This window comes from Streptomyces sp. NPDC060049 (genome assembly GCF_042736715.1).
Lineage (GTDB): Bacteria > Actinomycetota > Actinomycetes > Streptomycetales > Streptomycetaceae > Streptomyces.
In genome coordinates, this window is record NZ_JBHWVV010000016.1 from 78,818 (window position 1) to 189,898 (window position 111,081).

At 70.1% G+C, this 111,081-nt stretch carries 100 protein-coding genes and 21 pseudogenes; 53 read left to right on the plus strand and 68 right to left on the minus strand.

What is annotated here, in order from left to right:
• Positions 1-92: 92 nt before the first annotated feature.
• A complete protein-coding gene (locus ACFWBY_RS27305) occupies positions 93-254 on the minus strand; it encodes a hydrophobic protein (protein WP_385334477.1) in 162 nt (53 codons plus the stop codon).
• A 374-nt stretch (positions 255-628) separates the two neighbouring features.
• On the opposite strand from ACFWBY_RS27305, the gene ACFWBY_RS27310 reads away from it, so the two are divergent.
• From ACFWBY_RS27310 to ACFWBY_RS27345, 8 genes are all read left to right on the plus strand, one after another.
• The gene (locus ACFWBY_RS27310; protein WP_385334653.1) at positions 629-1,186 is read left to right on the plus strand and encodes a hypothetical protein; all 558 of its coding nucleotides are present in this window, start codon (positions 629-631) and stop codon (positions 1,184-1,186) included.
• Positions 1,183-1,419 carry a hypothetical protein gene (locus ACFWBY_RS27315; RefSeq protein ID WP_385334479.1) on the plus strand — a complete coding sequence of 79 codons (237 nt, stop codon included), beginning with the start codon at positions 1,183-1,185 and terminating at the stop codon, positions 1,417-1,419. Before ACFWBY_RS27310 ends, ACFWBY_RS27315 begins: the two co-directional genes overlap by 4 nt.
• A 340-nt stretch (positions 1,420-1,759) precedes the next feature.
• Complete coding sequence (locus tag ACFWBY_RS27320; protein WP_385334481.1) at positions 1,760-2,614, plus strand: DUF4132 domain-containing protein; 855 nt, start codon at positions 1,760-1,762, stop codon at positions 2,612-2,614.
• The gene (locus ACFWBY_RS27325; protein WP_385334482.1) at positions 2,611-7,593 is read left to right on the plus strand and encodes a hypothetical protein; all 4,983 of its coding nucleotides are present in this window, start codon (positions 2,611-2,613) and stop codon (positions 7,591-7,593) included. The genes ACFWBY_RS27320 and ACFWBY_RS27325 overlap by 4 nt, the downstream gene beginning before the upstream one ends.
• Complete coding sequence (locus ACFWBY_RS27330; protein ID WP_385334484.1) at positions 7,590-8,780, plus strand: AAA family ATPase; 1,191 nt, start codon at positions 7,590-7,592, stop codon at positions 8,778-8,780. Before ACFWBY_RS27325 ends, ACFWBY_RS27330 begins: the two co-directional genes overlap by 4 nt.
• A gap of 4 nt (positions 8,781-8,784) precedes the next feature.
• Entirely contained in the window at positions 8,785-12,579 is a 3,795-nt protein-coding gene (locus ACFWBY_RS27335) for a DUF5682 family protein (RefSeq protein ID WP_385334486.1), read from the plus strand.
• Positions 12,576-14,330 (plus strand): hypothetical protein, encoded by a 1,755-nt coding sequence (locus ACFWBY_RS27340; protein ID WP_385334488.1) that lies wholly within the window; start codon positions 12,576-12,578, stop codon positions 14,328-14,330. The genes ACFWBY_RS27335 and ACFWBY_RS27340 overlap by 4 nt, the downstream gene beginning before the upstream one ends.
• Before the next feature lie 521 nt (positions 14,331-14,851).
• A complete protein-coding gene (locus tag ACFWBY_RS27345; protein ID WP_385334490.1) occupies positions 14,852-15,190 on the plus strand; it encodes a hypothetical protein in 339 nt (112 codons plus the stop codon).
• A gap of 322 nt (positions 15,191-15,512) precedes the next feature.
• On the opposite strand, the pseudogene ACFWBY_RS27350 reads toward ACFWBY_RS27345, so the two are convergent.
• The 4 genes and pseudogenes from ACFWBY_RS27350 to ACFWBY_RS27365 all read right to left on the minus strand — a co-directional run.
• Positions 15,513-15,875: pseudogene (locus ACFWBY_RS27350) on the minus strand (transposase); the annotation flags it as partial.
• Positions 15,876-16,008: 133 nt separating this feature from the next.
• Positions 16,009-16,902 carry a serine hydrolase gene (locus ACFWBY_RS27355; protein ID WP_385334492.1) on the minus strand — a complete coding sequence of 298 codons (894 nt, stop codon included), beginning with the start codon at positions 16,900-16,902 and terminating at the stop codon, positions 16,009-16,011.
• Positions 16,903-17,045: 143 nt separating this feature from the next.
• Complete coding sequence (locus tag ACFWBY_RS27360; RefSeq protein ID WP_385334494.1) at positions 17,046-17,927, minus strand: hypothetical protein; 882 nt, start codon at positions 17,925-17,927, stop codon at positions 17,046-17,048.
• Positions 17,924-18,445 carry a SigE family RNA polymerase sigma factor gene (locus ACFWBY_RS27365; protein WP_385334655.1) on the minus strand — a complete coding sequence of 174 codons (522 nt, stop codon included), beginning with the start codon at positions 18,443-18,445 and terminating at the stop codon, positions 17,924-17,926. The genes ACFWBY_RS27360 and ACFWBY_RS27365 overlap by 4 nt, the downstream gene beginning before the upstream one ends.
• A 225-nt stretch (positions 18,446-18,670) precedes the next feature.
• On the opposite strand from ACFWBY_RS27365, the gene ACFWBY_RS27370 reads away from it, so the two are divergent.
• A complete protein-coding gene (locus tag ACFWBY_RS27370) occupies positions 18,671-19,585 on the plus strand; it encodes a sensor histidine kinase (RefSeq protein ID WP_385334496.1) in 915 nt (304 codons plus the stop codon).
• 457 nt (positions 19,586-20,042) lie between these two features.
• On the opposite strand, the gene ACFWBY_RS27375 is transcribed toward ACFWBY_RS27370, so the two are convergent.
• The 4 genes from ACFWBY_RS27375 to ACFWBY_RS27390 all read right to left on the minus strand — a co-directional run bounded on the left by ACFWBY_RS27375 (position 20,043) and on the right by ACFWBY_RS27390 (position 24,365).
• Positions 20,043-20,477 carry a hypothetical protein gene (locus ACFWBY_RS27375; protein WP_385334498.1) on the minus strand — a complete coding sequence of 145 codons (435 nt, stop codon included), beginning with the start codon at positions 20,475-20,477 and terminating at the stop codon, positions 20,043-20,045.
• Between the two features lie 361 nt (positions 20,478-20,838).
• Positions 20,839-22,491: a sensor histidine kinase gene (locus tag ACFWBY_RS27380; protein WP_385334500.1), complete on the minus strand. Its 1,653-nt coding sequence runs from the start codon at positions 22,489-22,491 to the stop codon at positions 20,839-20,841.
• Between the two features lie 120 nt (positions 22,492-22,611).
• Complete coding sequence (locus ACFWBY_RS27385; protein ID WP_385334502.1) at positions 22,612-23,382, minus strand: ABC transporter permease; 771 nt, start codon at positions 23,380-23,382, stop codon at positions 22,612-22,614.
• A gap of 44 nt (positions 23,383-23,426) precedes the next feature.
• Positions 23,427-24,365 (minus strand): ATP-binding cassette domain-containing protein, encoded by a 939-nt coding sequence (locus ACFWBY_RS27390; protein ID WP_385334504.1) that lies wholly within the window; start codon positions 24,363-24,365, stop codon positions 23,427-23,429.
• A gap of 180 nt (positions 24,366-24,545) precedes the next feature.
• On the opposite strand from ACFWBY_RS27390, the gene ACFWBY_RS27395 reads away from it, so the two are divergent.
• A complete protein-coding gene (locus ACFWBY_RS27395) occupies positions 24,546-25,226 on the plus strand; it encodes a response regulator (protein ID WP_385334507.1) in 681 nt (226 codons plus the stop codon).
• 137 nt (positions 25,227-25,363) lie between these two features.
• Here the strand turns inward: ACFWBY_RS27395 and ACFWBY_RS27400 are convergent, their stop codons facing one another.
• Entirely contained in the window at positions 25,364-26,572 is a 1,209-nt protein-coding gene (locus ACFWBY_RS27400; RefSeq protein WP_385334509.1) for a maleylpyruvate isomerase N-terminal domain-containing protein, read from the minus strand.
• A gap of 72 nt (positions 26,573-26,644) precedes the next feature.
• Complete coding sequence (locus tag ACFWBY_RS27405; RefSeq protein ID WP_385334511.1) at positions 26,645-28,651, minus strand: WD40 repeat domain-containing serine/threonine protein kinase; 2,007 nt, start codon at positions 28,649-28,651, stop codon at positions 26,645-26,647.
• Positions 28,652-28,798: 147 nt separating this feature from the next.
• Here ACFWBY_RS27405 and ACFWBY_RS27410 point away from each other — a divergent pair, with 147 nt between their 5' ends.
• The 5 genes and pseudogenes from ACFWBY_RS27410 to ACFWBY_RS27430 all read left to right on the plus strand — a co-directional run.
• The gene (locus tag ACFWBY_RS27410) at positions 28,799-30,202 is read left to right on the plus strand and encodes a hypothetical protein (RefSeq protein ID WP_385334513.1); all 1,404 of its coding nucleotides are present in this window, start codon (positions 28,799-28,801) and stop codon (positions 30,200-30,202) included.
• A 46-nt stretch (positions 30,203-30,248) separates the two neighbouring features.
• Positions 30,249-30,806 (plus strand): hypothetical protein, encoded by a 558-nt coding sequence (locus tag ACFWBY_RS27415; protein ID WP_385334515.1) that lies wholly within the window; start codon positions 30,249-30,251, stop codon positions 30,804-30,806.
• A 189-nt stretch (positions 30,807-30,995) separates the two neighbouring features.
• Entirely contained in the window at positions 30,996-31,217 is a 222-nt protein-coding gene (locus tag ACFWBY_RS27420; protein ID WP_385334517.1) for a hypothetical protein, read from the plus strand.
• A gap of 268 nt (positions 31,218-31,485) precedes the next feature.
• Positions 31,486-31,653, plus strand: a complete 168-nt coding sequence (locus tag ACFWBY_RS27425) for a hypothetical protein (RefSeq protein ID WP_385334519.1) — start codon at positions 31,486-31,488, stop codon at positions 31,651-31,653.
• Positions 31,629-31,829, plus strand: a pseudogene (locus tag ACFWBY_RS27430) (CBS domain-containing protein); the annotation flags it as partial. The gene ACFWBY_RS27425 and the pseudogene ACFWBY_RS27430, both read left to right, overlap by 25 nt.
• A gap of 185 nt (positions 31,830-32,014) precedes the next feature.
• Here the strand turns inward: ACFWBY_RS27430 and ACFWBY_RS27435 are convergent.
• The 5 genes and pseudogenes from ACFWBY_RS27435 to ACFWBY_RS27455 all read right to left on the minus strand — a co-directional run.
• On the minus strand, positions 32,015-32,401 hold the full coding sequence (locus ACFWBY_RS27435; RefSeq protein WP_385334521.1) for a transposase: 387 nt from the start codon (positions 32,399-32,401) through the stop codon (positions 32,015-32,017).
• Between the two features lie 89 nt (positions 32,402-32,490).
• The gene (locus tag ACFWBY_RS27440) at positions 32,491-33,351 is read right to left on the minus strand and encodes a poly-gamma-glutamate hydrolase family protein (RefSeq protein ID WP_385334523.1); all 861 of its coding nucleotides are present in this window, start codon (positions 33,349-33,351) and stop codon (positions 32,491-32,493) included.
• 577 nt (positions 33,352-33,928) lie between these two features.
• Positions 33,929-35,518, minus strand: a complete 1,590-nt coding sequence (locus tag ACFWBY_RS27445; protein ID WP_385334525.1) for a phosphodiester glycosidase family protein — start codon at positions 35,516-35,518, stop codon at positions 33,929-33,931.
• Positions 35,515-36,237, minus strand: coding sequence for a peptidase inhibitor family I36 protein (locus ACFWBY_RS27450; RefSeq protein WP_385334527.1), 723 nt, complete (start codon positions 36,235-36,237; stop codon positions 35,515-35,517). The genes ACFWBY_RS27445 and ACFWBY_RS27450 overlap by 4 nt, the downstream gene beginning before the upstream one ends.
• Before the next feature lie 178 nt (positions 36,238-36,415).
• Positions 36,416-37,082: pseudogene (locus ACFWBY_RS27455) on the minus strand (transposase family protein); the annotation flags it as partial.
• A gap of 323 nt (positions 37,083-37,405) precedes the next feature.
• Between ACFWBY_RS27455 and ACFWBY_RS27460 the strand changes: the two are divergent.
• The 4 genes from ACFWBY_RS27460 (at position 37,406) to ACFWBY_RS27475 (ending at position 42,644) form a co-directional block, all read left to right on the plus strand.
• Complete coding sequence (locus ACFWBY_RS27460) at positions 37,406-40,195, plus strand: CHAT domain-containing protein (protein WP_385334529.1); 2,790 nt, start codon at positions 37,406-37,408, stop codon at positions 40,193-40,195.
• A 31-nt stretch (positions 40,196-40,226) separates the two neighbouring features.
• Positions 40,227-40,568 (plus strand): CU044_2847 family protein, encoded by a 342-nt coding sequence (locus tag ACFWBY_RS27465; protein WP_385334531.1) that lies wholly within the window; start codon positions 40,227-40,229, stop codon positions 40,566-40,568.
• A gap of 279 nt (positions 40,569-40,847) precedes the next feature.
• Entirely contained in the window at positions 40,848-41,828 is a 981-nt protein-coding gene (locus ACFWBY_RS27470) for an IS5 family transposase (RefSeq protein ID WP_385334533.1), read from the plus strand.
• A gap of 117 nt (positions 41,829-41,945) precedes the next feature.
• A complete protein-coding gene (locus ACFWBY_RS27475) occupies positions 41,946-42,644 on the plus strand; it encodes a hypothetical protein (RefSeq protein ID WP_385334535.1) in 699 nt (232 codons plus the stop codon).
• 73 nt (positions 42,645-42,717) lie between these two features.
• On the opposite strand, the gene ACFWBY_RS27480 is transcribed toward ACFWBY_RS27475, so the two are convergent.
• The 4 genes and pseudogenes from ACFWBY_RS27480 to ACFWBY_RS27495 all read right to left on the minus strand — a co-directional run.
• Positions 42,718-43,122 (minus strand): hypothetical protein, encoded by a 405-nt coding sequence (locus ACFWBY_RS27480; protein WP_385334537.1) that lies wholly within the window; start codon positions 43,120-43,122, stop codon positions 42,718-42,720.
• Positions 43,119-43,819, minus strand: a pseudogene (locus ACFWBY_RS27485) (transposase). Before ACFWBY_RS27485 ends, ACFWBY_RS27480 begins: the two are co-directional and overlap by 4 nt.
• Positions 43,820-43,906: 87 nt before the next feature.
• Positions 43,907-44,068 (minus strand): hypothetical protein, encoded by a 162-nt coding sequence (locus ACFWBY_RS27490; protein ID WP_385334663.1) that lies wholly within the window; start codon positions 44,066-44,068, stop codon positions 43,907-43,909.
• 33 nt (positions 44,069-44,101) lie between these two features.
• Positions 44,102-44,239, minus strand: a pseudogene (locus tag ACFWBY_RS27495) (winged helix-turn-helix transcriptional regulator); the annotation flags it as partial.
• Between ACFWBY_RS27495 and ACFWBY_RS27500 the strand changes: the two are divergent.
• On the plus strand, positions 44,181-45,200 hold the full coding sequence (locus ACFWBY_RS27500) for an enoyl-CoA hydratase/isomerase family protein (protein ID WP_385334539.1): 1,020 nt from the start codon (positions 44,181-44,183) through the stop codon (positions 45,198-45,200). The pseudogene ACFWBY_RS27495 and the gene ACFWBY_RS27500 overlap by 59 nt on opposite strands.
• A gap of 19 nt (positions 45,201-45,219) precedes the next feature.
• Here ACFWBY_RS27500 and ACFWBY_RS27505 read toward each other — a convergent pair whose 3' ends face one another.
• Together ACFWBY_RS27505 and ACFWBY_RS27510 are read right to left on the minus strand one after the other, a co-directional pair.
• Complete coding sequence (locus ACFWBY_RS27505; protein ID WP_385334541.1) at positions 45,220-45,414, minus strand: hypothetical protein; 195 nt, start codon at positions 45,412-45,414, stop codon at positions 45,220-45,222.
• 256 nt (positions 45,415-45,670) lie between these two features.
• Complete coding sequence (locus ACFWBY_RS27510; RefSeq protein WP_385334543.1) at positions 45,671-46,117, minus strand: phospholipase; 447 nt, start codon at positions 46,115-46,117, stop codon at positions 45,671-45,673.
• 405 nt (positions 46,118-46,522) lie between these two features.
• Here ACFWBY_RS27510 and ACFWBY_RS27515 point away from each other — a divergent pair, with 405 nt between their 5' ends.
• Together ACFWBY_RS27515 and ACFWBY_RS27520 are read left to right on the plus strand one after the other, a co-directional pair.
• Complete coding sequence (locus tag ACFWBY_RS27515; protein WP_385334545.1) at positions 46,523-47,182, plus strand: hypothetical protein; 660 nt, start codon at positions 46,523-46,525, stop codon at positions 47,180-47,182.
• A 189-nt stretch (positions 47,183-47,371) separates the two neighbouring features.
• Positions 47,372-48,640 (plus strand): PucR family transcriptional regulator, encoded by a 1,269-nt coding sequence (locus ACFWBY_RS27520; protein ID WP_385334657.1) that lies wholly within the window; start codon positions 47,372-47,374, stop codon positions 48,638-48,640.
• Positions 48,641-48,737: 97 nt separating this feature from the next.
• Here the strand turns inward: ACFWBY_RS27520 and ACFWBY_RS27525 are convergent.
• Positions 48,738-48,926 (minus strand): annotated as a pseudogene (locus ACFWBY_RS27525) (hydrophobic protein); the annotation flags it as partial.
• Here ACFWBY_RS27525 and ACFWBY_RS27530 point away from each other — a divergent pair.
• Positions 48,907-49,636: pseudogene (locus ACFWBY_RS27530) on the plus strand (beta-ketoacyl-[acyl-carrier-protein] synthase family protein); the annotation flags it as partial. The pseudogenes ACFWBY_RS27525 and ACFWBY_RS27530 overlap by 20 nt on opposite strands.
• A gap of 432 nt (positions 49,637-50,068) precedes the next feature.
• Here the strand turns inward: ACFWBY_RS27530 and ACFWBY_RS27535 are convergent.
• The 8 genes and pseudogenes from ACFWBY_RS27535 to ACFWBY_RS27570 all read right to left on the minus strand — a co-directional run bounded on the left by ACFWBY_RS27535 (position 50,069) and on the right by ACFWBY_RS27570 (position 54,842).
• Positions 50,069-50,407 (minus strand): hypothetical protein, encoded by a 339-nt coding sequence (locus ACFWBY_RS27535; protein WP_385334547.1) that lies wholly within the window; start codon positions 50,405-50,407, stop codon positions 50,069-50,071.
• 75 nt (positions 50,408-50,482) lie between these two features.
• Positions 50,483-50,750, minus strand: a pseudogene (locus ACFWBY_RS27540) (DUF4235 domain-containing protein).
• A 114-nt stretch (positions 50,751-50,864) separates the two neighbouring features.
• Positions 50,865-51,332, minus strand: a complete 468-nt coding sequence (locus ACFWBY_RS27545) for a DUF3618 domain-containing protein (RefSeq protein ID WP_385334549.1) — start codon at positions 51,330-51,332, stop codon at positions 50,865-50,867.
• Positions 51,329-51,748 carry a phage holin family protein gene (locus tag ACFWBY_RS27550; RefSeq protein ID WP_385334551.1) on the minus strand — a complete coding sequence of 140 codons (420 nt, stop codon included), beginning with the start codon at positions 51,746-51,748 and terminating at the stop codon, positions 51,329-51,331. The genes ACFWBY_RS27545 and ACFWBY_RS27550 overlap by 4 nt, the downstream gene beginning before the upstream one ends.
• Before the next feature lie 101 nt (positions 51,749-51,849).
• Positions 51,850-52,035, minus strand: coding sequence for a YegP family protein (locus tag ACFWBY_RS27555; RefSeq protein ID WP_385334553.1), 186 nt, complete (start codon positions 52,033-52,035; stop codon positions 51,850-51,852).
• Positions 52,036-52,121: 86 nt separating this feature from the next.
• Entirely contained in the window at positions 52,122-52,670 is a 549-nt protein-coding gene (locus ACFWBY_RS27560) for a phosphatase PAP2 family protein (RefSeq protein WP_385334555.1), read from the minus strand.
• A gap of 40 nt (positions 52,671-52,710) precedes the next feature.
• Positions 52,711-53,754, minus strand: coding sequence for a YihY/virulence factor BrkB family protein (locus tag ACFWBY_RS27565; protein WP_385334557.1), 1,044 nt, complete (start codon positions 53,752-53,754; stop codon positions 52,711-52,713).
• Positions 53,755-53,846: 92 nt separating this feature from the next.
• Positions 53,847-54,842 carry a magnesium and cobalt transport protein CorA gene (locus tag ACFWBY_RS27570; protein WP_385334559.1) on the minus strand — a complete coding sequence of 332 codons (996 nt, stop codon included), beginning with the start codon at positions 54,840-54,842 and terminating at the stop codon, positions 53,847-53,849.
• 127 nt (positions 54,843-54,969) lie between these two features.
• On the opposite strand from ACFWBY_RS27570, the gene ACFWBY_RS27575 reads away from it, so the two are divergent.
• The 3 genes from ACFWBY_RS27575 to ACFWBY_RS27585 all read left to right on the plus strand — a co-directional run bounded on the left by ACFWBY_RS27575 (position 54,970) and on the right by ACFWBY_RS27585 (position 57,763).
• Positions 54,970-55,374 carry a DUF1622 domain-containing protein gene (locus ACFWBY_RS27575; protein WP_385334561.1) on the plus strand — a complete coding sequence of 135 codons (405 nt, stop codon included), beginning with the start codon at positions 54,970-54,972 and terminating at the stop codon, positions 55,372-55,374.
• A gap of 70 nt (positions 55,375-55,444) precedes the next feature.
• A complete protein-coding gene (locus ACFWBY_RS27580) occupies positions 55,445-56,599 on the plus strand; it encodes an aromatic acid exporter family protein (protein ID WP_385334563.1) in 1,155 nt (384 codons plus the stop codon).
• 186 nt (positions 56,600-56,785) lie between these two features.
• On the plus strand, positions 56,786-57,763 hold the full coding sequence (locus tag ACFWBY_RS27585; protein ID WP_385334565.1) for an L-threonylcarbamoyladenylate synthase: 978 nt from the start codon (positions 56,786-56,788) through the stop codon (positions 57,761-57,763).
• Positions 57,764-58,090: 327 nt separating this feature from the next.
• On the opposite strand, the gene ACFWBY_RS27590 is transcribed toward ACFWBY_RS27585, so the two are convergent.
• On the minus strand, positions 58,091-58,732 hold the full coding sequence (locus tag ACFWBY_RS27590) for a carbonic anhydrase (RefSeq protein ID WP_385334567.1): 642 nt from the start codon (positions 58,730-58,732) through the stop codon (positions 58,091-58,093).
• A gap of 234 nt (positions 58,733-58,966) precedes the next feature.
• The gene (locus tag ACFWBY_RS27595) at positions 58,967-59,227 is read right to left on the minus strand and encodes a hypothetical protein (protein ID WP_385334568.1); all 261 of its coding nucleotides are present in this window, start codon (positions 59,225-59,227) and stop codon (positions 58,967-58,969) included.
• A 3-nt stretch (positions 59,228-59,230) separates the two neighbouring features.
• On the opposite strand from ACFWBY_RS27595, the gene ACFWBY_RS27600 reads away from it, so the two are divergent.
• A complete protein-coding gene (locus ACFWBY_RS27600) occupies positions 59,231-60,070 on the plus strand; it encodes an ATP-dependent DNA ligase (RefSeq protein ID WP_385334570.1) in 840 nt (279 codons plus the stop codon).
• A 161-nt stretch (positions 60,071-60,231) separates the two neighbouring features.
• On the opposite strand, the gene ACFWBY_RS27605 is transcribed toward ACFWBY_RS27600, so the two are convergent.
• Complete coding sequence (locus ACFWBY_RS27605; protein WP_385334572.1) at positions 60,232-60,708, minus strand: hypothetical protein; 477 nt, start codon at positions 60,706-60,708, stop codon at positions 60,232-60,234.
• A 149-nt stretch (positions 60,709-60,857) separates the two neighbouring features.
• Between ACFWBY_RS27605 and ACFWBY_RS27610 the strand changes: the two genes are divergently transcribed.
• From ACFWBY_RS27610 to ACFWBY_RS27620, 3 genes and pseudogenes are all read left to right on the plus strand, one after another.
• Positions 60,858-61,331: an SPW repeat protein gene (locus ACFWBY_RS27610; RefSeq protein ID WP_385334574.1), complete on the plus strand. Its 474-nt coding sequence runs from the start codon at positions 60,858-60,860 to the stop codon at positions 61,329-61,331.
• Between the two features lie 303 nt (positions 61,332-61,634).
• Positions 61,635-62,030 carry an ATP-binding protein gene (locus ACFWBY_RS27615; protein ID WP_385334576.1) on the plus strand — a complete coding sequence of 132 codons (396 nt, stop codon included), beginning with the start codon at positions 61,635-61,637 and terminating at the stop codon, positions 62,028-62,030.
• Between the two features lie 118 nt (positions 62,031-62,148).
• Positions 62,149-62,334 (plus strand): annotated as a pseudogene (locus ACFWBY_RS27620) (transposase); the annotation flags it as partial.
• A 99-nt stretch (positions 62,335-62,433) separates the two neighbouring features.
• Here the strand turns inward: ACFWBY_RS27620 and ACFWBY_RS27625 are convergent.
• The 5 genes and pseudogenes from ACFWBY_RS27625 to ACFWBY_RS27645 form a co-directional block, all read right to left on the minus strand.
• Positions 62,434-63,486: a serine hydrolase domain-containing protein gene (locus ACFWBY_RS27625; RefSeq protein ID WP_385334578.1), complete on the minus strand. Its 1,053-nt coding sequence runs from the start codon at positions 63,484-63,486 to the stop codon at positions 62,434-62,436.
• Between the two features lie 212 nt (positions 63,487-63,698).
• Positions 63,699-64,688 (minus strand): hypothetical protein, encoded by a 990-nt coding sequence (locus ACFWBY_RS27630; RefSeq protein WP_385334580.1) that lies wholly within the window; start codon positions 64,686-64,688, stop codon positions 63,699-63,701.
• Between the two features lie 125 nt (positions 64,689-64,813).
• A pseudogene (locus ACFWBY_RS27635) lies at positions 64,814-65,218 on the minus strand (helicase); the annotation flags it as partial.
• A 127-nt stretch (positions 65,219-65,345) separates the two neighbouring features.
• Complete coding sequence (locus ACFWBY_RS27640; RefSeq protein ID WP_385334582.1) at positions 65,346-66,161, minus strand: SAM-dependent methyltransferase; 816 nt, start codon at positions 66,159-66,161, stop codon at positions 65,346-65,348.
• A 66-nt stretch (positions 66,162-66,227) separates the two neighbouring features.
• On the minus strand, positions 66,228-67,097 hold the full coding sequence (locus tag ACFWBY_RS27645) for a hypothetical protein (RefSeq protein WP_385334584.1): 870 nt from the start codon (positions 67,095-67,097) through the stop codon (positions 66,228-66,230).
• Between the two features lie 1,058 nt (positions 67,098-68,155).
• Here ACFWBY_RS27645 and lanKC point away from each other — a divergent pair.
• Entirely contained in the window at positions 68,156-70,753 is a 2,598-nt protein-coding gene (lanKC, locus tag ACFWBY_RS27650) for a class III lanthionine synthetase LanKC (RefSeq protein WP_385334586.1), read from the plus strand.
• 521 nt (positions 70,754-71,274) lie between these two features.
• Entirely contained in the window at positions 71,275-71,679 is a 405-nt protein-coding gene (locus ACFWBY_RS27655; RefSeq protein WP_385334588.1) for an FKBP-type peptidyl-prolyl cis-trans isomerase, read from the plus strand.
• 10 nt (positions 71,680-71,689) lie between these two features.
• On the opposite strand, the pseudogene ACFWBY_RS27660 reads toward ACFWBY_RS27655, so the two are convergent.
• From ACFWBY_RS27660 to ACFWBY_RS27675, 4 genes and pseudogenes are all read right to left on the minus strand, one after another.
• A pseudogene (locus ACFWBY_RS27660) lies at positions 71,690-72,241 on the minus strand (transposase).
• Positions 72,239-72,349: pseudogene (locus tag ACFWBY_RS27665) on the minus strand (transposase); the annotation flags it as partial. The pseudogenes ACFWBY_RS27660 and ACFWBY_RS27665, both read right to left, overlap by 3 nt.
• Positions 72,350-72,422: 73 nt before the next feature.
• Positions 72,423-74,489, minus strand: a complete 2,067-nt coding sequence (locus ACFWBY_RS27670) for a tetratricopeptide repeat protein (RefSeq protein ID WP_385334590.1) — start codon at positions 74,487-74,489, stop codon at positions 72,423-72,425.
• Between the two features lie 191 nt (positions 74,490-74,680).
• A complete protein-coding gene (locus tag ACFWBY_RS27675) occupies positions 74,681-75,121 on the minus strand; it encodes a hypothetical protein (protein ID WP_385334592.1) in 441 nt (146 codons plus the stop codon).
• 69 nt (positions 75,122-75,190) lie between these two features.
• On the opposite strand from ACFWBY_RS27675, the gene ACFWBY_RS27680 reads away from it, so the two are divergent.
• Positions 75,191-75,547 (plus strand): DUF6924 domain-containing protein, encoded by a 357-nt coding sequence (locus ACFWBY_RS27680; RefSeq protein WP_385334594.1) that lies wholly within the window; start codon positions 75,191-75,193, stop codon positions 75,545-75,547.
• 90 nt (positions 75,548-75,637) lie between these two features.
• Here the strand turns inward: ACFWBY_RS27680 and ACFWBY_RS27685 are convergent.
• Positions 75,638-75,947 (minus strand): annotated as a pseudogene (locus tag ACFWBY_RS27685) (transposase); the annotation flags it as partial.
• A 28-nt stretch (positions 75,948-75,975) separates the two neighbouring features.
• On the opposite strand from ACFWBY_RS27685, the gene ACFWBY_RS27690 reads away from it, so the two are divergent.
• From ACFWBY_RS27690 to ACFWBY_RS27730, 9 genes and pseudogenes are all read left to right on the plus strand, one after another.
• Positions 75,976-76,206 carry a hypothetical protein gene (locus tag ACFWBY_RS27690; RefSeq protein ID WP_385334596.1) on the plus strand — a complete coding sequence of 77 codons (231 nt, stop codon included), beginning with the start codon at positions 75,976-75,978 and terminating at the stop codon, positions 76,204-76,206.
• Between the two features lie 375 nt (positions 76,207-76,581).
• On the plus strand, positions 76,582-76,788 hold the full coding sequence (locus ACFWBY_RS27695; RefSeq protein ID WP_385334598.1) for a hypothetical protein: 207 nt from the start codon (positions 76,582-76,584) through the stop codon (positions 76,786-76,788).
• Positions 76,789-77,623: 835 nt separating this feature from the next.
• A complete protein-coding gene (locus tag ACFWBY_RS27700; protein WP_385334599.1) occupies positions 77,624-78,202 on the plus strand; it encodes an SMI1/KNR4 family protein in 579 nt (192 codons plus the stop codon).
• 78 nt (positions 78,203-78,280) lie between these two features.
• A complete protein-coding gene (locus ACFWBY_RS27705; protein ID WP_385334601.1) occupies positions 78,281-78,697 on the plus strand; it encodes a DUF5958 family protein in 417 nt (138 codons plus the stop codon).
• 78 nt (positions 78,698-78,775) lie between these two features.
• Positions 78,776-79,030 carry a transposase gene (locus ACFWBY_RS27710; RefSeq protein WP_385334603.1) on the plus strand — a complete coding sequence of 85 codons (255 nt, stop codon included), beginning with the start codon at positions 78,776-78,778 and terminating at the stop codon, positions 79,028-79,030.
• Positions 79,031-79,071: 41 nt separating this feature from the next.
• Positions 79,072-79,540: pseudogene (locus tag ACFWBY_RS27715) on the plus strand (transposase); the annotation flags it as partial.
• A gap of 937 nt (positions 79,541-80,477) precedes the next feature.
• Entirely contained in the window at positions 80,478-81,044 is a 567-nt protein-coding gene (locus ACFWBY_RS27720) for a CAP domain-containing protein (protein ID WP_266601831.1), read from the plus strand.
• Between the two features lie 423 nt (positions 81,045-81,467).
• Positions 81,468-81,896 carry a GNAT family N-acetyltransferase gene (locus tag ACFWBY_RS27725; protein WP_385334605.1) on the plus strand — a complete coding sequence of 143 codons (429 nt, stop codon included), beginning with the start codon at positions 81,468-81,470 and terminating at the stop codon, positions 81,894-81,896.
• 378 nt (positions 81,897-82,274) lie between these two features.
• Positions 82,275-83,002: pseudogene (locus ACFWBY_RS27730) on the plus strand (HNH endonuclease family protein).
• Between the two features lie 80 nt (positions 83,003-83,082).
• On the opposite strand, the gene ACFWBY_RS27735 reads toward ACFWBY_RS27730, so the two are convergent.
• The 5 genes and pseudogenes from ACFWBY_RS27735 to ACFWBY_RS27755 form a co-directional block, all read right to left on the minus strand.
• Positions 83,083-83,316: a hypothetical protein gene (locus ACFWBY_RS27735; RefSeq protein ID WP_385409717.1), complete on the minus strand. Its 234-nt coding sequence runs from the start codon at positions 83,314-83,316 to the stop codon at positions 83,083-83,085.
• A 79-nt stretch (positions 83,317-83,395) separates the two neighbouring features.
• Positions 83,396-85,015, minus strand: a complete 1,620-nt coding sequence (locus ACFWBY_RS27740) for an ABC-F family ATP-binding cassette domain-containing protein (RefSeq protein WP_385334609.1) — start codon at positions 85,013-85,015, stop codon at positions 83,396-83,398.
• Between the two features lie 161 nt (positions 85,016-85,176).
• Positions 85,177-85,627: pseudogene (locus ACFWBY_RS27745) on the minus strand (transposase); the annotation flags it as partial.
• Between the two features lie 81 nt (positions 85,628-85,708).
• The gene (locus tag ACFWBY_RS27750) at positions 85,709-86,314 is read right to left on the minus strand and encodes an SMI1/KNR4 family protein (RefSeq protein ID WP_385334611.1); all 606 of its coding nucleotides are present in this window, start codon (positions 86,312-86,314) and stop codon (positions 85,709-85,711) included.
• 58 nt (positions 86,315-86,372) lie between these two features.
• Positions 86,373-86,970 (minus strand): annotated as a pseudogene (locus ACFWBY_RS27755) (IS5 family transposase); the annotation flags it as partial.
• Between the two features lie 72 nt (positions 86,971-87,042).
• Here ACFWBY_RS27755 and ACFWBY_RS27760 point away from each other — a divergent pair.
• Positions 87,043-87,429 (plus strand): annotated as a pseudogene (locus ACFWBY_RS27760) (AbiV family abortive infection protein); the annotation flags it as partial.
• Here ACFWBY_RS27760 and ACFWBY_RS27765 read toward each other — a convergent pair.
• The 4 genes from ACFWBY_RS27765 to ACFWBY_RS27780 all read right to left on the minus strand — a co-directional run bounded on the left by ACFWBY_RS27765 (position 87,336) and on the right by ACFWBY_RS27780 (position 88,717).
• Positions 87,336-87,698 carry a hypothetical protein gene (locus ACFWBY_RS27765; RefSeq protein WP_385334665.1) on the minus strand — a complete coding sequence of 121 codons (363 nt, stop codon included), beginning with the start codon at positions 87,696-87,698 and terminating at the stop codon, positions 87,336-87,338. The pseudogene ACFWBY_RS27760 and the gene ACFWBY_RS27765 sit on opposite strands and share 94 nt — an antisense overlap.
• Positions 87,695-87,871, minus strand: a complete 177-nt coding sequence (locus ACFWBY_RS27770) for a hypothetical protein (RefSeq protein WP_385334666.1) — start codon at positions 87,869-87,871, stop codon at positions 87,695-87,697. The genes ACFWBY_RS27765 and ACFWBY_RS27770 overlap by 4 nt, the downstream gene beginning before the upstream one ends.
• Positions 87,868-88,119: a hypothetical protein gene (locus ACFWBY_RS27775; protein WP_385334613.1), complete on the minus strand. Its 252-nt coding sequence runs from the start codon at positions 88,117-88,119 to the stop codon at positions 87,868-87,870. The genes ACFWBY_RS27770 and ACFWBY_RS27775 overlap by 4 nt, the downstream gene beginning before the upstream one ends.
• A 310-nt stretch (positions 88,120-88,429) precedes the next feature.
• Entirely contained in the window at positions 88,430-88,717 is a 288-nt protein-coding gene (locus ACFWBY_RS27780; protein ID WP_385334615.1) for a hypothetical protein, read from the minus strand.
• Between the two features lie 661 nt (positions 88,718-89,378).
• Here ACFWBY_RS27780 and ACFWBY_RS27785 point away from each other — a divergent pair.
• Positions 89,379-89,975, plus strand: coding sequence for a recombinase family protein (locus ACFWBY_RS27785; RefSeq protein WP_385334659.1), 597 nt, complete (start codon positions 89,379-89,381; stop codon positions 89,973-89,975).
• Positions 89,976-90,041: 66 nt separating this feature from the next.
• Here ACFWBY_RS27785 and ACFWBY_RS27790 read toward each other — a convergent pair whose 3' ends face one another.
• Positions 90,042-90,740, minus strand: a complete 699-nt coding sequence (locus ACFWBY_RS27790; protein ID WP_385334617.1) for a CDP-diacylglycerol diphosphatase — start codon at positions 90,738-90,740, stop codon at positions 90,042-90,044.
• A 305-nt stretch (positions 90,741-91,045) separates the two neighbouring features.
• On the opposite strand from ACFWBY_RS27790, the gene ACFWBY_RS27795 reads away from it, so the two are divergent.
• The gene (locus ACFWBY_RS27795; protein WP_385334619.1) at positions 91,046-91,441 is read left to right on the plus strand and encodes a hypothetical protein; all 396 of its coding nucleotides are present in this window, start codon (positions 91,046-91,048) and stop codon (positions 91,439-91,441) included.
• A gap of 598 nt (positions 91,442-92,039) precedes the next feature.
• The gene (locus tag ACFWBY_RS27800; RefSeq protein ID WP_385334621.1) at positions 92,040-92,183 is read left to right on the plus strand and encodes a hypothetical protein; all 144 of its coding nucleotides are present in this window, start codon (positions 92,040-92,042) and stop codon (positions 92,181-92,183) included.
• 6 nt (positions 92,184-92,189) lie between these two features.
• Here the strand turns inward: ACFWBY_RS27800 and ACFWBY_RS27805 are convergent.
• Positions 92,190-93,323: pseudogene (locus tag ACFWBY_RS27805) on the minus strand (IS3 family transposase).
• Between the two features lie 124 nt (positions 93,324-93,447).
• Between ACFWBY_RS27805 and ACFWBY_RS27810 the strand changes: the two are divergent.
• Positions 93,448-93,906, plus strand: coding sequence for a hypothetical protein (locus tag ACFWBY_RS27810; protein WP_385334668.1), 459 nt, complete (start codon positions 93,448-93,450; stop codon positions 93,904-93,906).
• A gap of 597 nt (positions 93,907-94,503) precedes the next feature.
• On the opposite strand, the pseudogene ACFWBY_RS27815 reads toward ACFWBY_RS27810, so the two are convergent.
• From ACFWBY_RS27815 to ACFWBY_RS27825, 3 genes and pseudogenes are all read right to left on the minus strand, one after another.
• Positions 94,504-94,707, minus strand: a pseudogene (locus tag ACFWBY_RS27815) (transposase); the annotation flags it as partial.
• The gene (locus ACFWBY_RS27820; RefSeq protein WP_385334661.1) at positions 94,661-95,107 is read right to left on the minus strand and encodes a transposase; all 447 of its coding nucleotides are present in this window, start codon (positions 95,105-95,107) and stop codon (positions 94,661-94,663) included. The pseudogene ACFWBY_RS27815 and the gene ACFWBY_RS27820, both read right to left, overlap by 47 nt.
• Positions 95,108-95,440: 333 nt before the next feature.
• A complete protein-coding gene (locus ACFWBY_RS27825; RefSeq protein WP_385334623.1) occupies positions 95,441-96,241 on the minus strand; it encodes a maleylpyruvate isomerase family mycothiol-dependent enzyme in 801 nt (266 codons plus the stop codon).
• 59 nt (positions 96,242-96,300) lie between these two features.
• Between ACFWBY_RS27825 and ACFWBY_RS27830 the strand changes: the two genes are divergently transcribed.
• Positions 96,301-96,444 (plus strand): hypothetical protein, encoded by a 144-nt coding sequence (locus ACFWBY_RS27830; protein WP_385334625.1) that lies wholly within the window; start codon positions 96,301-96,303, stop codon positions 96,442-96,444.
• Between the two features lie 559 nt (positions 96,445-97,003).
• Positions 97,004-97,462, plus strand: a complete 459-nt coding sequence (locus ACFWBY_RS27835; protein ID WP_385334627.1) for a hypothetical protein — start codon at positions 97,004-97,006, stop codon at positions 97,460-97,462.
• Positions 97,463-97,487: 25 nt separating this feature from the next.
• Here the strand turns inward: ACFWBY_RS27835 and ACFWBY_RS27840 are convergent.
• The 5 genes and pseudogenes from ACFWBY_RS27840 to ACFWBY_RS27860 form a co-directional block, all read right to left on the minus strand.
• Positions 97,488-97,598 (minus strand): annotated as a pseudogene (locus tag ACFWBY_RS27840) (ATP-binding protein); the annotation flags it as partial.
• On the minus strand, positions 97,568-98,836 hold the full coding sequence (locus tag ACFWBY_RS27845) for an ATP-binding protein (RefSeq protein ID WP_385334629.1): 1,269 nt from the start codon (positions 98,834-98,836) through the stop codon (positions 97,568-97,570). The gene ACFWBY_RS27845 and the pseudogene ACFWBY_RS27840, both read right to left, overlap by 31 nt.
• A 448-nt stretch (positions 98,837-99,284) precedes the next feature.
• Positions 99,285-99,536 carry a hypothetical protein gene (locus ACFWBY_RS27850; RefSeq protein WP_385334631.1) on the minus strand — a complete coding sequence of 84 codons (252 nt, stop codon included), beginning with the start codon at positions 99,534-99,536 and terminating at the stop codon, positions 99,285-99,287.
• A 560-nt stretch (positions 99,537-100,096) separates the two neighbouring features.
• Positions 100,097-101,386, minus strand: coding sequence for a cytochrome P450 (locus tag ACFWBY_RS27855; RefSeq protein WP_385334633.1), 1,290 nt, complete (start codon positions 101,384-101,386; stop codon positions 100,097-100,099).
• 29 nt (positions 101,387-101,415) lie between these two features.
• The gene (locus ACFWBY_RS27860; protein ID WP_385334635.1) at positions 101,416-102,900 is read right to left on the minus strand and encodes a methyltransferase domain-containing protein; all 1,485 of its coding nucleotides are present in this window, start codon (positions 102,898-102,900) and stop codon (positions 101,416-101,418) included.
• Between the two features lie 141 nt (positions 102,901-103,041).
• Between ACFWBY_RS27860 and ACFWBY_RS27865 the strand changes: the two genes are divergently transcribed.
• From ACFWBY_RS27865 to ACFWBY_RS27875, 3 genes are all read left to right on the plus strand, one after another.
• On the plus strand, positions 103,042-103,848 hold the full coding sequence (locus tag ACFWBY_RS27865) for a hypothetical protein (protein WP_385334637.1): 807 nt from the start codon (positions 103,042-103,044) through the stop codon (positions 103,846-103,848).
• 146 nt (positions 103,849-103,994) lie between these two features.
• Positions 103,995-104,540 (plus strand): EF-hand domain-containing protein, encoded by a 546-nt coding sequence (locus ACFWBY_RS27870; protein ID WP_385334639.1) that lies wholly within the window; start codon positions 103,995-103,997, stop codon positions 104,538-104,540.
• 446 nt (positions 104,541-104,986) lie between these two features.
• Complete coding sequence (locus ACFWBY_RS27875) at positions 104,987-105,178, plus strand: hypothetical protein (protein WP_385334641.1); 192 nt, start codon at positions 104,987-104,989, stop codon at positions 105,176-105,178.
• 476 nt (positions 105,179-105,654) lie between these two features.
• Here ACFWBY_RS27875 and ACFWBY_RS27880 read toward each other — a convergent pair whose 3' ends face one another.
• Complete coding sequence (locus ACFWBY_RS27880; protein ID WP_385409718.1) at positions 105,655-106,731, minus strand: hypothetical protein; 1,077 nt, start codon at positions 106,729-106,731, stop codon at positions 105,655-105,657.
• 145 nt (positions 106,732-106,876) lie between these two features.
• Positions 106,877-107,593 carry a hypothetical protein gene (locus tag ACFWBY_RS27885; RefSeq protein WP_385334645.1) on the minus strand — a complete coding sequence of 239 codons (717 nt, stop codon included), beginning with the start codon at positions 107,591-107,593 and terminating at the stop codon, positions 106,877-106,879.
• A gap of 49 nt (positions 107,594-107,642) precedes the next feature.
• Between ACFWBY_RS27885 and ACFWBY_RS27890 the strand changes: the two genes are divergently transcribed.
• On the plus strand, positions 107,643-107,843 hold the full coding sequence (locus ACFWBY_RS27890; RefSeq protein ID WP_385334647.1) for a hypothetical protein: 201 nt from the start codon (positions 107,643-107,645) through the stop codon (positions 107,841-107,843).
• Between the two features lie 336 nt (positions 107,844-108,179).
• Here ACFWBY_RS27890 and ACFWBY_RS27895 read toward each other — a convergent pair whose 3' ends face one another.
• From ACFWBY_RS27895 to ACFWBY_RS27905, 3 genes are all read right to left on the minus strand, one after another.
• Positions 108,180-108,569, minus strand: a complete 390-nt coding sequence (locus tag ACFWBY_RS27895; protein WP_079403197.1) for a hypothetical protein — start codon at positions 108,567-108,569, stop codon at positions 108,180-108,182.
• A 394-nt stretch (positions 108,570-108,963) separates the two neighbouring features.
• Positions 108,964-109,407 carry a hypothetical protein gene (locus tag ACFWBY_RS27900; RefSeq protein ID WP_385334649.1) on the minus strand — a complete coding sequence of 148 codons (444 nt, stop codon included), beginning with the start codon at positions 109,405-109,407 and terminating at the stop codon, positions 108,964-108,966.
• A 460-nt stretch (positions 109,408-109,867) separates the two neighbouring features.
• Positions 109,868-110,068, minus strand: coding sequence for a hypothetical protein (locus ACFWBY_RS27905; RefSeq protein ID WP_385334651.1), 201 nt, complete (start codon positions 110,066-110,068; stop codon positions 109,868-109,870).
• Positions 110,069-111,081 lie beyond the last annotated feature (1,013 nt).

The following is a 111,081-nucleotide window of genomic DNA, read 5'->3' on the forward strand; positions in this document are numbered from 1 at the left end:
TCCGTCACCCGGGGGTGGGGGGGGCCCCCCCCCCCGGTGGGGGGGGGGGGCGCCCCCCCGCCACACTGCCTGAACTGCATCTTTCTTGGCTTCTACCAGCGGTACCAGCGGCCACTGCCACCCTTCGGGCGGGCGACGAAACCGATCAGCCACAGCACCAGGACCGCGATTGCGACCCACCAGAGAATCTTGAGGGCGAAACCCGCACCGGCGAGGACCAGAATCAGTAGAAGAACGAGAAGCAGGGGAACCATAGTTATCAACCTCCAAAACCACTCTTGCCCGACCCCGTCGGAATCACGCACTCTGGCTTTAGGTGTTTCCTACTCGACGGGCCGGGCAGAAGGAATGAATTTCCCGCAGAGGAACAACTGGACCCTCACGGCGCCCTCGCCGCAAAGACCACGGCACGCGTGGCTCGGGCAGTACAAGCCGGGGACGCTGCGCGACTAGCGAGGAGCAGGGGCAGGGACCAGCGGCGCATGGCTGTCACCGTGCCGCATACGGGCCGTTCGGCGCTCCTGACGGCCCCGGCGGCCCCTCGGACGGATGGCCTCTCCGCGTGCACCGGGCCGGTTCTGTCCGGTCGGACCCTGGAAGGAGAGATGACGAGGGAGGCCTGCGGGTGATGCTGAGACCGCCGGTTGAGCCGATGCTGGCGCAGGCTGTGGAGTCGGTGCCGACTCTGCGTGATCTTGCTTTTGAGCAGAAGTTCGAGGACGGCCGCAGGGCGTTGCTGTTCACCCCTGCCGAGGCGGGCGGTCGGGTGCTGTTGCAGACCCGCCGCGGGTCGCTGGTCCAGGACCGGTTCCCGGATTTGGTCGCGGCTGCCGAGCAGCTGCCCGTCGGTCTGGTCCTCGATGGGGAGCTGCTGGTGTGGGACGCCGAGGCCGGGCAGCTCAGCTTCGCGGGGTTGCAGCGGCGGGCCGCCGCCCGCAGGCGTACCGCTCCCGGGCTGGCGGCCCGGTGGCCGGCCCACTTCGTGGCGTTCCATGTCCTGATGGCTGACGGCGTCGAGCTGCTCGCCCTGGCCTACAGGGAGCGCCGCCGACGCCTCGAGGTGCTGTTCGCGGCCCAAGCCCTGACGCCCCGTGGACACTGTGCCCGCAGACCACGGACGTGGCGAAGGCGCGGGAGTGGCTGGAGTCGTGGACCGACGTATCCGGCGTCGAAGGCCTGGTCGTGAAGAGCATGAACCAGCGCCACCTGCCCGGATATCGCGGCTGGTCCAAGATCCGAAGACGGGACACCACCGAGGCGGTCATCGGCGCGGTCACGGGCACCCTGACCCTCTGCCAGAAGTGCGACCTGCGGTTGCTGGGACCCCTGCCCCGCCAGCTCGCCCGCCCGTTGACCCTGACCGGCACGGACCAGGTGCTCACCATCGAAGTCGACCCCGCCGGCCAGTCGGCCGGGTAAGCGGGCCGACGGGTCCCCGTGCGGACTGAACGCGAGACCGAGTTCGCTACCTGCAGGGCGCGGCTGCCCGCCGCCCGCTGTGCGTTCGCCTCTCAACGGGTCGCGAAGGTCCGTTCCGGCTCCCTGGGTGCCGTACGCAAGATCGGGGCGCAGGACCGCGCCGCGGCGTCGGCAGGCGCCGGCCCCGCACGCGTGGTCCGCCCTCCCGGTGGTGCTGCCGGAAGCATTGTCCGAGCCTGCCCCTAGAGTCGCCCCAACGTGATCGCGGCGGCGCTGCGACCGGGGGTGTGCCATGCCGTGCCATGCCCCGGACCAGGCCGTCTGACCGAGGAGACAGCACATGGGGTGGGTTCCGGCCGGCGACTACGAAGTCGCCCTCGACGACGGGAAAGTGGTTTGCCGCAACGCGGCGGGTCGCCGGCTGAAGACGGTCCCGGGGAAACTCGCGGACGACCCGGCCGTGGTCGGACTGCGTCAGCTGGTGGAGTGGCTGGACCGGCACGAACGCCAGTGCGTCGCCGACGTGGAGCGCTGGATGGTGCGCTCGCTGCCCGTCCCCGTCGCGGCGATCGCCCAGGTGTGGCAGGACACGGCCTGGCGCTCCGCGCTGCGCGACCTCGTCGTCACGGGTGAGGACGGCGACGTCGCGGGGTTCCTGCGCGACGCCGACCCCGTCCGGGGCCTCGGCCTCGTCGACCTCGACGGCGACACGGTGCGCATCAGCCCCGAACTGGTCCGCATCCCGCACCCGGTGCTGCTGGCGGACCTGGAAGAACTTCGCGAGTTCGCGGTCGAACTCACCGTGGACCAGCGGGTGCAGCAGCTCTTCCGCGAGGTCTGGCACCGCCCGGCGGACCTGGACCCGGAGACCGCCTCGGTCGACGACTACGCGGGCGGCGCCTTCAAGGAACTGCGGTTCCTGCACGGGCGCACCACCCAGCTCGGCTACCGGGCCCGCGGCGGCCAGGCGGTCTGCCCGGTCGTCGAGGACGGTGCGACGGTCGAGGCGCGCATCTGGATCGGCGACTACGACAGCTACGAGCGGACCGAGACCGGCTCGCTGACCTGGACCGACGCCGCCGGCCGGGCCCTGACCGCCGGACAGGTCGGCCCGGTCGCCTGGTCGGAAGGCATGCGCATGGCGGCGGCCCTGTACGCGGGACGCGACATCGAGGACGAGGAGCAGGCGGCATGAACACCGACGACACCACCCGGGCCGCGGCCCTGCTGGACGCCGGGGCGATCCTGCGCGCCGGCACCGTCGCCCGCGACGACGCCGACAGCCTCACCGCCCGGACCTACACCCACCCGGCCTTGGACGACCGGCGCGTGGTGCGCCTGGTGGCGGGCACCCTGGGCGAGGCCGAGGACCTGGCACTGGACTTCCTCGGACTCGCCCGCGAGCCCGACGCCCCCGAGGTGGGGCAGGTGCGCCGCGAGACGCTGGGCTTCCCCGCCTGGGCCCTCGTCAACGATCCGGCCAACGGACACCACGCGCTGGCCCTGGTCAAGGACATGGAACGGCTGGCCCGCCAGGCCAAGTCCCGGGCCGGCGCCGCCAAGGACGGCTTCGAGGCACTCGCCACCCGGCTCGGTCGCGCCGTACCGCACTTCCTGCCAACGTTCTACGAGCAGGCCGCGCGCGTCTTCCTCCAGCACGACAACAGCACCTACGCCGCGACTCTCTTCGGCAAGGCACGCGCCGCCGAGCGCGTCCACGGCCTGCCGGTCGACGAGGAGCGGCAGCGTGCGGTCTTCCTGGAGTTCGCCTTCGCCGGGGCCCTGACCGTCAAGGCGCTCAAGGACCACGCGCAGGATTTGTCGCACCGCCTCGACCCGGCCGAGGCCTGGGCGCAGTTCCGGCAGCTCGCCGTCGAACGCTGCGGTGCGGGCATGGCGCCGTACGCCGCCCTGCCGCAGGACGCCCGCGCGCTCATCAAGGCCGCGGGACTGGACAGGGAGACCGCCGAGAGCGCCTTCGTCGGCGACCTGATCGCCTCACCGAGCATCGTCCGGGCCCCCGCGTCCTTCTGGACCGCCTACCGCCCGACCCTGGTGGCGCTCGCCGCCGCACGACCGGAGATCCGCACCCGCCTGCTGGAGATCATGCCGACCGGCCTCGGCGACGACCGGAAAGCCGACGAAGCCTGGCTGTCGCTGCTCGCCGAGACGGGCGCGGACGCCCTGCTCACCGACACGCGGAGCACGGACGGCGTCGACCCGGCGGACTGGCTCAGCCGCTGGGCCCTGCACCGCAAGCACGGCTCGTCCAGCTCGGAGCGCTGCGCGGGCACCCTCGCCCTAGTCGAGCGCATGGCCCCCCGGCTGCGCTCCGACGGCCGCCCCGCCGACCTCTTCCAGGGACGCTGGCACGCAGGCGCCGACCTGGACCTGCTCGACGCCTGCGTCGCCTGGGACATCCCCGTCAACGAGCCGGCGGCCGGTGCCAACGTCCACCTCCCGCTGGAGCGCTGGATGGGTGACGACACCCCGGGCCGCCGCGACCTGACGGCCGTCGCCGGCCGCCCCCGCTTCCGCGGACTGCTGTACGACGCGCTGAACGGCCTGAACGGCCATCGCTCGAAGGACTCCGTACTCACCGCGATCGCCGCCCACCCGGTGCTCGGCGCCGTTCTCCACGACTGGCTGCGCGATCGCGCCGCGGAACTCACCGGGGCGGCAGGACTGCCCGGTTCGCGAGCGGCGCTCCGGCGCCTGTCGTCCTTCCGCGCGGTCGCCGGAGCGGTCAACCCGGAGGCAGTCGCCGAGATCGCCGCGTACGACCCGGCGCCGGTCCTCGGCGCCACCCTGCGCGCCGGCGTCCTGGACGAACTGGGCTGGCCCGCCCTGGAAGAGGCCTACCGGCGCCTCGACACCGACCGGACCGACCAGAACCACTGGATGGTGGTCGCCGAGGCCTGGCCCGCCCTGGTCCTCGCCAACCGCCACACGGCCGTCGTGGTCGGCCCCGAAGGGGTGCTGCTCGAACACGACCTGCGCCTGCCCGCCGACCTGGACCACTGGCGGCGCCCCCGCTTCCGGTACACCGACGGCGAACTGCTGGTCATCTGGGCGCAGGACGGCAAGCAGCGCGCGTACTGGTCGGCCCGCCCCGCCGACCCCTTCACCCTCGGCGGCGAGCAGCTGCCGCAGTGGTGGAACGGGCAGGAGGTCGGCTCCCCGTCGCTGCCGCTGCCCGGCGGCGGCCGCGCCACCGGCGGCCGCACCCTGCACGCGGGCGACACCACCCTGCCGTCCACCCGCCCCGTGCTGGGCGACGGCACCGGACACTGGCGCCAGGGCAAGCAGGGCCGCGACCACTGCTGGGTCGAGTACGACCCGGCGGGCGGCACCCACGGGCGTGCTTCGCTGCCCGCCTTCCTGCAATCGGGAATCCGCGACGGCGCCCGCCTCGTGACCGAGGAATGCGAGGTCCTGCCGCTGCTCCCGGGCCTGGAGACCACGCCGCTGGGCACCGACGGCACCGTCCTGGGCCGCTGGGTGCGCACCGAGGGACAGGACCCCGACCGCCGCGTCACCTCCGCGACCCCCGACGGGCGGACCGTCACCCTGGCCGTCGCGCCCGGCCGCCGGGACCACCCCGTACCGCTGGGCGCCCTGCGGCTGCCGGGCGGAGCCGCGCCCCTCGCCGCCATCGTCGGCGGCACCGTCGAGCTCTATCCGGCGGGCGCCGTCACCACCGACGCGCTGGGATCGGTCACCCTCGGCGACCGGGGCGGCGAGTACGCCGCCGGCACCCGGTACGTCCCGCCGCCCGCGTTCTGGCACGCCCTGCGCCCGCGCGACGCACGGGGCTCGGCCGCCCTGCGCGCGGTCACCGACGCGCAGATCGCGACCCTCCTCGACGCCGTCGACACGGCACTGGCCGGGCGGAAGGCCGCGGTCGCCGCCGACAAGTCGTACAACGGCCCCACCGCGGACGAGCTCATCGAGGCCGCCGTCGCCACGGCGCTCCCCGCGCTGACCGACGCCCGGCTGCTCACCGGCGTGAGCGCACTGGTGCGGACGGCCGCCCACCACCGCGCCGCCACCGCCGCGTACGCCACACCCCCGCAGGACGAGCCGCACGGCGGGAAGCGGCACGGCGACGGGATGTACGCCGACCACCGGCCCGTCCACGGGGACGACACCACCCTGACCGCCGCCGTGGACGGGATCGCCGCACCGGGCGGATACCGCTACTGGGGGCACGAGGCGAAGTGGAGCGGACTCCAACAGATCCTCTCCGTCAACCAGGTCCTGTCCGGCAAGCCCGCCGACGGCAAGCCGATGCCCGACCCCACCACGTTGCCGGCCCTCGGCGACGGCTGGACGAGCGAGACCCGCACCGTCCCCGGCATCGACCTGGCCTGGCTGCCGTTCCTGGACGCCCTGGGCCCCCTCGCCTACCGCGCCGCCGCCCCCACCACCACCGACGAACACCGGGAGGCGCTGCTGCTCCTCCTGGAAGCGGTCGCCACCGGCCCGCTCGCCAACCCCGCGGGCGCCCTGCGACAGGTCCTGCTGTGCGAGGAGGACAGCGAGGACCAGGCCGGCAAGAAGCAGCGGCTCGGCCAAGTGCTGCGCCGCGGCGACCGCACGGTGGTGATCCTCGGCCGGGAGCACACCCACCGCGACGACCGCGTCCACTGGCTCGCCCTCGACCACGACCCGGAAGGGGCGTTCGGCCAGATCGCCGACTTCACCCACCACGAGGACCAGCGGTACACCCCCGCCCTCCCGCACGAGCGCCTGCTCCCGCTGATACGCCTCGTCCGCGAGCGCGGCGCCGCGCCGTGGCGGCCCGAAGCGCCCGTCACACTCGACGCCGCCACCGGCATCGGGCCCGCACAGGCGACCCTGCTGGTCGCGGCGGGCACCGGTGAACCGCACGCGGCCGCACTGGCCCTGATGGGCCTCAAGGCCCGGCAGGCCGAACGGGCCCACGACCGGCTGAGTGCGCTCGGCGGCACCAACCGGCTGGCACTGCTGGACGCGCTGCTGCCCGCCGACCCCGCCGACCTGTGGGAGACCGGCCCCGACACCGCGGCGGCCGCCAAGACCTGGGCGGAGCGCCTGGGATCGCTGGTCCGGCTGCCGGAGGACCTGGGAGACGTCCTGGCCGGTGTCTCCATGGCGTCGGCGGAAGCCGTCCTCAACCCCGATCGCACCGCGTGGCTCAGCCGCACCACCGTCATGGGGCTCGACAAGGACGGCGACCTCGTCGCGGAGGACCCGGCCGCCGTCCCCGGCCGCGGCCACCTCACGAGCGCGGTGGCCGCGCTCAGCGGGCTCGCCTACGGACTGCCGTACGGCCATCCGCTGCGCGCCCACCTGCCGGCCGGACTCGCCGCGCTGCGCCGGCGCCTGGCCGACCCCGGCCTCATCCTCGACCTGAACGTGGAGTGGACGGAGAAGGGCACCGCGACCGCGGTCCCGCTGCGCACCGCGTACGGCATGCCCGCGACGGGAGGGGCGGGAGCCGACGGCCTCACCCGCCTCGGGGACGCCGTCGTGCTGCGCCCCTGGTACGGCGACATCGAGATGGCGTTGGTGCGTACGGCCGGGCTCACCGGCGCGGACGATCCCGTCTTCGGGCTGCTCGAAGGGCTGGTCGGCCCGGGCCGTGGCCACTGCCTGGCGGCGGTGCGGGCCCTGCTCGGCGACGACCTCGAACAGGCCGTCCTGGCCGGTTCGGTTCCCGGCGGCTTCACCGGCTACGCCCAAAACCCGGCCCGCTCGGTCCCGGAGCTGGTCGCCGAGGTGGCCGCGGCCCACGGGCTGGGCGACGACGCGGCCGCGCTCTACCTGCAACTGCTCGCCCTGCCCGACCCGACCGACCGCGACCGCGCCCGGTGGACCGGCTGGACGCCGGGCCGGTCGAAGAAGGCGAGGACCGAACTGGCCGCCACCGGCCTGATCCTGGAGGCCAAGCGGTCCCGCGCGGGCCGGACCCTGTTCCTGCCCTGCGGCTGGCACGACTTCAAGGCCCCCGCCCTGCCGGTGGAGACCTGGAAGGAACCCCTCTACCCGCTCCGCGACCACACCCGGGCCGTGCCGCACCTGCCGGTGCCCGCCCTGTTCGCCCGCGCATGGGGCCGTGTCAAGGACGGCGACGCCCCCGCCTTCGAAGAACTCACCACCCGTGCCACCCGGAAGGGCCGCCGCCGATGACCACCGACACCACCGTTTCCGCACCCCCGTCCGCATCCCCGCCCGCCCGGCAGGTCAGCCCGCCCGAGGACCGCCACGCCACCGAACTGGCCTTCCTCGCCGCCTACGACAACGGCCCCCGCCCGCCCGCCTGGCTGCTGAGCCCGCGCGCCGTCGTCACCTTCGTGATGGGCAGCGGAGGCGAGGCCCTGCGGCTGCCCGAGGGCGCCGCGGCGCCCCACGGCGTCCCGCGCAAGCTGGTCGTCGAGCAGAAGTTCGTCGGCGACCGCGCCCTGGTGGAACGCTGCGTCGTCACCCTCGCCGGAGAACGCGGGCTGCTGCTCGTCGGCGAGCCCGGCACCGCCAAGTCGATGCTCTCCGAGCTGCTGTCCGCCGCCGTGTGCGGCACCAGCGGCCTGGTGGTGCAGGGCACCGCGGGCACCACCGAGGACCAGCTCAAGTACGGCTGGAACTACGCGCTGCTCCTGGCCCAGGGCCCCACCCGGCAGGCCCTGGTGCCCTCCCCAGTCCTCACCGCCATGACCCGAGGCGCGGTGGCCCGCGTCGAGGAGATCACCCGCTGCCTGCCCGAGGTCCAGGACGCCCTGGTCTCGCTGCTGTCCGAACGGCGCATCGCCGTCCCGGAACTGGCCGGCAGCGCCGACGCCCTCGCCCACGCCGCACCCGGCTTCACCCTCATCGCGACCGCCAACCTCCGCGACAAGGGCGTCTCCGAGATGTCCGCGGCCCTCAAGCGCCGCTTCAACTTCGAGACCGTCGGCCCCATCGGCGACCTGGACGCCGAGACCGCCCTGGTACGCCGCCAGGCCCACGCGGCCGTCACCCGGGCCGGAGCCCCCTTCCAGGTGGACGACGCGATCCTCGAAGCCCTCGTGACGGCCTTCCGCGACCTGCGGGACGGGCGGTCGGCCGAAGGCTGGGAGGTCGAGCGCCCGTCCACGGTGATGAGCACCGCGGAGGCGGTGTCCGTGGCCGGTTCGCTGGCCCTGGCCGCCGCGTACTTCCCGGGCGACCGGGACGTGCTGTCCCTGCTCCCCGGCCACCTGCTGGGCGTGGTCCGCAAGGACGACCCGGCCGACGCCGCGCGGCTACTGGGCTACTGGGACGGCGCGGTGCGCCGCCGCGCCGAGCAGGGTTCGGCGACCTGGCGCACCCTGTGGAACCAGCGCCCGGCCCTGGAGAGCTGACGCCATGACCGTTCCGTCCCCGGCCGACGCCACCGCTGCGGAAGCCTCCATCCCCCCGGCCGACGCCACCGCCCCGGCCATGACTCCGGACGAGGCGGTGGAGGCCCTGACCGACCCCACCGCCCCGTACCTCATCGGCGTCCGCCACCACGCGCCGTCGATCGCCGCCGTCATGCCGGAACTGCTGGACGCAGCGAGGCCCGAGGTGCTGCTCGTCGAGCTGCCCGCGGATCTGCAGGAGTGGCTGCCCTGGCTCGCCCACGCCGACACCCGGGCCCCCGTCGCCCTGGCCGCCGTCCCCGCCACCTCCGGCGGGGACGGGCGCGGGCCCGCCTTCTACCCGTTCGCCGATTTCTCCCCCGAACTCGTCGCCCTGCGCTGGGCCGCCCGCCACGGCATCTCCGTGATCGCCTGCGACCTGCCGCTGTCCGACCCCGCCCGGCACGAGCCCCGGCGCCCGGCCGGGGCGGCCCACGAGGGGCCCGGGCTGCGCGAGGCGCTCACCGCCCGCCTCACCGGCCGTCCCGGCGAGGACCTGTGGGACCGCCTGGTGGAGACCGCCGCCCCCGGCTCCCCGCCCGAGGCGCTGCGCCGCGCCGCCCTGCTCACGGGCTGGGCGCTGCGGCACGACGCCGAACGGGCCGGGGCGGTGGCCGAGTCGGACCTGGCCCGCGAGCGCTGGATGCGCGCCCGAATCGACGAGGCCACGGCCGCCGGGCGCCGGGCGGCCGTGGTCGTGGGCGCCTTCCACACCCCGGCGCTGCTGGGCCCCGGGACCGGCCCGGTGCCGCCCGCGGACGCGCTCCCCAGCGGTCCGGCCTGGACCGTTTCCCTCATCCCGTACACCTATCCGCTGCTGGACGAGCGGTCCGGCTACCCGGCCGGCATCCGCGACCCCGAATGGCAGCACCTCGTCCTGGAAGCGGCGGGCCGTACGGCCGCCATCGACGAGGCACTGCTCACCACGGCCGTGCGGATCTGCGGCGAACTGCGCGCGCAGGACCACCCCTCGGGGCCCGCGGACGCCCGCGAGATCGTCCGGCTGGCGGGCGACCTCGCCCGGCTGCGCGGCCTGCCCGCGCCCGGCCGCGGCGAACTCATCGAGGCCGTGCAGACCGTACTGGCCCAGGGCGAACCGCTCGGCCGCGGGCGCGCCGTCGCCCGGTCGCTGGAACGGGTCCTGGTAGGCACCCGCTCCGGCCGGCCCGCGCCCGCCGCTCCGCGCAGCGGCCTGGCACCGGCCGTGGAGGACGAGGTCGCGGCCCTGGGCCTGCCCGGCCCCGCCGACACGGGCCCCGCCACCCGCGACCTGCGGCTCGACCCCTTGCGCTCGGACCTCGACCGCCGCCGCGAACTCCTGCTGCGCCGGCTGACGGTCTGCGGCATCCCCTACGCCACGTCGACGCCCGTGACGGGCGCGGGCGCCGGCGAGGCCGTGACCACCCGGTGGGAGGTGCGCTGGACCCCGGCCACCGCCGCCATGCTCACCGCCGCCGGAATCCGCGGCGTCACGCCGGCCCAGGCCGCCGAAGGCCTGCTGCGCGAACGGCGCCGCGCCGAACAGGACGACGGCGGGCCCACCGCCGCCCAGAGCATCGACGGCCTCGCGGAGGCCGCCGCCTGCGGACTGCCCGCGCTGGCCGACGAACGCCTCACCGAACTGGGCGAGGGCGTCCCGGCCACCGGCACGCTGCCCCAACTGCTGGCCGCCCTCGAACTGCTGGACCGCATCCGAGCCGGCCACGTCGCCGGACTCGGCCTGGACCCGGCCCGCGCCGCGCGGTCGGCGGCGGTCGGCGAACTGCTCACCTCGGCCGCCGTCCGCCAGGTCGACGGCCTCACCGGCTCCGACGACCCCGACGACGCCCGAGCACTGCTCGAACTCGCCCACCGCGCGGACGTCTTCGGCGGGATCCGGCTCACCGACGCCCTCACCCGGCTGGCCGCCGACGGCTCGCCGCTGATGTCCGCCGCGGCCGGAGCCGTCCGAGTCCTGCTCGGCCACGAGGACGCCCATGCCTTCGGGACCCGCACCGCGTCCTGGGTGGACGCGGCCACCGACGCCGCCACCCGGACCGCGCTGACCGCCCGCCTCACCGGCCTGCTCACCGCGGCCGGCCCACTCCTGGAGACCATGGCGCCCGTCCTCGACCCGGTGCTGGACCGCGTCACCGACCTCGGAGACACCGCCTTCCTGGACCGCCTGCCCGCACTGCGCGGCGGCTTCGACACCCTCAGCCCCGCCTCCCGCGACCGGCTGCTCACGGCGGTGGAAGACCGGCTCGGCGACGCTGGGGGCCGGGTCACCGACACGGACGGCATCGACCCGGCCGCGCTGGCGCTGTGGACCCGCGCCGACCTCGCCGCCCGCGAGACCCTGGACCGGCTGGGCCTGCTGCCCCCCGCCCTCCCGGCGGGTCCCGACGTCTGCGGACCGTCCGCGACGCCGCCGCACGACCGCGGTTACCGCCCCGGCGAACCGTCACCAGCCCTCCAGGCGGAGCCCACGACCCCTGATCCGACCGGTACGCCACCGCACGCCCCCGGCCGGCCATCGGCCCCGGACGCCGCTGCGACCGGTGGCACCGGCGACCGCGTGGCCGCGCAGCGGGCCGGCCTGCCGTCGGCAGCCTTCCCGGCGGTGCCCGCCGGATCCGGGGGAGCGGGCGGGAAGGCCGCACCCGCGCGGGACCGCGTCCTGGCCCCCGCCGACCGCTGGCGGCTGGTGCTCGGCCGCCGCACCGACCAGCTGCCCCCATCGGCAGCACCGTTGGCCACCGCGCTGGACGAGCTGTACGGCAACGGCAGCGGCGAGGGCTCCCGCAGCGATCTCGGCGCGGGCAACCGCGGCGGCCGCCAGGCGCCCTACCCCGGCGTCCGCGAATGGTCCGAGGAACTGTCCGCCCTGTTCGGCCCCGGCATCCGCGAGGAGGTCCTCGCCGCGGCCGCCGCGTCCGGCCGCCGCGACGTCCTGGGCGAACTCGACCCCGCCGGCGTCCGCCCCTCCGTCGACCTGCTGCGCACGGTCCTCCAGCACGCGGGCGGCCTCCCCGAGGCCCGGCTCGGCGCACTCCGCCCCCTGGTCCGCCGACTCGTCGACGAACTCACCCGGCAGTTGGCCACCCGGCTGCGCCCCGCCCTGACCGGCATGACGCTGCCCCGCCCGAGCCGACGCCCCGGCGGACAGCTCGACCTGGCCCGCACCCTGCGCGCCAACCTCGCCACCGCGCGCCGGGCCCCCGACGGCAGCGTCCAGGTCATCCCCGAGCACCCGGTGTTCCGCTCCCGCGCCCGGCGCGCCGCCGACTGGCGGCTGGTCCTGGTCACCGACGTCTCCGGCTCCATGGAGGCCTCCACCATCTGGTCGGCCCTCACCGCCGCCGTCCTGGCCGGGGTGCCCACTGTCTCCACCCACTTCCTCGCCTTCTCCACCGAGGTCATCGACCTCACCGACCACGTGCACGACCCGCTGTCCCTGCTGCTGGAGGTACGGGTCGGCGGCGGCACCCACATCGCCGCCGGGCTGCGCCACGCCCGCACCCTGGTGACCGTGCCGTCCCGCACCCTGGTCGTCGTGATCAGCGACTTCGAGGAGGGCCGTCCGGTCGGCGGGCTCCTCTCCGAGGTGCGCACCCTCGTCGGAACCGGGTGCCATGTACTCGGCTGCGCGAGCCTGGACGACGCCGGCCGCCCCCGGTACTCGACCGGCGTCGCAGGGCAGCTCGTCGCCGCCGGGATGCCGGTTGCCGCCCTCAGCCCGCTCGAACTCGCCCGCTGGGTAGGGGAGAAAATCGCATGAGCCAGCACCTGCCCGCTGTCGCGCCCGCCGTGACCGCCGAGATCGTCGGCGCGCTCTCGCCCAGGCTGCGCAAGCGGCTCGACGCCGCCATCACCAAGATCGCCGACCGGCCCGTCATCCGCGACGGCGACACCGTACGGATCGCGGTCGACGACGAGACCGGCCTGGAACTCCACGCCCCCGACGGGGTGGTGTCCACGGCGGACGCCATCCGCTGCGGCTGCCTGCTCGCCCCGGGCTGCCTGCACCGGGCGGCGATCGCGTCCGCCGCGCCGGTGGCCGACCCCGCCGCCCCGTCCTTTGACCCGGACGCCGGGCAACCGTCCCCCGGCGAGGACGCCGGACCCCCTCAGCCGCCGGAGGCCGAAGAGAGCACGGCCACCCCCGAGCAGCGTGCCGCGGCCGGCCACCTGTGGGCAGCGGGCGCCGCCCTGCTCGACACGGGCATCGAAGGTGCCGGAGCCGTCCTGCAGTCCGAACTGCTGCGGGCGGCCCACACCGCCAAGCTCGGCGGCCTGCCCCGCCCGGCCGCGGCCGCCGTCTCCGTCGTCACCGCGCTGCGCTCCGCCCGCTCCGCCGACCCCGCCCACCGCCTCGCCGACCTCACGGCAGCCGTCCTCGAACTGCTCGGCACCGCCCACCGGCTGCCCGACGCCACCGGCCCCGAACTGGCCGCCCTGCGCGGCACCGCCCGGCAGACCTACGTACCGGACGGATCCCTGCGCCTGTACGGCCTGTTCACCGAACCCCTGATCACCGCCGGCGGTTACGCGGGCGCCGTCACCTGGACCGCCGCCGCCGACGGCCGCCTCTACACCGTCTCGGACATCGCCCCGGGCGGCCCCGGCCGAGCCACGGCGGCCGCCGGGCGCACCGTACGCCTGGGCGACACCGCGCTCACCCACCGCCAGTTGTCCCAGGCAGGGCTCGCCCTGTCGGGGGCCACCGTCTCGCCCACCGGCCGCCTCGGCGCGGGCGCCGGGGTCAAGGCGGTCCAGGCGGCGGGCGCGGCCTGGACGGACGAACCCCTCGCCGCCCTGTGGGCCCCGCCCGCCGCCGGACAGGTCGCGCGCGCCCTGCACTCCCGGGCCCCGGGCGCCGACCTGCTCTTCCTCGACGTGACGATCCTGGGCCCCGCCCGCGAGACCGGCGGCGACTGCCTCCTCGCCACGTGCGACGACCTGACGCTCCGCCTCACCGCGGCCCACGACCATCCCGCGCTGGCGTACCGCGACAACCTCCGGATGCTGGCGGCCCTGCCCGGCACGCGCCTGCGCGTCGTCGGCCGCCTCCTCCCCGACTCCCGGCCCAGCCTCCAACTCCTGGCGGCCGCCCATCCGGCGGATCCCGCCCGGCGCGTCGACCTGGGCCTGGACCGGCTGCAACGTGCCGACCTCCCCTCCGCCCCGCCGCCGCCCGCACAGGTCCCCACCGGCCGGGGGGCGGACCCGGCCCCCCTCCATCTCCTGCGCCGCCGCCTCGAACAGGCCGTCGCCGCCGGACGCCCCTTCCTGGCCGTCCCCGGATCGCTGCCTGCCGACGCCGGGCAGCTGCGCCGCTCGGCCCTCCCCACCGCCGCCGATCTCCTGGCCGAACTGCAACGCACCGCCACCCGGCGCGCCCGCGACCCCTTCGGCCGCCTGCTCCCCGCCGACCCGACCGACTTCGCCCGCGCCTGGCTGGGCGCGGCCCTGTACACCGAGGCGGCAGAGACCTCGCTGTGTGCGGCGGCATGGCAACCGGAACGGTGAGGGCCGGGACGGCGACGGTGGCGTCCGGCGCCGGGCGTCAACCGCGGAGGTGCGCCTCGCGGTCCTGGCGTACGCATGCGACGGGGTAGTCACCGGTGCCGGGGTCGACGGTGACGCCGTGGTCTCGCTGCGAAAGCCGGGCGCCCATCTGTCGAGTTGGCGATACATCGTGCTGAGGGTGATGTCGCCGAGCTGGCGGGCGAGGTCGCGGGTGTGCAGTGTCAAAGTCCCAAGCTGGCTGGAAGTCCCGCTCGACCAGGTCCGACCTGGCCGAGACCGGCGACCTCGCCGAGGACATCGCGCTGCGGCCGGCCGTCTACGCGAGGGCGTAGAAGCCGCCCGGGTCTGACCGGCAGATTCCCCAGGCGGACCCGCGCCGATCTGGAGGGTTCGGTAGTTGCTGCTGGATCAGCCAACGTTTGCTTGCCCACACGGCGCGTAGGCGCTGGCTGTCCCTGCAACCGTGTGTCGAGCTGCTACGTCCAGAGGGCATGAGGGAAAACACTCCAGGGCGGACCGGTATGAAGCCGGAGGGAGAGCGCCAGGCCAGATACTTCTTCGCCGGCCTCGGTGCATTGACCGGGCTGGTTGTCTGGGTACCACGCGCCGCGTTCAGTATCGACGGGGGATTTGAGGCCCACGCGCGTGATCTGAGCGTGGTCTTCGTCGACCTGCCGCTTATCCTGCTCGGCGGCGTACTGGTGCCGCTCATCTCCTGGGCCTTGGCCGTCAGGCGGGTGCCGCCTTGGGCTGGGGCAGTCGTGGCCTTTGCCGCGCTCGCGCTCGGGGTGTGGGGTCTGTCCGAGTGGTGGACCCCCCGTCAGCATCCAGACCCCGGCTACGGCATACCCGGGATGTGACAGCGTCCACTTGTCGCCACACCCCCGCCGGCAGGGCGAGCCCTGCCCCTATGCGGTACCAGCCGGCGTTAGGGCCGTGGTGACGAGTCCCGGGTGCGCGCAGCGCATCGCGTGAGCGACGCCGAAGGCGTCCTTTGAGCAGGCTCGGCCCGGACACTGAACGAGCGGGCGGCCCTGGCTTACCGACGGCCTGCCGCTCACCGAAGTTCCCCAGGCCGTTGAAAGCCGGACCGCGTGGGGCGAAGAGCACCCTTGGTCGTTGCAGGCTGTGACCGCGCTTCCGTGATGACTGCGGCTGGATGAGGATTCCGGCTCTCAGCGCGCGGAACGAGGATCGGCCGTACAACTGCCGCTTGATCGTCTTGATGCGGTTGACGTGGCCTTCTACGACGCCGGAGCCGTACTGCAAGGTCAGGCCGGCTGTCACGGCGTCGATGTCGAACTTCATGAACCGGGCGAACCAGCGGATCGGCTGAGGTGCGTCACGCTCCACTTCGCTGATCCAGTCCTGCAGCAGATGGCCGGTGCGGTCGCTGACCGGGTCGGTGAACCGCTGCGCGATCTCCCGGGCGCGGGCGATTGCCGCCTTCGCCAACCCCGAAGAACGCAGGCCCCGGCCGAACAACCGGCAACGGGTTCCACCCGAGGGGCATCTGATGCTCGTGACGCCGGGGACAGCCGCCACGGCGACAGCACGCGACGGCTTACCCAGCCGGCTTTCGCGGCACCGTATCGCCTGTGACCAGCACCAACAGTGAATCGACAACGAGTACAGGCCGTAGCCGCTCGGCGAGCGGGAGCTTTGGACGAGCGGGTTTTCAGGGCGTGCGCACCAGCGCCTCGACCGCGGTCGCCGCGGCCTGCTCGATGAGTGCGATGCCGGTCTCCCGCGTGGGCTGACCGTCGGTGAGTACGACGACGAGCAGAGTGTGTCCCGCGCGCTCGACGACGCCCACGCTGTTGACGGCCCATAGCTGAGGCATCCCGCCCGGGAGCCAGCCGTTCTTGAGTACGGGCAGACCGCCGGGTGCTCCCGCTGCGCGGACGCCCCAGTTCTGTCCGTCGGTGACGGCGCTCATGAGGGCTCGTACGTACGACTGAGATGCGGCGCTCAAGGGGGAGTCCTGCGTGAACACGGCCTTCAGGAGGGCGATCTGATCGCGGGCCGTGGTCCGGGTGAGGCCCCAGGGTCCCCTCTGGCCGGCGTGCGCCGGGGTGAATCCGAGTCGTGCGTTGGCCGCGTCCAGGCCTTGGCGTCTGCCCACGCCGATCCAGAGTTCCTGCGCCGCGTCGTTGTCGCTGAAGCGGATCATGTCGGAGGCCAGCTGTCGCTGAGCAGAGGTGAGCCGGCCTCCGCGGTCCTGCGTCTGCAACAGCAGGGCGGCCAGGATGTCGACCTTGATGATGCTCGCGGAGGTGAAGGTCTCGCTGGACGAACCGTAGGCGGCCGAGCGGCCCGAGGTGAGGTCCTCGACGGCGAGCGCGTACCGGCCGTGGTGCGCCCCGAGCCCGTCGAGCGCGAGGCGCACGGCCTGCTCCGGAGTCGTCGTCTCCGCGGTGGCAGGTCTTACCTCGGAATCCGTTTTTGGCGCTGTCGTCGGCAGTGGGCCGGACGGCGCGCCCTCGGCGAGACCCGAGGCCGGGATCAGGATGTGGGCCACCATGGCGGCGCCCACGAGCAGGGGTATGACGAAGGCTGTCCGATGCTTCATACGGGCACTCGTTTCCGGACGTCCGGGCACGCGGACATCGCCTCAGGGCGTGTAAGGGCGTGAAGGAGTTCCGGACGAGCGCCGCCGTGCGTGCTCAGTCCGGTGTCGTCTGCCTCAGCGGCAGCGGCAGCGGCTGCTGCGGCTCACCCGCCGCAGGATCTGGCGATCTTCGCGTTCTCGTCGATGTCGATCGGGAAGTCGTGGTGGCCGCCGAGGTTCATGGTCCATCCGTGGGTGAGAGTTCCGGATGAGGGGTTGTGGGCGAGCCAGAACGGGGGTGTGGTGAAGGAGCAGGTGCCGGCGGCCGGGCCCTGGGCGGATCGAAGGTGCTCGGTCACGAACTGTTTCCCGAGCGTCGCCAGTGCCGTGGAGTCACCGGACTTGGTGGCCGCCACCAGCCCGCCGTAGAAATCGGAAACCGTGGGGTCGCCTCCTTTGCCGTCTCCGGAGACCGCCGCGCAGGTCAGGTCTGTCACCTTCCCCGTGGCCCCGTCGAAGTCCAGGGACGGGGTCCGGTCGAGCCGTCCGGTCCCCTGGTACAGCAGGACCTCACCCGACGCCAGCACGCCGTCGACCATGGCACCGCAGGTCACACCGCGGGAGTCGGCGCCCCAGATCCGTTGGTACGTGGAGTCGTTGGCGAACAGTGCAGCCACCTCGGCCGGATCCACCTCGGAGCGGGTGGCCGGGTTCTGGTAGCGCAGGGCGGAGAGAAACAGGGTGTTCGTCGTCCGCGCCGGGTCAGCCGGGGAGGCCGAAGCCGTGGGCGAAGGAGGCATATCGGCACTAGGCGGCGCAGTCGATGCAAGTACGGGCGCCGAGGCGCGGTCCTGACCCACTTGGGACACGAAGCCGGCGCCCAGGGTCGCGATCACCACGGCCGCCGCCGCACCTGTCTGCAGGCGCCGACGGCGCCGCCGTACCGAGCCGATGAGGTCATCCACGTCGTAGCTGCGCGGCGGTTCCTGCCGTGACCGGTCGAGCATGGCTGCGGTCAGCTCCTCCTCCAGGTCGAAGTCCTTCATGCCGCCCCTCCCGAACGTGTGTGCAGTGCCTGTGTACCGACGGTCGACCGGAGCTTCGACAGGCCCCGGGCCACCTGGGATCGGACCGAGCCGGCCGAGATGTCCATCAAGCGGCCGATCTCCGCGTCGTCGAGATCTTCGAAGTACCGCAGCACCAGTACGGTGCGCATGCCGATCGGCAGGGACTGCAGTTCGCGCATCAACTCGTCGCGGACCACGAGACCTCTGTACGGATCGACGTGTCCACCCCCGATACCGTCGTCCAGGGTTACTTCCGCACGCCCGCGTAATTTGCGCCAGCGGTCGTTGGCAAGGTTCACCAGGATTCGGCGTGCATAGGCCTCCGGTGCGTCGGCGGTGCGAACCCGGCGCCAGTGCCGGCACACCTGCTCCAGCGTGGACTGCACCAGGTCGTCGGCCACATGACGCTCGCCGGTGAGCAGCAGCGCGGTCCTGAAGAGCGCCGACGACCGTGCCTGCACGAAGGCCGTGAAGGCAGGAATGTCAGCGGTTCGCATGGACACCCGGCTCGTATCCCTTGGGCATGTCCGCCCCTCCCGAAGCCCCCTTGGCTCCCCCGCTCAACCTGACGGAGCCCACCCCCCGATTGCTGCACACGATCTCCGGTCGTGACCCAAGCGTTACTTTCTTCAACAGCCTCCCGTGCCCGCGGCCGGGGACGGCTGGATCTGCCCTTCGGCCTCGGACGGGACCGTCTACGCAACTACCAGCCGGTCCATGGAGTGGACCGTTGGTCCTGGAGGCGGGCGGTCGTCGTCGACGCCCGCAGCGAGGACGGCCACGAGATCCGGCTGCTCGCCGAGCCCTACACGGCAGCCGACGGCGAAGAACCGGAGGGCGCGCTCGTCGCAGCCGTGGACATGTCCGCAGACCAGGCCGCACACCGCCGGCTGACGCTGCTCCTGACCGGTGGCTGCGCAGCCCTGGTAGCACTGTCCGCCGCAGCCGGACACCTGCTCTCCGGACGCGCGATCCGACCCGCGCTGACGGCACTGCGCCAGCAGGAGGAGTTCCTCGCCGACGCGGCCCACGACCTGCGCACCCCGGCCGCCTCACTGCGCATCCTCGCCGAAACCGCGCTGCGCGACGACACCAACCGGGACGCCGCCCTGGAACGGACCGTTCGCCTGGCGAGCCGGATGGGCGACCTCATCGACGGCCTGCTCACCCGGGCCCGGATGGCAGCCGGCGTCAGCGCCCCGGACCGCCAGCCGATGCGCCTGGACCAGCTCGTAGAAGCCGTCGTCGACGACACCGAGACCGGCGGGCACCACGTGACCGTACGCACCGAACCGGTCGTCGTGGTCGCCGACCCCGACCTCCTGAAGCGGGCAGTGGCCAACCTGCTCGGCAACGCCCTCGTCCACGGCCACGCCCCCGGCCGGCCCGCGGAGGTCGAGCTCACCGTGACCGCCGACGGCACGCTGACCGTCGACGACGCCGGGCCGGGCGTACCCCGGGAATTGGCCGACTCCCTCTTCCAACGCTTCCGAAGCGGGTCCGCCTCCGGCTCCAGCGGCCTCGGCCTCTCCATCGCCTCCTGGATCGCCCACGCCCACGGCGGCACCCTCGACGCCACCACCAGCCCACGCGGCGGCGCCCGCTTCACCCTCCACCTCAAGCCCCAGGCGAAGTAAGAGGGAGAAGAGTGAACGCTCTCAACGGAGTTGCACAGATGCGCGCCATTGAAGAGCCCGGCCGGTAACGGCCCGGCCCGGCTTTTCACAGGGCAGCCAATGACGCGGCGGCGCCCGCTGAAGGGGCGAAACCCAAGGGCTGTCCCGTAATCCCCGGCGGGCGCACGACGACGGCTACGGCACCTCGCCGCCTTGCCGGAACGCCTGAATACGCCCAGTATGCGGACGTCCTCCGCTTTGCGAGGCCCTCGCGCCGCATCCCGGAGGGCGGGGACGAGGAACGTCAGGGCGTGGGTCAGCTTGAGGAGGGAGAACGGCGAGGCGTCCACAAGTCCGTCCAGGCTCGGGAGCAGGACATCCGCACATGGGTCGCGGCAGGGAACACCGATCCCCAAGCTCTATGCCTGGACCGAGACCGCGGACGGGATCCCCGAACGCCTCGCCGTTCGGACGGGCGTCAGAAGTAGAGGACTTCCGCGCCCGCGGCGCAGGTGCCCACGTAGATGTTGCCGTCGCCTCCGCGGTACAACAGGCATTCCTTGAGCTCGATACGACGCACGTTCCCCGCGAAGGTGTACTCGCCGATGCCCACGACCGCCTGGTTGCCGCGGGTGTTCCATACCTCTTCGTCGCGGGTGCCCCCGTCCGAGTACACCGCGTGGATCTTGAGCGCCGCGCCCTTGCCGTCGCCCGCCGTGTCCTTGAGCTCGCCGCTCAGGTGGACCCGGCCGTCGGCCGCCTTTCCGTAGTATCCGTGCGCCCAGGCGCCGCCGATGTCACCGCCGGTGCCGGTGACATCGAAACCGGAGCCGGCAGAGGCCGGCCCCGCGAGCAGCAGCAGCGCGGCCGGGACCGCGGCAAGGGTCAGGGCGGCCTTCGTCGTGAGCTTCATCGTTCCTCCGTCGTCTGGTCCATGTCGCACGGGACGGCGGAAAATGTAGCCCGTGCGGTGGAGCCTTCTCGACCCACCCCGGGTTGATCTTCGGGCCCACCGCAGGGGTAGCCGGCCTACCCCCTGCGGTGTACCCGGCCCGGCGTCGCCGTCCTCAGCACCGGATCAAGGCGGGTAGGGGAGCGCGACGGGGTGCGCCGCGCGAACGGCCCAGGCCCTCACCTCCAGCACCACCTCCACCAGCCGGGCGACGAGACTCTGCCACTCAGCGAACACAGCCATTTCGTCGCCGGGGCTCACCAGTGAGCGGCGTGTACCCGATCGTGCGAGGCGGTCTGCCGCGCTGCTGCAGGTGGGCCGGTCAGCGTGGGTCCGCCTCCAGGGTGTCCTTGGCCACCAGAACGTCGTCGGACCAGCAGAGCCGGTAGAGGTCGACCTGGTCCAGCAGGTCGCGGCCGGAGCGGTAGAACCCGCAGTCGGTACCCGGCGGCCGGTCCGCGGAACGGACGTGGTCCGGAGGGTACGGAAAGGCGCGGGCCGGGAGCAGCGGGCCGAGCTCGGCGCGGGACCGCCCCGGCTCCAACGCGTCGAATCGAGACGGCGGCAGCACGCCCGTCGTCAGCTGCCAGGCCAGGTAGGCGGCGGCCGGGACGAAGAACGCCGCTGCGGTGACCGGCGCCGCGAAGGCGGCAACGGTGCGGCGCCGCGCGGCGCGCCGCACCGCCGCCAGCCGGTCGGTGGATTCGGGGGCGGCGCCGCGGTCGATGTGCCCGCCTGTCCCGGGGGTGGTTGCCCGCGTCGCGGGGCGCGCCGGGGCTTGGTGCGGGAGGACGGCAGTGACACGGAAGCCGCCCTGGTGCGGACCGGTCCGCAGGGTGCCGCCGAGGACCGCGATGCGTTCCCGAAGCCCTGTCAGCCCCCGGCCGCCGGCGTCGGGAGCCTGGTCTTCATCAGCCCTGGCCCGCCCGTCCTTCGGTGCAGCGCCGTTCATGACGCTCACGCGGGTGCAGTCGCCCTCGTGGTCGATTCCCACGCTGACCGCGCTGCCCGGGGCGTGCTTCACGGCGTTGGTGAGGGCTTCCCGCACCACCCGGTACATGCCGCGTTCGACCAGCGGCGGTAGCACGGGTATCGCTCCACGCTGTTCCCAGCGCACCGGCACTCCGGAGGCGGCCGCCCGGCCGATGAGGTCCGCGACGGTGTCCTTGACGGACGGCCCGCTCGCTCCGGCCCCCGTTCCGGCCCCCGTCCCGGTCCCCGGTTCCCGTGGTTCGTGCAGGACGGCGACGGTCTCCCGCAGTTGCTCGACGGCGTCCGCGATCGTCCCGCGCAGTTCTGCGAGGTCGCCGCGGTCGCGGTCGGTGAGATCGGGTGAGAGTTCCAGGGCGCCGGCGCGCAGGGCGACCAGGCTCAGGACGTGGCCGAGCGAGTCGTGCATGTCGGCCGCGATGTCCGCGCGTTCGGTCAGCCGGGCCCGCTCCGCGACGAGGTGCTGGCGCTCCTCCAGGCTCTGGGCCAACCTCCATCCTTCCCGTACGAGTTCACGCCGACCGCGCCAGTGGCGCCCTGCCAGCCACGGCAGCAGGAGGGCGGCGGGCAGCACGGCCAGGGTGTAGAACCACCACACGGCCGGCACCCTCAGCACGGCGCAGGCCGCGACGTCGACCCCGAGGCACGCCGCGAGCACCACCAGCGGGCCCCGGGCCTGGGCGACCCGGACACCGAGCAGGAAGCTCAGCGCGGCCAGCGACAGGGCGTGGGCGTTGGCGGGGGTCGCGGAGTCGGCCAGCCCCAGTGCGCACAGCCCGTTGACGGCGAGCACCGCGGCCCCGGGTCGGCCGTGCGACAGCGGTACCGCCACCGCCAGCACGGCCAGGGGGAGCAACAGGTCCACCACCACCGAGGCGGCCCCGCCCGCGTCTCGGAACCCGAATCCGGTGGCGGCGGCGAGCACGGCCCACAGTGCCCCGTCGGCGAGAACGAACCTGGTCGGGGGGATGCGCGGGTGCCGCATGGTGTGTGGATGTCCTTCCCTCGCTTTGATGACGTGCTCGTGTCGATTCTCCGGGACGTGCCCGGGCGCCCGCCGGTGCCGGCCGTTGGAGAGTGCCCCGGGGCCGGAGCCGACGCGGTGTCAGGCGTCCCTGCGGCGCAGCACGTACAGGCCCGTCCCGTGTGCTGCCGCGGTCCACGCGGCCACGATGAGGACGGCCGTCGCCGAGGAGAACGGGGCGTCGCCGCCGACGTGCATGAAGTGGGCGCCCGCTCCGTTCGGCAGGACGTCGTTCACGGCCCCGAGCGGTTCGCTGCCGAGTCCCAGAAGCACGCTCGGCAGCGCCCACAGCAGCGTGACGAGGATCGACAGTGCGCCGGCCGGGTGCCGCGTGGCGAAGGCCACGCCGACGGTGAGCACGGCGACAAGCGCCTGGTAGACCCCGACGGCAAGCACCTGCCAAAGGGTCGTGCCCGCCTCGAACGAGCCCCGGCCGTCGAACGCCCCCCAGGCAACGGCGGCGCCCAGCACGGCGTACACGACACCGCCGAGGAACGCGACCAGGCCCGTCACCAGTGCCTTCGCCGCCTGGACCCGATGCCGTCGGGGCACCCACAGCAGAGAGGCCCGCACGGTCCCCGTCGAGTACTCGGAGGTCACCACGACGGTGGCCAGGACCACGAAGGCGAACTGGGTGACGACGGCGGAGGCGGCCGCCGCGTTCCCGACGGGCTGGACCGGGTGTTCGTTGATGCCGGCGATCGACGCGTAGTAGTACGTGAACACACCGGAGACCACGAGGCCCACCACAAGACAAAGCCCGGAGGCCCGCACCGACCAGAGCTTCGTCCACTCGGAGGCAACCGCCCCGGCGAAGCCGCCGGGCGCGCGCCGTCCCGGAGTGCTGTGCACGGTCCGAGGCGGAAGCGTCCGCCCGCCAGATGTCGTCGCGCTGTTCACTGCAGTCCCCCTCGTTCGGTGGAGCCCGTCGCGTACTCGACGCTCCGCGCGGTCAGGTCCATGTACGCCTGCTCCAGCGACACCCGTACGTCGCTCAGCGCGTGCAGCCGTACGCCGCAGTGGTGGGCGAGGTCGCCGACCTCGGCCGCCGTCATGCCGCCCACGGCGAGTTCTCCCGGCGCGGACGCCTCGACGCTCACCCCGTCGGCCGTCGTCAGACAGCGGACCAGCGTGGACCGCTCCTCCGGGTCGGGCACCGTGGCCCGTGCCGAGGCGGGCGACGCGGCGGCCAGGAACTCCGTCATCGAGGTGTCGCTCAGCAGCCTCCCCCGCCCGATGACGACGAGGTGATCGGCAGTCAACTGCATCTCGCTCATCAGATGGCTGGAGAGGAACACGGCCCGCCCTTCTGCCGCCTGGTCGCGTACGAGTCGGCGGATCCACCGCACACCGTCGGGGTCGAGGCCGTTGACAGGTTCGTCCAGAACCAGTACCGGTGGGTCGCCGAGCAGAGCGCCCGCCACTCCCAGCCGTCCGCTCATGCCCAGCGAGTACGTGCCTGCCGGTCTGCGCGCCGCCTTGCCCAGGCCCACCGTCTCCAGCACCTTGTCCACCCGCCGTACCGAAATGCCGTTGGACCGGGCCTGGGCGAGCAGGTGCGAGCGGCCGGAACGTGCCGGATGGACGGCCCTGGCGTCCAGCATCGCTCCCACCGCCCGCAGGGGACGGCGCAGGTCCGAGTACGGGCGGCCCCCGATCAGGGCCCGCCCGCGCGTGGGGTGGTCGAGACCCAGGATCATGCGCATCGTGGTGGACTTCCCGGCGCCGTTGGGGCCGAGGAAGCCGGTCACACGGCCGGCCTGGACGTCGAACGTCATGTCGTCCACGGCGAGGGTGCCGCCGTAGCGTTTGGTCAGTCCTCGGAGGCTGATCACGAAAGTTCCTTCGCTGTCGGTCACAAGGAGTACGGCAGCGACGCTAGGAGCGCGCACAGCCGGCGCCCATGGGCCGAAAGGAAGAAGCGTCCTGCCTTTCGTCGGGGGAGCACCCCGACCAGGGACGGAACCGCGGCGCTCACCGCCGACCCGGCCATGAGCCGGCCGTAGGCTCCTCGCATGGAAGAGACGACACCGAGCGGTCGGCCGGTCCGGGTCCTGGTGGCCGACGACGAGGCGATGGTCCGGGCAGGCATACGCGCCATCCTGGCCCGCGACCCGCACGTCGACGTGGTCGCCGAGGCGGGCGACGGGAACGAAGCCCTCGCGCTCACCCGCCGACACCGGCCGGACGTCGTCCTGCTGGACATCCAGATGCCCGGCCTCGACGGGCTGACGGCGGTGGCGCGGCTCCGCCGAGAACCGACCACTGCCGGTGTGATCATGCTGACGACCTTCGGCCAGGACGAGTACATCACCCGGGCACTCGAGGAAGGCGCAGACGGCTTCCTGCTGAAGGCGGACGACCCGCGAGAACTCCTCAACGGGGTGAGGGCGGTCGGCGCCGGCGGGGCCTACCTGTCCCCACGGGTCGCCGGCCGGGTCATCGCCGGAATACGCGCCCACCGGTCGGCACACCCCCACCGCTCCCTGGACCGACTGACGCAACGGGAGCGCGACGTATTGGCCGGACTCGCCGCGGGACTGTCCAACGCGGAGATCGCGACCCGACTGCACCTCGTCGAGGGCACGGTGAAGGCGCACGTCAGCGCTGTCCTGACGAAACTGGGCGCCCGCAACCGAGTGGAGGCGGCCATCGCCGCCCACGAGGCCGGCCTGACCCCGCCGCGCAGCGGCTGACTCCGCTCGTCCCGCCCGACCGAAGGTTCCCAGTCAGTGCGTCAGCACGGACCGTCCAGTACCTCTGCCCGGACGACATCACCACGGGAACGCCCGCATGATTCTCCAAGCAGACAGGACTATGGACCAGCCCTGGGTCAGGGAGTGGCGATGAGTGCGCCGAGCCGCATGGCGAGCCACGGTCTGCGGCCGGAGGCTCGCATCTGGCCGCGCGCGATCGCCTTCCAGGTCGGCGTGCGCCGGAAGGAGACCAGCAGGAACGCGGTCGGAGACGCCGTGATCCTGCAGTCGTAGGCGCGTGGCGGAGCATCGCGGGCCACCGTCACCGTTCCGTCGTCGACGACGACCGCCAGCCGCGGGCCGCCCTTGATGGCGAGGTCGAAGGCAATGCTGACACCCCGTGCCTTCTCGGAGTCCAAGGCCAGTGGCACGGTCGTCGGTAGTGTCTGACCGAGTGCCAGGCGCGCCTCGTTCGGGCTGATCGGCCACGAAAGTCCGGCGCCGCGGGCGATGTCCAGACCGTGCACGAGGCTCTCGCTGAGCATCAGGCCTGTCACCGTCGCCAGCGTGATGTCCTGCCCGAACCAGGGCACGGTGACAGGGGTGTCATGGGCGAGGTGTTCGGTGACCCGCAGGAACACCTCGCCCCACTCGGCGACCAAGTCGCCCAGACCGGCCCTGTCGTTGCCGCCGAAGAGGCCTATTGATGTGGCGTTCATGGCCGCGATCCGCTCGCTGAACGGCCCTTCCCCCGCCGGCAGGATGCTGTCCCAGTCGATGGACTCGTCGGCGCTGCTGGCGGAGGAGTACCCGACGTACACGGCCGAGAGGTGCGAGCCGACGTCGCCCACCGTCCAAACGGGGACACCGGAGGCCGCGTCCAGGTCGGGGACGTCGCGCAGCAGCCGGACGAGCCGCGGGACTACGGCACCCAGCGCGGCGCGGGTCTTCTCGTGCTCTGTGGAGGGATCGAATCCCGTGACGGTTCCCATACCACTCCCCATGCTGCGGACCGGTCCGCAGATTACCGCCGGGTACGACAGTTGCGACAGTGCTGTGCACACGCCGGTGTACCACCCGTGAGTGCTATGCCCTGGTTCGGGTTTCCGGTGCTTGATCGCGACCCACATGACTGCGATTTCGCCCGCACCGACGGCGCCTCCGACGAGGACGACGATCCAGCCGAAGGAGTCCTTGCTTCCATCCTGGCTGCCCCAGACAGTCGAGGTCTCTGAGGCGATCATGTTCTTGCCGAGCATCATCACGCCGATCCCGACCGCGACGATCACCAGCACGATCGGCACCATGCAGCCCCACACGGGAACCTTGCCCTCCGTTGACGTCATGGCCTCGACGCCAAACACGAACAACCTCACGTGACCCGGGCCGCCGGGCTCTGTGCCGACCAGAGGCCGTGGCTACGGGTGAGCGGCCTGGATGGGGAGCGGCCAGAGTCGGACGGTGTTGTCCTCACTGGCGGTGGCCAGCGTCCGTCCGTCGGGGCTGAAGACCGGCTGCACCGGGATCCCGCCCCCAAGGGTGCTGCTGAGGTCTGCGGTGGTGATACGGGTGCGGGTTGCGAGGGACCACAACGCCAGTTCGACGGTGCGGTCGGAGATGATGACGGCGGCGATGGTGCTGCCGTCCGGGCTGATTGCTGCCCGCTGGACGATCTCCTGGCCAAGGACGGTGGTCGCGGTGCCGGCCGGGTTGGCCAGGTCCGTCAGGCGCAGCCCGTTCTTCCCCTTGCTTGCGGTGACGACGCCCCGTCCGTCGGGTGTGAACGCCACCGACTCCACTGCTCCGTCGAGGATTTCGATCACGGCGGGATCCTTGTTGGAGCCGGGGGTCCACAGCCGCAGCGCATTTCCCCGGCCTCTTTCTCCGCCGATGGCGAGGGTCTTCCCGTCGGGGCTGTAGGCCAGGACGTTCAGCCAGCCCCGGTCACCGGTCTGCGTGGCGGTGAGTGTGCCGGTGGCCGTGTCCCACATCAGGAGGTCGTCGTCGCCGGAGACGGCGAGCGTTCTGCCGTCGGGGCTGAACGCGAGCACGTTGCCGATGGGGCCGTAGCGGTCGAGGGTGGAGCGGCTGGTGCGGGTCGCCACGTCCCAGAGTTCGGCCTTGGACGCACCGAGCGCCGTGCCGGTGGCGAGGGTCCTGCCATCGGGGCTGAACAGAAGGTGCCGCACCTCCTCGGCCTTCGTGGCAAGGGTGGCGGCAGTGGTCCGGGTGGTGGTGTCGCAGAGCCGGACGGTGCCGTCCTGGCAGCCCACGGCCAAGAGCCTTCCGTCGGGGCTGTAGGCGAGCGACATCACGGTGCTGCCGGCAACGGTGAGCGCGCTCCACAAATCGCCGGCCCGGTTCTTGGCGGACGGGGCGTCGTGGTCGGCGAACCGGCGCACGGCGATGACCGTCCCCGATGCCGCGCCCACGGCAGCCAATACGCCCAGCAGGACACCACGGCGGCGCGGCCCGGACGACGCGAGGGCGGGGACGGCCGGTGCCGCCGCGGTGGGCGCGCTCGCGAGAGCGGCTACGTCTGCAGGAACCGCCGGGGCCTGCACCCTCACTGTGGGGATGTGCCCCGCGGCCACGGCGCTCGGCGCCGCCGACCGGGCGGCATCCAGCCGCGCCCGCGTGCTCACGGCGTCAGGGCGCCGTGCCGGGTCCTTGGACAGCAGCTCACCGAGCAGGTCCGCCAGGGCGCCCGCGCGCACCGCCGACGGCGCGGGCTGGGTCAACACGGCCGTGATGACCGCTGTCAGGGTCGACCCGTCGAACGGCGGGCGTCCCTCGACCGCGGTGTACAGGGTCGCACCGAGCGCCCACATGTCCGCCGAGGCCCCCACACGTCGGCCCTCCAACTGCTCCGGCGGCATGTACTGCGGAGTGCCGATGACGGTGTTCGTCCCTGTCAGATGCTGGGTGGCGTCCAGGATCCGGGCGATGCCGAAATCGGTGATGACCGGACTGTCACCGGCGAGCAGCACGTTGTCGGGCTTCAGGTCGCGGTGGACCACCCCGGCGGCGTGCGCGTGGGCCAAGGCGTCGGCGATCATCTCCCCGAGGGCGGCGACCCGCTCCCAGCTGAGGCTTCCCTCGGCCCTGACGAGGCCGGCTAGCGAGGGCCCGGTGATGAACTCCATCACGATCCACGGAACACCCTGATGGTGCACCACGTCGTGCACCGTCACGATGCCCGGATGCCGCAGCCGGGCTGCGGCCCGTGCCTCCCGCTCGGTGCGCGCGATCAGCTCCGACCGGACGTGCGGCGCCGTTTCGGGCGGCAGCAGCACCTCCTTGACCGCCACCTCGCGGTCGAGCAGCGAGTCGTGGCCACGCCACACGCGCCCCATCCCTCCGCGCCCGACCATCTCCACCAGGAGATACCGCCCGCCCACCAGGTCGCCCGCTGCCCCCATCATGTCGATCACCCTAGCGGCCACCGGAAACAGCCGACCACCGTCGGTCCCCGGGGGCCCACCCCGCAGAGCGGAGCACACGCGTACCTGCCCCTGACCACTCTCCGGCAGCGCTCCGCCGCCGCGCTTCGCCTCGCGACGATCAACCTCATGACGCGCTGGCTCACCTCGAACACGGCGCGACACCCGGACCAGCCGATCAGCGAATCATTCGGCCTGGCCGGCCAGGCCGAGATGGGCCAACGTGACGGAAATGCCCTTTGGTCCGGCTCCCTGTTCTGTGATCCTCGTCTCCGGCTGCCCACGGTGTGGGCGGCCCAACTCCGGCGTGCGGTACAAACGTTCCGCGAGCCGACCCTGGCTCGCGGGGGGCGCCTGAGAGGTGCCGCGTTCCGTGTTGGCCTGAAGCACACACCGGGGGATAGCAGCATGACCCGTCCGCAATCCGCACCCATGCCGCCGACAGGAACTGCGCGCCGCCGCGCTCGCTGGGACCGCTACCGTGTCACAGGGCCATTCTCCCCATCCGACCTCGCGAAGCTCTGGGGCCTCATCGGCGCCCTGGTGGGTTTCGCGCTGGTCCTGGGCTGGGCCCTGGACGTGAAGGGCGGGACGGTCATCGTGCTGTTGGTGCCGTACGTCTTCACGTGGTTCGACGCGCGGCGCGTCCTCTTCCAGTTCGACTCCTCCGGCGTGCGCATCGGCCACGTCCGGTTGCCGTGGACCGATGTCACCGCCTTCGTCGTCGCCGAGTCGGCCGCGCTCGGGCCGCAGGTACTGATCGGTACGCAGCTGCGCGACGGTGTGGCCGTACCCGCCGGGGCCGAGGTGCTGCCACCCGATGCGTCGATGCCCGCACAGCTCCATGTGGCGGTCGAGCGGCGGAAGTTCGACCTCGGGAAGCTGACCGCCAAGACGCGGCGGTACGCGCCCGCACACGTGCGGATCTTCGAGGTGGGAACCTCGGCGGGCCACTCGTCCGAGGGCGGGGATCCGTACACGGACTCCGCTCGTCCGTACGCGCCAGTGTGGCAGCCGGGCCCGGCCGCCGGCGCCCTCCGGCCTGCCCTGCCGGACGCCTACGGGCCTCGCTGGAGCCTCGTCACGGGAGCGATGCTGACATGTGCCGCAGTGTTGGCGGTGCTCGCCGCCGCGATGCCCTTGCCGGCCATGCTCTTCGAGTACGAGGGCGGAACCTCAAAGGGCGGTGTCTTCCTGCTGACAGAGGACGTCCTGGGGCTGGACCTCTTCCCGGTTGTGGACCCTTGGCGTGGGCTGCTGACCTGGCCCTGGTTGCTCTCATTCCTTGGCATGCTCACCATCGCCTGCCGCGCCATCCAGCCGCACGCGCGGTTTCGTGCCCTCAGGGTCGTGGGTCTTCTGTGCGCCGTCACCTTTCCGCTGGTGCTGCTCGGGAACGACGTGGTCTCGGCGGGCCGCGTCAGCAGCTTTGAACGCGGTTGGTGGGTGCTGCACCTTGCTGCGCTTCTGGGGCTGGGGGCGTTCGTCGCCATGGACCTGACGCTCACCCGGGGCCGTGTCGGCACGTCCTGACCGCCGACCGCCCGCAATCCTTTCGATCACCAACACAGGGGGAATCTTGAACACCCGTACCGTATTCGCCGTCCTCACCGCCACTGCCGCCGCACTCGTACTCACCGGATGCTCCGACACCCAGGAGCTCTCCTACGGCGCCAAGGCGAAGAAGGACAATCTGGAGGTCAGCGTGGAGCGCGTGGTCGCAGGGACCTCCGGCGACCTGTCCGTGCTCAAGGATGCAGCCCAGTATCAAGGCCGTACGCCGTACTACGTCCACTACCGCGTGACCAAGACCGACGCCGGCGACGTGAACGGGCCCTCCTTCGACGTCACGGCGGACGGCGACCTGCTGACCCGGTTGAACATCATGAGCGCCTTCCCGCAACCCATCGTGGGCGCGGACGGCAAGCTCAGCTACAAGGACGCCCCGAAGTTCGACAAGTGCCTCGACGAGCACGACTCCAGCAAGTTCAAGCAGGCCCCGGCTGGCGAGAGCTACGAGGCCTGCTCCGTCTACCTCGCCGCATCGGGCTCCAGCACGGCGCCCGAGAAGGTCGAGTGGGTCAAGGGCGGCCTGCTGCGGCGCAGCGACGACGAGGCGTTTGCCGTCTGGAAATGAGCCCGCCCTATCGGCGTCTCCTGAGACTCTGGCCTGTCCGGCTGGTGGAGGTTGGAGGAGAGGGCCGGCAGTGGCCTTGTAGGTGACAACCGTCGGGTGTCACCTACAAAGCCACCCTGTACTTCCCCCTGCGGTGCCTCTCCACCTTGCGGTCCGGCCGTCCAGGCCGGTGACGTCCATGAACCTCAGGTGTCGCAGGTCGAAGGCCACCACGTCGACGCCGTCGAGACCGGCCAGCACCTCGTTGACGGCCTGTACCCGGCCGCCGACCGCAAGGGGGAGCGCGGCGGGCCCACCTGGCTGCTTCGCCGCTCCCCGCGGGGGTCCGCTGCGCCCGCCCGCGCGGCCGGAGCGGCCCGGTCCCGGCGGCACGTTCTACGCCGGGCGGCGGCCGCGGCCCAGATCCGCTAGGCGCGGGGCAGCCATTCGGCAGCGAAGTCCGCGCTGTCCCGGGCGTTCTGGGCCCGCTCCTCGATGAGCCGGCGGAAGCCTGCCACCGCGTACCGCGTACCGCTCCCCGGTGGCCGAGCCGGGTCCCGGGATGCCGGCGACCTCGGCCATGCACACTGCTGGGGCTGGGGCTGCCAGCCGGTGACCAGGACCCACAGGCCCGGGCACTCCGCGCGCCGGTGCACGTCCAAGAGGTGCAGCCGCCTTCGGCGTTCATGACCGCGACGCCGTGCAGGTCCACCAGGACGTCCCGCACGTCGGTGGTGACACCGTCCAGCGCCTCCTGAAATGCCTGGCCCGCGTCCTCGTCGAGTTCGCCGTCGGCGCTGACCAGGACCGTGCTGCCGCAGTGCTGGACGTCGACAGTGATCAATACGTTCTTCTCGGGCGCAGCTGAAGGCCTGCTCGCTGCCGATCTGCGGCACGGACGAGAAGCTCAAGGGTGTGCTCACCGACCGGGACATCGTGGTGAAGGTCCTCGCGGCGGGCAAGGACCCCGGCACGGTGAAGGCGGGCGACCTCGCGCAGGGCGAGGCGGTCACCATCGGCGTCGACGACGACGCCGAAGAGGTGCAGGCGAGGAAGATGAACACGTCGTGGAGTTCGGCGCGGCGTTCCCATCGAATGGCGAGGCGTTTGAACTGGACGACCTGCCACTGGTGGGATGCCGTCGACCAGGAGGGCGAGGGTCTGGGTGACGTCGTTGACGTTCGCCGCGGTCGTGATGACCTTGAACGGGGTGCCGCGTCCGTCACAGATCAGATGTGGTTGCTGCCTGTCTTCCGCCGGTCGACCGGCGCAAGGACCGGTGTCGGCTCCCCGTGTTTCGCCCGGATGTGAGAGCCGTCCACGCAAGCCCTGGACCAGTCGAGGCGGCCGGCCGCGTTCAGTTCGGCGAGCAGGAGTCGGTGCAGCAGGTCGACGACCCCGGCCTGCTGCCACCGCTCCGTGCGCCGCCAGCAGGTCGGCCTGGAGCCGAACCCCAGTGCAGAGGGCAGGAGATGCCATGCGATGTCGTTGCAGAGTACGTACAGGATGCCTTGCAGGCATAGCCGGTCAGCTACTGGCCTCGGCCCTGGTGACCTCGTCGGCCAGGGCGGCAGCAGCGGCTCGGTCAGTGCCCACAAGTCACCATCACGATCCACGGCCGAGCATTCCCACCGCCACGAACGGCCGAATCATCACATCGGTCACGCCCGACCGGGGCCTCTCAGCAAGATCCTGTTACGAGCTCTCAGTAGACGAAGAGGCTGCTACGCGCGAGCAGTTCGGCTTCCATCGCCGCAATTGCGTCACGGCAGGCATTGGTGAACTTCCAGAAGTCCGCGTTGGCGGTGGCCGCACGGTTGCTCGCACCGGAGAAGTTGCCGAAGAGGCTCTGACGGAGTTCGGTGGTGATCTCCAGCTGGCCGCCGCCTTCGGCCGTCAGGGTGCGGTTGCAGATGTTCTCCGGCAGGTCGCCGTTGAGGTCCTCCGGGTTACCACCGAGCACCTGGAAGCCCGCAGCGCTCAGCCTCGCGGACAGCAGCTGGCGGAAACGGGGGTTGAGACCGCCGACCACGACCGCCTTGGGCTGACCCGTGGGCGCGCCGGCCTGAGCCGCGGTGCAGCCGTGCAGGCTCAGGACATTGGCGCTGCCGGCTGCCATGGACCGCGCAACCGTGTCGTCACAGTGCGACGCCGTGACGTGCAGCTCGCCGTTGTTGGAAGACCGCATGCCTTCGAGCATCCAGTAGTCGTACACCGGGGCGCCCGCCGTGACGGGTGCCAGGGTGTCGGGGCGGTAACCCGCTATGCCCAGGCAGAGCTCGGAAGTACCCATCTCGATTCCGCCACCGTGGATGGCCAGCACACTGGTCAGGCGGGGAAGAGGGGTGGTGGTCTTGTCGTTGTCGAGGACCTCGTGCCGCTTGAACCGGCGGGCGAAGTCCTGTCCTTCGATCGCCTTCGTGTACAGGTCTGAGTTCGAGGTGTAGAGGTCGCCGCCGACGGCGGCGGCCGGAGTCGCGGCGAGGCCGGTCAGGAGCGGACCACCCGCAGCTGCGGCCACGAGGGAGGCGAGGATGGTCCTGCGACTGGTATGAGACTGGGACATCGTTGATCCTTCAGTGCTGTGCGGGTGATCCGGGGATGCGTTCGACCCCGGATACCCGGCGCGGGAAGGAAGGAGGGCGCAGGCCACACGATGGCGCGACTGCAGAATCGGATCCCCCCTTCCGATGGCGGGAATTCTAGCGGCCGATTCGATCGGACGGAGGCGAGTCAAAGGGCCCCGGTTCCCTCCCCGTGCTGGCAGGTGCGGCCGCGCGCAGCTTTCGCCGGATACGACCGCCCAGCAAATCGATGATTTGAGGCGCCGTGTGGTGGGTCGGCCGTCCGCGCGAGAGTGCTTGGCGGCGCGTCGGATGCGCGCGCGGAGGGTCACGGAGGTGTGGTGGTGGAGTCAATCTAGCGGGAGTGGTCACGCTTCGTACGCGGGCCCGGGCCAGCGCGGCGAGATGCCCGCAGCGCAGGTCGCTGCCGTGGCGGACGCGCCCTCACCGAGGCGCAGACGGGCGAGCCTGGGAGTCATCTGCGGTGCCCGGGCGGTAGCGAGGGACTCGATGATTGCCTTCACAGACGGACCAACGAGACCCTCGCTTCATGACCCCCGTGGACCAGGATCCACTCGTTTAGCCGCCCGGGGTGATGGCCTCTCCGCCCACTCCCACGTAGACGGAGTCGAAGACGGGCCGGTGCTTCTGGTCGGTCAGGCCGGTCTGACGGGTGTAGTTGTTCGGGTTGGACGGATCACGGGTGAGCAGCATTGTCGAGCCGCCCCCGTCGAGGTTGATGGCGTCCATGACCTTGAGCTGCGTGAATACGGCCGTGACCTCCGAGAGGAAAGAGCCGTCGAACGTGGCAAGGGCCCCGGCGGGGTCCTCGGGCTCGTCGCGTGTGCCGGTGATCGTCACGATGACCGTTCGCCCCTGGTCATCGATTCCCAGCGTCGTGCGCGCGTCCTTGCAGATGATGTCGTTCGCGGTGAGCTCGGCCGCCGGGTCCGCGCCCTCCTTCTTCACCACGCGGCCGCACGAGGTCAGTACCGGCTTGCCGTCTTCGACCTTCGTCGAGCCGTCCGCGTTCTTCGCGTAGATGGCGGGCGCCCCGTTCCTTCCGTCGTCCATGAGGCGCGTGCCGCCGGAGAGGATGTCCACGGACTCGTCCAGCGGGATGTCACGGTTGTCGGCGAGGTCCGTCACCTTCTGGTCGATGGTGAGCTTGGCCTTCGTGTCGAACATCCCCTGCAGCCAGGCGGTGGGCTCGGTGCCGATGGCCTGGAGGATCTGCTTGCCCTGGGGGACCAGGTGTCCGCCGCGCGTGGTCCAGTCGGCCGGGCGGGTGAGGGTGCCGTCCGCATCGACCAGGACCTCGAAGCCTGCCTGGTTGTCCGAGCCGATCTTGGGGTTCATGCCGGGGGTCGGGGTGGGCATCCCGTAGCGGTCGTTGAAGAGGACGATCTCCTGCGGGTCCTGGAAGACGGTCATCTCCTTGCCGTGGGCGTCCGTGTAGCTGATCCCGCGGTCTCCGTCCACTGCTCCGTCGGCGACACCGTCCTCGTCGTCCCGCGGGCAGGCCAGGGCGCCTCCGGGATTGCGGTTGATGTCATCGATGGTGTGCGATGCCGAGCCGCCGGACGGTACGACGCTGCTGGTAACGGAGAGCGTCGTCGACAGCCTTGTCACGTACGGAATGCCGTGCTGGAGGATGACGGAGCGCCGGGCCGTCGTGGTCGGGTCGCAGGCCGCTCCCAGCAGGACGCCGTCCCGGGCCGTGACGCCGAAGCTCTGGATGGTCTCGGGCGTGGCCGGCTGTGCGGCGTGCTCGCCCTCCCTCATGAAGTAGCTCGCGTTGATCCCGGCCAGCGGGAGCTGGGCGTACTGATTCAGTTGATCGCGGACTATCTCGCTTTCGCCCGCCTTCTTGCCGTAGGTGCTCTCGATTCTCACGGCGCTGATGGCCGGGTCGATGCGCATCACGTTCAGCTCGCGCGGCTTGCCCGCGCGCAGCGGACTGGGGGACGTCTCCTTGTAGCGGAAGAGGTCCACTCCCGGGTCAAGTTGCTGGTGCTGGGCGTCCAGCGGCGTCCAGCCCGTGACGGTGGGGACGTTCACGGCGGCCGAGACGCTGGATGCGCCCGGGGTGACGAGTAGCAGTACCGAGGTCAGGGTGGTGGCGGCGGCGAGTGCTCCGCGGCGGCGCCCGGTAGTCGTGAGGGTCACGAGCAGTCCGCCTTGTCGCGCAGCTTGTGGGAAACGAAGGTGTCGGCGTAGGCGCCGGCGACGGTGGTGGAGTCACCGGGCAGGACCCGGAACGGCTTGTCCGCCGCCGTGATCGCCGAGGACGCCTTGTCGTAGAAGCAGGCCGACTTCTCGGTGCGGTTGTAGACCGACTCGATCTTCTTGGCCCAGTAGTCCGGGTGGTAGGCGTTGTAGTCAATCGTGGTCTGGAACATCGCGCCGCGGCCGCCGGGCTGCTGGAAGAAGCAGAGGTTGCCGTCTTCGCAGCGCTCATAGCCGGTGAAGCAGTGGCCCTGGGACTTCGCGAGCTTGTGGGAGGAGAGATTGCCTCCGAGGTTGCCGGCGAGGTCGGCGAGGTTGCCCTGGGTGGGGCCCTTCGAGGTCTTGGGCGGAATCGCCTTGACCTGGCCCCCGTAGCGGGTCTCCACGTACATGCAGGCCCAGTAGGGGGAGTTGTTCGAGAACGACTCGGCCCGGTTGTTCCAAGTCTCGTACGACTCTGATTCGCTGTTCTTGGCCAGATCGAAAGCGTGCACGGAGTCGCCCTCGTCGCTGGTGCCGTTGGGCCCGCTGTAGAGACAGAGGCTGTCGGCCTGGCAGGTGTCGTAGACGGCGGCACTCGCGGGGAGCGCCATGAGCACTCCCCCGAGGAGCGCCAGGGCGCCCGTGAACAGGGCGCCTCGCAGGATGGTGATCTTCACCGTGTAAGAATCACATACACGTGTCCACGCCAAGACGGGAGCCGGGTTCTCATCCGTGAGGGCACGTCAAGCGAACGGCCCAGTCTCACACACTGTGGTGACACAGAGTGGCGTAGGCCGTTGATATCGGCGCCGAGAATCGCAGCGAGCAGGCGTCGACAGTGAGCCTTTTCCAACCTCATGTTGCGGCGTGGTGGAGGACGAGGACTGCCTTCACGATGTCGGCAACCCGGTTCGTGCTGCAGCGGAGGTTCCGCAGGAGGCGCCAGCCCTTCAGCACGGCCATGGCCCGCTCGCCAACGCACCGGATCTTGGCGTGACTGCTGTTGTGCCGTAGCTTCCACCGCTTGAGCCGGCGGCCCCGGAAGGGGACTCGGATGTGTCGACCGGCGCCTTGGTGGGCCTTGTCTGCCCAGCATTTGAGTCCCGCGGCGGCAGCGCGTCGACGATGCCGTGGCTTCGGGCCGTGGTCAGGTCGTGAGCCGCTCCGGGTAGGGCTGGTGTTGCCCAGAGCAGTCGGCCGAACGGATCGGTGAGGGCCTGCACACTCATGCCGTGACGCTTATGTTTTCGCGAGTAGTAGGGGGCGTCGGCGGCGATCCGGTCGATCGGCAAGAGCGTGCCTTCCAGGATCACGAACGCCTTCGTCTGTGGCGTCTCCATCGCCTTGGCCAGGTCGGTGCGAGAGCGGCCAGGACTTCTATGGCCTCGCGTATGTACCGGTAGACGGTCGCGATGCCGATTCCGAACCCGGCGGCGAGCTGAGCGTAGGTGTCGCCGCACCGCAGGTGGGCCAGGGCGAGTAGGGCCTGACGGTCGGCGGGCCGTCGTCTCCACCGCGTACCTAGAAGGCCGTCATCGTGCGTGGCGATGTCGTGCCGCGTGCAGTCCGGGGTGAGGGCGAAATACGCGAAACCCGTCCGGCCGCCGGGTGGGCAGTACATGGGCTGGCAGGGGAGGTGCCGGAGGCGGCCAGGGTTCCATTACACACAATCTGCTATTGGCCGTGACAGACGGTGTATCTCACAGCCCCTCGGCCCCAAGTGCGCTGGTGGACCCGGGTAGCGGGCTGCATCATGGTCGTGTAGGCGGTTTGGGCTGTTCTCACCTGTCGGCCGCGGCTCTGCCGCTCAGCTGCCCGTGGTCATCCGCGGCGAAAGGGGCAGCGATGGCCACTGACCTCGAATTGGAAGTCTCCAGGACACACCCTGACGAGTACGAGGTGCGGGTGGTGCACTCAGCGGCCGGCGGGGAGCCCAGCGCCGCGCTGCAGCTCGACGTCGACGGGCTACTCAACCGGCGCGCGGCGCTGGAGGCAACGGTGTTGGCCTCCTCGGTGCAAGCGCGGCGGGCGGTGTCGGCCACAGAGGAGCCGGTGCGGCAAGTCGGGCAGCAGCTATTCGAAGCGCTCTTCACCGGCCCGATCTACGGGACCTACCGGGCGAGCAGCGGGGTGGCGCAAGAGAGGCAGGAGCGGCTGCGGATCGTACTGCGGCTGAAGACGCCAGAGCTCGCGCTGCTGCCATGGGAGACGCTGTTCGACCCAGATGCCGAGGTATACCTGTGCCGGCAAGAGCCGCTCGTCCGGCACGTCCCCGCCCGCTACACGCCCGAGCCGCTGCAGGTGAAGCCACCCCTGCGCATTCTGGCGGTGATCGCGTCACCGCGCGGGCTGCCCCTGCTGGACACCGACGCCGAACGCGGCCGGCTCGAGGAGGCGTTGGCCGATCAGATCGATGCGGGGCGGGTCGAGCTGACCTGGGTGCCGCAGGCCAGCTGGGACCGTGTGCACGGGCGCCTGCTGGAGGGTGAGTGGCACGTGCTGCACTTCATCGGACACGGCGACTACGACGAAAGTGCCGATGAGGGCCTGATCGGGCTGGTCGACAGCGGCGGCGGCCCCGATCTGGTGGAGGCGTCCCGGCTGGCGGACCTGCTCGGTGAGGCCCGGCCCACCCCGCGGCTTGTCGTGCTCAATTCCTGCGCCTCGGCGCAGGGCGGGACGCGGGACGTCTTCTCCAGCACCGGCGCGACGCTGGTCCGCAGCGGCATCAGCGCGGCCGCCGCGATGCAGTTCACGGTCAGCGACCGGGCCGCCATCCGTTTTGCCCATGGCTTCTACACCGCACTCGCCCACGGCCGCCGGATCGACGAGGCAGCACAAAGTGGGCGGATCGCGATCCTTGGTACCAGCCGCCGCACCCTGGAATGGATCACTCCCGTGCTGTACGTGCGCGGCGACATCACCCGGTTGTTCACGTTCGCCACAGAATCGCCCCCGCTCTGGGTACCGCAGACGCCGCCGACCGGCGGTCGGCGCGACGCGCCGTTGCGCGCCCTGTACGTGAGGGCCGCCGCGGAGCTGCGCGTGGGCCGCCACAGCCGTGCCATCGAGCTGCTCGACGACCTGCTCACGCTCGACCCGGATAACCCGGACGCGGTGGCACTGCGCGACACCGCTGTCCAGCAGCGCCGACTCGCCGAAGCTCACGAGCAGGCGACGGACGCCGAGGCCGCCGGTGACTGGGCCGCCGCGATCGACGCCTACACGGAGATCCTCCGGACCGACCAGGGCTACCTGGACGCCGTCGCACGACGCGAATCGTGCCGGGCTCGGCAGCGCATCGCAGATCTGGAGGCCGAACTGCGCTACCACGCGGATGACGGCCGGTGGCAGGCCGTCATCGAGGTCAGCGAGGACCTCCGTGGGCTCGACCCGGCCGCCGCCGACCCCGACGGCCTGGCCACCCGCGCCCGCCGGGCCCTGCAGGAGGCGGAACACGAGCGACTCTATGCCGAGGCCCTTATGGCGGAGGACGCCGGGGACTGGGCTGAGGCCTCCGCCCGCTACGGCGAACTCGCGGCCGACGGCGGTTATCGCGACGCTGCTCAGCGACGCGCCGTCTGTCAAAAGATCGTCGGGCTGCACACCACGTTGCACGAGCAGGTAGTCGCACAAGACCGGGTGAAGGTACTGGACACGATAACCGAGTTGACAGCCCTGCGAGCGGATGCGGCGGACGAAGACGCCGCACTGGCCGATCTCGCTCGGCGCGAAATTGCTTTAAAACCGCCCGAGCTGGCCAGCATCGACTTCGAAGACGAGGTCCTTTCCCTGTCGTGGAACCCGAGCGGCCGGAGCATCGCCGTCGCAGGCAACTCCCGGTGGGCCCGCGTCTACGACACCGCCGGTGGGGAGCGATTGAAGGTCAGGGGAGGAGGCGTGCGGTCCGACGTGTCCGCGGTGGCGTTCAGCGCGGACGGCCGCCGGATCGCCACGGGCAACGCAGGCCGCGCTGCGCGGGTGTGGGACGCCGCCACCGGCCGCCTGCTGCTCGAAGTACGCCACGCCGCCTGCGTCAACGCGGTGACGTTCGCCCCGGACGGGACCCGGATCGCCACTGGCAGTTCGGATGCCACTGCCCGGGTGTGGGACGCCACGGGCCGCCGCGAGGAGTTGCTCAACGTACGCCATGGAGGCAACGGGTGGACCTTCGTGGACGCAGTGGCGTTCAGCCCGGACGGCGCCCGGATCGCCACTGGCAGTTCGGATGCCACTGCCCGGGTGTGGGATATCCCTGCCGGTCGGCGGTTGCTCGAGCTGCGTCACGGTGCCGGCGTGAACGCGGTGGCGTTCAGCCCGGATGGCACCCGGATCGCCACCGGCAGTTCCGACCACACTGCCCGGGTGTGGGATATCCCTGCCGGTCGGCGGTTGCTCGAAGTGCGTCACGGTGCCGGCGTGAACGCGGTGGCGTTCAGCCCGGATGGCACCCGGATCGCCACCGGCAGTTCCGACCACACTGCCCGGGTGTGGGACGCCACTACCGGTCGGCGGTTGCTCGAGGTACGTCACCGTGCCGGCGTGAACGCGGTGGCGTTCAGCCCCGACGGCACCCGGATCGCCACTGGCAGCGACGACCACACCGCACGCCTATGGCCAGCCGGCAACCTTTAGCGAAGGAACTGCAAGGGAAGGGAACGCTGGAATGGGACGTCTGGTTGAATTTCCCACGGCGGATGGCGCCACCGTACTGATCGAGGTCAGGGAGCCGACAGCCGGGATGGTGACCCGCGGACTCCGCGACACCGCGGTAACCGAACGGGCGCAAAAGACCTTCGAGGAAGCCGTACGCTGTGCGCGGCCCGCAGTACAAGGCGTGGTCGCCCAACTCCGTGCCATCGCCGAGTCACCTGACGAGATCCACGTCGAGTTCGGCCTCGACCTGCACGCCGAGGCCGGTGCCTTCATCGCCGCTGCCAGCACCACCGCCAATTTCACCGTGGCCGTCACCTGGCACCGGAACAAACCTCATCCGACGACCGGATAACCCCTCTATGAGTAGCCGTTGTCATCCCGAGAGGTTCGCTGGCGGTCGAACGAGGGTTCCCGGTCGGGTGGTCTTCCGGTGGCACGGGCATGAAGGCAGGGCCTCCTGCGCAGCTCGAGGGTGTCGAATCCATCCGAGCAACAGGAGGCCCTGTTGTCGCAGTCTTCCGTGCCGACACCCGCGGAGTCCAACTCGGTTGCCTGACCGTGTGATTGCCTCGCGCATCAGTACGGGAACGGGGGCGACCGTGCCGAGCGTGCGCCCGCCTATCCCTCTGATATGACGGATGGGGAGTGGGCGGCGGTGTGCGATCAGCTGCCCGCGCCCGCGTGGATGAACGGGAAGGGCGGAAAGCCGGAGGGCTACTGCCACCGGCAGGTGATCGACGCGATCCGCTACCTGGTCGACAACGGCATCAAGTGGAGGGTGATGCCGGCCGATTTCCCCGTCTGGGACCGGGTCTACGCCTTCTGGCGGCGCTGGCGCGAGACGGGGCTGATCGCCGAGTTCCACGACCGGCTGCGCGGGAAGGTCCGCGAGAGCGAGGGCCGGGATGTCGAGCCGACCGCCGCGATCATCGACTCGCAATCGGTGAGAGCAGCCGCGTCGGTGCCGGCCGCCTCACGCGGCCTCGACGGCGGTAAGAAGATCAACGGGCGCAAGCGGCACATCATCGTGGACTGCCTCGGCCTGCTGCTGATGGTGCTGGTCACGGCGGCCGACGTGACCGACCGCGATGCCGCCTGCGGCATGCTGGAACGGCTCCGCGTCCGTTACCGGAGGATCCGCCTGGTGTGGGTCGACGGCGGCTGCACCGGGCGCCTGGTCGACTGGGCGAAGGAGACACTCCGGCTCACCCTGGAGATCGTCAAGCGCAGCGACGACACGGCGGGGTTCGTGGTGCTTCCGCGCAGGTGGGTGGTGGAACGCACGCTGAGCTGGCTGATGCGCTCCCGGCGCCTGGCCCGGGACTACGAGACCCGGCCCCAATACAGAGAAGCCGCCGTGCTGTGGTCGATGACCATGTTCATGGGACATCGCCTCGCCCGCCACCGGACCCGAAACGTCCCCGGCCACCCGCCGCGGCGTGAACACCCCGGGATGCGCCTCGGCCGGCCGGCCCCGCTCTACCAGTCACTTCACCTTCGACCGCACCCCCTCGACCTTCGCCGGAACCACCTCCAGACCCAGCCGCCCGGTCAACTCCCGCGCCCGCAGCCCGGTCCCGCCCGCCTCCGCCTCCGCATAGTGCCCAACTAGTGCATACGGACGCGCTCAGACAGGCGAGGCAGGGCTGGACCCACGTCGGGAGAGGTGAGGTTGAGGCCCACCGACGAGAATCACATCCTGCGCTCCCGATCGGGGATCATGGGCAGCATGGAACACTTTGCGCCGGTGAGCGTCCTTGCTCTCCATCCTGTCCTTCCGCATCCGCAGGCGATCATGAAGGGGGCGGGCATACGTCCTTTGATCGACGGCCGGGACGTGCTGGAGGAGGTACATCCGGACGGCGATTCAAGCTGCTGCCAGCAGAAGTGGCTCGGTTCATCGGAGACGTGGCCGCTGTGGGCCGCTCGCGAACCTCGCCGTGTCGAACTGTCGAACAACGACTGCGACACCGGTTGCTGTGGAGGAGTGTTCGTCACCATCCAGCGTTGTGGCGATCACGTCGAGTGGGTGAGCTGGGAGAACACCAACGACATCCGAATCCCTGTCCCTCCCGAGGTCCACTTCGACGCCGCACAGTACGACGCGGAACTGGCTCGGGTCGTAGCTGACCACAGCTGGGAGGAGCCCGTGGACACGGCGGCCCGTCTACTGACCCACCGGATCGCCGCAACCGACTGGTACAAGCGGTGGGACTGCCAGCCGTTCGTGCACGGCATCCGTGTTCAAGAGCGGGGGAGGTCTGCTGAAGTAGTTATGCCCTTCGTCACTGGCCAGTTCGACGAAGGCGGTACGTACCGCTGGCACGTCATGTCCGTGTCCGCGCAGGAGCCCGTCGAGGAACAGGTACGGCGCTTCGTTGAGCAGATCACAGCCACCGACCCCCGCGAGACTGCAAAGGGTCCCTGAGAGGGCGGTTCGTGAGTTGATGTCCATTTCCGGGCGAGGCTGGGGCATCGCTGCTGGTCACGGTGTTCAGCGGCTACTGCTTCCTGGTGAAACCGCTGGCGTCGATCTCCGTGAGGACATCGAGCTTGACCAGGCGTTTCAGCTTGGCCCGGGTGCCCTCGATGTTCTTGGGCAGCACTTCGTGGTCGAGAGCTTCGCAGACATCGCGGGCCCGGAGGGGGCCGATTCCCTCGTTGAAGACGGCGAGAATGCGGGGGTGGTCCGGGTGCTCAGGCAGGCCGGGCGAGACCGGGTGGGTAGGGAGCCGTTCGCCCAGCGCGGTGACGGTCTTCCGGGTGATCGCCAGGTGTTCGAGGTGGGTTTCGGCCTCCCGCAGTCGGCCCTGGGGTTCGGCGATCTGGGTGCGGAGGCCGTCGGTAAGGGCCCGGGCGGCGTCCTCCTGGATGCCGAGCGCGTCGAGCAGTGGCTCGATGTTCACACGGTCACCACCTGTGGGTCGCGCCAGGTGGGAGTGTTCACGCCGGTGAGCCGGCGGGCCATGACCTGGGTCATGGCCCGGTAGACGCGGGAGGCGGAGGAGGCCGGGTGGTGCTCGTAATCGCGGACCAGTCGCCGGTGCAGTATCAGGATCCCGAAGGTCTGCTCGACCGGTTCTCGGCGACCTGGTCGAGCAGGGCGATGCCCGCGGCGTTGTCGTGGGTGCTGGCGGCGAGGACGGTGACGGCGATGACCAGGCCCGGCACGTCCACGGCCAGTCTCCGCTTGCGGCCCGGCACCCGTTTCGCCGCGTCCCGGCCGGTTGTGGAGGCAGGGACCCCGGCGGCCGCGTGGACATCTGCGTGTCCAGCACCACCACGGCCGGGTCCTCTAATCGGCGGGCCTTCTCACGGACCTGGCAGCGCGCGAGTTCATGAATGACCTGGTCGGTACCGTCGTCGCGCCAGGCGGCGAAGTAGTAGTACGTCGCGCTCTTCGGCGGCAGGTCGTTCGGGAGGTAGGCCCACTGGCAGCCGGTTCGGCCCTGGTAGGGATCGCGTTCACGATCTCCCGCATCGCATAGGCGTCCTGGTGGCCGCTGACCGGGCGGTGCCGGTCCTTCCAGGCTGTGATCACCGGCTCGATCAACGACCACTGCCATCCGATAAGTCGCTTGGGTACGGCTTGCGTTCACTCACCCCGCCACCCCAACAGACCACCGGCTGCGGACCAGTGGATTGCGCCCACACCCACACCATCAGGCGACGACAGGAAAACCCAAAGACTCACGAACCGCCCTCTTGTGCTCGGTGGTAGTGGACGTCCCTCGCGTCGAGGTGGGTGCCGCAGTCCGAGCAGCGCAGGATCTGTTCGATCGCGCCGCCGTCGGGGCGATGCGTCAGGGTCAGGGGTGGCTCACCCGATAGCCACCGGTCTCCCCAGCTCATCAGGGCAACGGTGACTCCGTACAGATCACGTCCCTTGTCGGTCAGCAGGTATTCCTCGCGTGGCGGGCGCTCGCTGTACGGGCGGCGGTTCAGAATGCCGTGTCCGACGAGCTTGTCCAGGCGGTACGAACAGCTTGTCTTTGAGGAGGCCGGTGCGGTCGCACGGATCACCCTCAATCGGCCGCTGGCGCACAACGCCCTGTCGATCGCACTCTCCGATGAACTGATTCACGCGCTGGAGGTGGTCCGGGACAGCCGGACCATCAAAGTCCTGGTGATCCAGGGCGCCGGCGGCACGTTCTGCGCCGGTGACGACATCACGGAGATGCACCGATGGGGCGACGCCAACGACGTCATGCGCCGCGTCACCGGCTACCAGCACATGGCCGACACCCTGGAGGAGCTCGACAAGGTCACCATCGCCAAGGTGAACGGGTTCGCGGTCGGCGGCGGGCTGGAGATCACCATGGCCTGCGACTTCGTGGTCGCCGCCTACAGCGCTAAGTGGGGCATGCCCGAAGTCGACGTCGGCATCACCCCGGGGTGGGGCGGTACCACCCGGATGGCGCGGCTCATCGGACGGCGATTGACCAAGGAGATCAACCTCCTCGGTGCCCTCCACCCCGCCTCCCGGGCGGCGGAGCTGACCTTGTGGAACCGGGTTGTGCCCGACGGCCACCTCGACACCGCAGTGGACGAACTGGTCGAATTATTGCTGAACAAGAATCAGCAGGCAGTGCGGCAATTGAAGTTCATCATCAACAGCGGCGTCGAAGCCGACCTGAAAACCGCTCAGGCCTTCGAGAAACTCAGCGCAGGACTGACCGGAGCCGTCAACGGCGGTTGGCAGGTCAACGACGCCGACCAGGCGGCCGGAATACTCGCCTTCCGCGACAAGGACACGATCTGGCAGGAACGGCGCGCACTGGCCAGGAACTTCTGGACCGACGGCCCCGTCACCGCCTGCGAGCTGGCAACACGATCACGAGCGGTTCTTCCTGAGGCGTCGGTAGCAGATGAGGCTGCAGGCGAGAAGATGAAGGCGTCGTGGAGTTCGGTCCGGCGTTCGCGGCGGACGGCGAGGTGTTTGAGGTGGTGGTGGGGTAGGGCGAAGGTCTGCCCCACCACGTAACGGAGCTTGCCCAGGTCCTTCATGTTCGGGGACCCTTGCGGGGGATGACGGGCAGGATGCGCCGATGGCGCAGTGCGTCACGGAGGTGGGGTGTGCCGCCCGTCTTCGCCGGCGCTCCCCACCCCAGCAGAGCGACGCCCGCGGCGGCGTTGTCGTGGATGCTCGCGGTCGGGACGGTGACGGCGATGACCTGGCCCAGCACGTCCACGGCCACGCGCCTCTTGTCGCCCGGCGTCCCGGCCGGTCGGACGTCACCCCCAGGCGGCGGGCTGCCATGTCCGGACCGGCGACTGTTGACTCATCCGGCCTGTTCCTGAAGTCGGGTACAGACGTGGGGCGCCGTTCATGGCGCACCATGGCAGGGTGAGTGAGGAGCGCGCGGCGCGCCGCGGGGCGCATCGGCCGCTCTCTGCTCACTTTGCCGACCCGCTGACTACACCTCCCGGTGTAACGCGGGTCGGCCCGGCGGGTCAGCCGAACTGCTTGACCGTCTTGTAGTACGTCCAGGCAAGGCTGTTACAGGTCGCCTTCTTCGAGGTGTTGTACCCGTGTGAACCGCACACCCGCTTGAGGTCCTCGTAGAACATGCTGTCCAACCGGGGCTTGTTGGAGGTGAACTGTCCGGCGGCTTTGTAGTTGCGGTAGCCGAAGTCGTGCCGGGCGCAGGAAAGGCTGAAGGGGAAGTCCAGCGGATTGTCGGGCGACGAGGAGCAGTAGTCCGTGGACCAGTTGAAGCCGTAGGTCGACCAGGGGCCCTGGTTGTTGCGCGCCGAGATGAAGGTGTTGTAACTGGAGGCGCTGGTCTGGGTCCAGCTGGACAGAACATGCGATTTGTCGGCGGGAGCTGCCGAAGCCGGTGCTGCGGCACCTGCCCAGACGAGCAGGGTTGCGGCCGAAATGGTCAGGATTGCGGACATGCGACGTATCACGCGCTACCTCCGGGAGTTGGCGGCCCCGCGATTCGGCGGCCACGCATCGGCAGGAGTGCATCACGTGCAGCGGCGTTGGCCTATGCGCAACCAGGAAAACCTGACCGTCCGGCAATTTCCCGTTTGTGTAGAACGCTTTCTCGTTCTCTGTAGCCCTTGCTTGTCGCGACCGGTGTGATGAATGCTTGCCTCGCCTGTCAGGTGTACGGCACGTGCCGTGGTGGAAGAGGGCGTACCGCCTCCTGGTTCTTCCTCGGCAAGAGGAATGTGCACCCGGTCGCTGCGGGCGTTGGCAGGATTGACGCCTTGACTGCTCCGGCGTGATTCCGGCATGCGTAATCATGCTCCGGTCCGTCACCAGGTATCCAGTTCATTCCAAGGAAGGGCATTTCCATGTCGAAACGAGTTCGTGCGTCGCTCATCGGGTTGTCGTTGGCGGCAGTCGCGGGTGTGGCTGTGCCCCTGTTGGTGCAGGGGCCCGCCGCCGAGGCCGCGGTCCGTAAGCATGTGTCGGCGGATTACACGCTGTTGCGGCGAGCTCCGCACTCGTACGTTTTGGGCACGGCGTACCGTAATTGGACGGTCGACGTGCAGGGCGAGCAGAGCGGCGGGTACCGGTGGGGCCGGGTGTACGGGGATCTCAACGCGTGCCTGTGGACCTTCTCGGGAGCGGTCGCCGGCAGTGCGTCCGCCGCCGAGGGTTGTGGCGCTGCGGCCACGCTGCCGACTTCCGTGTTCACCAACGGCCAGATCGGGGGCTCGGCCGATGACGGAGCTACCGTGGCCACGGTCGCCCGGGCCGGGTGTAGCACCTGGGACGGATCGCACATCAGGGGTTACGGCAACGTGCAGCCCTGGAAGGTTCCTACGGTGGCCAGTTCACCGCTGAACAGTCGGGTTGCCGTCGGCCAGACCGTCCTGTGGCGCTACGTCTCGCGCGACGGCAAGTGGGTGATGATCCGCGACCCGCGGGCCGACAGCACCGATGGCGTCGGCCAGCAGGGGTGGTACTTCATTCCCCGCAACTGCCTTCCCGTCGCCCTTCCCGGATAGGCCGCCAGACGGCTAGCATCGCCGTCGAAATGAGGTGGAACCACGGTTGGTAGTACCTGCATGCCCGGGGCCTTTCGGGATCGGTGTGGACCGCCACGTCTGCGCCGAGGCCGGAAGGTCCTTGCATCTCTCCCGCCGGGTCGGTGATTTCATCCCATCGACGCCGAATTCGGCATCCATGTGCTGGAAATGATCGATCAAAAGCTCGTACCGTGCTCTCCCGGTGTGATTCGGGCGTTCCTTCGGTTGCCGATGGAGGTGTGTCACATCAATGACTCCAAGCTCGTCAGGCAGCTGAAGGCCCGACGCGACATCACTGTTTCAAAGATTCTCGACATGACGACGAGCGAAATTCCCAAAATAGCGCAGCTACATGCGAAACGCCCCAAGGAGATACCGGGTGAACTACATTTTGTGACGGTTCGTATGCTCGACATGTTCGACAACGGCCAGACCCCCTTCCTCGACTCCGATCTCGAGGTCTTCCGGAACATGGGATCGCGCCGGTGCCTGTTTGACTCGTTCTCCGCGTCCGACCTTCGAGACGGATTCGAGGTGGGGCATCTGGCCGGCCTGCGAGACATTCTTTCGGTGGCGAGCTCCGAGAACTACACAGAGTTCGCCAAGCTGATCACGTACGGGGCTCAGGAGAACGCCCGGATGATCGCGGCCGCCATGGCGGGCTACCACGACACGGCGCGCGTCGAACGGGGGGAGACCCTCCAGGCTCGCCAACAGCTGCTTGCAGAGTTGCTACGCGCGTCGACCGAGTCTGCGTCCATGGCCGCGGCCGCGGCCGCGGGCATCCTCCTCCCCGAGGGCTATCTCATCCTCGTCTGCAGGTTCTTGCAGGAGGAAGGCGCCCTCGAGCGTGCGCTGGACGAGATCGGGAGCCTGCTCCGGTCGTCGCCGGGGATTCTCTGGTCCACCCAGCCGCGGCGAGACGAAATGATGGTGCTGCTACCAGTGAACGGTGACGAGAACCTGGTGGAAACCCTGTCCGCAGAGCTAGTGGCCGCAGCATCGCGAAAGGTCCGGTCCGTACGTGCCGCCCACGCCCTGGCAGCCACTGTGGGATCGGTCCCCGACACTCTCAGAGAGCTGCAGCAGACCATTTCCGTGGTGGTGGCGATGCCCGATGCCCAGGCGCGTCCGTACAAGGCGACCGAACTAGTGATAGAACTTGCGATCTCCCGACAGCCGGCCATGCAGAACAGGCTCGTCGACCTCCTGGGACCGCTCGAACAGGGGACCGATCTGCGTCTCACCCTCGACGCACTGTTCTTCCACGAGCTCGACAGGGAAAAGGCTGCCAAAGCGCTGAACATCCACCGGCGGACACTGACTTACCGCCTTCAGCGAATTCGGGAGTTCAGCGGCCTCGATCCCAGCAGCCCGCACGGCATCCAACTCCTCCGCGCGGCGATGACGGCCGCCAACCTTTCCTCTTCCAGATGACGTCCACGACTGCATGGCGGTGGCCCGCCGCCCCCGTCATGGGGCTACGGGCCACCGCCACATACGACCTGAACTGCATCTTTTTTGGCTTCCACGAGCGGTACCAGTTGCCGCTGCCACCCTTCGGGCGGGCGACGAAACCGAACAGCCACAGCACCAGGACCGCGATTGCGACCCACCAGAGAATCTTGAGTGCGAAACCCGCACCGGCGAGGACCAGAATTAGCAGAAGAACGAGAAGCAGGGGAACCCTAGTTATCAAGCGCGCTTCGGGGACCGACGCGATCGGCACCGCACTGGGCTGGCTGCGCGCCGGGCGCTGCGACATCGCTGTCGCTGGCGGGGCGGAGTCCCTCACCTCCCGGCTCGTCTTCGCCAGTACGTGTCAGATGAAGGCGCTCTCCACCCGTGTGGAGAATCCGGCGGCCGCCTGCAGGCCGTTCGACGTCGACCGTGACGGCTTTGTGGTCGGCGAGGGGGCCGGGCTCCTCGTGCTGGAGCAACCGGCCCACGCCCGGGCCCGGGGAGCTACGATCCGGGCCCGGCTAGCCGGGTACGGGTCATCCAACGACGCCTTCTCCTCCGTCGCCCCCGACGAGGAAGGAGCCGGCATCGAGACGGCGCTGCGCGCCGCGCTGGCCGATGCCGACTTGGTCGCCGGCGACGTCGGTCATGTCAATGCCCACGGCACCTCGACCGTCATCAACGACCTCGTGGAAAGCGCCGCCCTGCACCGCGTCTTCGGTGAGAGCCCGCTTGTCCACCAAGGCCATGACCGGGCACGCCCTGGGAGCCGCGGGCGGCATCGAAGCCGCCCTCACTGTCCTCACACTGGAAGAGCAGCTCGTCCCGACGGCGAACCTGGAACAGCAGGACCCGGGCGTGCCCGTGGAGGTAGTAGCCAAGGCCGCCCGACGGGCGCGTCTGGACTGCGCGGCGACATCCTCGCTCGGATTCGGCGGGCACAATGCCGTCCTCATCCTCACCCGCGCATGAGCCGGACGGACACGTCGAGCTTCTGCCGACTGGCCGCCGCCTCCTTTTGAGCGGGCCAGTCGCTGTCGCTGACAGTCCCCGTCACTGCCCGGCCCGACAATGAACAGGAACAGCTATGCCGGACGAGGTGATCCGTCCCCTTACCGTAGACGGCGTTCAGTTGATCGCCCGGTACGTGAGGAGCCGGCGGCGCAGGAGGCCGGTGATTTTGCCTCGGCGGGAGTGCTTGGCGCCGACGTGCCCGGGCGGCGGTGTCGGGGCTGGGCCGAACACAGTGCTCGTGGGACGCGCGTGTTGTCCGTGCATGGGTCTCGTGTGCCCAGAGCAGCGTGCGATACCCGCCTCGGGTGTCAGCCCGCATGGCGTCCGTTGCCGATGAGGAGCTGCCGGCCGGTGCGAGTGGATGACGGGCTGCGGGATGGCGCCCGGCTTCTACCTGTGACGGCGCTCGCCGTCGCGGTGCGGGTTCAGCGAGGTGAGCTTGTTCCAGTACTGCTCGAGGTGGGCGTCGGTTTCCCGCAGGGTCGGGTCCAGGAACGAGGTGTGCAGCTCGGCCACACGAGCGAAGGCGCTGTCTGCGCTGGTGGGTTGGGACGCCGTGCGTCGCCAGGGGGCCTTGGCGGCGCTGGCGCCGTGGGTGTCGCGTTCCGCGCGGGTGGCCCGCCAGCGGGCGACCAGCACGGCGGTGGCGAGAGCGGCGGCGGTGAGGGCGTGCAGCCCGTGGTGTGCGGCCCGTGGCGTGCGGCCACGGCTTCCTCCATCGGCGGGCACTGAGCAGGCCCCGTGCCGCCGGCGGGGCCGGCGCCGCAGGTCCTCAAGGCGAGGCCGGCGCCGCCCTTGGATGGTTCAGCCGGGCCAGGAGCCGGTCAGGCGCCGGGTGGCGGCGGCGCCTGACCGGTCGACGGCGGCCTTGACGACGGCGAAGATCGCGCCTTGCAGGGCTGCGGCGATCAGGACTTCCTGCCAGGTGTGGTGCTCGTCGGTGGCGTCAGGGGCTGTCGTCGTGGCCGATCATCTTCCACGCCTGCCTGAAGCCGCGCCGGCGACCATGCCACTCGCGGCGCCGAGCACCAGACCGCCCGACTGGCTTGTAGGCGATCTTGGATGCTTTCACCGGCACCGGCACCGGCACCGGCACCGGCACCGGCACCGGCACCGGCACCGGCACCGGCACCGGCACCGGCACCGGCACCGGCGGCTGCGGCGCACGAGCAGGAAGACGATGCTTTCACCGGCACCTGCGGCTGCGGCGCACGAGCAGGAAGACGACGAACGCGGCAGCCGCGGCAATCAGGGGAGCGCGGACGGACTTCGCCATGGTCGCGGCCGACTCGGCCTTCTCACGGACCGGGTCCGGGGTCTTGTCGGCGGCGAGCTGCCCGGCCCGGGCCGCGGCCTCACGGACCTGCGTCGCGGCCTGGGCCGCCTTGTCCAGGACCGGATCGGGCGTCTTGTCCTTGACCAGCTGGGTGGCGTGCGCCGCCTTGTCGCGGATCTGGTCGCTCACCAGGGTGGCCTTCTCGGCGGCCTGTTCCTTGATCTCAGCCGCCTTCTCCTTGGCCTGTGCCTTGACGTCGGCCTTGGCTGCCAGCGCCTCCACGGTCTGGCCGAGTTCCTCGCGGGTGTGCTCGACCTGCTCGCGCAGTTCCTCGGGAGTGGGCGCGGCGTCCTTGTCGCCCTGGGCAGGGGTACTCATCGGTGTGCTGCCTCCTTGATCTCGGCCACGTCGGCCTTGACGCTGTCGATGGCCTGCTCCGGTGTGGGGGTGCCGGCCTTGGCGATCTGCTTTTTCCCGGCCGCGGCCATCACGGCTGCGACGGCCGCGAGCAGGGCGGCGATGATCAGGGCCGAAGCCCACACCGGGAGGAGCAGGGCCAGGGCTGCGATGACGGCGGCGACCAGGGCCTGCGCGGCCAGGAAGCCGACCAGGCCGGCCCCGCCGAACAGGCCGCCGCCCGCGCCGAAGCGTTTGCCCTTCTGGGTCATCTCCGCCCGGGCCAGCTGCATCTCCTCGCGGACCAGCTCCGAAATCTGTTGCGACGCCCGTGAAACGAGGTCGCCCACCGATTCCTCATGGCTGCTGTGGTCCGGGTGCCGTCCCACGGTGCTCATCTGGTCTTCACCTTCTCCGCATGGTTCGTCCGCTATTGCGCGATGGCTGCACGATGGCCGCCGTTCGTATCACCGGTGGGGTGCCGCGCCGGTCAACGGCCCTAATTGGTGCCGGTGTCATCCTGGATGGGGGCGTTGGCGTTGCGCTTGACGGAGTCGATGCCGTTCAGGCAGGACCGGTGGGTCTCGTAGTGCTCGCTGGTCGCGATAACCTGCCCGTTCGTTGCTATGAGAACGAAGTGATAGCCCTTGCCGACCTGGTGCCGGACCTCGAAACGCGCCGCCATGGCAGACCCCTCCCTGGTTGATGTGCACGCTGTTGTCACGGCGCGCTTACCCCTGAAGGAACCGGTCACCCGCCTGCGGGTGGTGGTCATCCCAAGCGGCGCACCAGGAAGCGGGGTGTCGCCCGGACGAGGGCGGCCGCGGCCAGGCCGATGACGGCTCCGGCTGCGACGTCTGAGGGGTAGTGCGCGCCGCTGTGGACCCGCTCGATCGCCACCAGCACGGTCGGGACGGCGCATGCGGCGCCGGCCGGTGGCCAGCAGGACGCGACGGCTGCGGTGAAGGCCACGGCGGCGGCGGTGTGCCCGGAGGGGAAGGAGGAGCTGTCGGGCCGGTCCTCGACGTCGTCGTGCGGGATCCACTCTTTGGGCGGTCGGCGCCGCTCCACGAACTGTTTTGCGACCCCGTTCGACAGCAGCTCCGCCGCTGCCATGGCCGTGATGCCGGCGGCTGCGGCCTTGCGTCCCCGCCAGCCCCCGCCGGCGGCCATGATCACTGCGGCGGCCCACCACAGCTTCGTGTGCTCGGCGGCTTCCTCGACCGGTGGGAGCACCTGTCGGGCCCAAGCCGAGTCCCAGGCGGCCATCCGTCTTGTCAGCCGATGATCACCGCGCCGCAGGGCATCCAGGATTTCCATGCTTCGCCGCTTTCCCGCCCGCGCTTGTTCCACGGGCCGCTCATTCCAGGCGGCGGCGGTCATCATCGCTCCACTTGCGGGTGTCGCGGGGTTCGACGTACGGCTCCTCGTCCTTGGGCATTCCGCCGGCGATCGCGCGCTGGCGGACCATCTCGGCATCGAACTCCAGCCCGAGGAGGATGGCCAGGTTGGTGATCCACAGCCACACCAGGAAAATGATCACGCCTGCGAGAGTGCCGTACGTCTTGTTGTACGAGGCGAAGTGCGCGACGTAGAACGCGAAGCCGGCCGAGGCGACCATCCAGATCACCAACGCCAGGCAACTCCCGGGGGTGACCCATTTGAAGCCGCGGGCCTTGGCGTTCGGGGCGGCCCAGTACAGGATGGCGATCATGATCGTGACCAGCAGGACCAGGACCGGCCACTTCGCGATCGACCACACGGTCAGGGCGGTGTCCCCGATCCCCAGTGCTGTGCCGGCCTGCCGGGCCAGGGAGCCGGAGAACACGACGATGAGTGCGCTGGCGCAGGCCAGGACCATCAGCGTGACGGTGAGGGCCAGGCGCAGCGGGAGGACCTTCCACACGGGGCGGCCTTCGGGCATGTCGTAGACGGCGTTCGAGGTGCGGATGAACGCGGCGATGTAGCCGGAGGCCGACCAGATCGCGACGGCCAGGCCGACAATCGCCAGGAGCGATCCGACGCCTGCGTTGCCCTGGAGCTGCTGCACCGCGTTGCTGACCACGTCGCGGGCCGAGCCGGGTGCCAGTTTCTGCAGGTTGTCCAGGACCTGTTTCGTCACCGACTCCCCGGCAATGCCCAGCAGTGACACCAGCACCAGCAGGGCAGGGAAGAGCGCCAGGACCCCGTAGTAGGTGAGCGCCGCGGCCCGGTCGGCGAGTTCGTCGTCTTTGAACTCCTCCACGGTGCCGCGCAGCACCGCCTTCCACGACCGCCTCGGCAGCTCGCTGGGCCGGTCGGGCGCCCGCTCCTCCACCTGCGGATCCGGTCCCGCCGTACTCTCGCGGCCGATTTCCTCGCGCTCTTGGTCCCTGCCCGGGCCGGGTGTCGGTGTGCGTGTCATACCTCGCGCCTATCCAGCGCAGCGCTACTCATGTCAGCGAAGGCACGGGAGAAGCCGGGGCCTCTCCCCAGGAGCGCCACGGCGGCCGGCTCCTACAGCCAGCCGTTGCGGCGGAAGGCCCGGTAGAGGGCGCCTGCCGCGAGCGCCATGAGGCCCACGGCGAGGGGGTAGCCGTAGGTCCAGCCGAGTTCGGGCATGTGCTCGAAGTTCATGCCGTAGACGCCGGCGACCATCGTGGGGATCGCGAAGATCGCCGCCCACGCGGAGATGCGCCGCATGTCGTCGTTCTGCCAGGTGCCCACGCGGGCCTGCTGCGCCCCGAGGACCGAGTCCAGCAGTTCGTCCAGGGTCCGCACCTCGATGTCCGTGCGGTGCAGGTGATCGGCAACGTCACGGATGTACGGGATGATCTTCGGTTGGTGCCTTTCCTCGCCCGGCCCGCTCAGGAGGCCCTGGACCACCGGGACGAGGGGCTGTACCGCGTCACGGAACTCGCGGACCTCCCGCTTGAGGGAGTAGATGCGCTCGGTGTGGTCGACGCGGGAAGTCGAGAACACCTCGTCCTCGAGCCGGTTGAGTGTGGCGCGCACTCTGCGGGCGGCGTCGCTGTACGCGTCGACGGAGACGTCCAGCACCGCGTGCACCACGGCCCAGGGGCCCGGGCGCAGCATGTCCGGATCGGCGTCCAGCCGACTGGCAGCCTCGGTACAGGGATCCATCGGTCCGTGGCGCACGGTGAGAACGCTGCGTGATCCCACGAAGATCATGATGTCGCCGGTCTCCACCGCCGTCCCCTCTTCCACATAGCGGAGGGTCTTCAGTGCTACGGCCAGCACGTCGCCGAACCGCTCGCGCTTCGGACGCTGCCGTCCATGCAGTGCGTCCTCCATGGCCAGCGGGTGCAGGCCCAGTTCCTCGGCCAGCTGGACCAGTTCGCTTTCCGAGGGGTCTGCCAGCCGGACCCAGGCGAACTCGCCGTCACCCAAGTCCCGCAGTCGCTTGAGGGCCGACTGGCAGGCGTCGTCCGGCAGCTCGCACTCCACATGCTCCGAGCGGCCCGAGTCCTGGTCGTATATGACGCATTCCATCTCCCGCGCATGCTTCGCCAGCCCACTTTCATGCGTCGGCGGCCGACTCTCTTCTGTCGCCCGCCGTGTGGTGGGAGACACCGGAGCCGGCAGGTGTAGGAGCACGCACGCGGGTAAGAGCGGATCCATGAACGCCGTGGGGGAGTTGCTGTCCGAGTCCGGCGTCCGGGAGATGATCGGGTGGCTGGTGCACGTTATCGAGGCTGCCGGCGCGCTGATCATCTTCGCCGGCACCGTGTGGGCCTTCGCCCGGTTCGCCACGACCGGTCTGCGCCGGCGTTCCCTCATCGGCGAGTTCAACAAGATCCGCCTCAGTCTGGGACGTTTCCTCGTCCTGGGGCTGGAGTTCCAGCTGGCGGGCGATGTCCTGCGTACGGCGGTAGCCCCCAGTTTCACCGAGATCGGCCAGCTGGCGGCCATCGCGGCCATCCGCACCGTCCTGAACTTCTTCCTCACCCGGGAGATCGCACAGGAACGTGCCGAGATCGAACGCGACCAGAAGGAGCCCGTGCCGCGGGCTGCGGCCCCCTGACCATCCGACTCCGCGCCACCGGTGTGTGATGCCGGGCGGCGGGGAAGACGGGCTGGCGAGGTGATCGACTGTGCCCAGACGGGGCGAGGTGGCCGGCCGGGTACGGGCGGCCGTGACGGGACGAATCGAATACCTGCGGCGGGCCGCACGCGGTCCTGGAAGCGAGCGGGACGACCTGGCTCTGGGGGCCAAATCAGTGGTCGCGGCGATGGCCGCGTGGGTGATCGCCCGCTACCTGCTGCCGCCGACCGTGTCCACGTTCGCACCGTTCACCGCGCTGGTCGCCCTGCAGGCCACGGTGTACCGCTCGGTCCGCGACTGCGTCCAGTACCTGGCGGCGATGGCGGCGGGGGCCGCACTCGCAGCCTCCCTGGCCGCTGTGGCGGGGATCCACGGGTGGACCTTCGGACTCCTCACCCTGACCGCGCTCGGCCTGGGAAGGATCGAGCGGTTCGGCCAGCAAGGCACCCAGGTAGCCATCATCGGCTTCTTCGCGTTCTCCTCCGGCCAAGGACGCATCGACTACATCGGCTACCTGGCCGCCTCGGTAGCCGTCGGTGCGCTCTGCGGCCTCAGCGCACACCTCGTCCTCCCTCCCGCCCGCCACGTCCACCACCGGCAACAAGCCGTCGCCGACCTCTACACCGCGATGAGCCGGCGCCTCGAAGACCTGGCCGAGATCTTCGTAGGAAACGACCCCGACACCCAGCGCATCGGGCACTGGCGTCGTGACTGGCGCAAACTCGCCGCCGAATGCGAGCACATCCAACACGCCACCGACACCGAGATCGAGAACACCCGCCTCCACCCCCGCCACCCCGCCGACCGCGCCGACACGGTCCTGCCCCGCGCCCGTGACGCCATCACCATCGCCGAACGCACCATGGACCACCTCCGCTCCCTGACCCGCACCCTCCACTACGCCCTGGACAGCGGAGAGATCCACAACCTCCCCGCGTCCTTCCGGACCGCCTCCAGCTCGCTGCTGCGAACGGCGGCCACCGCGATGCAGGAGATCGGCCAGACCTCCCTCACCGACACCGGGCATCTCGACGGCCTGATCGACGACGCCACGGCAGAACTCAACCGCGTCGAACAACACGAACGAGCAGCCTCCGAAGCCGCGCCGGCAGTACACACCCTCCAGGGCACCCTCCTCACGGACATCGGCCGCCTCCTGACCGAACTCCGCTCCGGCCGCAAAGCCCTCAGCCCGAAACCCTGACCGAAGACAGCCCGCACCAAGGACGTCCTCGCCGGCCCGTGAGCGCTCCCGTCCGTGGTGGCTGGCTCCTCGGTGGCGGTGTCCGTGCTGTCGTCCTCGTCCGGTCCCGGGACTGGATCAATGGAACCGTGGTTGGCGCTGAGATTATGACCGTCGCCGGTCCTTTGTGCTTCTAGGATTACGAGGGTGACGGTAAGAACGAGTGACATCGAGAAGGCGGCCGGTGTGCTGCGTGCCGGCGGCCTGGTGGCCCTCCCGACCGAGACCGTCTACGGTCTGGGCGCCAACGCCGAGGACCCCGCCGCCGTCGCGCGCATCTTCCAGGTCAAGGGACGTCCGCCCTCCCACCCGCTGATCGTCCACCTCGCCGGCGCGGAGCACCTGGACGACTGGGTCCAAGACGTTCCCCAGGCGGCCCGCCTGCTGGCCGAACACTTCTGGCCGGGGCCCCTCACGCTGGTCTTGCGGCGCGGTCCGCGCGTGCCCCTCGAAGCGACTGGTGGCCTGGAAACGGTCGCCGTGCGCGTGCCCGACCACCCCGTCGCACTCGCCCTGCTGGCGGCCTTCGGCGGCGGTGTCGCGGCCCCGTCCGCCAACCGCTTCGGCTCGGTCAGCCCGACAACGGCGGACCATGTCCGTGCGGAGCTTGGTGATGCCGTCGACTTCGTGCTGGACGGCGGAGCCTGCGACGTCGGTGTCGAGTCCACCATCGTCGACGCCACGGGCGATGCCCCGACCATCCTGCGGCCTGGCGGGGTGACGCGTGAGGACCTCGAAACGGTGCTTGGCTGCCCGCTCGCGGTCCCTTCGACCAGCCACGTTCGGGTGCCCGGCCAGCATCCGTCCCACTACGCACCGCGTGCGCGGGTCGTCCTCGTCGAACCGGAGAAGGTCGTCGCCGAAGCGGAAATCGCTCAGGAGCTGGGGCACCAGGTGGGCGTCCTTCTGCCTGCCTGCGGCGCCGACGTTCAGGTGAAGGCGCACGCCGTGGTGGCAGTCCCCGCCTCGATGGCCGCCTACGCGCAGGGGCTCTACGGGTTCCTGCGCGAACTCGACCAGCGGGGCTGCGACCTCATCGTCGCGTCCTTGCCGGCGGATGAGGGTCTGGGACTGGCGATCGCCAACCGGCTCCGCCGCGCCGCGGGGCCCCGGCCCACCGTGTGACCAGCACCGACGCCGTACCACTGCTCCAGCTCGTTGGGGCTGTGCTGGCCCGGGGGCGGCTCGGGGCGGGGCTCAGCACTCTGGCCGGGCACAACTCGTGCCGCCCCTCATCGGTGACGGCTGTTCCCCACCCCCGGCACACCTCGCAGTCCGCGGCCCGCGCCAGGTCGGCACGGGACGCGGTGCTGGGCGCGCGGTCTGCTCCGCGAGCCATCGAGGGTGTCCTTCCGAGGATGATCAAGTGGCGAACCCGAGAGGTCTTCCTCATCCACATGTACGGGTGTCCCCCCAAAACCTCGGCAAGTCACGCTGAGAACCCCGGGGCGGTCACGACGCGGTGGGAACCGCCGCATCAAGACCGCGAGAGGCGACGAGCCGTGCACTGCCGTCGGCCAACCGGTAGGACAGACCCACCATGCCGAGGCGGCCGGCGGCCACTCGCTCGGCCAGGACGCGGGAGCGTTCCAGCAACAGGTCCACGGTGTGCTCGATGTGCTCGGCCAGTATCTCGTCGGCCGTCTCGCGTCCAGCGGCGCGGGCCGCCAGCACGCTCGGGGTCACCCGCTCGACAACGTCCCGGACGAAGCCGCCCGGCGTCTGCCCGTCCTCCAGAGCGGAGCAGGCCGCGGCGACGGCGCCGCACGAGTCGTGGCCGAGGACGACGACCAGCGGCGCGTCGAGGACACTCACGCCGAACTCGATGGAACCGAGTACTTCAGCACCAGCGACGTGCCCCGCGGTGCGCACCACGAACAGGTCACCCAGGCCGCGGTCGAAGATGATCTCGGCGGCCAGCCGGGAGTCGGAGCACCCGAACAGCACGGCGAAGGGCTGCTGGGACGGTGCGGTCTCGGCGCGGCGGGCGGCGTCCTGATTCGGATGCTCGGAGGCGCCTGAGACGAAGCGCTGGTTACCCGCCATGAGCAGTTCGAAGGCGTCACGGGGCGTCGGGGTCTGGATCTCGGTCATGGCCGCAGCCTACGATCCGGCACCAGCCGTCGCACCCCCTGGTCCCGCCTGGTCCCGCCGGATCGGGCCACGCTGACGGCTTGGGCATCACTCCCAGGCGCCAGGCGAGGGAGGCTTCGATGTGGAACCTCAGCGCGCGGCGCAGCCGCCCTGCCCCGTACGGCCACTGGTCCAGAACCGTTCGTTGGTCGTCCACATCGGCATAACGAGCCAGGCGCGGCCCACGCTGTCGGCCTAACGAGGGCGGACCGCCCGGGATCTCTCGCCCTCCCCTCCCTTGCGGGCCTGAGCCAGCGGCTGGGCCACGACGTCGTCACTGCCGCTCCCGTCCGTGGGTGCGGGCACCGCGGCGACGGGCCCCAGGTCCTCGGTGTCCATCTCGGTTTCGTCGTCCTCACCCGGCGCGGGCTGCCGACCGAAGGGGCCGTCCTGGCCAGGCAGAGCCCCCAGCATGGGCGCCATGGAACCCAGCGGCTCGAACCCGTCCGATGCCATCAGGTGGGCGATTCCGCTCCCGTCGCAGCCGCCGAGCAACTCCCCGAAGGCCTGGTCCTCGACGGCGAGGTCGTCGTCTGGGACACGGCGGCCGGACGGCTGTCCTTCGAAGCGCTCCAGCGCCGGGCCGCCGCCCGCGGCCGCACCGCCGCCGCGCTCGCCGGGCCGAGTCCGGCGTTCATCATCGCCTTCGACATCTTGCAGGCCGATGGCACCGAGCTGTTGACCCTGCCCTACCGCGAGCGCCGGCGGCGGCTCGAGGTCATGTTCGCGGCCCGCGCGCTGAGCGCACCGTGGATGCTGTGCCCGATGACCACAGGCCCGGCCACAGCCCGGGAGCGGCTGGAGGAGTGGACGGACGTCTCCGGCGTGGAGGGCCTGGTCGTAAAGCAGCTGAACCAGCGCTATCTTCCGGGATCCCGCGCCTGGACCAAGATCAGACGCAGAGACAGCACTGAAGCGGTCATCGGCGCCATCACCCGCACCCCCGCACGCCCCCAAGTCCTCGTCCTCGGCCGCCACGATGCGACCGGCCGCCTCCGCCCCATCGGACGTACCGTACCGCTGCGCCCCGACGCGGCCCGCCGGCTCGCCGAGTACCTCACCCTGGCCGGCCCCGGCCATCCGTGGACCGGCGCGACGTTCTCCTCGGCATGGGGGACGCGCGACGTCCTCGACACCACCCTCGTCGAGCCCGACCTCGTCGGGGAGATCAGCGCCGACACCTCGATCGACCGGGGCGGCGTCTACCGGCACCCGATCCGGTACGTGCGTCTGCGACTGGATGCGACCGTCGACGACGTGCCGCAGTTCGGCGGGGGCGCTGCCGCAGCCGCAGAGTGAGCGAAGATCCAAGCGCCCTGGCGAAAGCTGCCTGGGCAGTGAAGGGAGACGGCCCTGCCTCCGGGCGGTGGACAGAGCCGTCATGCGCGGGTCACCCCTCAGGGAGGGCCGGGGGCCCTCGTCGCACCTACCAATCACCCGCGTCCGGCTCTGAGACACGTCTATCGAGCTGTGTGCACGCACCTGCTGCTGGGCGCAGGAGCGGAGTGGCTCAGGCGGTACAGGAGGCTGCGTGTGCTGTGCTCGCTCGTCATGTTCTGCCAGGTGACGTCCGGGTGGCGGAACCGCAGGTGGGAGAGGGCGCGGGTGTGGAGGCGTGGCCTGCTGAAGTGGTAAAGCTCCTCGATGTCGACAGTGGTGATCACGCCTTCCCCGCAGGTGGTGCAGACCCGGTAGTGGATCTGCCCGACGACCTTGCGGACACGGACCAGGAGCAGGCACTTCCCGGCGCCGGCCCCGCCTTCGTCGCCCGGGATGTAGGAGGACAGGATGTCGATGTCGCGATGGGCGCGGATCCTGCGCCGCAGCCGTGTGCCGAAACCTGCGCGCCGTCCGCGCCCGGCATGAGGCGAAGCCGCCGCGGTCGCGTGGGCGGGCCGTGCGAACGGGTTCTTGGGCCGTGCGTGGACTCCGGACATGCCTTTCCCGTGCCCGCCATGCCGCTCCAAACGCGGACCTTGACCATTTCGACACCAAACCCCGCCCCACTTGTCTACCTCTACATCCATTTATGTCGGTTTTAGGGGTAGGGGTTGTGCGGATAACCACTCCTTCTCTGGAGGTCATCATGGCGTCAACCCACCGCGCGCCCATCGAAGAGCACCCGGACCTGATGGACCTGCGCGCCCGACACGACCGCGCGGCCGCGACCCCGCGAGCCCAAATGGTCGAGGCACTCGCTCTGCTCACCGGGCTCTACCTCGCCGCGTCGCCGTGGATCGTCGGCTTCAACGGCTTCACCACCCTCGCCGTTACCAACCTCATCGCCGGCATCGCCTACATGCTCCTGCTCGGCGGACTCGGCAATTCCTACGAGCGCACCCACTCCATGGCCTGGGCCGCGGCCGCCATCGGCATCTGGACCTGCGTCGCCCCTTGGGTCGTCGCCGGGGACGTCGCCCACACCCGCTCGATCACCAGCAACCTCATCACCGGCATCATCGCCACCCTCCTCGCCCTCGTGGCCGCCTCCGCGGCCCGCGACAACGACGCCCACCGCCACGGTCCCGGCACACGCCGCCCTATGCCCGGCACTCACTGAATCCTTGCGCGGCTGCTCACCTCCAACGCGCGGCGCGGGCTCCCGCCGTCGTCTCGGCCTGGGGCACGCGCGATGTTCTCGACACCACCCTCGTCCGGTCCGACCTCGTCGCGGAGACCAGCGCCGACACCTCCATCGACCGGGGGCAGCATCTACCGGCACCCGTCAGGTACGTCGCCGTAGGCGCATCGCGGCTGACCCTCATGTTCCCGGACTTCACGCGGCTGGGCCCGCCCGGGTTTCGGCTCGCGTAGCGGGGCATGCGCGACATACAAGCCCGCTGGGCGGAAGGAGGAGAAGGAGGTGAGTACGGCCGTCCTGGATCAGCCGCTGTCCCGCGTGAATCGACCCGGCGCGGCAGCGCGTGACGCCACCCGTGCCTTCCTTACCCGGGCCACCCGCCTGCGGGCCCCGGCCACGGACGAGAGCACGGACAACGTGCTCCTGGTGGTGGGCGAGCTCGTCGCCAACGCGATCCGGCACACCGTCGGCCCCTGCGCCCTGCACCTGGAACTCCTCGACGGCTCCATCGACGTGTGCGTCGCCGACCACAGCCCACAACTTCCCCGGCCGCGGACCCCCAGCACGGACGGAGCCGGCGGGTGGGGATGGTTCATGATCAAGCGACTCGCCACCCACATCCGCATCAAACCGGTCCCGGAAGGCGGCAAGACCATCTGCGCGGAGCTCCCCTGGTAGCCGGCCGCCACCGGCCCGCGCGGCTGCCGTCGGCCGCGGCAACCCCTCAGCGTGACGGGTCCCACGCTTCGGGGCCGGTGCCGCGCCATTCCACGAAGCGGGGATCGGTGAGGTCCACACCACGAACGCGATCGAATCGGTGAACGCCAGGATCCGGCGGGCCGTCAAGGCCCGCGGACACTTCCCCAACGAGACTGCGGCCTTGAAGTGCGTCTACACGGCGATAGTGTCGCTGGACCCCACCGGCAAAGGCCAGGCCCGCTGGACCATGCGCTGGAAGACGGCCCTGAACGCCTTCGACGTCCCTTCGACGGCCGCCTCTCCACAGCCCGCCGGTAACCCCAACCACTCCGGTTGCACCGTTCGTTTGACAGACCCGCAAGTGGGCGGGCGAGCTGCCCAGTCAGTGCGGCGCGGACGCGTGCTGTGCCTGCAGGGTGCGTAGGAGGTCGAAGGCGGGCCGGTCGACCGGGCGCGGAGTGTTGCCGAGGGCGATGACCCCCAGCCGGTTCTCCGGGTCGAAGCTCACGAAGGAGGAGAATCCGCCGGTGCCGCCGTTGTGCCAGATCTGGAGGTGGGCGCCCTGTCGGGGGTGGAGGCGGTGGGCCATCCAGCCAAGGTGCACCCAGGCGAAGGCGCTCTTGCGGTACTCGACCTCCCGGCTCAGGCGGATCGGGTCCGCGAGGGGCTCGGGGCCGCCGTCCAGTTGGGCCCGGACGAAGGCCACCAGGTCGGTCGCGGTCGACCGCAGGCCGCCGGCTCCGGTCAGGTCGGCGAGGTGCCAGGGCGGGGTGGGCCGTCCGCGGCGGTCGTGGCCCCGGGCCGAGCGTTGCGCGCGTGCGGCGTCCACGCTCACCACGGTGTCCTCCATGCCCAAGGGGGTACAGACCGTGCGGGTCACGAGGGTTTCGTAGTCGGTGCCGGCCCGGCGGGCCAGGGCCAGTCCCAGCAGTCCGCTTCCGAGGTTGGAGTAACGGAACCGCGCGCCCGGTGCAGCTCCCAGGCGGGTCCGGGCCAGCCCTGACAGGAGCCACTCGGTGCTGCAGTGGGCGTACGGGTCCGGCTTGGTGGGACGCAGCAGGGCTGGGAGCAGCATGCCTCTGGGCAGCCGGGGCAGGCCGGAGGTGTGGGTGGCGAGGTGCCGCAGGGTGATCTGCTCGCCGTCGCGTGACGGTACGGCCGTCCCTTCGGGCAGCAGGTCGCTCAGCGGTTCGTCCAGGTCTGCTTCGCCGGTCACGGTCAGCCGTGCCAGGGCCAGGGCAGTGAACGCCTTGGTCACCGACCCGATCTCGAACAGGGTGTCGGACCCCGGTACATGAGCGTGGTCTCCGCCGGTGCTGCCCGCACCTCTGATCTCTACGTGGTCTCCCGCGAGGGCGGCCACCACCACGCCGACGCGACGGTCGGCCAGCTGGTCGGCGGTCTGCTGGACGAGGGTGCCGAGTTCTTGATCCATGACCGAAATCATCGCGGCGTCCGGCCGTCGGCCCGTGCGCCCTAATGATGAATTCCGGTCCGCGGCACTGCGACCTGAGCAGGAGGCCGATGCACTGCCTTCTGCGCCGGGGGGAGGACGCGACGGGGGAAGGGTGAGCCACGTCCCTTCGCGTGGTCACACAGACCACAATCGAGGTGCTCCTGGTGAAAGGGCTTCCTGGACAGCCGGGTTCACGGGCGACGGCCCACCCGCTCGGCGGACTGCTGGGCGCTGTCGGCCACGCTCACCCGCCCGCGGTCGCCGCGTACCAGCGTCCCCATAATCCCCGCCCCGGTCAGCACGGCCGTGACGTGCAGCGCCACGGCGACCGCGACGTTCTCCGGGTAGCTGACGTCGCTCGGATGCGTCAGCGCCACGTACACCGTGGCCGGCAGCCTCCAACCGCTCCACGCGAACATCGAGCCCGATCCCAGCCACGCCAGCGCAAGCAGGAGCGGATACGGCAGCCGGGTCGACCGGCGCCGGACGAGAGCCAGAACGGCGGCGGCCGCGGCGAGAGCCCAGCACGCGCTGACCCCAACCAGTACGTACCAGCTGGCCGGCCGCTCATCGCGGTGCGCGATGCCCAGGGAGCCACCGGCCGCCCAGTAGAGCCAGGCCATGCCGGTCACGGCGCCGCTCACGGCGGGCCACAGCGGTCCTGAGGAGGTGCGCGTGCTGGGTGGCTCCGGCCGGCGCAGCGCGTGAGGCCAGCGCCGCCACAGATAGGCGGGAAGCGCGATGGCCAGCGCGATCCCGGTACCCACGAAGCTGCACTGGAGCAGCACCGCTTCCCAGCCCGGCATCGCCTCGCCACTCCCCGAGCTACCTGAGCCTTTCGAACTTCCCGCCCCAGAGTTCACCAGCGCGCTGACGACCACGAACGGCAGGATCGACACCAGGAACCCCGACCCGACCCAGGCGAAGAATCCCACCAGCCAGCCGGGGATCCGCATCCCCCACGGCCGCACCAGCGCCAGCCCCAGCGTGATCCCGGCCGCAGCCATACCGATCGTGACGGTGTTGAGCACCAGCCACCCGCCCAGGCTGAACCCCCGCCCGACCGGCAACAGCCCCAGTAACGAACCGATCACCCACGACACCTTGATCACCAGATACGGCACGAGGGCCGCCGCCGCCCCGTACGCTGCCGCACGCCCGATCCGGTCCCAGCGCTCCACCACGTCTCCCTCCGATGGGGATGCCCATGCTCCGGGGCCCGCGCACCCCGCCGCATCAGCCCCCAGGCGCATCCCTCTCCGCCGCTGGTCTGACTCACCCCTCCACCCTGCGGACCACCCCATATGTCGCCCTGGACGCTGGCGCCGACGATCCGTCCGTCTTCGTCGCGCTGGATGTGGATTGTGCGCTGCCCGTGGGTGAGGGCGCGGGGGGCGAGCTGCTCGACCAGGCGCTCATCATGACTGCGGAGTCCTTGGAGGACCGCTACGAGAGGGCGGAACGAGGCGCTGGCGACCATGTCGGTCGGGTCCTCGCCGGCCTCCAGGAACACGGGCACGATGATGCGGGCGACCTTGGTGGTGCCGTCGCGGTTGAGGCGGAGCGCGCGGCCGATGTTCTGGACGATCTCGACTTGTGAGCCACGGGTGTCGGCGAAGCAGACGGCCTCGACGCCCCGCTCGCCGGTGATGTCCACGCCATCCCCGAGAACGCGCACGGAGGCGAGGAACGCCCGGTGCACGCGGTGGCCGTGGCGTCGATGCTGGGCCGCGCCCCACCCGTATGCCTGGGTGCGCCGTACCCAGGCATACGGATCGTCCTGGCTTTGCCGCCCGCCGTCGAAGGGCTCGCCGCTTGATGATCCGTCACCGCACGGACTACCCGCGAGGAGCTTCCATCTCCCCGTCCGGTTTGACCGCGGCCGGTTTGACCGCGTGGAGTACCCGCATGCCCCGCGGGCCCGCTGCGGCGTGCCGGACGTCGAGCCCGGCGCGCCGCGCTTCGTCGGCCAGCCAGTCCGCGGTCAGCCGCAGTTTGGGGTAGCTGCCGACCTGGAGGTGCCATTCCCCCTCCGAGCGGGTGTGGAGCAGGTCGTGGACCACGACCGTGTCCTCGTCGACGTACTCCAGGAAGCAGGTGAGCAGCCGGTCCTCGGTGGAGCGTACGGGGATGAACCGGGCGGTGCCGCCGAGCTCCCCGGTGAGGTCGCGGTAGGTGACGACCACGTGTCCGCCGGGGCGCAGGGCGTGCGCTATGCCGTCCAGCAGGGCGCTGACGTCCGCGGGTCCGGGCAGGTGGGTCAGGGTGTCGCCCATGCACACGATCGCGGCTGCGGTGGCGGGTCCTGCCACGCGGGGGAGTGCGTCGAGGAGGTCCGCGTGCACGGTGCGCACGGCGTCCGCGACGCCCGCGGTCCCGGCGTGTCCGATGAGTTCGTCGAGCAGGGCCCGGCTGGTGTCCACGGCGGTCACGCGGGAGAAGCCGAGGTGCGCCAGGGCCAGGGTCTGCGGGCCCGGCCCGGACCCGAGGTCGATGGCTACGTCCCCGTGGGCCTCGGGCTGTATGCCCAGCCCGCGGATGAGTTCGGCCTGGTCCGCGGCGTTCGCGTGGATGTCGTCGCCGAGCATCCAGGTGTAGTGCGCGGCGAGCAGCCGGTCGTAGTGCTCGGTGGGTGTGGTCATGGGTGTGGTCACGGGTGTGGTGTCCTCTGGTCGGTGGGCCGGTGGGGTACGGAAAGTGGGGCCGCTCGGTGAGTCGGCTTACAGGGAGTCCAGGTACACGGCGTCCGCCATCGCCCGGTACCCGGCGTCGTTCGGGTGGAGGCCGTCCCCGCCGGCGTATGCGGGGAGCAGCTGTCCGGGGTTCAGCGGGTTGGCGAGGACGCGGCCGAAGTCCACTACGGCGTCGTACGCGCCAGTGGTGCGGCTCCACTGGTTGAGCGCGGCGCGGGTCTCGGCGGGAGCCCCGCTCTCCAGGCTCTTGCCCGGCGGAGCGTCGCGCCGCGCTCCCGCCGCCTTCCCGGCCACGGCCACGCCTTCGAGGAAGTACCAGGACGAGCTGTTCCGCGTGAACGCGTCCGCGCCCACGTCCGCGCCCACGTCCGCGCGGTGGTCGCCGTCAGCCCGGTACGTGGTTTCCATGGCCACGTTGTGGAAAGTGGCCGAGCCCGAGGAACCGTTGAAGAACAGGGTGACGGCGAGCCGGTCACCCGCCTTGACCGGCAGCCGGACCGGGTCGCTGGCGGGTCGGTCCCCGGGTCGGATCGAGGGGGAGGCGGACCCGTCGAAAGTCAGCGTGCGGACGGTCCCGGGCTGGACGGTGGCTCCCCCGGCAGATATGGCGACGGTCGTGCCGGTCAGCTGGAGCGGGGTCGTTCCGAAGGCGTGGGACAGGCGTACGCGCAGCTCGGAGCCGCCCGCGCCAACACGTACGGTCGGCCGAACGGCCTGCTGCTGGAAGCCCGCCTCCGCCCAGGGCGGGTACCAGCTCTGGGAGGGGTTCTGTACGGCCGTGGCCCAGCCGGCGGTCCACCGGTGGGCTCCCGAGGAGGCGGAGGCCGCGTGCGCGGGGGCGGCGATCAGGAGGGCTGCCAAGGCGGCAGTCAGGGGCAGTCGGGAGAACGAGCGCATCGTGGGCTCTTTCGGAGGTGGACGACCAGTAGGAGGGGGGGAGAGGGCATGCCGGAGCGGCGGGCCGGTGGAACGGCGGGCCGGCGGCTCGTGGTGCGGTTCGGGCGGCCGAGCGTTCGGCGGGGAAGTCCTCCCGTGCACCGTGGCCAGGTGCACGGCGGTCCCGGCGCCGTCGACAGCCGCGTCGAGGCCCTCGCCGGTCATCAGGTACCCGGCCGTGTACGTGACTTCCTCCAGGGGCCCGTGGCCGCGCCGACTCAGGACGCGCACGCCCCGGCCCGCGCGTTCAGCCAGGGCACGACGTGGATCGCGAGCAGTCCGGTGCCTCCGGTGACGAGCATCGATTCGGTCATGGCTTCTCCCTCGTACGGGCGCTTCAGTGCTGTTCCACTACGCTGACCCGCCGCGACGGAAGAACGTGACGGCCGGGGCGACATTCGCCCCGGCATTTTTCGGACGCGCAGTTCCACCGCGGCCCGCCGGCCGACGGGATGCGCGAGACGAATGCCCGGCCGGTCAGGGGAACCGCCGCCCGGAGGGGTTTCGTGGAAGAGGCAGGGTAGGCGCTACCCGTGAGAGGAGCCGGGTGAAGACTTGCCAACACCGGCAGAGGCCTCAGCCACGACCCCAGCGCGAATGCCGTGCCCCACAAGAGACCAGCCCGCGGTAGACCGATTACCTTCCCCACCTCGGTCAGCGCCCCCGCCTGCCGGTCCGGGTCGGTGATGGTGCGGGCGATCTCCTCGGCCCGCCCAGGGTCACCAGGGCGGGTGATCTCCTCGGCCCGCCCAGGGTCACCAGCCGCGGCTACCGCCCCGACCACCCCGACCAGCACCCGTGCCTGCCCGTCCGGGTCGGTGATGCCCGGCACACCACCAGCGCTCGACCGCCCACGGCGAAACTTCGACGTGCCCCTGAGCACGCGCCCGACATCAACGACGAGGGCGATCCCGCGTGATACCGGTCGCGTGCCGCCGGCGAACCGTTTCCGTACCTGCCGGTCCCAACGTCCGGCACGGCCGTTGTGGCCGCCCGGTACCACCCTGCGAGGAGATTTCGTGCTCGAAGGATTCGGCGAAGCGCTCGCGGACCGGGAGTACTACCTGCCGCTGCCCAGCGTGGCCGACCCCGGGCCGCGCTTCGCTCCCGGCGAGGTCCCGCCGGGCCTGCGCGGCGCCGCCCAGGGCATCTGGACGGCCTGGGGCAGTCCGCGGACCGGAAGCGCCGAGCAGGGCTGGAAGATCCACGTGTCGGCGCGGATGGACCGGGCGCAGCACGTGCTCGACACGGTCGCAGGGATCTGCTTCTCCGAAGGCGTGCCGTTCAAGCACCTGAGCGCCCGGCTCTTCTTCCTGTTCCTCCATCACAAACATGCCGGGCGGGCCCAGGCGGGCAAGTTCTGCGCCGTCTACCCGCCGGACACGGCGACCGCCCGCCGGCTGCTGGAACGCCTGCGCGACGCGCTCGACGGGGAGGAGGGGCCGTACGTCCTCACCGACCGACGCTTTCGCGACTCGCGGACGGTCCACTACCGCTACGGCTCCTTCGGTGCCCGCAGCCGGCTGCGGGCCGACGGCACCCGGGAGGGGCTGGTCCGCGACGGCTCCGGCCGCGAGGTCGTGGACCTGCGGCTGCCCGCCTTCCACCTGCCCGCGGGGATCGCGGACCCCTTCGTCGAGCAGGAGGAGCAGCCGCACACGGGCCCGATCCTGATCCGCGACTACGAGGTGACCCGCGCGGTGCGCCTGAGCAACGCCGGCGGCACTTACCAGGCCCGGGACCGGCGGACCGGCCGCACCGTCTTCGTCAAGGAGGCCCGCGCCCACAACGGCCTGGTCTTCGACGGGGCCGACGCGCAGCAGCGGCTGCGGCACGAGTACCGCGTGCTGCGCGAGCTACACGCGGCCGTACCCGGGGTGGGCCCGGAGCCGCTGGACCACTTCACGGAGTGGGAGAACGACTTCCTCGTCACCGAGTACGTCGCCGGGCAGCCGCTGGTGGGCTGGCTGAGCCGGTCTTCACCGCTGGCCCGCGCCGACCGCACGGCCGAGTCCGTCGCCGCGTACTACGAGGCGTGCCGGCGCCTGTTGGCCGCGCTGGACGCTTCGCTGGAGCGGCTGCACGCCACCGGCTACCGGTTCGGCGACCTCAGCCTGGGCAATGTCATGGTCACGCCGTCGGGCGAAGTCCGGCTGGTGGATTTCGAGGCGGCCTCGGCACTGTCCGCGGCACCCTCCGGCATGGGCACCCCGGGGTTCACACCGCCGCCCGGACTGCTCCGCGCCGACACCGACCCACTGCTGCAGGACCGGTACGGCATGTCGGCAGTCGCGCTCGCCTTCCTGGCGCCGTTCAACGAGATCGCCGAACACGCGCCCGCCAACCTCGCACTGCTGCGCCGCGACCTGGCCGACGTGGCTCCGCCGCAGGACCTGTGGCAGCGGGCCACCGCCTTCCACCTGACGGACGACCAGGCGCAGGACCAGGACGGTCCCGACCGCCTGCCCTCCGCCGCCGAGTTGGACGCCGACCCGCGCGGCTGCCTCACCCGGCTGGCCGAGGAGGTGGCCGCGGGGCTGCTGGAGACGGCCGACGCCGACCGGCCGGACTGGGCCTTCCCGCCCTCGCCCGAGGCGTTCCGGACCAACAACGTGTGCCTGGCGTACGGCACGGCCGGGGTGGTGCACGCCCTGCACCGCGCCGGGGTCGCGGTGCCGGAGGAGATCCGCGAACGGCTGCGCCGCGAGACGCTGGCGCAGCGCGACGCGCTGCCCCCCGGGCTGCTCGTCGGCTCGGCCGGCATCGCCCGGGTACTGGCCGGCATCGGCCTGTTGGACGAGGCCGCCGACCTGCTCCGGGACGCCGACGACCACCCGCTCACCGCCTCCTGTAACACGCTGGCCGGCGGGCGGGCCGGGGTCGGCCTGGGCTGGCTCGCCCTGCACCGGCTGACCGGGGAGAGCAGCCACCTGGAGCGGGCCGCCGCGGCGGGGGAAGGCCTGCTGCGCACCCCCGACCTGCCGGCCACCCTCGGCGAGCACGACGCCCGCGGCCTGCTCCACGGCCGCTCGGGGCTCGCTTTCTTCCTTCACCGCCTGGCCCTCGACACCGACGAGGCCCGCTACCTGGAGGCGGGCCGCCTGCTGCTCCACCAGGAGCTGGACCGGACCTTTCCGCTGGACGACGGCGCCCTGTCCATCTCCGACAACGCGCGGCTCACCCGTGCCATGCCGTACCTGGCCACGGGCGCGGCCGGCGTCGCGGCAGCGCTCACCCGCTACGTGGCCACCGCGCCGGACGAGCGCTGCGCCGCGGCGCTGCCGAGGCTGGTCGCCGGCATCCGGGTCTCCTGCGCCACGAAGGAGGCGGGCCTGTACCGGGGGCTGGCCGGACTGACCTGGTTCCTGAACGGCCACGCCGAGCTCACCGGCACTGACGCCGCCCGCAGGGACGCCGTGCGCGCCGCAACCGGCTTGCTGAAGTACGCCGTCCCGTACCGGCGCGGTGTCCGCTTCCTCGGGGCGGGTTCGCAACGGTTCACCGCCGACCTGTCCAGTGGCGGGGCCGGTGTCCTGCTGGCCCTCCACCGCCTGCTGTCCGGCCCGCTCCTGACAGAGCCCCACCCACCGCCTCCCCGGATCCCGACGGCCGGCTGAGGGCGCCGGGCGGGCGTCCCATGATCGCCTGGGCACGGCGGCGAACAACTCCGTGCCCAGGTATGCAGGTGCCAACCGACACAACCCCGAAAAGAAAGGTGGTGAGCATCCATGAGCCAGATCCTCGCGCTCCAGTCACTGGACACCGAGCCGGAGGTCTATGCCTTCCCCTGCTTCAGCGTCGCCTGGAGCATGAGCGACATCTTCCCCGACCCGATGTAACGAGCCCGCACCCTCAGACGCCGGGACCGGTGGCCCTACCACCGGTCCCGGCCCTACGCACTCACCTGCCCGACGGCCGTCGGCCGCCGGACGACAATCGGGGTGTCGTGCCTGCGAAGTCCGACGTTCGGTCGAGATGTCTCGTAGTGCGCCGGCTGCCCTCCGCGCCTCGTCTCTTCTCGTGCTTTGGTGCGCTCCGGAGATCGGCATTCCCGGTAGCGTGACCATCTGCTGCATGGAGTGTCCATGTGTCCGGCTGGTCCATGCGAGGGCTTCCGACGGAGAGTGATGAGGCGGCAATGAGCGAACTGACGAAGCCCGAGGTCGACGTTCCGGACGGTGACGCTCCTACCGAGCTGACCGTCCGGGACCTGGTCGTCGGGGACGGGGCCGAGGTGAAGCCGGGCATGGTGGTCAGGGTCCACTACGTCGGAGTGACCTTCGCGTCCGGGAAGGAGTTCGATGCCTCCTGGGACCGGGGCCAGCCGTACAAGTTCGCCCTGGGCAGCGGCAAGGTCATCAAGGGCTGGGACCGGGGGGTGAGGGGGATGAAGGTAGGCGGTCGGCGCGAGATCATCGTTCCCCCGCGTCTCGGCTACGGCAATCAGTCGCCCTCACCGTTGATCCCGCCGGGCTCGACCCTGGTTTTCGTGGTCGACCTGCTCGACTCGTATTCCAGCACAGCAGGGTGGAGCAACTCATAGTAGTGCTTTGTTATTGAGGTTGAAGGTGTGGTGTCGTCTGCGTGGGGCCGGTCGCGGTGAGGCATCCGTCGATGACTTCGCTGCGGTACTGGATCTGGCGGAGGCCGTGCCGTAGCCGGTGGATGAGGTGTTCGGGATCGCTGAAGGCGGTGTTGGCCTGACTGGTCCGGCGAAGGACCTTCCAGATGCCTTCCACGGGGTTCAGGTCAGGTGCGTAGGGCGGCAGGTGGTAGGCGGTGACCCAGTCCTGGGCATCGATGAAGTCCCGCATGCGCCGGTCTTTGTGGCGTTGAGGTTGTCCCAGATGAGGACGATCGGGCCGCCGAGCTGCTGATGAGCGGCAATGAGCAGGTCGCCGTACTCGGTCCAGGCGAAGCTCTTGCGACCGCCGTTCCTGTGGTCGGTATGCCGTTTGGGCCGGTAGATCAGGCGGGAGGGTTCACCGGGCTTGTAGCAGCACAGGGCCGCGATGGAGAAGCGGCGCTTGGGAATGGCCGCGGACCCGGATGGCCCGCCGCCACCGCTGAACCGACCGGACGCTGACCCGTAACTCCTTGGCCATCACGGTGCTGCCCCGCCCATCGGCGAACATACCGACCGCTACCATCCGGACCCGTTCACGGAAGGCTTGCCTCTCCGCGGTCAGACCCCCACCCTGCGGATACCTCATACCTCATACCTCATACCTCCGGCATACCGCGACGATCACCAACCGTCACCCCTACGACAAGACGACTTCAAGCTCAGTAGTCGACGCCCGGACCGTCTTCTTCCCCCGCCTCCCCCCGCCACCGGACGAGGTTGTTCCGGGTGGTGAGGGTGTCGGGGTGGTCCGGGCCCAGCACCCGCGAGCGGTCCGCCAGCAGCTCGGTATATGCGGCGGCGGCGCCGGCCGCATCCCCTACCTCCCCTCGCCACCAGGCGAGGTTGTTCCGGGTGGTGAGGGTGCCGGGGTGGTCCGGGCCCAGCACCCGCAACTCGTCCTCCAGCAGCTTCATGTATGCGGCGGCGGCGCCGGCCCCATCCCCTGCCTTCCCCCGCCAGTGGCCAAGATTGCTCCGCGTGCTGAGGGTGTCGGGGTGGTCCGGGCCCAGCACGTGCAACCGGTCCGACAACAGCTCGGTACAGGCGGCGGCGGCGCCGGCCACATCCCCCACCTTCCCCCGACACCAGGCGAGATCGCCCCGCGTGCTGAGGGTGTCGGGGTGGTCCGGGCCCAGCACGCGCAACCGGTCCGACAACAGCTCGGTGTATGCGGCGGCCGCGCCGGCCACATCCCCTACCTCCCCCCGCCACCAGGCGAGATCACCCCGCGTGCTGAGGGTGTCGGGGTGGTCCGGGCCCAGCACGCGCAACCGGTCCGACAACAGCTCGGTGTATGCGGCGGCCGCGCCGGCCGCATCCCCCACCTCCCCCCGCCACCAGGCGAGGTTGTTCCGGGCGGTGAGGATGTCGGGGTGGTCCGGGCTGAGGCGGTGGTGGGCTGCCTGGGTGAGATGGTGGTAGTAGTCGCGGGCGGCGGTGGCCTGGCCGGTTTCGCCGAGGCTTCTGCCGGTGCGGTACAGCGCCGGATGGGCGTTGGGCCGGTACAGGGCGTCTTCTGCGTGGCTGGTGAGGGCGGTGGTGTTGGCTCGGAGGGTCTGGGCGAGGTTGGTGTCGCTTGGGATGTCGGGCCATGCGGCCAGGAGGGCGTCCGCGGCGGTACGCGCAAACCGGTCGTGCTGATCCGGCGTGAGCGTGTCGCGGGTGGCGCGTTGGATGAGCTGATGGACGCGTACGGTGGGGTTCAGGCCGTCCGAGGTGTCCTCGACCAGACTCAGGCGATGCAGGGCCCGGAGCGCACCTTCCGCATCGTTAACGCTCACCTGTACGGGCTCTCGATCGCGTTTCCGCTGCCAGAGCCATCGCCTTCGTAGGCCCTGCTCCGGGCCGTTGTCGTTTTCTGTGCGGTCTTCGGTGAGGTGGACGAGGGCGGGTTCGCTGGTCAAAACGGTGCGCGGGATGCCGTTGGGGTCGAGCAGAGCGGCCAGTTGGAGCATGGGTCGAGCCAGGCCGGCGGGGTGGAGCTGGTCGGCGCGTTCGATGGACAGGGTCCAGGCTGCGGCCACGGTTGCGGCCTGGTCGTCGGGCAGCGCACCGGCCTCGGGCAGGAGCTGGGCGAGTTTCCCGGCGCGGTCAGCCAGGCGGCGGCGGTAGGCGGCGCAGGCAAGGCCGGTATCGACGGTGTAGGCGGCGGCCTGGGAGAGGGCCAGGGGGAGGTGTCCGAGGTCGGATGCCAGGGCGGTGAGCTGGTCGGCGGGTTCCTGGCGGCCGTGCGCTGCCAGGGAGGCGGTGAGGTAGGCCGCGGCTTCGACCTCGGTGAACAGGCCGACATCGATCCGGCGGCGGTCTTCCCCGGTGAGGGCGGCCTCGCGGCGGCGGGTGGTGACGAGCGTGCGGCCGTGCGGGCCGGCAGGTGGCCACAGGCCGTGCAGATCGGCGGGATCGGCGACATCGTCCAGGACGATCAGCCACCGGCACATCACTGCTTGGGCCTTGGACGTGAGCCAGGCGCGGAAGGATTTCGCAGCTTGCTCCGGGTCGGTGGGATCGGCCTGGCAGAGCTCGACGCCGGCTTGCGCGTATGCGCTCACGATGGCGGTGCGATTGCTCGCCGTGATCCAGACCAGTACGTCCAGTTCGCCACTCTCCCAGGCGGTGTGTGCGTAGTCGGCGGCGAGCTGGGTCTTACCCACCCCGCCCATCCCGGTCAGGACCTGGCACAGCACCGCCGTGCCCCCGCCCTCCACCGCGGCCCGCAGCCGCTGCACCTGAGAGCGGTGCTGGAAGGACTGCGCCCGGGGCGGGATGACGCCGACCTGGTGCGGCCAGACGGCTGGTGGTCGCGTGGGGGAGAAGTAGTTGTTCTGCGTGTTGCGGTCGCCGTACTGGTTCGCGGTCGGGCCGTGGAAGGTGTTCCCGACGCTCCCGGATCCGTGCGCGGGGTTGCCGGCAGGACTGTTCAGGGTCCGGTCCCGAAATGGTTGTCCTGCCGGTTGGCGTTCCCGATCTGGATCGCGGTGGGGCCGTGGAAGGTGTTGCCCGTGACGGCATCCCTGCCGCCCGTGTGCGCGCTCTGCTCGGCAACCAAGTCGCGCAGCCCCTCGACAAGGCGGGCGCGTTCCTCCGCGTCCCTCACACTCTCCAGCAGCGCCTCGAAGCGGGCCTGCCAGGACGCCTCCTGCCGGATCCGCATCCGTTCCGCCTCTGCTGGTTCCAGAGCCTGCAGTTCGGTGGCCGTCTGGTCCAGACGCTCCAGCTCCACGTACTCGCGCGTCTGGTCACCCTGGCCCAGCAGCCGGGCCACTCTAGACCGCAACCCGTTCCACGCGTCGGTGCCCGCGGCCTGCACCACTGCAGTGCCGCCTGCTGCGGCCAGTGCCGCCAACGCCGCTTCCAGCATCCCCGCCCCCTCGCTCGCGCCTTCGGTCCTGCGACGGTACCGCCGCCCCGGAACGCTCGTAAGGACTCTGTGAAAACATGCCCCGCCGCGGCTGCCCGGGCTGCCTCTGCGCCGATCCGACGTGCTACTCCGTTGTCCTTTCGGCGGGGTGGCCGCGGCCGGTACTCGGTCTCGTCAGGGGGAGGGGGACGTCACCGCAGGACCCTGGCTTCCTCCTCTTCCATCCCCTCCTCGGAGCAGGCGTACGTTTCCGCCCTCGTCAGGTTTCCGGGTGACGTCCGCGTACACGCACAGGGAAGCGAGTTCCGCACGACCCCGGCCGGAGTCCACGACATTCACGCGAACCTGTCGATTGCCAACATGGACTTCGAGGAGTTCGCGGCAGCAGCTCACGAGGCCCCCGATCAGGTGTACTCATCGTTCTGAGGCACCTTGTGCCGGTCTTTGCCGAAGCGTCTGGCCGGGTCAGGCTCCGCCGTCGGCTACTGGGATCTTCTTGGTCCACCGGGCGGGGCTTGCGGGCGAGTCGCCTGGTCATGAGGGTGATGAGTGACCAGTTCAGGTGCGCTTCACTGTGCTGGGGCAGGCGCTCGCAGTCTCACGCGTTGCGGCGTACGTTCATGATCCAGCCGATGGTCCGCTCAACGCGCCCGTGCCGGGGAAGGACGACAAACCCCTTCGTTTCCTTGGGCCGGGAGACGGTTCGCAGGGTGATGTTGAGGAAGTTGCGAGCCCAGTCGACGAGCTGGCCGGCGTAGGCGGAGTCCGCCCAGACCTGGGTGATCTGCGGCTGGGTGAGGCATAGGCGCCAGAGGAGTTCGCGGGCGGCGTCGCGGTAAGGCGCCAGCGTGTGGGTGAACACCGGCTACGAGGCAACCGTCTACGACCGTTCGGGCAACGAGGTCGACTGCGGGCATCAGCGTCCGATCGAAGTCCTGCGTGCCTGGACCGAAGCCTCCGAGGCTGCCGCGGATCGCTCCGGCCGGACGCCGGAGCTTCAGGAGAGGGCTCGTAGTGAGGCGGAGACCATGTGGTGGCGCCTTTCAAGAGCCGAAGCCGCCGAGCAGGAGGCGCAGGACGGCTGACACGAGCTGGGAAGGACGGACTCCAACGGGGTCTGCCCAGTCCAGTTCAACGGCCGACGCCAGAGGTCAAATGCCAAGCTGAGGGCGTGACCTACACGCTGCCCTTTCGGAGCTGAGACGACAGCAACAGTCTGTGCGTCGGGCCTGACCTGTCGTCAGGACCGAGAGGTACCGTTGGGGGCCTGCCCGAGGGGGGAGGCCTTGCACTGCATCAGTGCCTGCTAAAAGGGGGTAAGGGTGAAGGTTGGTAGCGCGGTAGTTGGGGTATTATTTCTGGTTCTCGCTGTGGGATGTAGCGAGGACGACTCCACGAAGTCCAGGACGGCTGATCATGCGGCCTACGGGGCGCGATCCTGCGCTACCTGGTTCACCTATATGGATGTCGAGGACCGATTCCTCGGCGCCGAGTGGTTATTGCGCAAGGCGATGGCTGCGGACGGCACCGAGGGGGACGTGGACCCCGATTTGAGTACCATCGATCAGTTCATGGATGGGATAACCAAGGCGTGCGAACAGACGTCAATTGACACGCGCCTCGCGACAGTGGCGAAGGACCTGTTCGCCGCAAACGAGGATGACTAAGCCGCAGCCGGTAACGCCCAGTATCAGACACGCGACCGCCGACATCGAGTTCGGGCCGAGGCTGGCCAGGCAGTCCAGGGCGGCCCCGTCGTCGGGCTGTTCGAGGAGCGCGTTGGCCAGGGCGGCAGCGTCAGCGGCGTCTCCCAGACGGCGAAGTCGTAGACATCCGGCGCGGGCCCTGCCTCTCGAACTGCTGTAGAAACGCTGCTCTGCGACGGCGACGTGAACAGAACCAGGTTACCGCGCAGCGCCTTTCGACCCCCTCGGTTGGGTGGGTGTCTGATGGGTCCCCAGCGGGGCGTTGCGGCCCCCGGGACGGCTCGGGGAAATCCAAAGCCGGGCTTTGGATTTAGGGTGGGGCCGGTCCCCACCCAGCTCCGGCCGGTGACGTGACATCAGAGCGCGGCTGCGTCTGGCTGATGATCTGCGGGGTTTTGTCGGTGGGGTTCGGTGGGCTTCTGACACTGGTTGGGGTGTTGTCCTTCCAGGTAGGGGTGGGTTCGCGCTGACACGGGGTGCCGATTTGGTGCTGTCATGTTTGCTGTTTGGCTGGTCGTTTTGGTGCAGGTCGGGTTGGCGTGGGCTGGGATGTGATGGGGGGCGTGCGAGTGCGCCGGCCTCGTGGCTGGTACCGCTACGTCACCCTCGCCACTCGTCACCGCGCCCACCCGCGGGAAAATTTCGTGCCGGTGCGGTGCGTTACTCACTAGCGTGTGCCCATGAGTGAGGACACGTGGGCGGGAGTCCGGGAGCGGGTGCTCCGGCTTGCCGAACACCCCAGGGCAGACAAGGTTTTCGGGGCGCGGGGGGCATGGTTTTTCGCCCTGGTCCGGTGATGGGCGAGGAGCAGCTCCGGGCGCTGGAGGCGGACCGGGGCGTCGGTCTGCCTGAGCAGTATCGGAGTCTTCTGCTCCGTGTCGGGGGCAGGGGAGCTGGCCCTTACTACGCTCTGCTGACACCGGTCTTGGGCGACGGTGGGTGGCAGTGGCTCGGTATCGGGCTTCGTTACGCCGCCCAGCCCACTACCGCCGAGTTCGCCGGACGGCCCTTCGTGGCCGAGGCGCTGCAGCGGGAGCTCGCCGTGCTTGAGACGCAGGAGCCTGCGAAGGAGGCCTTTGCGGCCGATGATGCGTTCCGTCGCGCGTACGCGGCCTGGGATGCGCGCTACGAGGAGGTGTATGACGTTCAGGAGGCGGGCGCGGTGTTTCTCAGCGAGCAGGGATGCGGCTATGCGTCGCTGATGGTGATGACGGGCCCGCACCGAGGTGCCATCTGGGAGGACCTGAGACCGATGGATGGCAGGATTGTGTCGACTGGGCACGACTTTGCGTACTGGTACCGGAGTTGGCTCGAGCGCACCGATCAGCAGTTTGATTTCACACCTGCACCACCCAACCAAGGGGACACGCTCTAGTGCTCCAGTCATACTTTGCGATCTGGTTCGATGGCCCATGGGGGCGACTCGCCTCGGCCGAATCGCAGAGGGAGACAGATGGACGAGCGCACGGTCATGCTGAATATGCTCGCGCAGGAGTTGCGTCCGATCGAGCAGGGTGTCGAGTGGTTCGAAGCTCTGCCGGCTGATATCCAGTTCGAGGTTCTGCGGGCGCTGCGCGGACACTGCATGCAAGCCCGCGCAACGGAGGAGGACGGGCCTGAGAGCGTGCGACGCGCCGGCCTTCGGCCGACTTATACCCCAGCGGTACTGATCACGCGTGGGCAGCTGAACGTGCAGCTGGAAAAGATCATTAATCTGCCGCAGGACGAGCGTGTGAAGTCATTTCGGCTGTTGGTCGCGCTGCTGGGGGTGGCGGACAAGCGTCGCCGGGAGCGGTTCTGCGCCGACTGGTGTGGTCATGCCTGGCACCAGTTGGCGGGTGGAACCGATTCGGGAGCGGCCACCGCGTGATCAGCAAAGGTTGTGTGGACTTCTGATGATGGTGCAATGGCCGCGGGCCATAGCGTAGACCCCGCTCGTTGACGGGCGATGTTCGACCAGGCCATGGCCCGCACTGCAGGCCGATTCCGGCGGGTCGAGCCGAGGGCGACAGCGCGGGCTTTCGTGCTCGGATTGCTGTCCGGCGTCGAGCGCAAGAACTGCTGGCAGTTGGCTGAGGAGGCTGGCCATTCCCGCCCCGGCGCGATGCAGCGGCTGCTGCGAAACGCACGCTGGGATGCCGAGGAGATACGCGACGATGTCCGCGCCTACGTGCTGCCAGTCTCGGCGGTGAAGGGGTGTTGATCGTGGACGAGTCGGGGTTCTTGAAGAAGGGACTCCATTCTGCGGGCGTGCAGCGGCAGTACACCGGACCGCGGGGCGCATCGAGAATGCCCAGGTCGGGGTGTTCCTTGCCTGCGCGTCCGCACAGGGACGGGCGCTGATCGACCGTCGCCTCTACCTGCCCGAGCGCGCCTGGTGCCAGGACGGCGAGCGTCGCTCGGGTTCCGGCGTTCCCGGGCACGTCGAGTATCGACCAAGCCCCGCCTGGCCCTGCGGATGATCGAGGCGGCTCTGGACGCCGGGTGCACCTCCTCCTGGGTGACAGGGGACGAGGTCTACGGCCAGGACCCGCACCTTCGCTCCGGCCTGGAAACACGCAGGGTCGGCTACCTCCTGGCCGTCGCCCGCACCACCAGGGTGCGGATCAACCAGGACCGCACCGTGGTACAGGCCGATGCCGTGGCCGCCTCTCTGCCCGGGGATGCATGGCACCGGCAAAGCGCCGGCGCCGCAGCGAAAGGCCCGCGCTAGCACGACTGGGCCTGGATACAGACCGGAGCCGACATGAACCGGTGCCTGCTGATGCGCCGCAAGCCCGCCACCGGCGAACTCGCCTTCTACCTGTGCTGGTCGCCGGGCGCGGTAGCCCTGTCTGCGTTGGTCCGCGCCGCCGGGACCAGGTGGTGCATCGAGGAGTGCTTCCAAGCCGCCAAAGGCCAGGTCGACTTGGACCACTACCAGGTACGCCACTGGACCTCCTGGCATCGCCACATCACCCTGCCATGCTCGCGCTGGCCTTCCTCGCAGCCGTTACGGTCAGCGCGAAGCCCGGCCGAAGCGCCGACCCGAACCGTCCTGCCCGCAGCAGCGGCCCGATTGACCTGACCATCCCGGAGATACGTCGCCTCGTCGGCACGCTGTTCCGACGGCCGACCGCACCTCTGCACAGTCTTCTGAGCTGGTCAATCTGGCGCAGACTCCACCAAGAACAGGCCAGACGCTGCCACTACCAACGGCGGCTCAGCAGCTACCCAGACACCTAAATCACGAAGTCGGACTGGAGTATTAGGTCAGCGGTCCCCGATCGCCTACGAAAACGACCTCCAACCTGCAGCAACTACCCTGGCCCAAGCCGCATAGACGTATTCAAAATCCGGGGTCAAGGCTCTGACGTCCTGGATCGTGCACTCCTCGAAACGAGGGTCCGGCGAATCCAGCAGGGACGACAGTTCCCGCCGCGGCCCCTCGGGCTTGCCGGCGAGCGCGCCGGTACGTCTGCCCGGCCTGGATGGCGGGTCGGCGCGTCGGCTGGCAGTCTGGAAGAGAAACCGTAGCGGCGGGCCGTGCCACGTGCCGCCACTTGCGAGACGTGGCGCCTCCACTGCTGGAAACCACTGTTCGTGTTCGCGGGAGGTGGACCTCCTTGAGCAGGCACACTTTGTTCATCAGAACCGCACGGAGTCTCGCTGTGGCCGGAGTCCTGTCGGCCGCACTGGTACCGGTATCGGCAGCACCGGCGACAGCCGTCGCGTGCGACGCGGCGGCCGCTGCCCGAGCCCCGAACAGCAGCAACGACAGCGCCGTACGGAACGCACTGGTATGCCTCATCAACAACCAGCGCACGCAGAGGGGTCTGCCCGCCCTCACCACGAACCAGGCACTGACAACTGCGGCGCAGCAGCACTCCGCCGCCGCCGTGCAGCTGAAGTGGTGGGGACCGGGTAAGGATTCGCACCGCAACCCGCAGACCGGTTCGACACCGCAGAGCCGGATCAAAGCTGCAGGCTATTGCCCGAACCCCAGGTCATGGGCCGTCGCCGAGATCACGTACACCGGCTGGGGCGGCTCGGGGACCCCGAATGCCGCGGTCAACTGGTGGATGAACGTAAGCACGTGGGGGCACCGCCAGATCATCCTCGACCCGTCGATGCGAGAGATCGGCGCCTGGGCCCAGCCGGGTTCGGCTGACCCGGCCGGGGCCGGCGCGAGCCAGGCCGGAACTTACGTCGTGACCTTCGGGCGCTGCCAGCAGTGAACCGGTGGGGTCTACGGCCTCGGAAGACTGGTAGGCCCGTATGTTGGCTATGTCCTCCTTTCGGGAGGCGTTTGTCGATGGCGACGGATGGCACTGCGGCGGCAGATCGAAGATCCAAGTCAATGAGATTTGATGTCGCCTGCGTGTGCGATTAGGTGCTTTGCGAGGGAATTCGCCCCCGCTCCGTAGCACTCTCGGTTGACGAGTTCGATCGTGGCTGCTTGAGCCATGGGCAGCTGATAATTCGCTGTCGGCACCCGCTCAGCTGCGAGAGCATCTGGTGCATGGAAGAGCCTGCCGTAAGTCTCAGTTCTGACCTGGTTGAACTGCGCCGGTGGCGCATGAGCGATCTCGACGCCCTTGAACAGGCGATCTGTGAGTCTCTGGACCATCTGATGCCGTGGATGCCGTGGGCAGCCGGCCATGGCAGACAGTCAACCGTCGACTTCCTCGCCTGGAAGCCAGGAAGAGTGGGAGGCCAGACAAGGCTTCCACTATGCGATCACGTCTGACGCTGCGGTGATCGGCAGTTGCAGCCTCAATCGCCGCATCGGTGCGGGCGGCCTCGACATCGGCTACTGGCTTCACCCTCAGTCGACTGGACGGGGTCTGGCCACGATGGCCACGGCGGCTCTTGTCCGTCAGGGCTTCCGAATGGCGGGCGTCGACCATCTGGAGATCCATCACGATGCTGCCAACCCGGCCAGCGGAGCCGTTGCCCGCCGCTTGGGCTTCATCGAGATCGAACGCTCACAAGCACCGGAAGGGCCCGTCGCTCCTGGCGAAGTGGGGATCGACGTCGTATGGCGGATGACTGCGGATCAATGGAACACGCGGACAACAGCACGCTGAACGCGGCCAGCCGAGCAGGTTTTGTTTAGGTGGTTCCCGTTGACGGCCGTCCGCCCGGAGGGCGGCGGGCCGTATCGCCCGCGACGTCGAGCAGCTGCTGGAAGGCCGGTACCGCCCGGCGTGACCTCCCGGGCTACGCCCAACTCCTGGACGTCGCCTCGGCCGGCACCCTGTTCCTGACTGCCGACGGCATCGAGGCCGTCCGTGCGCTGCAGCCGGGGAGCCGCAGGCAGAGCGGGGTGGTCTCGCCGCCGGTGACATGGACCCGGCTGGGGGCGCGGTGCAGTGCCGTTTCACCGGTGAACCTGCCTCCCCGGCCGGGTGAACCCCTTGCCGAGGGCCTGTTCCTGATGTGGTGTGGGCCGGTACAACCGGCCAATGACGATCATGAAGTGGGTTGCGACCGCTGCTGCCGCGGCGCTCGCCCTGTCCCTGCCCGCCACCGCCGCCCACGCGGCCGAAGCACGGCCGGCCGCTGCGCCGCAGATCGCGCCGATCGGCGTTGCGGTCTCCGCGCTCCAGCTCGCGACCGAGGGAGGCCGGATTCGTCCTTGAGCTGCTGGTCGAGGCGGCGGTTGACCGGACCGGCTACCAGCGCACCTCCTTCAAGCACTGGAATGGCGGCGCCAACGCCTCCGACGGCTGCAACACCCGCGCCGAGGTCCTGATCGCGGAAGCTGTGGAGGCCCCGAGGTCGGCCCGGGCTGCACCCTGACCGGGGGTGTGTGGTGGTCGTACTACGACGAGCGGCCCGTGAAGCCGGCGGGGCGCTGGACACCGACCACATGGTGCCGCTCGCGGAGGCGTGGGACAGCGGGGCCTCGGCATGGACGCCCGCCCGCCGGGAGGCGTACGCCAACGACCAGGAGCAGCCGTCCTCCTTGGTGGCGGTGGCGGCCCGCTCGAACCGCAGCAAGTCCGACCAGGACCCGGCCCAGTGGCTGCCGCCGTCGGGCTCGGAAGGGGTGCTGTGCCGGTACGGAGCGGAGTGGACGGCGACGAAGCTGCGCTGGGGCGTGTCGGTGGATGAGCTGGAGCGGGACCGGCTGCTGGACATCGCGGCCGGCTGCGGCGGCACGGAGGTGGAGGTCACCCCGGCTCCGTAGGCAGGGGCCGTCACGGGGTGGCGGCTCTTCGTCGTCGGCCCGTCCGCGGGATCCGCTGCGCGTGGAACTGGCGCGCACCGTCAGACCTTGTCCGTCGGCTGCCCGGCGGCCCCGGCAGGCAGGGCCAGGCGTGATCCGAGGGGGAACCGCATCTCGCCTGCGGCGGCACGTACCTCTTCGGAGCGGGTCTCTTCCTCGAAGGCGCCGAGCAGCATCATGACGGCCCTGGCTTCGTCGCCGGTGAGCAGTTTCAGGCGGGTCTGGGTCACGGCATCCAGGAGTACGCCCAGGAAGTCTTCGTCCTCCATGTCCATGCCGGGACAACGCTGCGCCGCAGCCCCGGTCACCACGGCAGTGCCCGCCTGCGGCGACGGGTGCCGGCACTGCGGTCGCTCAGTGAACTCGTTCGACCCGGCGCTCGTCCCACACCGGCTCCGAAGTCTCCCGGACGACCCCGTCCGAGCCGAACACCAGGTAGCGGTCGAAGGAACGCGCGAACCAGCGGTCGTGCGTCACCGCCAGCACCGTGCCCTCGTACGCCTCCAGCCCCTCCTGCAGAGCCTCCGCCGACTCCAGGTCCAGGTTGTCCGTCGGCTCGTCGAGGAGCAGCGCGGTGGTGCCCGCCAGCTCCAGCAGCAGGATCTGGAAACGTGCCTGCTGGCCGCCCGACAGTTTGTCGAAGGGCTGGTCCCCCTGGCGTTCCAGCTCGTACCGCCGCAGTGCCGACATCGCCCCGCCCCGGTCCTTGGCATGCTCCGTCCAGAGAATGTCGACCAGGGTGCGTCCCACCAGCTCGGGGTGCGCGTGCGTCTGGGCGAAGTGCCCCGGCACAACCCGCGCCCCCAGCTTCCACTTGCCCGTGTGGCTGACGTCCTCACCCGCCAACAGCCGGAGGAAATGCGACTTTCCCGAGCCGTTCGAGCCGAGCACCGCGACGCGCTCCCCATAGAAGACCTCCAGGGAGAACGGCTTCATCAGCCCCGTGAGCTCCACGTCCTCGCAGACCACAGCCCGTACGCCGGTGCGGCCGCCCTGCAGACGCATCCGGATGTCCTGCTTGCGCGGCGGCTCCGGTGGCGGGCCGATCTCCTCGAACTTGCGCATCCGGGTCTTGGCTGCCTGATAGCGCGAGGCCATGTCGTCACTGCGTGCGGCGTACTGCTGGAGGTCCTGCACCAGCCGCTTCAGCTGCGCCCGCTTCTCGTCCCAGCGCCGGCGCAGTTCGTCGAAGCGCGCGAACCGCTCCTCCCGCGCCTCGTGGAACGTCCCGAAGCCCCCGCCGTGCACCCACACGTCGGATCCGGCCGGACCGGGCTCCACCGCGACGATCCGCCGCGCGGCCCGTGCCAGCAGCTCCCGGTCGTGGGAGATGAACAGCACCGTCTTGCGGGTCTCCTCCAGCCGCTCCTCCAGCCACCGCTTGCCGGGGACGTCCAGGTAGTTGTCCGGCTCGTCCAACAGGAGCACCTCGTCCGGGCCGCGCAGCAGCGCCTCCAGCACGAGCCGCTTCTGCTCGCCGCCCGACAGCGTCCGCACCTCGCGGAACTGGGCCCGGTCGTACGGCATGCCGAGGGCCGCCATCGTGCACATGTCCCAGACGGTCTCGGCCTCGTACCCACGGGCCTCGGCCCAGTCGCTGAGCGCCTGCGCGTACGCCATCTGCGCGGCCTCGTCGTCGACCGTCATGATCCGGTGCTCGGCCGCGTCCACGGCGGCCGCGGCCTTCTTGATCCGCGGCTGCGACACCGACACCAGCAGGTCGCGCACCGTACGGCCGTCGCACACCGAGCCGACGAACTGGTGCATGACTCCGATGCCGCCGCTGGAGGTGATGCTCCCGCTGTGCGGCTGCAACTCCCCCGAGACCAGCCGCAGCAGCGTCGTCTTGCCGGCGCCGTTGGCGCCGACCAGGGCTGCCACCGACCCCTCACCCACTCTGAACGAGGCATCCCCAAGCAACACCCTCCCATCGGGCAGGTAGTACTCCAGGTGCGAGGCTTCCAGATGTCCCATGGTTCAGAATCCTTACCTGCCGTGCGACGACGCACAACGCGATTTCGCGAGGCGGGGCGGGGCGGGTGCCCCCGCCGCGGCCGCTCAGTGCACCGGGGCCGAACAGCAGAGGCTCAACATGTCCTGAGCCGCGGCCTTGGAGGTCGTTCTATCCCGCTGTTTTATCCCGGGATCGGCTGTTTGGTCTGGGGTGTCGGGTCACGCCAGGAGATGGTGTTCTCGCTGGTGAGGCGGCGGGCCATGAGGTCGGTCATGGCGATGTGGATCACGGCTTCGGAGCGTTCGGGGAGGGGCTCGTAGTCGCGGGCCAGGCGGCGGTGGAGCATGAGCCAGCCGTAGGTTCGCTCGACCACCCACCGTTTCGGGATCGGGGTGAAACCCCCTGGTCCCGGGCTTGCGAGTGGTGATTTCCATGTCGATGCCGAGGGCCGCGGCATGTTCGACGAGGTGCTGGCGGTAGCCGCCGTCGACCAACACCTTGCGGATGCCGGGGTGTCCGGCGGCGACCTGGTCGAGCAGTGCGGTGCAGGCGATGGAGTCCTGCACGCTGGCCGCGGTGACCAGCACGGCGAGGAGGAGCCCGAGGGCGTCGGTGACGATGTTCCGCTCACGGCACTGACACGCATCTGTACCGGTCAACGGCGCGGACTTCAGCCAAAGGAAACGAGGTCTTTAGACGCAGGTATTGAGACTTCAACCCACGAGGTCACGCCAGAAGGGGATGGTCGCCGGGTGGGCATAGGCCTCGCCCTGACGATCCGGCTTGGGCCCGCCGAACTCCTGGTGGACGTAGTCGATCAGATCGGCGCCGTAGTAGATGATGTCGGTCTGATACATGGACAAGACGGGGTGGCCATAGGTGCCACGTCCCGCAGGCAGGTATCGGTGCGAACAGATGGGCACCATCTTCGGCACTTCAGCCAGACGTGCACGGGCTAGCACCAGGGCATCGGCCGGCGCTCCAGGCTTGGCCCCCCAGTCTTCCGACCAGAAGTCGTTGTGCTCAACGTCAAAGAGCACGCCGTCAACCGGCCAGGTAAGCCGGTCACGGAGCTCGTCAGGATCACCGTTGCGCCAGTCGGGCCACCTTGGCGAGACACGCCCCTGCCCGGACGGACGACCGATGGGCAAGCCTGCCGCCAAGAACGCGCGGTGGTCGTCACTGAACTCAAAACCGAATTCCTCTTCGATGCGCTCGAACTCTGCATCTGACAGGCCCGGCGAAATATCGAAACGCCCGAGTTGAGACAAGCGGCGGGCGGCTTCCGCCCCCAGCGGGGCACCTTCACTCGTGATCATGCCGCAATGGTAACGACGGCTTGACACGGCCCTCCATGAAATTTGCGTCCACTCCGATGCGGGGCACGCAGACCTGCTCCAGCACCCGCTCGAACTGGGGCCCGTTGCCGTAGTGTCCGGGCGTCAGGACGACGGCGAGGGGTCGGCATCGCCCGTCAGCGGCGAGGTGGATCTTGGCCGTGAATCCACCGCGGGATCGTCCCAGACACTCGCCGATCTGACCACTTCCTCCAGTCGCACCGCCAGTTCCCTCAAAACCGGATCGACCTGGTTCGTCCCCCGAAGGTTTTCCCTTTGAGGACCTGGGGCCACCGGAGCCTTCCTCGCGTCAGCGGCGTGCTGGTGGGCCCGCACGGCTGCCGAGTCGACGGACACGTCCCGGTCGATCCGGCCCGCGGCGTCCTCGGCGGCCTGGATCCGAGACAACAGCATCGTCCACGTTGCATCCGCCGACCAGCGGCGATGCCGTTTGTAGACGGTCTCCCACGGCCCGAACCGCTCCGGAAGATCCCTCACTGCACGCCCGTCCGGACCCGATAAAGCACCCCGTTGATCACCCGACGGTGATCACTCCACCGGCCCCCGCGGGCACCACCAGGAGGTAAGAACGACTCCAGCCGGTCCCGCTCCGCGTTCGTCGGATCCCCACGGCCCATACGGACGGCCTGACCCCAACACCCCACTCACGTCAGGAGATCCGAGAAACATCGCCTAATGCCATGGTCGAGATGAGCCCCAGGCAAGCGCGCGAGTTCTGGCAGGCGCCCGTGGACAACGCCTCGGCGTTGATTGCCGACGCCCACACCCTGCTGGCTGCTGGCTCGTACGGGCGGGCGTGGTCTTTGACGGTTCTGGCGCAGGAAGAGCTCGGGAAAGCGCTCTGGATCTACGACGTCTTCCAAGACGCCTGGAGTCAGGGGGATGCGGCGCCGCGCAGGGCGGATGCACTGGCCAGCCACGGGCGAATCCACACGAAGAAGTACGTCGAGGCCATCGTCTTCGGAGACGAGTTCTGGGGTGACTACAGCCGCATGCGGCCGACGATCTCGGACCACGCCTCGTCGGAGGAGGCCCACCGGCAGCGGCAGGCGGAAGCCGAGACCGCAGCGCGGGAGGGCAACCTCGCCAAGCAGCGTGGCTTCACGCCCTCGTATGAGGTTCCGGGGACGGGTCGTACGCGGTCGCCGGGCACGTCGACCTCGATGAGGTCCTGGCCGGTGCTGGCGGTGCGGCTGGCCCACGCGTGCAGGGCCACCACGTACACCCACCGCCCGGTATCGGTCTGCCACCTGCGCACAAGGCGCCCGCCGACCTCACGGTCGGGCAGGAGGACGCGAACGGGCGGGAGCCGGCCGGGCGGGTGGCGGCGGGCGGGATCACTCATGGTCGGATGCGGGCGAGCCGCTCGTCCCGCTCGAGCCGGCAGCCCTTGCAGAGGGGGTTCCCGCCCACCCCGTAGCGGCACGTGGAGGCGTGGCCCCGGGCGCAGGAGCCGGTCTGGCCGGGTGCCCAGGTGGCGACCTGCGGGCGTGGCTCGGTGATGCTCTGCTCGCTCATGCTGCACCCTCCCTTTCTGTCGATACGGAGGTGCGGGTGGCGCGCCGCAGCTCGACGCTGCCGGTCCGCCAGGCGGAGGGGGTCGCCCAGTGGGGGTGGGTGCAGAGGGTTCCGGAGAGGGTGATCAGCCGGCGCCGCAGCATGGTCGCACCGACCCCGGCGGGGGCCTGCGCGAGTTCGGCATAGGTCTGCTGCCACGCCCTTTGGAGCGTGATCAGATCCTCGGGGAAGCGGAACGGTGGTCTCACACCCCAAGCGAAACATGTGTTCGATTTTCTCTGCGAGCGCCACGCCCCGGTCCTCGGCCGTAGGTGCGACTGAGCGTGACAGTTGGCCTTGATCGCGTTAGAGGCCTTACGTTTCTGGGGCGGGACGCCGCCAACCCTTTATGGGTGGCGGCCCGCTGTGGGTTCAGTTGACAACTCACAATCGGGGCTGGTCAGGCTGCGGATTCGGCCTAATCTGCCCCGCACACCGGCTTGCGAGTGACCGAGGTCGGTGGTCACCGCACGGCAGCGCTGCGAACCTGTCGACTTCGCGTACGGACTGGTGAGCGGCTCATTCCGCCGGAGGGGTGTACCCCCAGGTCACGGGGGCCTCCTCCTCGTAAGGGTTCGGCGGAGCCTTCTCCGGAATGTCCAGCGGCTCCTCCGGAGGGGTGTACCCCCAGGTCACGGGGGCTTCCGCTGGGGGGTCCGGCTCGTACGAGACGGTGATCTCGTCGGTCGCCGGGTCCGCCATCGCCGTCGTGGCGGGAAGGGCGACGCCTCCCGTGACCGCCACGGCCGCCGCCGCGATCGTCGCGACCTTCATGCGCACGGAGTTCTTCCGGATCTTGCGAGCCATGGATTTCTCCCGGTGATAGTGAAGGGCTCCCATCTGGCGCCCTTGGCCTCGGTTCCAGTAGGCCGGAGCCACCCCGCGGGGTCATGTACCGGGATTTCGGGACTTGACACCGCCGGGGCGGCCGAACCCGTTGTCCTCGCGGTGGACCGGCGCGTTCCCTCCCTCGATGCCCTCCACCCCGGAAACATCCGTCGAGGTCTGAAGCGCGCGCCTTGGCCAGGTCGGTGGTCATCGGGCAGAGCGTCCAGGGGGCAGCTGCTCCAGGAGAGCGCGCCGCTCCGTGTACGGGCGCGATAGCAGCTCTTGCCCGTCGAGCTGAAGGACGTCGAAGGCGACGAAGTAGGCCACCGGACGGCCAGACCGGCGGCGCCGGGCCGCCACCCGCGCCCGAGGCGCGCTGCTCCTGGCCGCCCCCTGCGGGTACCGACCCCGGCCGACCGCGGACCGGGCCGGCCGGGGCGGCCGGGCACCCCGCCGCCAGCGCCGATCGACCCGGACCTGCCGAGCGCGGACATCCGCATCGGCTACGCCCGCTGCTCGACCCTCGGCCAGGAACTCGACTCCCGGCTCGACGCGCTCAGCAAGCACGGCAGCCCGAGGGACAAGATTTTCAGCGAGAAGATCAGCACCCGGGTGCGGGTCCCCCCGGTTCGAGGAGGCGCTGCGGACGGCGCGGGAGGTCAAGGCGCACGCCCCGCACTGCCGGGTCATCTTCAACGTGTACGAGATGAAGCGCCTCGGCCGCGACGCTGCTGAACTCGCCGCGCCCGCCGACCACCTCACCGCCCACGGCCCGGTCCTGGAGATGCTCGCCGGGCCCCTGCCCGGCATCTACGACCCCACCGGTCCGGGGAAGCTGCTGTTCGCGTTCTTCGCCGCGATGGCGGAGACCGAACGGGAGAACATCCGGGAGTCGACGCTGGAAGGGCTGGACACCGCGGCCCGCAAGGGCAAGCACGGCGGCCGGCCACCGGTCATCACCGACGACATGCTGCACACCGTGCTGCGGCGCCGGGCGCTCGGCGAGTCCGTCGAGAAGATCCAGCCCGACCTGATCATCCCCACCGGAAAACGCAAGGGACAGCCCCCAGCGTCGCCGGCATCGACCGCGCACTCGCCGAACACGCCAAGCGGGAGGCTTACCCCGAAGCCGCCGAACAGGCCCACGCCGACTTCGCCGCCGTCCAGGCCCGCGACCTTCCAGGCCCGCGACCTTCCCGGCCCGCGCTTGGCGGACCAGTCGGAACCCGCCCGGTAAGACCGCAAGATCACCCCATGGCCCCTTTTGGGCTTACCTCGGCGATACCCCATACGGGGCGGGCGCTCAGGCGCAGTCGAGGAGGTGGTTGCAGGTGTTGGTGCCGCTGGGGAGGTCGCTCTCACTGTTCAGGATGTAGAAGCCGTACTTTGCCGGAAGCACGATCATCGTCTGATACTGCATCCGGCTGTCGTCCCCGACCACGTGATGCCTGAGGGAGTAGAAGAGGTTGCCGCTGAGGTTCGGGGACTTCATCACCCGGTAGTTTCGGGTCTCCGATGCGAAGCCCGTCACCGGAAGCACCGCATTCTTCCACTTCGTCACGTCCGCAGTGATCTTCTGCTGCTTCTCATAGCCTTCTAGGTCGCGCAACGCCTGGGCGGCGCAATGGGACATGTGGATGTGCAACTGGTCTTGTCTGCGGGCCTGTTTGGAGTTGATGCCCAGTCCGGCCGCGGCTGGTTGACTGAAGTAGTGGGGGATCCTGCCTTGCGCGGCAGACCAGTAGTCGGTAGCGCCGCCGGCCCAGATCCTGGGGCATTCGATCCCTTTGAGGCGCTCCGTCGGAACCAGCTGAAAGTCCGTGGTGCTTCCCTTACGACCCGCCATCACGCCCCAACGGCTTTCCACTTCCAGGCAGGGTCCGGGCTGTTTCAGGACGCACACCTGGATTTCCTCCCAGAGGTGTCCGCCGTCCGTCTGGCTGCCGCAGTCGTCGCCGAAAGGATCGGCGCTGGGAGCGTTCTCCTGATTATCCGTGGACATGGCATGCCTCCGTGCCTGTGGAGTCGTCCGAGAGCCTGTGTGCAGGATCGGCTGAGTTCAGGAATCCCCCCGATATTGAACAGATAACCAGTCAGGTGAGCCAATCACCCGCACGACGCCGCCCAGGCCCTCGCCCACATCGCGGGCAAGCCGATCCCCGCCCTCCCCAGCACAGGCCCCCACCCCAACGACCTGCTCACTGACAAGGAAGCCGGAGCCCTCCTCGGCATCGACCCCTCCACCGTCCGCGCCTACGCCAGCACCGGCTACCTGCCCAAGGACACCGACCGGCACGGCCGGACCTGGTGGCCGCGCCACGCTGTCACGGCGCGACGCGACGCGACGCGGGCGACCTGCGTCGCCAGAATCCCGGTCAGCTGCCAGGCGACCCCCGCAACCGAGCGCCCCGTCCCCGCCACGACCCGCGCATCACCGAGATCGCCCACCTGGCCCGCAGGTCCCACGTCACCACGACCGAGATCGCCCACCGCTACGAAGTCAGCGACCGCACCGCGCAAAGGCCGCTCGCCGCAGCACGCCAGCACGCCAGCACGCAGCAGGGTGAGCTCGCGGTGGTGGAGCACCGTCCCCTCGGAGTTCCACCACTGCGGTGCGCCGCCACCGATCCCAAGTCCGCGCGGGCCCGGCATCACCACGACGCCCCGCAGAGCTGCGTGATCGCGGGACTCGTGACGCTGTGAGAGGCCCGGCAGAGTTCGGTCATGTCCGGCTTCTCCGGCACCGGGCGAGGGCTGCGACCGCCGAGGAACTGAGGGCACCAGCGGCCGTAGCTTCTTCACCTTCGGCTTGGCCTGCGGAACGCCAACCGAACGCGGTCGCTTGGGCTTCGCCGCCGACGTCGTCCTGCTGCACCGGCCGTGTCACCTGCCGAGGTCGTACCGACACCGGCTTCTCCTCGGCGGGGGCCGCCGCAACGCCTGCGGAGGCCGCGACTGCTGCGGGCGCCGGCTCCGAAGGCAGTGCCGACAGCGGCAGCGCGCGCTCCCGCCCAAGTTGGTCCGAGGTCGGGGCCGACGTCGGAGCGGCGATGCCCGCGCGGGCACGGGGCGGGTTGTCGTCAGTGGGGGCGACGGAGACGCACCCCGACGCGGCCAACAGGACGGCAATCAGCAAGGGCAGGGTCCGGCGGCGCATCCGACCACTTTGCCGCACCCAGGCCACCGGGGTTCTACCGCTCGCCCTGCGACGCGCGGTCACCGCAGCGATCGACCGCGGCATTCCTGCGCGAGTCTGCCGGTTCGCCTGCGCCGGGTGCTGCGCGTCGCCAGAATCGGCGCCATGCTCGACTGGATTCCCGCATGGGGGAGTGCCGCACTGATCTCGATGGCGACGACCATCTTCACCGGCCGCTACATCTCGCCGCTGCTGGAGGTCCGCAACCGGCGCTTCCAAGCGAAGATGGGCCTTGACCCCGGATTTTGAACACGTCTATGCGGCGTGGGTCAGGGTAGTTGACGTCAGTTGGACGGCGTTCTCGTAGGCGATCGGGGACCGCTGGCCGAGGCGGGAGTGCCGGCGGAGGGTGTTGTAACGGGTCAGCCAGCGGAAGGCGTCGAGTCGCGCCTCATGCTCGTTTGACCAGCCTTTACGGCCTTTGAGTGCCTCCCTCTTGAAGGCGGCGTTGAAGCTTTCCGCGGCGGCGTTGTCCGCGCTGGACCCGATCGCTCCCATGCTCTGCCGGACCCCTGCTGACCTGCAGATTTCAGCGAAGGCCCTGATCGTATATTGCGAGCCGTGATCGGTGTGCATCACTGCTCCGGCAGGCTCCCGCGGGTCCGCTCGGCGGCCGCGAGGGCGTCGATGACGAGCTCGGTTCGCATGTGATCGGCGATGGCTCACCCGGCCAGCCGGCGTGAGGCGAGGTCGATGACGGTCGCGAGATAGAGCAGCTTCGAGCCGCTGACCGGCAGATATGTGATGTCGCCGACGTACTTCGTCTTCACCGCGGCCGCGGTGAAGTCACTGCAGATCAGATCCGGAGCCTTGGGCGCCGCCTGGTCCGCGAGGGTGGTCCGGTGCCGGCGGCGCAGACGGACTCCCTCGAGCCCGATGGTCCGCATGATCCTCGCGACCCGCTTGTGGTTGACCACCGGCCCGCCCTCGTCACGGAGCTCGGCGGTGATCCTGGGAACTCCGTAGGTGCCGTCGGAGTCCTGGTGGGCCTTGCGTATCCGGGCTGCGATCCCGACCTCGACGGCCTGCCGGGCCGCTCTTGCGGCCGCAGTGCGGCGCCGGTAGTAGAAGCTCGAGCGGGAGAGGCCGAGGATGTCGCAGAGCCGCTTCACGCCGTGGCGGCGCTAGTGATCTTCAACGAACTGGCAGCGGTTCACCAGCGCGTCTCCGTCGCGAAATACCCGGCCGCCTTGCGAAGGATGTCGCGTTCTTCCTCCAGCTCACGGATCCGCTTGCGTGCCGCGGCCAGCTCCGCCTGAACGTCGTCACCGCCGGACTGCGCAGCGGCGTCTCGGTGTTCACTCCGAGATCCGCCGCGACCGACTTGATCGTCGCTCCTGGCCTCGACCGGTACAACGCGACCGCGTCCGCTTGAACTCGGCGGGTAATGCTTCATCCCCACGGGGACTCCGTTCTCCTGGACCATCAAGATCCAAGTCTCTCCGGTGTCCAAAATCCGGGGTCGGGCCCCGGCGCCTACCGATCAAGCCATGCAAGCGTTCACGATGCTGTTGTGGACACTGCTACCGTCATCGCCTCCTGCGGCACCGCTGTTGTCGGGCTCGCTGGGATCGTCGCAACGCATCTTGCCGGCCGCCGACAGCAGCAGACAGCGATCGAAGTGGCGCGCCTGCAAATCGAAAGCCAGGAACGCCTTGCTCTCGAGGAACGCAAGCAGCAACGGCTCGAAGCGATTTACGACAGGTTGCTGACCGAGTTCGAACGCGACGAGGAGCCAGTGGCTGACTGGCGACGGCGGGACGACCAGGAGACGCTCATGCGCATGTCAGTGTGCATGAGTGAGCCCGTCGACCGCCTGGTTCACCGCTGGTATAGCGAAGCGGACCCGACGGAGCGCCGAGCGATTGCCCAGCGCGCCAGGAACCAAATGCGCCGGGAAATGATCGGGCAAGACGACGGGGCCAGTCTCCATCCCTACACCGACGAAGACCCCCCGCCAGCCACTGCCTGAGCCCTTCTGCTCAGCCTTCTGGGCTAGCGGCACCAGCGTGGCGGTCCGAGAGAACGAGCTGGCACCGCCCCGTTGGCCACTGGCAGTAAGACCTATTGCGAGCCTGCGACCGACCGCAGGCAGTCGAGTAAGGGCAGTGGTGGAGGCGGACTGGATTCGGAGCCGAAGACAAGGACGCGGTCGGGCCGTTTGTGGCCGCGCCAGGTCGAGTGCGGTGCGGTCGTGAAGTCCGTTGCCGATGCCATGGAGGTGGTGGCGGAGGTGTGTGGGAGGGTGAGGCGGGGTTCGCCGGCGAGGCTCGGCAAGGGCTTCGAAGAGAGCAAGCTCTTCAGCCTCCTTGAGGGCGAGCGGCTGGACGATGTTGCGATGCAGGTCGCGAAGTCGTACAGGCCGAGTTGGATGAGCGGGAGAGAGACTGTGTGGAGGCCTGTTTCGGAGGCCGACCGCACCCTCACCCGATGGTTTCGAATTCTGGACGTCATAGCCAAGGCCGCTCGCTGCGATGACGATGGCGAGGACCAGGACGAGAGCCGCGAGGCAGTACTCGACGAGGCCGCCGGTGTATCCGCCGTCGGCCCAGACCAGGGCCAGCAGGTGGTGCGCGGCAGTGACCTGGGTGAGCAGGACCTGGGCCGCGGCGCGGTCGCCCACATCCGCTGCGGTGACCATCACCGCGAGCAGCAGGCCAAGGGTGTCGACCACGACGTGCCGCTTGCGCCCGTTGATCAGCTTGCCGCCGTCGAAGCCGCGGCTGTCAGAGCCGACGACCGCGTCCGCTTTGACCGACTGCGAGTCGATCACGCCCCGCGCTCGGCTCCGAGTCCCGCCCGGCCCGCTCGCGGACCAGGCGGCGGAGCCGGTCGTGGAACTCGCGGACCAGATCGTGGTTGCGCCAGCGATGGAAGAACGCGTAGACCCGGTCCCACGGTGGGAAGTCGGCAGGCAAGGCCCGCCACTTCGTACCGTTGTCGACCAGGTATCGGATCGCGTCCAGCATCGCGCGGTGGCAATAAGCCTCCGGTTGCCCGCCCCCGCCCCGGCCCCGCAGCCAGCCCGGCACCGGCAGCAGTGGCCGGACCACCGCCCACTCGGCGTCCGACCTGTCGGTGGGATACCGACGCTCGCACGCCCCGTGGTCTCTGGCGTTCCCGAACCTGTGAGCCAGACAGTCACACGCGAGAGTGGCTGAAGTGGACCCCACTCCCGCGTTGCCGTAGAAATGCCACAACAGGGCCTCCTGGACCGCACGTTGGATGCGACATTCTTCGAGCTACCAAGAGGCCCTGCTCTCATGCACGGCAGCCGCCGCAGTCACCCGATCGACTGACTTCTCGACGAGATCGGGACGACGGTAGTCGCGTCGCTTCTCGTGATCGCTGGGACGGACAAATTCGCACTGCCATCCAGGTAGACGGTCGGCTTGGTGACGCCCCGAGGCCGCCTCGCGGGTTTGAGCCCGGTGCCGCGACTGACGAACCTGGCGAAGAGTCGTGTCCTACCGGCTCGAGGCGCGGCCAACCGCCCCCGCTACGTCCTACTTCTCCTCCGGCTCCCAGGCGCGGAGCAGGTCGAGCAGCCCTGCGTCTCCGTCAACGTGCAAGGAGTCGGCCTGGATCCGGTCGTACAGGTAGAGGACCAGCTCACTGGCCGTGCCGTGGACGGAGGCGCCGGCTGCGTCCGAGTCTTCGCCGGTCACGGCGGTGGGCGCGGGGATGCGGGTGATGCGTGCGCCGTCGCCGTCGACGGTGAGGCGCCAGGAGCGGCCCTCGGCGGCGTGGAAGTCGAAGGCCGTGGGCTTGTGCGGCCAGGCACTCGGCGTTGCGCAGACGGTGAACAGGAACTCCTCCACACCGTCGAGTGCCAGCTCGACCGGCAGCGGCTGCGGGGCGCCCCCGGCGAGCTGGGCGTCGTAAGTGTGCACCGCGGTCTCCTGGACTCGGTGCCGGGCGGTGCCGCCGGCGGTCTGCGGTGACTGCGACGCGGGCCACCACGTCCAGCAACCGCTCTCCGGTCCCGCCGCGCGCAGGGCGCCCAGCAGAAGCTGCGTCGACGCGTCCAGCCAGGCCAGCAGGGCCTCACGCTCCTGCGGCACTTCCAGCGCGCCGCGCGCGGCGACGGCCTCGGCCGGGGGAGCGTCGGCAGACCCCGCGCCGACGATGGCGGCCCAGAAACGGTCTCCCCCACCCAGGTGCTTCACCAGATCGAACAGCGTCCACCCGGGGCAGGTCGGCACCTGCGCGTCGAGACCGGGCGCGGCGGCGACCACGGCGCGGAAGGCGGTCGACCGTTCATCGATCAGTCGCAACAGGTCAGGGAACTCAAGATTCTTTTCCACGCCGGATGTCTATCACCGTGCTCCGGTGATCGGACAGCGATTTTCACAGTCGCCGCCGGTTGGCCATTGCGGACGTCCTCGCCTCCCACCGCTCGGGTGACAAGCTGCGCACTGCTGCGAGGACGCTGGTGGTGGCGGTACGCCAGGCGTCGTGCCTGTGGGTGCTCTGGCTCGCCGTGCGGCCGGGCACCTCGGCGACGTGACGTCCACCCGGTGCGCGCGGTCATGCTGCCGTTCGATGTGATGGACGCGGAGGTCACGATGGCCGGGGAGGACCGGTCGGGTCGGGAGTTCAGGTGACTCCCGGTCGACCAGCACTCCTCAAGTTCGGAACAACAACAGCCACTGAGGCGTCTGCGTGTGTGGGTGGTGCGGTGGGGGTGGTTGTGGGCTGTCCCTGTCGTTGAGTGAGAGATGTGCTGGTCGCGGACCGGCACGAATGTGAGAGATCGCAGTCACCGGGTGGTTGAGGAATTGTGCGAGTTCTTCTGTTTCGAGGAGGGGCAGGTACTGGTCGGGTGCACCGTCGGGCAGGAGGGGAAGCACCTCGTCTGCGATGGCCAGTGTCAGGCCCGCCACGTCCTCGGCTGTCAGTTCACCGGCCGAAGCGGCGCGGTGCTTGACCTGCTCGGTAGTGGGGACACCTCGGCTTCACCGAGCCCACGAACTTCGGAAAATTCGTCACCCGGGCAGTCAGGCCTGACGCCCGGCACGTTCAGGGAGACGAAGGCACGCTAATCCGGCGCTGCGCTGGAAGAGCCGGTGGAGCTGGCCGAGCTTTTCACGTTCGTCATCGACTCGGCGGGTGTGCTGCGGCTCGCGCCGCGCCGGAGCGAGCACGTGGTGTGTGCCGGCGGCGGCCCCGTTCTGGGTGCCGGAGAGATGAGCTTCCGCAAGAAGTCCGGGCAGTGGGTGGTCGGTGAGGTGAGTAGCCAGTCGACCGGATACTGCCCGGACATCAGTTCCTGGCAGGAGGCTCTGGATGCAGCCGGGATCGAGCACCCTTCCGGCTTCACCCACGAGGTGGTGTTCCGGCGCCGTCCCGCCTGCAGTCAGCTGAACATCGTGCGAGAAGGAGACTTCGTCTGCGTCTTCTGCGATTGCGAACTGCCGCGGGAATGGAACGTGGACGGGTCCGGGAGTTCGAGGACCGGAGGTTTGGGAGGCTTGTCTGGGGGTTCTTGGGGCGCTTGTTCGGGCGGTAGCTGGGGCCGTTCATGATGACCTGGTGGCTGGTGTTGATCAGCCGGTCTAGAAGTGACTCGGCGACGACGGGGTTGGGGAAGAGCGGATACCAGTCGCTGGGAGCCCGGTTGCTTGTGATGATCAGCGAACTGCCCTGCCGTTCACTGACCAGACGTAGAGGTCATCGGCCTGGGCCGCTCCGAGCTGGCGCATGGCGAAGTCGTCGAGGATGAGTACGTCGGGCCGTACCAGTTCACGGATCCGCTTGTCCCAGGTGCGGTCCGCGTGCCCGTCGGCGAGGTCCGCGAGGATCCGGCTGGTCTTGGCGAACCGGACGCGGGCGCCCTGGTGGACGGCGAGGTGGCCGAGGGCCTGGGCGACGTGTGTCTTGCCGACCCCGCGTGGCCCGACGAACAGGACGTTGGAGGCGTTGTCGAGGAAGCGGAGGGTGGCCAGGTCCCGGATGAGCTTCTCGTCAACGCCCGGTTGAGCGGCGAAGTCGAAGTCGTTCAGGGTCCAGGGCTCGGGCAGGCAAGCGAACCGGAGCCGGGCCGCCAGCCGGCGGGCCTCGGTGGCCTCGACCTCGATCTCCAGCAGCCTTTCCAGGGCCGCGGTCAGCGACATCCGTTCGCTCCGAGCCTGGTCCAGGACCCGGTTGAGGGCCTCGGCAGCGTCGTTGAGCTTGAGGTAGGACAGATGGCCTCGCAGCTGCTGGAAGCGGCGTGCTTCGCTCATCTGCGTCGGCGACGATGGCGTACTCACTCCTCGTTCTCCTCCTTCGGTGAGGGAGCTGTCCGCAGCCGGTCGGCCACGGCGGCATAGTGGGACAGGTCGATCACGACCCGTTCGGCCGGATCCCCGGCCGCCGGAAGCCCGCGCAGACGCTCGGCCTCCGCGAGAGTGGCCGCCGATGGCGGCCTTCGGACCTCGCTTTTGCAGCGGTCGGACGGAAAAGGACGCGAGCACGGCTCGCTCCAGTGCGATGACGTGGCCGTCGTCGCGGATGGTCTGCGCGGATCCCCGAGGGGCCCGGCGGTGCTGGGCGATGACCGCCCGGCCCGCGGTGGCGATCCGCAGGACGTCGTCGCCCAGGCGGATGAGGACCCTGACCTGGACTCCGGGCAGGCCGGGAGGGACGGAGTGCAAGTTCCCGTCGAACTGGACCAGGCTCTGCGGGCTGACCGTCCGCTCGACTTCCAGCTCGGCCGGGAACGGCCGCACCGGGATCTCGAGCATCGGCTCGGCTGCGGCGAGCTCACCGACCGTGGTGGCGACTCCGTCGATGCGGCGGCGCCTCTCGTCCATCCGGGCAGCGAGTTTGTCGACGCCGGACTGGGCCTGGACGACGGTCAACCCGTCGGGGACCGTGCGCCACCAGCGTTGGGCAGCGGAGTGGTTGGTCTTCTCCACCACTCCCTTGCGGGTTGCCGCGGCGGGGTGGACAGATATCAACGCCAGCGCCGTAGTACTTGGCGACGGCGGCGAACGAGGAGGTCACCTGCCCGCTGGAGAGGTAACAGACCGTCGCCATACGGTCGAAGCGCCACCGGCGGGCCGTCCCGCCGAGTTTGCGCATGACCTCGGCGAGGGCCTGGACCAAGTGAGGGAAGTCCTCGGACTCCGAGAGAACCGCTCGCCATCGGCCCGAATGAGCGAGCGCCCCGACCAGCAGGTGGGCGTGCTCACCCACTCCCCACCCCTCTGGCGGGCTCGGTAGCTCCAGCCAGTCGAACTGGATCTCCTCGCCGGGCGGATGCGCGATCACCGCGACGTTCCTGCCGGTGGAAGCGTGGCAGGGTTGCAATGCGGGCGAACTTGGTAGCGGCGCAGTGCCCGGGTGAAGGTCGAGTACGCGCCCTCATAGCCGAGTTCGGTCACCTCGTCGAACAGGGTCGAGGCCCACAAATGCGGATCGTCGGCCAGGCGTTGGCGGCAGTAGGAACGGCACGAACGCATCCGGGCCCTCGCGTCGCTCGCCAGGGGTTCGCTCGCCGTTCAGATAGGCACGGATCGTCTTGCGATCACGGCCCAGATGCCGTGCGATCGCCGAGATCGTCCATCCCTGACGACGCAGAGCATGAGCGTCCACGTCTTCCTCCCGAGTGAGCATTCAGGCCCCCGAACAGGCCGAACTCCTAGCTCACGCAGGCTCTCCACGACACGCCGACACCAGTTCGACACGCCGGGAGGATCACACAATCGATGGGGAAATCAAGAGAGCAGGTTTGCCCCACCCCAGAGCGACAAGTGGGGAAATCCAAATATCCCCATCAGCACCGCAGGAGCAGACGATCGAACCGACGACACGATGCCCTCCTTTGGCAGACCTGTTCCCGTTGAAGGGTCGTCCTCTGCGGTTCTTGCCGGGCGACTGCGGCCAGTGGTGGAGTGCGGACTCTCAGCGCTGACGGGGAGTTCCTGTCGGTGACCTGGCACATCCCTGCCTGCCCGCACCATGCAGCCGATCTCATCCTCGCCGAGGACACCTGACGGCACCTTCTGCGGTGAACCGGGGAGACCTTGAGTAGGACCGACTCGGCGGTGGCGGCACAGTCTTGACTGGGGGTTCGGGCAGGGGGCCCGGGGAGTGTCTGTGTCCCTTCTGCCCTCGGTTCGGAACGTTTCCGGTCGGTGAGCGGCCGGGCGTGGCCTGGGGCTGGCCTGGCTTGGTTACCAGGTGGCGGTGAGGGTGTGGGGGCTGCGCAGCGCCGCGTTGGGTGGCCAGTTTTCGGGTGTGGCGTGGTGGGGGTCGGCCAGGGTGAGGTGGGGGCAGGCGTCTGCGAGGGCGGTGAGGGCGTGATGGGTGAGGTGGCGGGTGTAGGGGGCGCCGGGGCAGTAGTGGATGCCGGCCCCGAAGGCCAGGGTGGGTGGCTGGTCTGTCCGGTCGGCGTCGAAGTCGTCGGCGTAGTCGAGGCCGTGGTGTTCATCGCGGGCTGCGGAGGCGAGGAGGAGCAGGAGGCGGGAGCCTGCGGGGACGGGCGTGCCGCCGAGGTGCGTGTCGCGGAGGGTGGAGCGCAGCCAGCCGGTCAGGGGTGGGGTGTGGCGCAGGGTTTCCTCGACGGCCTGGGGAAGGCGTCCGGCATGCCGGCGGGAGTGGAGCGTTCCCGTCTGCAGCAGCCAGTAGAGGGTGTTGGTGATGAGTCGGGAGGTGATCTCGGCGTTGGTGATGAGGACTTCCATCAGGGTGGAGGCGACTTCGCGGGTGGTGAAGCGGCTGCCGTCGCTGTCCCCGTGGGTGAGCCATGCGGTGATCAGGTCTTCGCCCGGGCTGTGGGCACGTTGTTCGGTGAGGGCCAGGCAGTTGTCCCACAGCTCGTTGAGGGCGTGGGCGGCCGCGAGTTGTTCCACCACGTCGAGGTGTCCCCAGACCAGACCCGAGAGGGCGGCGGCCTGTCGGGTGATGGCTGGCTGGTCTTGGGTCGGGATGCCAGCCAGCCGGCCGAGGACGGCGTTGGCGAGCGGGCGGGTGTAGTGGGCGACGAGGTCGCCGGTTTGAGAGGGCCGCGAGGCCAGCAGGGCGGCCGCCGCGGCCGCTTCCTCGCGTAGGAGGTCTTGGTGGGTGGCCATGCGGCGGTCGGTGGTGGGGAAGGTGGCGTTCATTGCCCGGCGAAAACGGGCATGGTGCGGCGGGTCGAGGGAGGACAGGACCGGTACGGCGCCGCTCTGCTCCAGCACGGCCTGGGCATCGGGGTGGACCGGGTGCAGGGGGACGTAGCCCAGCGCGGTGGAGAAGATGCCGCCTGCGTCACGCAGGACGGTGTCGATGTCCTGGTGGCGGGAGACGACCCACACGTCCAGCCGCGGGTCGTGGTAGACGGGGTGCTGGCTGCGCAGGTGCGCGTACAGGGGGCCGGGTTCACCGGCCCCGTGCGCGGTGATGGCGCCTGGCTCGGTGACCGGGCAGCGCGCGAAGTGCTGGGTGGCGGGCGGGCCGGGAGTCGGCTGGCTGAGAGCGGCCACAGGGGTCGTGCCTTCCGGTCGGCTCGCTGTCAGAGCGTGGTGCGGGGGCGGGCGGTGAGCAGCACGCCGTCATCGTTGAAGCGGTCGGCGCCGTCGGCGAAGTGCTCGCGCAGGGCGGGCAGCAGAGCCTCGCGCAATTGAGCGAGCTGCGGATGTCCGGTGTTCCAGAAAGCGGCCAGTACCTCGGCCGCGGCCTGCGCCTTGGCCTCAGAACCTTCCTCGGGGAAGACGACATCGACGCGTGCGCGGGTAAAGCTGATGTCCTCGAAGCCGTTCAGGGCCAGGACGCGGGCGGCGCGGGTGAGCAGGTGACCCTGGTGATCTCGGCTTTCACCCGTCAGCGGGGCGCAGACGCGGTTCCACAGGCCGATGAGTTCGTTGTCCGGGGCGCCCTGCACGAGGATGATCTTCGCTTCGGGGTGGGAGCGGTCGACAGCGCGCGCCATCTCGGCGACGGCCCGGTCGGGGTCGTCGGTGTAGTGCAGCACCCAGGTCGCCACGACGCCGTCCACGCTCGCGTCGGGCACAGGCAGCTGCTCCGCACGTCCCGGCAGCACGCTCGCGCCGAGGGCCGCCAGAGCCCGCAGGCTCTCCTCTCGCGCCGCGTGCGGCTCGACGGTCGTCACCGATTCCACCCGGGATGCGAGTTCCTTCACAACTGCGCCGCTGCCGCCGCCCACGTCCAGAACCCGGTTGTTACGCGCGAGCGCCTCAACGACGGGTGTGATGTCGTGACGTTCGAAGCGGGCCTCCATGCCAAGCCAGCCCTGCTCGCTGAGCTCGTGCGGCCCCCGGTAGACCTCCGGAAGCGGGTACGGGCCGGCAAGCGCGTGCGCGGCCACGGCGGGGCCGCCGGGCTTGCGGGCGTAGAGGAACAGGTGCTCCTCGGCGCCCATGCCGGGAAACTGCGGGTGGAAGACGCTCAGCTGCTCGTGGACGACTTCCAGTCCGGCCTCGCGCAGCAGCCGGCCATAGGTCTCGGCCGGGTAGCTGGTGGCGCGGATGCTCTGGCCCATCCACTGGATTTCGGTGTCTTCGACGTCGAAGGGCACGGTGGCGAAGACGAACAGCCCGCCCGGGGTCAGCCAGTCGGCGATCCGGGTGAGGGTGGTGTCCAGGTCGGTGCGGGGCATCTGCAGCAGCGGGAAGAACGCGGTGATCGCGTCCCACTGCCCAGGCGTGTCCGGCAGGGCGCGGACGTCGGCCAGTTCGAAGTGTGCGCCCGGCACCTGGGTGCGGGCCAGCTCGACCATCGTCGTGGACACGTCGTAGCCGCTCACGTGGTGGCCAGCCGCGGCGATGAGGTCGGCGGTCGGCCTGCCGGTGCCCGATCCGATGTCCATCACCTTCGCTTGCTCGGGGAGCCGGGCCAACAGCCATTTGATCGCACCGAGTTGCTCGGGAAGGTGTGCGTAGGTGTCTTCGTACACCTTGCCGAGAAGATCGAACGGCCGGGCTGCCCGTTCGGTCGATTCGTCACCCTGGAGGGGGAACGTTACTTCGTGCGTCGTCATAACGGAGGGTCCTGTTCCGGATCTGGTGATCAAGGTGCGAGCGGTGACACTACACTCCGTGAACAGCTCTGTACCAAACGTAGTGCGCCGGAGTGTTAGCCCGGCGCACGCACGCCCCCACCTGCGCCCGGAGAACCTCCCGTGACCACCACCGCCGAAACCGGCCACGCCGCCTACTTCGCCTTCCGCGACCGGCTCCTGGGCGACCTGCGCACCACCGTCCTGACCGGCGAACAGCTCTGCGAGGCGGGCGAGCTCATCTACGGCCGTCCCGAAGGGCTCTCCCTATACGGGATTCCCGCCCCCGACATGGCGGCCAGGGGCATCAGGCTGCTGGGGCGCACCGTCATCGAATGCTCCATCGATGCTTACACCATCCCGGTCGCCGAGGAACTTGCCCGCCTCCAGGCCGGCACCCGGCCGCAGGGGCCCGACGCGTACGAGCCGATGGTCGTGGATCTGTTTTGCGGTTCCGGAAACTTCGGCCACCATCTCGGCCGGCACCTGGGCTGCCCCGTGCACGCCGCCGAACTCGACCCGGACGTCTACGAGAGCACGGCCGGCAACCTCGACCGCATCGGCTCACCGATCAGCCTGCACCTGATCGACTACCGCGACCTGCTCGGCAAACTCCCCGCCCGCAGCACCCACGACACCTACGTCGTGGAACCGCCCTGGGGACCCGCCTTCACCGCGGACGGCCTCGACCTCACCCGCACCTCACCCCCCGTGCCGGAGATCCTCGAGGACATCCGCCGCTCCCGCAACGGCCTGCCGTGCCACATCGCGATCAAAACCAACGACCAGATCGCGCACGACTCCCTCACCGGCTCCTTCACCGGCGCAAGGCACCTGCGGAGCATCACCCCGGCCCCCTTCCTGCCCTCCGGCGCCAACATGGACTTCCACCTCTACCGGCTCGGCACCACCGCCGACTCCGACGAATAGGCCCTGACTCCCGGCTTCCCCCCCCGGTGCCCCGCCCACCCGGGGAACAACACCAGGGGAGCCGTGGCTGCCCCGCCCCCGGGCTCTCCCCGAGGGGGCATGACGAAAGACCACGCACAACCACCTCGATCAAGGGATACGCAACAGTGACCAGCACCGCGATCACCCGCCGCTACGACCGCACATTCGACCTTCTCGACACCAACGGAAACGGCGTCCTGGAGAAGAAGGACTTCACCGGCCTCATCAAGTCGATCGCCCGCGCCACCGCAGTGCAGGGCACGGCCAAGGAGGAGGCCCTGCTGAAGGAATGGGGCAACTGCTGGCACACGCTGCGCGAGAACGCCGACGCCGATGGCGACGGCAAGATCAGCCGTGAGGAGTTCCACCAGGCGATGGCAGCCTCCTACGGCAACCACACCCAGCTGCAGGACGGCCTCGCCCCCGCCCTGGAGTCCTCGTTCGCGGCCATCGATGCCGACAACGACGGCGTGGCAACGGTGGAGCAGCTCGAGGCGTACCTCACCGCATGGGGACTGGAAACGCAGCAGGCGCGAACCGCCCGCGGCTTGCTTGACGCGGACGGCGACGGCCGCATCACCCGTCAGGAGTTCGTGGCAGGCTGGACAGCCTTCCTCCTCAGCGACAGCCCCGAAGGCGCCGCCCACGCCCTCCTCGGCCCGGTGAACTGACAACGACAGCGAGCACCTCAACGCCGTCGTTGCTTCTGGTCAGCGCCCGTAGTTCGGGCTGACCCGCTCCACCGGCGCGGACCACAGCGTGGGCCACCACACGGGTGGCGGCCCACGCTGTCGCGTGCCCGGGGCCGCTTCGTCTGAATCATGCGCGCCGGCCAAGATGCACGTACGGTGCGGTGAAGTCCGCCGAGGCTCCGCTGTACCGAGGAGCGCACCGGCGTACCGCAGGTCCTTCCGATCGGCGGATCGAGCAGCGTCGGGCCGAGGGCCTGCCGGTGGAGGCGTCCGTCGGCGCGATGACACGAAGACGGCGCGAGCAGCTCGAGGACATCGATCCGTCCAGAGCCGGTCAACGGTGGTCTGGGCCCCGCACATCCCGGAGTGCAGCATGAGCAGTCTGTGCTTCCGTGACCCGCGATGACTGCGATCGTTGGCAGGCCATGACCCCCACGAAGCGATTACTGGCCGCCGTCGCCCTCACGGGTGCCGCTCTGTCCTTCTCCGGCATCGCTCAGGCCCAGGAGAGCGAGCCGGCCCCGCCTTCATCCAACGCGGCCCTGCCCGTGAACGACGACATCATCGACGCTCTCGCCGACGGCTTCGTCACCGTCTTCAACAAGCAGACACGCTAGCTGCTCAGCAACGGCGTCAAGAGCCAGCTCGCCAACGAAGGCTAGCGGGCAAGCCGCGCCGGGACCTGGCTCCAGACGGCTGGGCCGCTGCCGCGCCACTGGATCAGCAGGGGATCGTCCAGGAGGGCGGTGTCCGGGTTCACGCATCCCCGCAGCAGGAACTACCGAAGGTCGCGGGGGGCTCAGGGCGCGCGGCTGAGGATCTCGCCGTCGCAGCGCACCCGGCGGCTGCCTCCGGGCCGCCAGGGTGGGGCGGACCATGCCCGACACCCTGTATGCGCACCTGACCCTCGGCGCGTGAACGCCTACGCAGTCGCGTAGGACGGATGCGGCATGGTGTCGCGGATGGGTACGGTGCCGGGCCCGCGGTGCCCGGTTGCCCCGTCGAACTGGGGCCGAGGTGGCGCCGCTCACGAGGGCACCGGGACCGGGGCCGGCTTCGACCGGGGTGGTCAGCCGGCGGGCGACAAGATGGGTCAGTACTGGATGGTCACTGCTCCGTCGTGGCCCTTTTCGCCCTTGCTGCCGCGTGCGCCGGCGTCGCCGTCGGCGCCGTCCGCTCCTGCGGACTGGCCGCCTCGGCCGCCGTCGCCGCCCTTCCCGCCGGTGCCTCCGTTGCCGCCCTTGCCGTATCCGGCACTGCCAGAGGGGCTGGCGCCGCCCTGGCCGCCGGGGCCGCCTTTGCCGCCGGACTCGCCGATCGCGTAGTCGTTGCGGCCGGACCGGCCGGCGGACCCGATGCTGCCGTTCTTGCCGTCGGAGCCCCGGCCCGTGTTCTCGACCTTGTGGCCCTTTCCTCCGCAGCTCGGCGTGTCGCGCGTGGTGGAGCCTCCGCTCCCGCCCTTGCCGTCGCCCTTGCCGCCGGCGCCGTTGCCCCCGCCGATACCGAGCAGCTTCCCGCCGCCGCCCCACTGGCCGCCATGGGGGCTGCCCACGGCCCCCTTGTAGTTCATGGCGCCGCCGCCGTCGGCCCTGGCCGAGGCCCCCCGGGCCGAGATCTTGCTTCCCCCGCCGGTATCACCGTCCCCGGTGTTGGACTGGGGGGCGTTCGGAGCACTGGTACCTCCGCTGCCACCGAAGTCCCCGTACTCGCCGCCCTTGCCGGCGGCCGTTCCGGCGGTCCCGGAACTGGCTGAGCCGCCCTTGCCGACCGTCACCGTGAACCGCAGGCCCGGGGTCACCTTCAGCGTGCACCGGATGAACTTGCCGCTGGCACCGCCACCGCCACCGGTGCCCCCGCCGCCGCCGCCCCCCGCTCCGCCCGAACCCACCCCGGTTGCGCTCTGCCCACCCGCGCCGCCGCCGCCACCGCCGCCCGCACCTCCGGTACCGCCCGCTCCGCCGCTGCCGGCCCCCCACACGCTGACCGTGATCTGCTGGACGCCCGCGGGCACCGTCCAGGCCCGCGCTCCGGGCTGGTCGAACGTCACCGTCTGCGTAGCGGCGCCGGCGGTTTGCGGGGTGGTGAAGGCGCCGGTGCCGGCGACCGCCGCGACCGCCGCGGCCACACTGAGCAGACGCCGACAACGGGAACTCTTCAGCTGTGTATTCATACCGAAGAAACGATCTTGAACGAGGGAGGTCACGCCTGACAGCCGCCGGTCGCATGGGCGAACCGCCTCCGCACTGGATGACAGAACACCCCGCCCCGGTCCCCAGCCCGGCCCGCGCTGACCTCCGCGTCAGCCCCCGGGCGCCCTAGGACGCCATGTAGGCGTCGCGTGCCCCGGACGCACCGAGCCGGCTAAGCCGGTGCCGAGTAACCGGGGAGTGCAGTGGCAGCCAGCCAGCGAGCAACCATGCTGAAGGGTCGGCCGCGGAGGCCTTCGCGGGCCGGGGGCGGGGTGGACGGTGAGGCATCCGGAGGCCGCTTTCGTGCGCAGAGTAGACGTCAGTGAGGCGCAGGGTTTTGTCGGTGCGCCGCCTCCTCGCGTGTGGACGGAGGGGGCAGGACAGGCCCCACGGGTGCATGCTCACCGCTGCCCCGCCGCGCGCGACGGGGCAGCAGGAGCGACCGGCGGTTGCCTTCGAAACCTGCCGCAGGCCGTAGAACTTCGTCTTCATCTCACCCGTGAAGTCGTCCTCCGCCGTGACCGCCTTCTCGTACGAATAGACGATGCTCCTGAACCCCATGCATTCCTCTGCGTAGCCGTAATGGACCTTCCGCCACTCCTCGCAGACCCTCTCCTTGACATGACCCGGGCCACTCGTCTGCCCGTCCTTGAACTCCCCAGTGGGCAGGTAACACCCCGACCCCCAGGCGATGAACTCGTTGCGGGTGCTCTCGACGTCCTCTCCGAACTGGACGTCGCCGTCGCAGCTGGTGAGAACCTCCCCTTCGGCGTAGGCGACCGACGTGCCAACCGACATCAAAGAAGCGGCGACCAGTACAGCCGCAGCAAGCTTCCGCATCATGACGCTCTGTTTCCTCCCGTCAGAGACAGATCCCAAATGATCTGCACTGGTGTCTGACGAGGTACTGGACCAGAAGTTGCGCAGCGAGTCTGTGTCGACGGCGGAAGCGGTCGACGATGTCGCCGCCGCCGACATGGTCACCCGCGGCGACATCATCGACCGCTTCCACGACAACGTCGCGTACAGCCTCCGGATGCTCTCCGATCCGTCACTGCCTACTGACACGGACTCTGCCATCCCGCTGTCATAACCCTGCGCACGACAGCCGCGAGCAGCGCGGCGAGGAGCAGGGGCAGAGACCAGCGGCGCATGCCGCCACCGAGCAGCTGGCAGCAGTCGATCGGCGAGCTGGGCCGTGCGCTCACCACGGCAACTGAAGGCCGACCGCTACCCGGCTGGTCCACCGACGCCGGCCGCACCGAGGACATCGGGTGGCGCCAGGCCCGCACCACGCTGCTCGAGGCCGTCGCACGCCACCACCACGCTCACCTGCTCGCCGCCATCGTCGAGCTTGGCGGTGAGCTGGAGCTCCCAGCTACCCGTAACGGGCGCTTCAGGGGCGCGGTCATCCCAGAAGGCTGCGCAGTCAGCGCCGGCCGCCGCCGATGCGGCGGTCGTCGGCCAGTGCGGTCAGCGGGCCGAACTCGCGGGCAAGCTGGTTCCACGTCAGAACCTCGCCACAGCGGGCCGGGAACTCCTTCGGGTTGAACTCGGGCATGGTCCAGGTGCCAGTGCCCCGGTCCCGCAGCCACAGGTCCCCGTCACCGTCGACCACAGTCGGCGGGACCGGTACGGGCTCGGCCTGATCGGTGGGCTCCCAGGTGACCCGGCCCGGGTGGGAAACGCGGCGCAACTCGGTGGTGGCCAGCCGCGCGGCCAAGTCACGGGTGGACTCTTCGGCGTCCTTGACCGACGCGAGTCGGAATGCGTCGTCAAGTACGGGCAGGGCTGGATTCTTGCTGCGCTTTGAACTCATACGCTGACTACCTCCGGTGGGGGGCGTCACATCCGTTATGGCACCCCGTAGAGGAACACGGTATCCGAGGCGGGAGCCGGGCCGGCTACGACCACTGTCCAGGTGGGGGCGCTGGCACACCGGGCGGCGAGCTCGGCGAAGATCGGCTCCAGGTCGGGCGAGGAACCGTTTCACCGCTACTTCGCTGCACGCCAATGACGGGCGTGAGCCGCATCGTCGTGGTCAGGCCCGGTTCAACGGCGCCCGGGCCGTCCGGGTTACCCACCAGCGTGGCGGACTTCGCGGAGGGCGGTGCGGGCCGCCCCACCCGCCCGCTGCGGCTGAGGCCGATGTCCGGGTGCCCGCCCAGCCGGACGGTGGCGGGTGATCCCCACCCTGCCCCGCTACGCGGTACTCAGAGCGGGGCCGGTGGGAGGTGGGCGACCGTACGCGGAGCCTGCTCGCGTGCGCGGAAGCCGAAGCTGACGAGGATGACGCTCTCTCCGGCGCCGAGGGGCGTCCGGCCGTGCGGCGTGAGCGCTCCGTCGAACACGACGCAGTCTCCCGGTGCGAGATCGCATTCGAGGTAGCCGTCGGCGTCGATGAAGACGGTGCAGCTCACCGTGGGGGTCGCGGCGAGGTGCTCGTGCTTGAGGCACAGGAGCAGGTTGGCCTCCCCGAAGCCGAATTCGTCCACGTGGAAGTCGAGGAACTGCCCCTCCTCCAGATAGGCGATGTAGACGTCGTTGTGAGGCTGATCGACCTCCAGACCGGTGGATCGCGCTACGACAGCGGCGAGATCGACTTGTCCCGCGATTCGGTTCGCCGCCTCGCCGCCTCGCCGACGGCCGCGTTCCACTTGCCGTTGTGCAGGTATCCGTCAGAGGCCATGGCCTTCTCGGCTTCCTGCGCCATGCCGGCGAGCACCTCGACGGGGAACGACTGATCACGCAGGTGGCAGGGTGCACCCGCTCGTGCACGGTGAGAGCGCGTACGGCGTCCCTGAGAGTTGGAAACCCTTCCTCCCACCGGGCCGACGTCCGGGCCGTGGTGCGGGATTGGAGCCATGAGGTCCATCGCCTGCTCCACTGTGCCGCTTCTGCCCCGCCATCCGCTGACGCGGGCGTATCAACACCGACCTCGTCACGTCGTGGTTCGACGAGAGCGGCCTCCCTGCGGACCGAACCGCCATCAGGACAATCCTGGCCGGGCGCAGCGGGACGCTGGTTGTTACCAGGGCGGGGCAGGAATACCGCACGGTTCTAATGACGCTCCCCGCCAACTGGTGCAAGTTCGTGGACCCCGCAGAGGCGCGACGCCTATGCGAACGACCAGGGCCAGGCCGCCTCGCTGGTGGCGGTGACGGCACGCTCGAACCGGCAGAAGGCGGACCAGGATCCGGCGCAGTGGCTGCCGTCGTCGCCGGAGGCGCTGTGCCGGTACGGGGCGGAGTGGACGGCGACGAAGCTCCACTGGGGCCTGGCCGTCGACGAGGCGGAGCGGGAGCGGCTGTGGGACATCGCGGCTGGCTGCGGCGGCGCGGATGTGGATTCACTCCCGCCCCGTAGCCAGAAGGGGCAGCCCGGGGCCCGTCATCCGCTCGAGGTGGCGGCCCTTCTTCGTTTCCCCTCTCTCTGACCGGTGGAACGGGCCGCGTCGGACGCCGGGCCCGATCAAGGGGGAGAGGGACGTCTGGGCCCAGGCCGGGATGAAGGGCTTCTTGGCTGCAGGCGGAGGTCGATCCACGGAAACCCCAGCTCAGATCAAATGCGGTACGACGACCAGGAATCCCGCAACGATCACTAGATCAGCAGCTCAACACATCGCTTATGCAGTGATCCTTCGTGGATTTGTCACACGCTGCCGCAATCCCTTCACAGCCTCGGCGTGACTATCCATACTCATTCAGAGGTGTCAAGTCCCGAATCTCCGTGCCTTTCTGTCGATGGCCCCAAACGGGCAATCTGGATTCAGGTAAAGCGCCAAACTGTAAGAGGGAAGGCGGCCTCTCCTCCCGAAGGCGCCTGAATTCAGGAGATGCGAGAAATCTAGGAGAAAATGTCATGGCTATTAAGAAGCGCGTCCCTTACGTCGTCGGCGTGTCTTGCGTGGCCGCGATATTCTCCGGGGCAGCCGGCGTGGCCAGCGCCGAGGCGGCGCCCGCGTCTGCACACACAGTGGTCCAGATCCAGCACGAGCACAAGCCGAACCAGGAGCCGCAGCCGAAGACGCCGAACGCCCCGCATAGCTCGGACACTCCTCCGGGTCAGGGCCCCCGCACCCCCGGGACCCCCACAGTCCCGAACGCCCCGCATAGCTCGGACACTCCTCCGGGTCAGGGCCCCCGCACCCCCGGGACCCCCACAGTCCCGAACGCCCCGCATAGCTCGGACACTCCTCCGGGTCAGGGCCCCCGCACCCCGGGGACCCCCACCTGCCCGAACGCCCCGCATAGCTCGGACACTCCTCCGGGTCAGGGCCCCCGCACCCCCGGGACCCCCACAGTCCCGAACGCCCCGCATAGCTCGGACAC

Bases quoted from the DNA above. Each gene is read 5' to 3' on its own strand.
- ACFWBY_RS27710 (WP_385334603.1), top strand. From the start codon at position 78,776: ATGTTCGACCAGGCCATGGCCCGCACTGCAGGCCGATTCCGGCGGGTC.
- ACFWBY_RS27570 (WP_385334559.1), bottom strand. From the start codon at position 54,842: ATGGAATGCGTCATATACGACCAGGACTCGGGCCGCTCGGAGCATGTG.
- ACFWBY_RS27335 (WP_385334486.1), top strand. From the start codon at position 8,785: ATGACCGTTCCGTCCCCGGCCGACGCCACCGCTGCGGAAGCCTCCATC.
- ACFWBY_RS27565 (WP_385334557.1), bottom strand. From the start codon at position 53,754: ATGACACGCACACCGACACCCGGCCCGGGCAGGGACCAAGAGCGCGAG.
- ACFWBY_RS27800 (WP_385334621.1), top strand. From the start codon at position 92,040: ATGCTCGACTGGATTCCCGCATGGGGGAGTGCCGCACTGATCTCGATG.
- ACFWBY_RS27340 (WP_385334488.1), top strand. From the start codon at position 12,576: ATGAGCCAGCACCTGCCCGCTGTCGCGCCCGCCGTGACCGCCGAGATC.
- ACFWBY_RS27325 (WP_385334482.1), top strand. From the start codon at position 2,611: ATGAACACCGACGACACCACCCGGGCCGCGGCCCTGCTGGACGCCGGG.
- ACFWBY_RS27550 (WP_385334551.1), bottom strand. From the start codon at position 51,748: ATGAGCACCGTGGGACGGCACCCGGACCACAGCAGCCATGAGGAATCG.
- ACFWBY_RS27320 (WP_385334481.1), top strand. From the start codon at position 1,760: ATGGGGTGGGTTCCGGCCGGCGACTACGAAGTCGCCCTCGACGACGGG.
- ACFWBY_RS27405 (WP_385334511.1), bottom strand. From the start codon at position 28,651: ATGATGGGGGCAGCGGGCGACCTGGTGGGCGGGCGGTATCTCCTGGTG.
- ACFWBY_RS27395 (WP_385334507.1), top strand. From the start codon at position 24,546: ATGGAAGAGACGACACCGAGCGGTCGGCCGGTCCGGGTCCTGGTGGCC.
- ACFWBY_RS27905 (WP_385334651.1), bottom strand. From the start codon at position 110,068: ATGTCCCACAGCCGCTCCCGCTCCGCCTCGTCGACGGCCAGGCCCCAG.
- ACFWBY_RS27695 (WP_385334598.1), top strand. From the start codon at position 76,582: ATGGATGTCGAGGACCGATTCCTCGGCGCCGAGTGGTTATTGCGCAAG.
- ACFWBY_RS27655 (WP_385334588.1), top strand. From the start codon at position 71,275: ATGAGCGAACTGACGAAGCCCGAGGTCGACGTTCCGGACGGTGACGCT.
- ACFWBY_RS27365 (WP_385334655.1), bottom strand. From the start codon at position 18,445: ATGCGAACCGCTGACATTCCTGCCTTCACGGCCTTCGTGCAGGCACGG.
- ACFWBY_RS27400 (WP_385334509.1), bottom strand. From the start codon at position 26,572: ATGACGTCAACGGAGGGCAAGGTTCCCGTGTGGGGCTGCATGGTGCCG.
- ACFWBY_RS27555 (WP_385334553.1), bottom strand. From the start codon at position 52,035: ATGGCGGCGCGTTTCGAGGTCCGGCACCAGGTCGGCAAGGGCTATCAC.
- ACFWBY_RS27560 (WP_385334555.1), bottom strand. From the start codon at position 52,670: ATGGAAATCCTGGATGCCCTGCGGCGCGGTGATCATCGGCTGACAAGA.
- ACFWBY_RS27305 (WP_385334477.1), bottom strand. From the start codon at position 254: ATGGTTCCCCTGCTTCTCGTTCTTCTACTGATTCTGGTCCTCGCCGGT.
- ACFWBY_RS27355 (WP_385334492.1), bottom strand. From the start codon at position 16,902: ATGAAGCATCGGACAGCCTTCGTCATACCCCTGCTCGTGGGCGCCGCC.
- ACFWBY_RS27770 (WP_385334666.1), bottom strand. From the start codon at position 87,871: ATGAGCGAGCAGAGCATCACCGAGCCACGCCCGCAGGTCGCCACCTGG.
- ACFWBY_RS27490 (WP_385334663.1), bottom strand. From the start codon at position 44,068: ATGAGCTGGGGAGACCGGTGGCTATCGGGTGAGCCACCCCTGACCCTG.
- ACFWBY_RS27625 (WP_385334578.1), bottom strand. From the start codon at position 63,486: ATGGATCAAGAACTCGGCACCCTCGTCCAGCAGACCGCCGACCAGCTG.
- ACFWBY_RS27440 (WP_385334523.1), bottom strand. From the start codon at position 33,351: ATGTCCCAGTCTCATACCAGTCGCAGGACCATCCTCGCCTCCCTCGTG.
- ACFWBY_RS27750 (WP_385334611.1), bottom strand. From the start codon at position 86,314: ATGATCACGAGTGAAGGTGCCCCGCTGGGGGCGGAAGCCGCCCGCCGC.
- ACFWBY_RS27765 (WP_385334665.1), bottom strand. From the start codon at position 87,698: ATGAGTGATCCCGCCCGCCGCCACCCGCCCGGCCGGCTCCCGCCCGTT.
- ACFWBY_RS27380 (WP_385334500.1), bottom strand. From the start codon at position 22,491: ATGCGGCACCCGCGCATCCCCCCGACCAGGTTCGTTCTCGCCGACGGG.
- ACFWBY_RS27740 (WP_385334609.1), bottom strand. From the start codon at position 85,015: ATGGGACATCTGGAAGCCTCGCACCTGGAGTACTACCTGCCCGATGGG.
- ACFWBY_RS27410 (WP_385334513.1), top strand. From the start codon at position 28,799: ATGACGCGCTGGCTCACCTCGAACACGGCGCGACACCCGGACCAGCCG.
- ACFWBY_RS27330 (WP_385334484.1), top strand. From the start codon at position 7,590: ATGACCACCGACACCACCGTTTCCGCACCCCCGTCCGCATCCCCGCCC.
- ACFWBY_RS27475 (WP_385334535.1), top strand. From the start codon at position 41,946: ATGGAACACTTTGCGCCGGTGAGCGTCCTTGCTCTCCATCCTGTCCTT.
- ACFWBY_RS27310 (WP_385334653.1), top strand. From the start codon at position 629: ATGCTGAGACCGCCGGTTGAGCCGATGCTGGCGCAGGCTGTGGAGTCG.
- ACFWBY_RS27360 (WP_385334494.1), bottom strand. From the start codon at position 17,927: ATGAAGGACTTCGACCTGGAGGAGGAGCTGACCGCAGCCATGCTCGAC.
- ACFWBY_RS27345 (WP_385334490.1), top strand. From the start codon at position 14,852: ATGAAGCCGGAGGGAGAGCGCCAGGCCAGATACTTCTTCGCCGGCCTC.
- ACFWBY_RS27705 (WP_385334601.1), top strand. From the start codon at position 78,281: ATGGACGAGCGCACGGTCATGCTGAATATGCTCGCGCAGGAGTTGCGT.
- ACFWBY_RS27610 (WP_385334574.1), top strand. From the start codon at position 60,858: ATGGCGTCAACCCACCGCGCGCCCATCGAAGAGCACCCGGACCTGATG.
- ACFWBY_RS27790 (WP_385334617.1), bottom strand. From the start codon at position 90,740: ATGTCCACGGATAATCAGGAGAACGCTCCCAGCGCCGATCCTTTCGGC.
- ACFWBY_RS27460 (WP_385334529.1), top strand. From the start codon at position 37,406: ATGGCCACTGACCTCGAATTGGAAGTCTCCAGGACACACCCTGACGAG.
- ACFWBY_RS27895 (WP_079403197.1), bottom strand. From the start codon at position 108,569: ATGAGTTCAAAGCGCAGCAAGAATCCAGCCCTGCCCGTACTTGACGAC.
- ACFWBY_RS27510 (WP_385334543.1), bottom strand. From the start codon at position 46,117: ATGTCCGCAATCCTGACCATTTCGGCCGCAACCCTGCTCGTCTGGGCA.
- ACFWBY_RS27860 (WP_385334635.1), bottom strand. From the start codon at position 102,900: ATGACGACGCACGAAGTAACGTTCCCCCTCCAGGGTGACGAATCGACC.
- ACFWBY_RS27885 (WP_385334645.1), bottom strand. From the start codon at position 107,593: ATGATGCGGAAGCTTGCTGCGGCTGTACTGGTCGCCGCTTCTTTGATG.
- ACFWBY_RS27595 (WP_385334568.1), bottom strand. From the start codon at position 59,227: ATGGCATCGGACGGGTTCGAGCCGCTGGGTTCCATGGCGCCCATGCTG.
- ACFWBY_RS27875 (WP_385334641.1), top strand. From the start codon at position 104,987: ATGACCCCCACGAAGCGATTACTGGCCGCCGTCGCCCTCACGGGTGCC.
- ACFWBY_RS27675 (WP_385334592.1), bottom strand. From the start codon at position 75,121: ATGCTGGAAGCGGCGTTGGCGGCACTGGCCGCAGCAGGCGGCACTGCA.
- ACFWBY_RS27725 (WP_385334605.1), top strand. From the start codon at position 81,468: ATGGCAGACAGTCAACCGTCGACTTCCTCGCCTGGAAGCCAGGAAGAG.
- ACFWBY_RS27575 (WP_385334561.1), top strand. From the start codon at position 54,970: ATGAACGCCGTGGGGGAGTTGCTGTCCGAGTCCGGCGTCCGGGAGATG.
- ACFWBY_RS27520 (WP_385334657.1), top strand. From the start codon at position 47,372: ATGATCGATCAAAAGCTCGTACCGTGCTCTCCCGGTGTGATTCGGGCG.
- ACFWBY_RS27700 (WP_385334599.1), top strand. From the start codon at position 77,624: ATGGGCGAGGAGCAGCTCCGGGCGCTGGAGGCGGACCGGGGCGTCGGT.
- ACFWBY_RS27645 (WP_385334584.1), bottom strand. From the start codon at position 67,097: ATGCGCTCGTTCTCCCGACTGCCCCTGACTGCCGCCTTGGCAGCCCTC.
- ACFWBY_RS27850 (WP_385334631.1), bottom strand. From the start codon at position 99,536: ATGCTCACTCGGGAGGAAGACGTGGACGCTCATGCTCTGCGTCGTCAG.
- ACFWBY_RS27375 (WP_385334498.1), bottom strand. From the start codon at position 20,477: ATGAAGCTCACGACGAAGGCCGCCCTGACCCTTGCCGCGGTCCCGGCC.
- ACFWBY_RS27780 (WP_385334615.1), bottom strand. From the start codon at position 88,717: ATGGCTCGCAAGATCCGGAAGAACTCCGTGCGCATGAAGGTCGCGACG.
- ACFWBY_RS27590 (WP_385334567.1), bottom strand. From the start codon at position 58,732: ATGACCGAGATCCAGACCCCGACGCCCCGTGACGCCTTCGAACTGCTC.
- ACFWBY_RS27880 (WP_385409718.1), bottom strand. From the start codon at position 106,731: ATGAATACACAGCTGAAGAGTTCCCGTTGTCGGCGTCTGCTCAGTGTG.
- ACFWBY_RS27465 (WP_385334531.1), top strand. From the start codon at position 40,227: ATGGGACGTCTGGTTGAATTTCCCACGGCGGATGGCGCCACCGTACTG.
- ACFWBY_RS27470 (WP_385334533.1), top strand. From the start codon at position 40,848: ATGACGGATGGGGAGTGGGCGGCGGTGTGCGATCAGCTGCCCGCGCCC.
- ACFWBY_RS27735 (WP_385409717.1), bottom strand. From the start codon at position 83,316: ATGGACATGGAGGACGAAGACTTCCTGGGCGTACTCCTGGATGCCGTG.
- ACFWBY_RS27515 (WP_385334545.1), top strand. From the start codon at position 46,523: ATGTCGAAACGAGTTCGTGCGTCGCTCATCGGGTTGTCGTTGGCGGCA.
- ACFWBY_RS27605 (WP_385334572.1), bottom strand. From the start codon at position 60,708: ATGTCCGGAGTCCACGCACGGCCCAAGAACCCGTTCGCACGGCCCGCC.
- ACFWBY_RS27545 (WP_385334549.1), bottom strand. From the start codon at position 51,332: ATGAGTACCCCTGCCCAGGGCGACAAGGACGCCGCGCCCACTCCCGAG.